The sequence below is a fragment of the Actinoplanes sp. HUAS TT8 genome (assembly GCF_051380535.1).
GTDB lineage: Bacteria > Actinomycetota > Actinomycetes > Mycobacteriales > Micromonosporaceae > Actinoplanes.
Map to the genome: position 1 here is coordinate 8,596,974 of NZ_CP195646.1, position 111,936 is coordinate 8,708,909.

Consider the following 111,936-nt stretch of genomic DNA (forward strand, 5'->3'; position numbering starts at 1 on the left):
CACGCCCGGCGAGCGGACGAGCTGGCTCACCACGACCCGCTCGGTGCCGTTGATGACGAACGTCCCCTTGGGGGTCATCATCGGGAAGTCACCCATGAACACGGTCTGGCTCTTGATCTCGCCAGTGGTGTTGTTGGTGAACTCCGCGGTCACGAACAGCGGGGCACAGTAGGTCAGGTCCTTCTCCTTGCACTCCTCGATCGAGGCCTTGACCTCGTCGAAGCGCGGAGCCGAGAAGGACAGCGACATGGTGCCGGAGAAGTCCTCAATGGGACTGATCTCTTCGAGGATCTCTGCGAGGCCCGAGTGGGCGTGCGGGTCGTCCGTCGTACGCGCCTGCCAAGCCTCGTTGCCGACCAGCCAGTCGAACGAGTCCGTCTGGAGGGCGAGAAGGTTGGGGACCTCTAGCTGCTCGGTGATCCGACCGAAAGAGACCCGGCGGGGTGCGTAAGCGCTCGACGTACGGCTGGTCTTCGCAGGGCGGGAAGCTGCCAAGATGCGTCCTTCCGAGGACCGGTGCTGCTATGCGGCTGAGTTGCTGATGCAACTGGTCTGCGTGCACTCCAAAAGACACCCGTCGAATCCACAGACGTGAATGGAAGGACAGGCGTCAAGATAGAAGGCAGCGCAAACTAGCAGTGTAGCCGCTTGGCTAACCGCTGTCCAGCCCACACCACGAAGTGGCCTGCGGAACGCATCCCCGGCCTCGTTGACCTGCGCAATCGCGATCAACACGGTGGCTCGGGGCCGCTCAAGAAACGCGGCGCATCTTCTTCGGGTGCCGGTCGTGGTTACCCACGGGGCGGCTGTCGCAAGCGCGGAAACTTGCTGCCATCAGCGTGCCTGTCAGGGGACACACAGTCAAGGGCTGTGCCGCGGGTCGGACTCAGCCGCTCGTCCGGCCGGCGCACCAAAGGGACCTTACTGCATGGATGGCGAGCTTTGTGACACTTTGTCACCCGGCCCGCGACCTGCTCGGATACGCGTCGCTGACCAGTATGAACACTGATGAAAACACCGATGGCGGAGATCCGGAGCCGGATCTCCGCCATCGACGGAAAACGCTGAGGAGCGTTAGATCACTTGAGGGTGACCTTGGCGCCCTCGGCCTCGAGCTTGGCCTTGGCCGCCTCGGCCTTGTCCTTGGCAACACCCTCGAGGATCGCCTTCGGGGCGGCCTCAACGGCGTCCTTGGCCTCCTTGAGGCCCAGGCCGGTCAGCTCACGCACGACCTTGATGACCTGGATCTTCTTGCCACCGTCGCCCTCGAGGACAACGTCGAACGAGTCCTGCTCCACGGCAGCCTCGGCGGCCGGCGCGGCACCCGGGGCGGCAGCGGCGACAGCCACGGCAGCCTTGACGTCGAAGACGTCCTCGAAGGTCTTCACGAACTCGGAGAGCTCGATCAGGGTCATTTCCTTGAACGCGTCGAGCAGCTCGTCGGTGCTGAGCTTCGCCATGTCTGGCAACCTTTCCTAGCTTCTGATTAAAACGTTGCTCGGTCCGCGAGGCGCCGTCAGGCGGCCTCGGCGGAACCGTCCTTCTCGCGCTTGTCACGCAGGGCGTCCACCAGGCGAACAGCCTGGGAGAGCGGAGCCTGGAACGTGGCCGCGGCCTTGCTCAGGTTGCCCTTCATGGCGCCGGCCAGCTTGGCCAGCAGCACCTCACGGGACTCGAGGTCGGCAAGCTTGTTGACGTCCTCGGCCGAGATGGCCTTGCCCTCGAAAACGCCGCCCTTGATGACGAGGACGGGGTTGGCCTTGGCGAAAGCGCGAAGCGCCTTGGCCGCGTCAACCACGTCACCCTTCACGAAGGCAAGCGCGGTAGGACCGGTGAACAGCGCCTCGTCGAGGCCCTCGATGCCCGCGTCGCTAGCCGCACGCTTCGCGAGCGTGTTCTTGGCGACGGAGTACTTGGCCTGCTGGCCCAGCGCCCGCCGCAGCTCGGTGAGCTGCTTGACGGTGAGGCCCCGGTATTCGGTCAACACGGTGGCCGCAGAGTCACGGAAGTTGTCCGTCAGCTCGACGACGGCCGTGGCCTTGTCGGCCCGGACCGGCTTGTCCGCCATGTCCCTCCTCTCATCAGTGCTATTGCCACTGGTCGAGAGGGTCCGAAAAAGCAAAACGCCCCGGCGCAGGGCACGGGGCGGACATCCGAACACGCGCGAACGCATGTCGATCAATCACGAACCTGTCCCTGCGCAGGTCGCCCGCTCATGCGGGACCTTCGGCCGCGACATCCGTCATGACGACGGTTGCTGCGGCGACCAGCGGTCTATGGGTGGAACTCCAAGAAAGGAGGTTACGCGGCCCCCCGCCGAAAACCAAATCAAGGACAAGACCCCCTTCGCCGTACGGCGTCAAGCCCGCCCGCCGGCCGGTAAACCGGTGCTCAGGAGCGGGAGCGGCGCAACGCCCCGTAGGCCGTCAGCGCCACCGCCGACCAGGCCAGCGACCAGGCCGTGAGCTCGGCCAGCGTGGTCGCCGACGGGACGGCACCACTGTTGAGCGCGCGAGCCGTGGCCATCACCGGTGGGGCCAGCCACGGGGCGATCGAGGTGGTCAGGCCGAGCACGACCGCCAGGATCGAGCCGGTGACCAGCGTCGCAACACCGGGCAGGATGCGGCGGGTGACGGCCCGGCCGGAGAGCGCGCCCAGCGCCACCGCGGCGATCAGGGACAGCGCGTGGGCCAGGACGCCGAGCAGGACACCGGCGCCGACCGAGGACTCGTCCGTGCCCGCCTCCGGGCCCCGGATCGCGTGGAACAGCCAGGGGACGATCATCGCGGTGGTGCAGACGGCGGCACCGGCCACGACGGCCGCGAGCAGCCCGGCGGTGCCCTCCCGGACCGGGCCGACGGTCAGCCGGGCCAGGCGCCGCTGAACGTCCGGTTCGGTGTCCAGCAGCACCTTGGACAGCCAGGCCAGCACCGGGAAGAGCGCGGCGGCGGAGTAGCCGTAGGCGGTGCCGGCCGGGGACGCTCCCCCGCCGTAGAGAACACCCCGGACGACCAGGACGGCGATCAGCGGGGCCAGGGCACGGCCGCCGCGGAAGAAGCCGGCCAGTCGCATGCGCACCAGGGCGATCATCGGGCCTCCCACTCGGGTTCGGACTTCTCCCGTACGCCCAGGACACGGTGACCCGAGTCGCGGAGCCGGACCACCGTCGCGTCGGCCTCCGCGCGCGACACCACGATCTCGACGACCACCTCGTCGGGGTCGCCCGGGCCGGGCCGGGGTTCCGGAGGCGCGGCCGTCACCTGCACCGTGCCGGCCGAGACCGTCCAGTGAACGGCCCCGGGAAGGCTGGTGATCTCGCCGCGGTGGTCGCTGACCAGGACGATGCCGCCGGCCGTGGTGACCTCGGCGACGATCTGCGGGACCAGTGTCCGGGCCTGGGCGTCGAGGCCCTCCCAGGGCTCGTCGAGGACGAGCAGCCCGGGCGGGACGAGCAGGGCCTGGGCCAGGCCGACCTTCTGGGCGGTGCCCTTGGAGAGCGCGCCGAGCGGGGTCCCGGTGTGCTCGGTCAGCCCGAGCCGCTCGATCCACCGGTCGGCCGCGGCGGGCGGGACGCGGCGCAGGGCGGCCATCCCGTGCAGGTATCCGCGGGCGGTGAACGGCTGGTCGGCCGGGAAACGCTCGGGGACCCAGCCGACGACCGGTGGCCGGTCCCGGACCGTGCCGCCCGTCGGGCGGAGCACCCCGGCCGCCAGCTGCAGCAACGTGGACTTGCCGGCGCCGTTCGGGCCGAGCACGACCACGGTCTGGCCGGGCGACACGCTCACGTGGGCGTTCAGCAGCGCCCAGGGGGCACGACGGGCGTACCGAAAACCGACCCCATCGAAAAGCATGGCCGCAAGGATTCCACGAAAAAGCCCCCGGGGATGTCCCCGGGGGCTTTCATCGTTCGAGCGATCGGCGATCAGGCCTGGGCGTCGCCGCGCAGGTTCTTCACCGCGTTCGGGTCGACCGGCACGCCGGGGCCCGTGGTGGTGCTGAAGGTGACCTTCTTCAGGTACTTGCCCTTCGCGGCGGACGGCTTGGCCCGCAGGACCTCGTCGAGCACCGCGGCGTAGTTGTCCACCAGCTGCTCGGCGGTGAACGACGACTTGCCGATGATCAGGTGCAGGTTCGAGTGCTTGTCCACCCGGAAGGTGATCTTGCCGCCCTTGATCTCGTTGACGGCCTTGGTCACGTCCATGGTGACGGTGCCGGTCTTCGGGTTCGGCATCAGGCCACGGGGGCCGAGGATGCGGGCGATCCGGCCAATCTTGGCCATCTGGTCCGGCGTCGCGATGGCGGCGTCGAACTCCAGCCAGCCACCCTGGATCCGGGCGACGAGCTCGTCCGTGCCGACCTCGTCGGCGCCGGCCGCGACGGCCTCCTCGGCCTTCGCGCCCTGGGCGAAGACGATGACGCGGGCGGTCTTACCGGTGCCGTGCGGCAGGTTGACCGTGCCGCGAACCATCTGGTCCGCCTTGCGCGGGTCCACGCCGAGACGCATCGCGACCTCGACAGTGGCGTCGAACTTCTTGGAGCTGGTCTCCTTGGTGAGGGCGACCGCGTCCTTCGGCTCGTAGAGCTTCTCGGTGTCGATCTTCTCCGCCGCCGCGCGGTAGACCTTGCTGCGCTGTGCCATTACTCATTACTCCTGTGGTTGTTGGCGGGGCCGCGCGATGACGGCCCCTCCCACTGATCTCGCCGGGGATCCGGCGATCAAATCTTGGTGACCTGGTTGAAGTTCAGCTCGACCGGGGTCTCCCGGCCGAAGATCGACACCAGGACCTTCAGCTTCTGCTGGTCGGCGTTGATCTCACTGATCGAGGCCGGCAGCGAGGCGAACGCGCCGTCGGTCACCGTGACCGAGTCGCCGACCTCGAAGTCCAGAACCTTGATCTCGGGCTTCGACTTCTTCTCCTCGGCCTGGACGGCCGGGGCGAGCCACTTCAGCACCTCGTCGAGCGAGAGCGGGGCCGGGCGGTCCACCCGGTCGGTGGCGCCGACGAAGCCGGTCACGCCGGGCGTGTTCCGGACACAGGAGTAGGACTCCGGCGTCAGGTCCATCCGGACCAGGATGTAGCCGGGGAAGACCTTGGCCTGCACCTGGTTGCGCTTGCCGTTCTTGACCTCGACCTCTTCGCGGGTCGGCACCTCGACCTGGAAGATGAAATCCTCCATGTCGAGGCTGGTGATCCGGGTCTCGAGGTTGGTCTTGACCTTGTTCTCGTAGCCGGCGTAGGAGTGCACCACGTACCAGTCGCCGGGCGCGTACCGCAGCTTCTGCCGCAGCTCCTTGACGGGGTCGTAGTCCTCGTCGACCTCGGGCGCCTGGACCGCCACCGGAGTCTCGTCGGTCTCCTCGACCGACTCGTCGGTGACCGGCGACGACTGCTCGTCAGCAAACTGCGCGGTCTCGTCGTCGTACTCAGGCACGCTCGCTCACTTCCAGATCAAGTCACTCGGTTCGGAATCCGACGCGACGGCTCACTTACCGCCGAGCGCGTAGAGGATGCCCTTACCGAATCCGTAGTCCAGCACCGCCACGATCGCCGTCATCACCGTGACGAACGCGATCACGACGCCGGTGTAGGTCAGCAGCTCCTTGCGCGTCGGCCAGATGACCTTGCGGAGCTCGCTGATGACCTCGCGGAAGAACCCGCCGATCCGACCGAAGACTCCGGTGCGCTTGCGCTCCTTCTTCGTCTTCGGGGTGTCGTCGTCCTTCGTGCGCTCGGCGACCGCGGTCCCGCCACCACGGCTTACCGGGGCGTCAGCGGCCTCATCGGCGTCGTCACCGTCGGCGGCGTCGGCGAGCAGCTCGTCGTCGCCCGGGACGTCGTCACCGGGCCGGTCCTTTTCGGCCACTTCGCCCTACTTCCGTCGTCGGTGGTGTTGATTTCCTGTCAGCACTCGACCGGACGCGGACTGTGCAAACCGCGCACCGGGCGGGCACGTCGAGGAGGATTGCGCAGGGGTGACAGGACTTGAACCTGCAGCCTGCGGTTTTGGAGACCGCTGCTCTGCCAATTGAGCTACACCCCTTTGCGGGACCGCATGTCTTTCGACTCACAGTCCCACGGCGCACCAGTGTACGGGTACGCCCGTGGTTATCCCAACCCGGGCCTACCGCTTACCGACAAGCGCCTGTGCCAGAGACAGTACCTTGTCTCCGTTGCATGTGGCAGTCAGGGCGAGACGGGTGTCCCCGTCCGCGGTGACCTCCTTCACCGTGGCCGTGACCACGACCTCCGTACCCTCGTCGGTGTCCGGCACCGGAACCGGGCGGCTGAAGCGCACGGCGAACTCCTTCACCGTGTCACCGGCCCCGGCCCAGGCGGTCACCGCGCGCCCGACCAGGGCCATGGTGAACATGCCGTGGGCGATCACCCCGGGCAGGCCCACACCGGTGGCGGCGCGCTCGCTCCAGTGGATCGGGTTGAAGTCGCCGGAGGCGCCGGCGTAGTGGACCAGGTCGGCCCGGGTGACCCGGAAAGTCTGCGGTTCCATGACGTCACCCATCAGCGCTGCGCCTCCATCGTCGTGCCGGTCATTGCCTCGCGCGTCACGGCCCTCATGACTCCTCGCCGCGCTGAACCAGCTTCGACCACGCGGTGACGATCGGCTCGCCGGCCTCGGTACTCACCTCGGTGCGGATCGTGATGAACCAGTGGCCGCCCCGGGTGGTGATCTCGTCCACCGTGTTCACGCAGACCACCGCGTCACCGGCCACCATCGGGCGGGTGTAGGAGAACTTCTGGTCGCCGTGCACCACGCGGGTGTAGTCCAGCCCGAGGTCGGGGTCGTTGACCACCTGCCGGCTGGCCGCCATCGTGATGGTCACCGGGAAGGTGGGCGGTGCCACCACGTCCGGGTAGCCGAGCGCCCGAGCCGCTTCGAGGTCGTGATATTCCGCTTCGGTCGCGCCGATCGCCCGGGCGAACTCGCGGATCTTCTCCCGGCCGACGAGATACGTGTCGGTGGGCGGCCAGGTACGGCCGGCAAACGTCTGATCCAGGGGCATACCTGACAAACTACAATGCGCCGCCCGGAGTAACTCCGGGCGGCGCATTGTAAAAACTTGGACCTTTGAGGAGCCCAGTGAGGCTACGAGGCTCAGCGGGTCTCGCGGTGCAGGGTGTGCTTCCCGTCGCGGGGGCAGAACTTCTTGAGCTCCACGCGGTCGGGGTCGTTTCGCCGGTTCTTCTTGGTGATGTAGTTCCGGTCCTTGCACTCCGTGCACGCCAGGGTGATCTTCGGACGTACGTCGGTCGCCTTGGCCACGGCGGGGTGCCTTCCTGCTAACGGAAACTAACTGACGACGAACCAGCGTAGACGCTCGGTCGGTCACTCTGCAAAATGAGCCTCGGATTTGAGACCAAACTGAAGAGTAGCGGTGGCCGGACTTGAACCGGCGACACAGCGATTATGAGCCGCTTGCTCTGCCATCTGAGCTACACCGCCGAGCCAGGCTCACGTCCATCGCCGGCTCGGCGGGAACGAACCCGGTAGAGCCCCCTTACGGAATCGAACCGTAGACCTTCTCCTTACCATGGAGACGCTCTGCCGACTGAGCTAAGGGGGCGCTGCTTGCGATCACTCGCTCGCTGCGTGGATAAGACTACACGGCCCTCCAGCAGGGGTGAAATCGGTATCCCCAACAACGCATAACCGCAGGTCAGATGACTGCTCGGAGCCTTCTGACCTCACCGGTCGGGGTGGACTCGGGCTCGGTCTGCGCGCTCAGCCAAGCCTCCAGCCGCTCGAATGGGAGAGGCCGGCTGAACAGATAGCCCTGACCGATCTCGCAGCCCATCTCCTCCAGCAGGTCGAGGGTGAGCTCACTCTCCACACCCTCGGCGACCACCGTGAGACCGAACTCACGAGCCAGACTCACGATCGCCCGGACGATGGCCAGGTCACCGGAGTCGGTCGCCATGCCCTGCACGAAGGTGTCGTCGATCTTCACCTCGTGCACCGGCCACTGCCGCAGGTAGCCGAGCGAGGACGCGCCGGTGCCGAAGTCGTCGACGCTCAGCCGGACCCCGAGATCACGCAGACGGTAGAGGGTGGGCAGGACCCGCTCGATGTCGTTGAGCATCCCCGGCTCGGAGATCTCGAACGTCACCTGACCGGGGTCGACCTGATGCTCCATCAGCAGTTCCTGGACCAGGTCGGGGAAGCGGGAGTCGAGCAGGGTACGGGCGGACAGGTTGACCGCTATCGAGAGCGGGCGGTCCGCGTCGGCCCAGGCGCGGCAGTGCCGCAGGCCGGCCGTGAGCACCACCTCGGTGAGACGGGCCAGCTGGCCGGTGTGCTCGGCCACCGCGACGAAATCCTCCGGGGCGACCTCGCCGTGCGTCGGATGCACCCAGCGGGCCAGGCACTCGACGCCCAGCACGTGCCGGTCGGCCAGGGTCACCTTGGGCTGGAAGTAGACGTCCAGCTGACCGTTGTCGACGGCGCGGCGCAGGTCGGCGGCGATACCCAGCCGACGGACCGCACGCGACTCCAGCGCCGGGTGGAACGGCTGAACGCCGTACGGGAGAGCCTTGGCCGCATTGGCGGCCAGCTCGGCCCTCTGCAGCAAGGTCTCGGGATCGGCGCCGTGATCGGGGTAGACCGAGACACCGACCGCGGTGTCCACGTCCAGGGTGAGCGAGCCGACCGCCATCGGGCCGCGCAGCCGCTCGCGCATCTGGGTGGCCAGGTCGATCGTCGCCTCGATGCCCTCGGTGCGCAGGGTGACCATGAACTCGTCGCCACCGACCCGGCCGACCAGCGCGCCCGACCCGGCGATGCCCCGCAGGCGCTCGGCGACCTCGGCCAGAAGCTTGTCGCCGGCGGCGTGGCCCATCGACTCGTTGACGTTGCGCTGCCCGTCGACGTCGAAGAGCAGAACCGCGACGACCTCGTCCTCGGCGTGCACGGCGACCGCCTCGGCCAGCGCGTCGAGCATCCGGCGGCGGTTCGGCATGGCGGTCAGGCGGTCGTGGTACGCGTCGTACCGCAGTCGGTCGACCAGCCGTGAGTTCTCGACGGCGACCGCGGCGTGGGCGGCGATCGTCTCCAGCACCTTCACGTCGTCGGGACGGAACGTCCGGCCGTCGCCGAGCCGGTTGGCCACCTCCAGCGTGCCGACCACAGCTTGGCCCGATCGCAGCGGGACGACGACCGCGTCCTTGACCTGACCACCGCGGAGCAGGCCACGCAGATGCTCGGTCCCGGGGAACTGCGCGCCCAGCGGGACCGGGATTCGCTCGGTCAGGGCGACGTCCCGCACCGCGGCCGGGATGGGCGACAGATCGAGCAGTCCGGCGTTGTCGACCTGCGCGGTGAGAAGCACCTCGGGATAACGCTCCCGCGGAGCCAGCCAGAGTGTCGCGAACTCCGAGCTCATCAGAGCCCGGACCCGGGCGAGCAGGACGTCGGGCAGTCCGCTGTCGGACGCCTCGTTGCCCACAGCTTGGGTGATCTCGTAGACGTCGGCCAGCGTCTGGTGCTGCCGGAAGAACCCGGCGAACGAGCGCAGCGCGAAGACCAGTGCCACGATCAGGACCGCCATCAGGACCACCGACCAGGCGGCGGCGTCCAGCGCGACCAGGAAGAGCAGGCCGACGGTGACGTTGATGCAGGGCACGACGAAGCTCGACAGAACCGGGCGGATCACCGCTCGGCCGGCCTGGATGCCCTGCACCAGGCTCAGCACGCCGAAGAGGCCGACCAGCTGAGTGAGCAGCATGACCAGGGTGGCCAGGAAGAGCAGCGCCCAGGTCTCCGGGCTGGAGGCGGAGAGCGGCCGGAACGGTTCCAGAACGATCAACGCGGCGCAGGTGCTCGCCGCGCCCCGCGCCAGGTTGTAGAACGTCTTGACCGGGTTGTGCGACCCCCGGAAGAGCATCAATGTGCTGCCGCCGAGAACCGCGAGGATCATCAGCACCGGAGGTAGGTAGAACAGCCCCAGGACGAGAGGGACCTCGTTCAGGGCCAGCGTGAACGAGCTACGCCGGACGACGACGGTGAAGACCGCGAGTATGCCGGCGGAATAGAGCACGAAGACCAGCAGCCCGGCCGGCCAGGCCCGATACCAGTGCGGGTCGGCGAGCCAGAACCCGACGGTACATATGACGGCGAACAACGCCATCGGGGCGGTGATCAGCCAAGACCATTGATCAGAGCGCCCCCGGGGACCCGAAGGCCTGGCCATGAGCGCTCCCTATCAGTCGGTGTCCTGAGCGATCACACACCTATTACGCGAATCAGGACCAGAAGTAGTCGAGGGTCGAATACATCACCGCGGACGTATCGCTCGTCGCCGCATGACCGGCACCGCTCACGAGAACGCCGCCGACCAGCGCGGCAAGCACCAAACCCAAGCTCGCGTAGCGGATCAACTTCCTGGCAGACATCCCTTGCTCCTGTCTCGGAGTACATGTACCGGGGTCCCATGATGGTGCCACACCGGATGTGCGACAGGGAGTGTTCATCGGCGGGTCGTGACGAGGCTCCGGCGAATCCTGGCCGAACGGCTGAGGCGTGGGGGACTGTCCACGCTGAAGGATTGGCGGCTTTATAGGTGATTTAATCGCAGAAGTGAGGCCATTTCGACTTCTACTGTCAAGATTGCTTGACGTCAGGACAGCCTGACGAAAGACTGATTTTCATGGTGACGCCGGACGATCTGGAGCGACAGCATTCGCTGATCACCGCTACGCGGCGTTACGACGATCTCCGCATGCGCGACGCCCTCGCCGCAGTCGACCCGGACGACGACGAAGCCGCCCTCTCCCCCGACGAGTGCCTGGAGATGCTCGCGCTCAGCGAAGTGGTGATCCGCAAGGCCGGATATGGCCGGCAGGCCAAAATCCGATCGGCGCGCGCCGCCGGGGCCTCGTGGACGCAGATCGGGGCCGCGCTCGGCACCAGCAAACAGGCCGCGTGGGAGACCCATCAGCGCTGGCTCGACAGCCAAGGCCCCGACCCCGAGAGCTGAGCGCCGCCTCAGTCGCCGGTGGCGGCCGGACGGTCGGTGGCGCTGTACTGCGACCAGGAACCCGGGTACAACCGGCCCTCGCCCAGGCCCGCGTGCTCCATCGCGATCAGGTTGTGGCAGGCCGTCACCCCGGAACCGCAGTAGGAGATGACGTCGGCGCCCTCGGTCACGCCGACCGCGGCGAAACGCTCACGGAGCTCGGCGACCGGCCGGAAACGACCGTCACCGGCCACGTTCTCCCGGCAGGGCAGGCTGCGGGCGCCCGGGATGTGCCCGGCTCGCGGATCGACCGGCTCGGTGTCGCCGCGGAAGCGGGGTGCCTCACGGGCATCGAGCACGACGTGACCGCCGTCGGCCGTGTCGGCCAGGGTGGCCAGGCGCTCGGCGGGCCACCCGCTCGGGGAGAACACCGCCGGGGGCGGCGGCGTGGAGTCGGAGGTGAGCTCACCGCCGTACGTCAGCAAGCCTCCATCGAGCAAAGCGGCCTCGCGCCCGATCGCCCGCAGCAACCAGATGAGACGAGCGGCGATGACGCCGCCGGCGTCGTCGTAAGCAACGACGGTGCTCGCGTCCCCGATGCCGGCGGCCGACATCCCCGCGGCAAAAACCTCCGGATCGGGCAGCGGATGCCGGCCCTCGGCCGGCGACGCCGGACCGGCCAGCGCGGTGTCCAGGTCGATGAAGACCGCGCCGGGCAGATGACCCTTCTCGTACGCGTCGCGACCCGACCGCCCGTCGAGATACCACCGGACGTCGGCGATGATCACGTCGCCGGTGTGGGCGCGCAGCCAGTCCTGGTCCACCACGGGGTCGATCATCGCGTTGCCTCTCCTACTTCCAGCGGCTCGACAGTCTCGGCACTTTCAGCGGCTCGACAATCCCAGCCGCAGGCCGAATCCGATCAGGACCGCACCGGTGCCGGCATCGACGGTACGCCGCACCACACGACGCGCGAGAAGGCCACGCGCGGCCTGCGCGCCGAAAATGATCAAGGAGAACCAGACCAGCGCCTCAAGGTCGTGCACGAGAGCCAGCAGCAGACCGACACCGAGCGGAGACGAACCGGCCGGAATGAACTGCGGAAGAACCGCCACGTAGAACGCGCCCACCTTCGGATTCAGCAAGTTCGTGAACAAGCCCTTGCCGAACGTGCTCCACCAGGTCGGCGACGGCGGTCCGGTGAGCTCGACCGCATCGGTCTTCTTCTTAAAAGCAGAGACGATCATCCGTACGCCGAGGTAGAGCATGTAGGCGGCACCAGCCACACGCAGCACGGTGTAGGCGGTCGCCGATGCCGTGAGCAGCGCGGAAACACCCACGGCAGCAGCCGCGCCCCAGACCAGGGCACCGGTGTTGACCCCCAGAGCGGTGGCGAAAGCGGGACCACGGCCCATCGTCACCGCGGAACGCAGCACCAGAGCCGTGTCCAAACCGGGAGTGATGGTGAGCAGGCCGCCAAGAATCGCGAAGGACAGAACGGCGTGGGTCAGATCCATACCGCCGTTCCTAGCCGGTCCGCCCGATCCTGACCAGCGTGTTCCTACGCCTTACGGGTCGGGCCTCGGCCGCGCGGGCGGAAACGGACAAGCGCCACACCGACCAGAAGCACCGCGAACACGGCAGCCACCTGCCCGGACACCACGCCGGGCAGGTGCAGGCCACCCACATAGATGAGCAGGGCGAGACCGAAAAGCATGTGGTAATACCCGGCGTCCCGCAACGAACGGAACGACCGGGCAATCATGTCCGGCGCCCGGCCCAGGACCAGCATCCGCATCCCGAAGATAAACAGTGCCAGACCCGCGAGGCCGCCCAGCACCTCGGTACTCATCGCCCCAGTGTGCGACCGGGCCGAACGCCGGTCAGCCCGTTAGCGGTAATTGTTGAACTGCAGCGCGACGCCGAAGTCCTCGGCCTTGAGCAGGGCGATCACGGCCTGCAGGTCGTCCCGCTTCTTGCCGGTGACGCGGAGCGAATCGCCCTGGATCTGCGCCTGGACGCCCTTCGGGCCCTCGTCGCGGATCTTCTTGCTGATCGCCTTCGCCTTGTCGGACTCGATCCCCTCGACCACCTTGAGGTCGATCTTGTAGGTCTTGCCGGACTGCCGGGGCTCCCCCGCGTCCAGCGACTTCAGCGAGATGTTCCGCTTCACCAGCTTCTCCTTGAAGACGTCGAGTGCGGCGACCGCCCGCTCCTCGGTCTCCGACGTGATGGTGAAGGCCTCGCCCGACTTGGCGACCTCGGTGCCCGTGCCCCGGAAGTCGAACCGGGTGCTCAGTTCCTTCTCCGCCTGGTTGAAAGCGTTGTCGACCTCCTGCCGGTCGACCTTGCTGACGATGTCGAACGACGGGTTGGCTGCCATGATCAGACTCCTGCGGCTGGATGCTTGTCGATGTCGCCGTTGGGCCTCGTCCGACCCGCGACATGCCGACCGTACCCGGTTGCGGGCGGGCCCTGCGGTACGGCTATGCTCTTGTTCGCAACCGCGGGAGACTGCGGTTAGTGCCCAGGCGGGTTGCCCGAGCGGCCAATGGGAGCGGACTGTAAATCCGTCGCGAAAGCTACAGAGGTTCGAATCCTCTACCCGCCACAAGCACACAAAAGAAGCCTCTCACCTGCTGAAACAGCAGGGAGGGGCTTCTCTCATTAGTCCCACTGAGTCTCACTCAGGACCGCTTGATCTCACTGGTTGTGTCGCATACGTGTCGGCGTTGGGAGGAGGACCGCCAGGTGGCGTGGGAATGGCTGGGGCCGACCACTACCGCAGTGGTTGGGGTAGCCGGAATCTGCGGCACTGTGACCAGCGCATTATTCGCACGGCGAGCGCAGGTAGAGGTAGCGCGCATGGCATCGGTCACCGCGACGCTTGGGGAGAAGCGCGTCCTCTACGGGAAGTATCTTCGGGCTGTGGAGGACATGATCGATCAGATCACTGCCACCATGGATCTTCATCGCGAGCACCGCCAACTCTCAGCATCCGACGACGGCAACCAGCGCGAAACAGCTTCTCTTAATGACCGATTTGCAGCTAACGCCACCAGCCTGCTGGAGCAGATCGTTACCGCATCAGGCGAGCTGCGTCGGTTGCGTGCTGAGATTTCGGTGTTAGGCGGTCAACAGCTAGGCAACCTCGTCTCGGCCACCAACGTCGCGCTTCTCGAATCCGGTAAGCGTGCGCTGGCGGACGGCGTAGATGACGGCCATTACTTCGATCCGCTCGATGCAGTCGTCGATGCGCTGCACCAGGACGTTGCCCGTCAGCCCTAACCGACTTCACGACAGGGCGGCCTCGATCCTCCTCCGAGCGGCCTCATCCTGGCCGTAGATGCACTTCGCGTACACCCGCATAAGCACGTGCACGCTGTGCCCTGCCCACTCGGCGACCTGGGTAGCCGGGACACCCGCGTTCAGCCAGAGCGATACTGCGGCGTGTCGCAGGTCGTACGGGCGCCGGGCGAGCGGGGACCGGACCTGCGCGGGGGCCAGCGCCGCTTCCCGGGCGTCGCGCCAGGCCTTGCCGTACGAGTTGCTCGGGATGGGCTGCCCGGCCGTCGGGACGTATCGCCCGCCGGGGCCGCGCCGGGTGACGAACAGCCGTCCGTCCGGGGCGGGGGCGTACTCATCGATATGGTGGTCGAGCAGGGCGCAGAGCGCGGGCGCGGCGGGTACTGGCCGGGTTGCGCTCTTGGCGCGGTGCTTCAGACCACGTCGTTCGATCGTGCCGCCCCCATCGCCCCACCCGTTGCCCACGGCGACCGTTGAGCCGGTCAGGTGAAGGATCCCCCAGCCGCCCTTGACCTTGGGGCGCTCGTACTCGTCTTCGCGTAGGTTGAGCACCTCTTCCGGCCGTAGTGCGGCGTAGTACATGCAGCCGAAGAAGGCGACCAGCTCGGGCGTGCGGTCACGGACGGCGGCGAGCAGCGCGCGAGCCTGCGCCGGGTTGACCACCGCCTTGCGGTCGACCTCGTCGTCATGCTTTGGGGCGATCCAGCTCACGAGCGACAGCGGGTGGACCTCCAACAGCCGCAGCTCGACCGCGTACTTCAGCGCCCCGGAGAAGATCGCACCCGGTCGAGCTTCGCCCCTTAATCGAGGCTGCATTCGAGCACACGCACGTGGCGATCGACTTCGCCGGATTCTCGGGCGAGACGCTGCGGGACGCGATCGCCGAGGCGCTCGACATGGTGCGTGCCGGCCGATCCGCACCGGAGACCATCACGGTGCGACTGATGATCTCAGACATGTCAGTACCGATGGCGCTACCGGCACTCGCCGCGACCGGTGCCGACGATCCCGCTGTCCGGAAGCGGGCAGAACGCATCACCCGTCGGGCCGCCGACGGGATCATTGACCAGGTGCATGAACTCGCCGACCTCGGCCTTGTAAAGTCCGCGACCGTGGAGGTGCGAACGCACAGCATCGCGCCGACCTTCAAGCTCTACATGCTCAACGGGCGACAGGCGTTTTTCGGCTTCTACCCGGCGGTCAAGCGCGAGGTGACCATCGGCCGGGAACCGGTCGAGATCTTCGACCTGATGGGCAGGGATGCGACCTTGTTCCACTACACCGTTGACGACGACGAGGCATCGCACGGCACGCAATTCGTGGAGTCTGCGCGCCTGTGGTTCAACTCCGTGTGGGACAGCGTCGCATGCGAGTACCGCGCATGAACGGGCCGACGCTGGCCGACCTGGTCGGCACCGGCCCGTTGCTCTTGGACTTCGACGGGCCGGTGTGCTCGATCTTCGCGGGGTACCCCGCGACGCGCGTCGCCGCCGAGCTGGTCGCGCTGCTCGACGTCGAGGGCATCGCCATGCCGCCGGAGGTGCGAAGCGAGGGCGACCCGCTTGCCGTCCTCCGATGGGTCGGCGAGAGCTGCTCTCATGACCTGACGCTGGCGGTCGAGGACGCCCTATGTGCGGCCGAGCTGCGCGCGGCGGTCGTCGCGGCACCAACGCCATTCGGACGTGAGGTGATCCTCGGCGCGCACGCCCGTGGCGTGCCGGTCGCAGTGGTCAGCAACAACTCGGCGGTGGCGATCGAGGCGTACCTCACGGCCCATGATCTCGCCGCGTACGTCTCGCCGATCATCGGTCGGCCCTACGCCGACCCGGCACGGATGAAGCCAGATCCTGGCACCACCCTGGATGCGGTACGCGCCCTCGCCGCCGCGCCGGAGTCGTGCGTGCTGGTCGGCGACTCGCTCACCGACATCGACGCAGCCCGCGCCGCCGGGGTCGCCGCGATCGGCTACGCCAACAGGGCATGGAAGGTTGACGCCTTCTCGGCGGCCGACATCGTCATCACGTCGATGGGGGACATCGTCGTGGCGCTGTCCCCCGTGTCCCCCGTGTCCCCGAAGGCGGAGTGAGCTGCGGAAGTCTGGGGGACACGAGAATGAGACTGTCCCCCGTGTCCCCCAGTGCCGCGTGCGACGTCAGCCGAACACGCCACTGATCGCCAAGTCGGTTACAGCTTGGACGGCACTGCTAGCAGCCATGGTCAACCCGGCTGCGCCGACCTTCTCGGCAGCGGCACGGAGCTTGCCCGCCTTCTTCACCACCTCGCCGGTGTCTGAGTCGTCATCCTGTACTGCGGTTCGCAGCTCGTCCACCGCGCCGAGGACCTCGGCGCGATGCTCGTCCGGAACTTCGGCTGCAGCTTCTCTAACCTTATCGAGCAGCCGGATCGCGTCCTCAACAGTCAAGCCTTCAGTGGTGGCCTTAGCCTTAGCACCGATGGCGACCGGGCCGTTAGAGGTCCGGATGTTCGTGTTGTAGATGTCGCCCATGTGATGACTCATTGCGGCGTCTACCTGACCCTTCTTAGGAAGCTCAGACAATGGCGTATCTGCAGTCAGGTCCGCAACGACATCCACGAGATTGGTACGAATCTGACCGAGGACGCCCGCGATGACCGAGCCGGTCATCGCGTATGACAAGCTGATGACCTGCTGGAACTCGTCAAGTTGGCGATTCCAGATGGTCAGAGCCATCGCCAGGCCAGGCGAACCGAAAGACAGCCGCTCCTGCTTTGCCAGTTGCTCTAACTCCTCGATTGGCTGCTTGAGCCACATTTCATCGGGAATATACTCCCAGGAATCATGAGGGAGTTGAAGCTTACTAATGATCTGGTTCTTGGAATGGGTATAACCACTGATCGAGTCCATAGAGATCGGCGGGTTAGAAATCCTGCGGTATTCCGGAACTTCGACGTCCTTCCCGTACCCGTTGAGTTCGCTGCGTGCCCACGCTCGCAGCGTGTCAGAGCCGGTCTCCGCACCGAGCAGCAGGCAAACGCGGAGCAATCCGGCGAGCGGCTCTGTCTCATCCAGCAGGCGCTCGCGCAGCGAGCGGAGCAACGTGTCCGTCATGAGAGCCAAGGTTAGGGGTGGGGTACGACATTGAACCGCCTCGGATATCACCGACGTCTACGCAGGCCCGGTAAGTTGACCCCTCCCTGTTTCAGCGCTCGGCCAGCCTTCATGTCAACAGGCCAGCGCGGGAGTCGTTGTCGTATCCGTGTCGGCCCACCATGCGTGGATGCCATATTGCCTGGTGAAGGCTAGATGATCGGCAGACTGTAAATCCGTCGCGAAAGCTACAGAGGTTCGAATCCTCTACCCGCCACAAGCACAGATAACAGCCCCGGTAGCTGCGGAAACGCGCATCGGGGCTGTTCTCGTTGTGGTCTAGGAGTACGGCAAGATCCGGCCGTCTACGACCGTCCACGGGAACATAGCGGGAACCCACTGAGGCAAAGATCCGGCTCTCGGCGCCGGCCTCTATCGAGCTCCCCACGGCGTCCGCCAAGAGCCGCGGCAGCCGACACCGCCGCCGGATCCGCGGAGGGGAACTGCGATGCATCAGCAACGCAAATCCGATCTCATACGGGTGCTCTTCTCCTTGGACGTGGACGAAGACGAGTGGCCGCCGGCGAGTGCAGAGACGATGTGGGCGAAGGTCCTCTCACCCGACCGGGTCGAGATCGACAACGTGCCGTTCTTCGTCCGTGGCCTCTCCTCCGGTGATGAGGTCCGAGTCGTACGTGACGATGACGGCATGCCCGTGGCCACCGACGTGATCGAGTGGGCGGGGTTCGAAGAGGGCTGGTGGGACTACGAGGAAGGCAACGTCAGCGAGAGGTGGCGCTCGGCTGGATAGCTTCTCCGTACTACTCACGCCAGCCTGCCGCTTTCCAGGGACGCCGGGCCGCCTGAGGTGCCGTACCGTGGGCGGAAGCATCTTCTTATGAGCCGCTGCCGGAGGTGACGTCGTCGATGAGCGTGGGAGTGGTTGACCACGTCGGTCCATGGACTGAGGACGAGTATTTTGCGCTCGGCGAGACGACGGACCGGATCGAGCTCATCGATGGGAGCCTGGTGGTGAGCCCCGCGCCGAGCATGAGCCATCAGCGTCTCTCCCGCCGTCTGGCGAACGCGCTGGAGGAAGGCGCCGAGCCGGCCGGGCTCTTCGTCTATGAGGCGATCAACGTCCGATTGCACACCGGCCGCATCGTCATTCCCGACCTGGCTGTCGTTGACCAGGACGAGGAAGCCGTCACGGCAGACGCTTCCCGGGTGCTCCTGATCGGTGAGATCGTTTCGCCGAGCAACGCCGCCATGGACCGCGTGCTCAAGATGCAGCTCTACGCTGCTGCCGGTATCGGGTCGTACCTCCTGGTCGAGCACGAGGCGCCAGACTCGCTGACGCTACGACTCAACCGTCTCGATGGCCAGCACTACGTCGAGGAAACCGTCGTGAAGACCGGCGCAAGCCTGACCTCCGAGTATCCGTTTCGGTTCGAACTCGACACGCGGTCTCTCGTTCGTCGCTGACGGCTCCAGCTGCCGACAGCGCCAGTCATCCCCGCCGGCACCACCTATTCGCGGGTCAGGCTGTCATCGGCGACCGACCTTCTCGGACGCGGAAGTCAGTAGCGGCGCTGCTGGTGGCGGATTACCTGGACTCCGATGGTGACTGCGGCGAGGGCGGCGCCGGGGACGAGCATCCAGGCCGGCCAGGGGTAGACGTAGTAGTTGACCGTTTTGCGGACCAGGGCGTAGACGACCAGGTTGACCGCGGCCAGGGAGGCCCAGATGGTCCACAGGACCAGCATGGCGACCGGGAGGCGGCGGGATTCGCGGCGGGCCTCGGCGGTGCGGCGGGCGTGGATTTCGGCGGCGCTGACGCCGGGGCGGGGGAGGTCCCGGACGATGGTCAGGAGTTCGGCGTAGGTGCGGGCCGCATAGGCGGCGGCGACGCGGTCGTCGTACTCGTGGAGGGAGAGGCGGCCCTCGTCGAGGGCGCCTTTCAGCTGATCGGCGATTTGTTGGCGGTCGGAGTCGGCCGCTCGCAGGGTTTCGATCTGTTCGGAGCGCCGGCCGGGGCCGGTGACCTCTTTCGCCATGGCCGGGCTCCTTCGCATGACGCCGGTTCTCGGCGCCAGGCTATCGAAACTTCGCAACTCAGTGGTGATGGTGTTGATGCACCACGGCGTGGCCCCTCCCCCGGGCGATCATCCAGCGGTTCACCGGGACGGTCAGGACGAAGGCGATGGCCAGCGTGCCGACCAGGCTGGCCCAGAACAGCCGGTCGGCCAGGCCGGCGTTCATGGCGCCGGGGATGAGGACCAGGCCGAGGTTGTCGAACAGCTCCATCGAGGCGATCGAGACGGTGTCGGCGGCCAGGGCGATGCCGACGGCTTGGCGCAGCGGGATCCCGGAGGCGAGGACGGGGCGGATGGTCAGCGCGTAGCCGAAGAGGAAGGCGAGCGCGATGGAGAGGGCGATGTTCGCGGCGTTGTGCCAGCCCAGGGCGGTGCTGATGACCATGCCGAGGACCTCGCCGATGGCGCAGCCGGTGAGGCAGTGCAGCGTGGCCGAGATGGCGGTGCGGGTCAGCGCGTTCATGCTCACAAGATACCCCCAGGGGGTATACAGATCGACGTGGCGCGCGCCACAAAAATCGGCACCACAAAGGAGGGCCGCGCACACCGGCGCGGCCCACGACGTACGGGAAAAGGGTTTTAGGCCTCCGCGGCCCGGCGGTCGGCCCGGGCCATCGAGCCCTCCGGGATCGCCGCCACCGCCGCGGCCAGCAGCAACACGCCGCCGGCGAAGACGAAGGACCAGGGCAGGCCGCCGGGCTGGTCGACGATGACACCGGCCAGCGCGCCGCCCGCGGCACTGCCGGCCACCGAGACGGTGACCATCCAGGTGTACGCCTCGTTCAGCATCGCGGCCGGGGCGAAACGGCCGACCAGACTGTTCTCCACGGTCAGGGCGGGTGCGATAGTGGCGCCACCGAGGACCAGGGCGACGCCCAGGTGCACCGGGCCGGGCATGAGCGCGAGCACCAGGAAGCTGAGCGCGACACCGCCGAGCAGCCAGGCGAACTGGCGGGACAGCGGGATGTCCCAGCGCCGGGTGCCGAACCAGATGCCGCCGATCGCGCTGCCGATGCCCCAGATGCCGAGCAGGACACCGCCCAGGGCGTCGCCGCCGCCGTGCTGCTCGGCGTAGGCGGGCACGATCACGCCGGCCGCGCCGAACGCGGTGCCGAGGGCGCCGACGCAGAACAGCAGCGCAGGGAAGCCGCCCGATCGCAGAGGGCCGAGGCCTCGGGCGGCGTGCTCGGCCGGGTGGTCGCCGCGGTGCCGCATGACCGGCAGGCGGGCGACCACGGCGGTGCCGAACAGGGTCGCGATGGCCGAGCAGGCCAGCGCGGTCGCCGGCTCACCGGTGATCACCAGGAACGCCGCGACAAGCATCGGGCCGAGTACGAAGACCAGCTCGAAGAGGGAGGTCTCGGCGGCCATGGCGGCGCCGCGCAGCGATTGACCGCCGGTGCCGGGGGCGGTCATGTCGTTCCAGGCGCGACGGATCGCGGCGGTCAGCGGAGGGTACGTCGCCCCGGCCGCGGCCGACGCCACGAAGATCCACTCAAGGGCGCCCTCGCCCCCGCGGCTCGCCAGCAGCAGGCCGCCGAGCGCGAGCGGATGCAGGATCGCGGTGGCGAGCAGGATCGGGGCCGGCCCGATCCGGTCGGCCAGGCGTCCCGCGATCGGGCTCAGGGCCGCTCCGGCCAGCGCGTACACCCCACCGGCGAGACCGGCCGCGGCATATCGCCCGGTGGCCTGCTCGACGAGCAGGAGCAGGCCGAGCGGGGTCATCCCGATGCCGAGCCGGGCCAGGATCCCGACGACCAGCAGGATGCGTCCGCCCGGGAGCTGCCACACGCCAAGGTACTGACGCAACGCGGTCACAGGCGGGTCCCCCAGGTTCTTCGGTAACGAGCGTAGGCACTTTCGACCCTAACGCCGCTCCTCAAGGGAGAGCGCCCGCTGTCATGCGGCTCACCATGTGCTTTCGCCCGGCGGGGGCGGGCTGACGCCGTACGGCGAAATCGGTTTGGGGTTGAAAAAAACGGGCGACCTGGCGGTCGCCCGTTTCAAGAGAGAAGGATCAGCGGAGGTACGGCCGTGAGGCGCCACCGGTCAGCGACGCCTGCTCGTGGAGGCGGCGGATCCGCTCGGCCATCGGCGGGTGGGTCGAGAACAGCGCGGCGATGCCCTGGCTGCGGAACGGGTTGGCGATCATGAGGTGGGCCGTGCTGGTGAGCTGCCCCTCGGCCGGCAGCGGGGCCTGCTGCGTGCCGTAGTGGATCTTCTCCAGCGCGCTCGCCAGGGCCAGCGGATCGCCGGTCAGCGTCGCGCCGGACGCGTCGGCCTGGAACTCGCGGTTGCGGCTGATGGCCAGCTGGATCACCGACGCGGCCAGCGGGCCGAGGATCAGCATGAGCAGCAGCGACGCCGGGTTCGGCGAGTCGTCGTCGTCCGAGCCGCCGAACGGCAGGAAGATCGCCAGCTGGGCGAACATCGTGATGATCCCGGCGAGCGCGCCGGCCACGCTGGAGATCAGGATGTCCCGGTTGTAGACGTGCGACAGCTCGTGGCCGATGACGCCGCGCAGCTCACGCGCGTCGAGGATGCGGGTGATGCCGACCGTGACGGCGACCGCCGCGTGCTCCGGGTCACGACCCGTGGCGAACGCGTTCGGCTGCATCGACGGGGAGACGTAGAGCCGTGGCATCGGCTGCCCCGCCTGGTGAGCCAGCTCACGCACGATCTGGTAGAGCGCCGGGAACTCGGCCTCGCTGACCGGCTGGGCGCCCATCGCCCGCAGCGCGATCTTGTCCGAGAAGAAGTAGCTGACCGCGTTGGTGACCAGCGAGAAGATCACCGCGATGACCAGGCCGGTGCTGCCGCCGAGCCAATAGCCCACGGCCAGGATCAGGCCGGTGAGCAGCCCGAGGAGGGCGGCCGTCTTGAGTCCGTTGTGATGGCTGTGCACGTTCGACTCCTTCAGCATGCGGGCTCGTGACCCGCACTCCAGAGAACGCGAGATTGCTGCGCGTTCATCCGGATAGACGCTGTGAGTTCGCTGGGCAACCGACCTAACTTGCACTCGGTGCACGACGCGCTAGGGTCGGGAACATGCGACAACGCAGCCCCGAGACCTGGCGTCTGATCCGGGACTCGGCCGTCGGATTGATGGCCGAGCGGGGATTCGACGCGGTGTCGGTCGAGGACATCGTGGCCGCGGCCGGAATCTCCCGGCGGACCTACTTCAACTATTTCGCCGGCAAGGAGTCCGTGCTGTTCGACCCGGATCCGGAGGATCCACGGCTGTGGGCCGAACTGACCGCCGCGCGGCCGGCCGGCGAACCGCTCTGGACGGCGTTGCACCAGCTGATTCTCGAATACACGACGGCGACCGCGGACCGCATGATTCAGCAACGATTCGTGCTGCGGGCCTCCCCCGAATTGGGAGTCTGCTCGCGTGACGTCTGCGACCGCTTCTGGGACGCGATTCGCGACTGGGCCGCCGGCCGCGATTCCGACCTGCGGCTCGACCTTCTCGTCAACACCGCCCGGGCCGTTCTCAACACGATGCTTCCGCGGTGGGACCCGACCACCGGGATCGCCGGACTGCACCGCCTGATCGATGAGGGATTCACCCTCCTGCAATCTCCGGAATGGACGAGCTCATGACCCGTGTACCGCTTTCCGTGCTGGATCTGGCCACCGTGCGCGAGGGGCACGGCAGCGCCGACGCGCTGCGCGGCACCGTCGAGATCGCCAAGGCTGCCGACGAACTGGGATTCGCCCGGTTCTGGGTGGCCGAGCACCACAACATGCCGGCCGTGGCGTCGACCACCCCGCCGGTGCTGATCGGGGCGGTGGCCGCGCAGACCAGCCGGATCAAGGTCGGGTCGGGCGGCGTGATGCTGCCGAATCACATGCCGTTCGTCGTCGCCGAACAGTTCGCGCTGCTGGAGGCGCTCTACCCGGAACGGATCGACCTGGGGATCGGGCGCGCGCCCGGAACTGATCAGGCCACCGCGGCGGCGTTGCGGGGTGTTTCGCCCTATCTGACCGTGGAACAGTTCCCGGAACATCTGCAGACGGTGCTGGGGCTGCTCGGGGACGACCGGGCGGCCGGGAAAGCGGGGCGGCTGCGGGCGACACCGGCTCCCGAAACGTACCCCGAAGTCTGGATTTTGGGATCCTCGACGTACGGAGCGCAGATCGCGGCCGCCCTGGGCCTGCCCTTCTGCTACGCCTACCACTTCGCGATCGCCTCCGATGTGGACGGCGCGCTGCAGCTGTACCGGTCGGGGTTCCAGCCGTCCGAACGGTTCCCGGAGCCGCACGTGATGGTGAGCGCCTCGGTGATCGCGGCCGACACGACCGAGGAAGCGCAGTTCCTGGCCGGGCCGAGCCGGATCATGGCACTGAGCCTGCGCACCGGCCGGCTCGGGCCGATCATCTCGCCCGAAGCCGCGGCCGAACGCGAACTGTCCGATCTGGATCTGCAGATGCTGGACTCGTTGCCCGGCACGCAGTACGCGGGAACCGCCGACGAGGTGGTCGCCGGGCTAGACGCGCTCATCGAGCGGACCGGCGCGAACGAGCTGATCCTGGCCGGAACCGTCTACGACCCGGCGACCCGGCGGGACAGCCTCGCGCGAATTGCGAAGGCGTGGGGCCTGTAGCCGGTTCTAGGATGACCGAATGGCCTGGGAGATCTCATCCGATGTGGACAGGTTCGCCTCGGTCGCGGGGGACTTTCTGCGATCGTCGCCGGTCCGGCACACCGTTTTCCTCACACTGATCGACAATCTGCGGTCGCGGGGATTACACGCCTACGGGCCGGACAAGCCGTATTTCGGCTGGTGGACAACGCCCGACGGGGACGTGGCGGGAGTGCTTCTGCAAACTCCCCCACACCCCGTGCTGTTCAGCGCAATGCCGCCGGCCGCCATTAGCGAGGCGGCCGAAGCCCTCGCCGACCGGCCCATTTCCGGGGTCAACATGCTCGACACCGACCTCCCGGAATTCGTCGGATCCCGCACAGTCGTGCCCGGAATGCGGACCCGGCTCCACCGCCTCGGCACACTGACCCCGCCCGAACCCGCGCCGTCGGGCCAGGCCCGGCCGGCCGGTGAAGCGGATCGGGACCTCTTGATCGCATGGTTCCGGGACTTCTACGAATTCGTCCACGAAACGCGCCCCGACATCACCGCGGCCGTCGACGACCATCTCGCGCACACCAGAATCACGCTCTGGATCGACGGGAACCGACCGGTCTCGATGGCGGTCCGCTCACAGCCTTCCGCCGGAATGATTCGCATCCTGTACGTGTGGACGCCCCCGGACCTGCGCCGCCGCGGATACGCCGCCGGAGCGACAGCGGCCGCCACCCGGGCCGCACTCGACGACGGCGCGGACGAGGTCGTGCTCTACACCGACCTCGACAATCCGACCAGCAACGCGCTTTACCACCGGCTGGGCTACCGGCCGGTGGAAGATCGAGCGATGGTGACCTTCTCATGATCGGTGTCGCGGAATCGGTCAACGTCGGCTCGTCCGAACCCAGCATGGGCAAAGACGCGCCCACCACCGGAATCATCAAAAAACCGGTGTCGGCGCCGGTCACCGTGCGGGCCCCCGGCCCGAAAACAACCGGCCTGCACAGCGGGGTCGTCGGCGACCACATCGGCGACACCAAACACCACGGCGGCGACGATCAGGCCATTTACGCGTACGGCGTGGAGGACTACTCGTGGTGGGCGGCCACACTCGGCCGCGACCTGCCGCCCGGCCTGTTCGGGGAGAACCTGACCACCTCCGGGCTCGACCTCGTCGGCGGAGTCATCGGCGAACGCTGGGAATTCGACTCCGGCCTGATCCTGCAAGTGACCTTCGGGCGGATCCCGTGCCTGACATTCCAGAACCGGATGGGCGAACCGCGCTGGGTGAAACGCTTCGCCGCCGCCAACCGGTCCGGCGCCTACCTACGAGTGATCACGCCCGGCATGCTGGTCCCCGGCGACCGGATCACCGTCGCCGACCGGCCTGGACACGGGCTGACGCTGGCCGAATCTTACGAGATCTACATGCACGACCGGTCCCGGCTGGCCCGGCTCCTCGAAGCCCCCGAACTGCCGCCCAAGATGCTGGCCGAGGTGGCCCAGCTGCTCGGCTGATCACCGCGGGAGTGGCCTGACTGCTCGGCTGATCACCGTGGTTTGATGGCCCGATGGAGTTCGCGGTGACCGACGTGCCGGACAAGGGCCGATTCGAGGCTCGGGATGAGGCGGGTGCTGTGGCCGGGGTGCTTACGTACCAGGTCACCGGGCCGATCGTGGTTTACACGCACACCGAGGTCGACCCGGCGTTCGAGCGCCAAGGGGTGGGGTCGGCGCTGGCCCGCTTCGCGATGGAGGACGCCAAGGCCAAGTCGCGGACGGTGGTGCCGATGTGCCCGTTCGTGTCGGAGTGGCTCGACAAGCATGCGGAGTACGAAGGGTTGGTCGCCCGCAAAACCCGCCGCGTCAAGTAACCGGGCGCCCGGGCCTCAAGCAAGACCCTTGAGCCTTCGCCTCAGACAGAAGCGGCTGAGTGCCGCCGTGCCGCCGTGCCGAGCAATGGTGAGCCGACAGCGGGCGGGACGCGCGGCCTTTCTCCGGCGCCGGGCCAGTCGTCGGGCCGGCGCCCCCGGGATCGGCACGCCCTCGGGTAATGGTGCCCTCGGGTCAGGGCATTCTCAGGTGGGCGTTCTCGGTCGGGGCGTTCTCAGGTGAGGGCGTTGAAGAGCAACTGCGGGGCGAAGCCGAGGATGACCGCGACGGCGACCGACGCGGCCAGGGTGGCGGCGACCGGGCGGGTGAGTGGCAACCGTGGGTGGCGGGCGGCGTCGAGGAGGATCGGGTCGGCGACGCTGAGGCCGATTCGTGGGGGCAGGGAGTAGAGGGACGCGGCGACGCGGGCGTAGTAGGCCAGGGCGATCACCGCGTTCAGGACGACGACGCCGGCCAGCCAGGACCAGTTGTGCTGGACCAGGGTGTCGACGACCGAGAGTTTGGCGAACAGGCCGGCCAGGCCGGGGGGCAGACCGGCCAGGCCGGCCAGGGCCAGGACCAGGGCCGCGCCCAGCCAGGGGCTGCGGCGGGCGCTGCCTCGGTAGTCGAGCAGGGAGCCGCCGTCGGCGCCGGGTGGGCGTAGGGCGGCGACGACGGTGAAGGCGACGAACTCCAGGACGACGAAGAAGACGGCGTAGGCCAGGGCGGCGGTGACGCCGGGGGCGCCCAGGGCCAGCGCGGCCAGGATGTAGCCCGCCTGGGCGATCGAGGACCAGGCCAGGAGGCGGACCATCCGGGTCTGGCGCAGCGCGACCAGGTTGCCGATGGTCATCGTGAGGACGGCCAGGACGGCCATCACCGCGCGGGCGTCCAGGTGGGCGACGACCGCGGCCAGGGCCAGGACGCCGCCGAGTTTGGAGGCGGTGGACAGGTAGGCCGCGATCGGGATGGGGGCGCCGTCGTAGGTGGCCGGGGCCCAGGTGTGCAGCGGGACGGCGGCGACCTTGAAGGCCAGGCCGATCACCAGCAGGGCGACGCCGACACCGGCCAGCGGGGCGAACGGGCCGGCCGCGGCGTGCAGCTGGGCCAGGTGGATCGCGCCGGTGGCGGCGTAGTTCAGGGCGGCGCCGAGCAGGGTGACGGCCGTGGAGACGACGCTGATCAGGAAGAACGTGAGGGAGGCGGCGGCGCCGGTGTCGGTCGGGCGTTCGTCCGGGGCGAAGCGGCGCAGGCCGACCAGCACGTACAGCGGGAGGGTGAGCGTTTCCAGGCCGACGATCAGGGTGATCAGGTCGCCCGAGTACGCGATCACGACGCCGCCGGTCATCGAGCAGGCCAGCAGGAAGCAGAACTCGCCGGCCGGGGCGATGCCGAGGTTCAGGCTCGGGGTCGAGAGGGCCAGGACTCCGGCGGTCAGGAGGGCGAAGAGTACGGCGGTGACCGCTGCCGGCCAAGTCGGGACCCAGGAGCACGCGCCGGTGGTGCAGAACGTGCCCGCCTCCGGGCCGACGACCAGGGCCAGGACGGCCGTGGCCAGGCTGCCGACGGCGGTGGTGGCGATGGTCGCGACGCGCTTGGCGATGAACAGGTCGGCCAGGAAGGCGAGGATGGCGGTGCCGGCCGCCGCGTACAGCGGGAGCAGCGCGAAGTGGTTGATCGACTGGCTCACGATCGGCCCCCGGTAACAGCGGACCACAGGAACGGTGACCGGGTCACGGGTGGCCTCCCAGCAGGGTGGTCAGCGGCAGGGCGGTCTCGGCCAGGACCAGGGCCGGGATCACGCCGACGGCCAGGGTCAGCAGGATCAGCGGGGTCCAGGCGAACCATTCGACGCCGGCGATCGACGGGCGCAGCGAGTGGACCGTCGGCGTGGTCGGGCCGTGGGTGAGGCGACGCAGCAGCCGCAGGAAATACGCCGCGGTGAGCGCGCCCCCGACGGCGGCCAGGACGGCCAGGGTGAGCCAGAGCGGGCCACCGCGGCGGACGGCCGCGACGACCGCGAACGCCTCGCCCCAGAAGCCGGCCAGGCCGGGCAGGCCCAGCGAGGCGATCGCGGCGAACCCGAACAGGCCGGCCAGCCGGGGCGCGGTCTCGCGCAGGCCGCTGAGCTGGTCGAGCGAACCGGTCCCGGCCCGGTCCTTGATCGTTCCGGCCAGGAAGAACAGCAGGCCGGTGATCAGGCCGTGGGCGACGTTGCCGAGCAGTGCGGCCTGCAGGCCGGTGATCGAGAGGGTCGCGATGCCGAGCAGCACGAACCCCATGTGCCCGACGCTGGAGTAGGCGATGAGCCGTTTCAGCTCGCGCTGGCGCAGGCAGATCAGCGAACCGGCCAGGATCGCGATCACGGCGAGGATGCCGAGGGCCGGGGCGGCCCGTTCCGCGCCGAGCGGGGCGACGCCGACGCCGACCCGGATCAGGCCGTAGGTGCCCATCTTGAGCAGGACGCCGGCCAGGATCACCGAGCCGACGGTCGGCGCCTCGGTGTGCGCGTCCGGCAGCCAGGTGTGCAGCGGCCAGAGCGGCGCCTTCACCGCGAAGGCGACCGCGAGCAGGGCGAACACGACGTACTGGGTGGTCCGGGTCAGGGCCGGGGCGCCGGTCAGCGTGATCAGGTCGCCGGTGCCGGACTTGGTGACGACCAGGACGACGCCGAGCAGCAGCAGGACCGAGCCGAACAGGGTGTAGAGCACGAATTTGCGGGCGGCCGCTCGCCGTTCCGCCCCGCCCCAGCCGGCGATCACCGCGAACATCGGGAGGAGGACGACCTCGAAGAAGACGAAGAACAGGATCAGGTCCAGCGACAGGAAAGTGCCGAGGACGCCGACTTCCAAGATCAAGAGCAAGGCACTGAGCGTACGGCCCGGACCCCCGCCCTTCGGCACCTTGCGAACCGTGTACGCGCAGCACAGCAGCGTGAGCAGACCGGTCAGCACCACGAGCGGATAGGAGATCCCGTCCACCCCGAGGTGGAAGCGCAGGCCGAGCGCGGGGACCCAGGGCAGGTCGAGGTTCACCCACGGTTGCAGGGGCACGGTGGTGCGCGGGCCGCCGTAGGCGAACCAGCCCCGGGTGCGCTCCCCCGCGAAGAACGGGACGATCGAGAGCGCGAACGTGACCGCGGCGAACACGGTGGCGACGATCCGGGCCTGCCGGTCCCGCCGGGCCGGGAGGAGCGCGACCACCACGGCGCCCAGCGCGGGAACGGCCAGCAGGGCCACGAGCAGGACGGATCCGGCGGTCCAGGTGGGGTCGGTCAGATAGTCGCGGTACATCAGGACGCTCCCAACCACGCGACGACGCTCAGGATCAGCGCACCGAACAGGACCAGGACCGCGGCACCGGGCAGGGCGACCCGGTGCGCGTCGGCGAACATCCCGCCCAGGCTCCGGGTCGCTGTGCCGGTGCCCTCGACGGTGGCGTCGACGACGTGCTCGTCGGCCGCGGTGGCCACTCGGGCGAGCGCCTTCACCGGCCGTACGAAAATCAGGCTTTGAAGGTGGTCCAGGTGGAAGCCGGAAGCGAACAGCGGACGGGCGCGGCCCAGCGCGAGGACCGGGTCCACGCCGGGCACCGCCCACCACAGCCACCAGGCTGTCCCGGAGCCGGCCGCGAGCAGCAGCAACGGCAGCAGGAGAGCGACGCCCAGGTGCGGATCCTCCAGCTCCAGCGCGTGGCGGAAGCCGGGGGCAAACGCGGCCAGGCCGAGCAGCGCGGCCGGGATCGTCAGCAGCAGGATCGGCCAGCGCATCGGGCCGGGCGGATCGTGCGGGACGGCGGGCACGTGATAGCGGCCGTCGTCGAAGCCGATCTCCCAGTTCGGCCCGTCCGGACCGTGCTGCCGGGACGGGCCGAAGAACGCCCGGAGCAGCAGGCGTGTCGCATACCAGGCCGTCACGCCGACCGCGAGCAAAGCGGAGATCCAGACCAGCCACGCGGCCCAGACCGGCACCGCCTCGCCGCCGTCGGTCGCGTGGGCGGCCGCGGTCAGCACGTTCTCCTTCGACCAGAAACCGGCCAGCGGCGGCAGGCCGGCCAGCGCGCCGAGACCGACCACGAACGACCAGAACGTGACCGGCATGTGCTCGCGCAAACCGCCCATCCGGGACAGGTAGTTGGTGCCGACCGTGTGGATCACCGCGCCGGCCGCCAGGAACAGCAGCGCCTTGAACGCGGCGTGGGTGAGCAGGTGGAACAGGGCGGCGGCGGGCGAGCCGACGGCCAGCGCGCCGGTCATGTAACCGATCTGGGAGACCGTGGACCAGGCCAGCACGCGCTTCATGTCGTCCTGAGCCGTCGCCGACAGCGCGCCCAGCAGGATCGTGATCGAGGCCATCACGGCGAGCACCGCGAGGGCGGCCGGGGACCGCTGGAAGAGCGGGAACGTGCGGAAGACGACGTAGACGCCGGCCGCGACCATCGTCGCGGCGTGGATCAGCGCGGAGATCGGGGTGGGACCGGCCATCGCGTCCGGCAGCCAGGTGTGCAGCGGGAACTGCGCGCTCTTGCCGGCCACCCCGGCCAGGAGCAGCAGCAACGCGACGGTCAGGGTGCCGTGCGAATAGTCGTGGGCGAGGACGTCACTGATCCGGGACGTGCCGGCGTGAGCGACGAGCAGCGCGATGCCGAGCAGGAAACCGACGTCACCCACCCGGGTGACCAGGAACGCCTTCACCGCGGCGGCCGGGGCCTCGGGCAGCCGGCGGTCGTGGCCGATCAGCAGGTAGGAGCAGGCGCCCATCACCTCCCAGCCGATCAGCAGGCCGATCAGGTCACCGGACGTGACGACCAGGAGCATCGCGCCGGTGAAGAGGCCGACCTGAGCCGCGTACGGCGCGTAGCGCGGATCGTCGTGCAGATACGTCACCGAGTAGACCTGGACGCACAGGGCGACCGCGCAGACGGCGAGCGCGACGTAGAGCGCGGCCGGGCCGGCCGAGAAGCCGAGCGTGATCTCCAGATCGCCCAGGCTCACCCAGTGGGTGCTCGCGGCCAGTGGCTCACCCCGGCTCGTCGTGACCGCGAGCAGCACGATCGCGTCGATCAGGGCGAGCGCGGCGCCGGTGATCCCGAGCGCGGCGGCGGCCCGGCGAGGCCCGTCGTCACCCGGTCGAAGGGCGAGTCCGATCAGACCGAGAATCAGGGGCATGCCCGGGAGCAGGGCTCCGAACACTGCGGCGTTCACCCGTCCACCCGTTCCTCGTCGAGGGAGACCTCGTCGATCGCGACCGCCTTGCGCATCCGGTAGAACTGCAACACGATCGCCAGGCCGACCCCGACCTCGGCCGCGGCCAGCACGATCACGAACAGCGCGAACACACCGCCCGAGCCGGGCTGCGAGCTCGGGGTGGCCCACGCCTCGCCGGGGACGCCCTTGAGCGCCGACCGCAGCGACACGTCGGCGGTGATCAGAATCAGGTTCACCGCGTTGAGCATCAGCTCGACGGCCATCAGGACCAGGATCGCGTTGCGGCGGCGGACGACGCCGTAGACGCCCAGGCCGAACAGGGCGGCGGCGACCACGTACGGAATGGTCACGTGCATCAGGCCGGCACCTCCTCGTCCGCGTCCCTCTCCCCTTCTGTCGCTTCCTCCGGGTCGTCCGGTTGCATCGTCCGGCGGCCGATGTCCGGGCGGGACAGCACGATCGCGCCGACCAGGGCGGAGAGCAGCAGGATGGAGAGCACCTCGAACGGCAGCACCCAGGTCCCGAAGACCTGCCGGCCGACCTGCTCGGCGGTGCCGGGGTCGGGTCGCGGGTACTCGATCCAGCGGAACGCGTCGGCCAGGAGCGCGGCCAGGCCCAGCCCGACACCGCCACCGATCAGGGCAGACGGGCCGATCGGGCGGTCCAGGTCGGTGCTCGGGCCGATCGGGGCGCGGGTCAGCATCACCGCGAACAGCAGCAGCACGACCACCGCGCCGACGTAGACCAGGATCTGCACCCAGGCGACCAGCTCGGCGCCGAGGACCAGGTAGAGGCCGGCGATCGCGCCGAGGCTGATCACCAGGTAGAGGCCGGAACGGACCAGGTGGGTGCTGGTCACGACCAGGGCGCCGGCGCCGACCGCGACAGCGCCGAGGGCGAGCAGGAGGACGTCCGCGATGGTCACTCGGGGGCCTGCTCACGCCGTACCGAAGCAGGTCTTGCGGTTTTTGCGGCAGTTGCCGCACCCGGACCGGCCGCCTTGCGCGCGGCGGTGGCCTCCTCCTTGGAAGGCTCGCCGAGCACGTCGTGGGCCGGGGGCGGCGGAACCGTCCGCATCCACTCGCCGAGGCGATCCTTGTCGTGCAGCAGCGAGAGGACGTCGGTCTCCGCGTACTCGAACTCGGGCGTCCAGTGCAGCGCGTCGAACGGGCACACCTCGATGCAGATCCCGCAGTACATGCACAGGGAGAAGTCGATGTCGAACTTGTCCAGCACGTTGCGCTGGCGGGCCCGCGCGGCGCCCGGGACGACGACCTCCTCCTTGTGCGAGTCGATGTAGATGCACCAGTCCGGGCACTCGCGGGCGCACAGCATGCAGACCGTGCAGTTCTCCTCGAGCAGTGCGATCACGCCGCGGGAACGCGGGGGCAGCTCGGGCTCGACGTCCGGGTATTGCTGGGTGATGGTCTTGCGGGTCATCGTCTTGAGCGTGACGGCAAGGCCATTGATCAAGCCCTTGCCGGGCATGCCGCGCTCGCCGTCATCAGTCACAAGGGCATATCCTGCCCGGTTCGGACGGGTGACGCGACCTCGGACCCACCTGATCTTCCGGTAGTGTTGACGGACGGGAGAGCGAGCCCGCTGTGGAGGCCCGAATGTTCGCCCACATGAACGACGCGCCAACAGACGGTTGGACTGTTGATGACCTCGACGCGCTTCCCGAAGACGGCGCCCGACGGGAGCTGATCGATGGAATTCTTCATGTGACGCCTTCCCCGGCACCGACCCACCAGGTTCTCGCCGCCCGGCTTCTGGTGGCCCTGGAAGAAACCTGCCCGGAACATCTGCACGTCAGCCAGGCCAACGACGTCGTCCTCTCCATGCAACGACTCTTCACCCCGGACGTCCTCGTCACCACGGACGAGGCGGCCGCACGGGACCGAAGATTCATCGCAAAAGAGGTCGTGCTCGCCGTAGAGATCGTGTCGCCCGGCTCGCAGAGCATGGACCGAGTGATGAAACCCGCTCTCTACGCGAAGGCGGGAATCCCGTTCTACTGGCTGATCGAACGGAGCGGCGGCCTCGTGGTGCACGCCTTCCGGTTGGCCGACGGCGACGACGTCTACCAGCCCGTCGGGGTCTTCACCGAGACGATCAAGCTCGACCAGCCATGGGGAATCGAGATTCCGGTCGCCCGCCTGCGACCGCGCCACCTCTGATCAGAGCAGGGACTTCACCGCGACGGTGAGCACCAACTGGGCCAGGGACACCGGGACCAGGATCAGCCAGCAGAGACGTTGGAGCTGGTCCTCGCGCAGGCGCGGGTACGTGACCCGGAACCAGATGATCACGAAGGACAGCGCGAAGATCTTCAGCAGCGTCCACAGCCAGCCCAGGTGATCGGCGTCCGGGCCGTGCCAGCCGCCCAGGAACAGCACCGTGGTCAGGCCGGCGATGACGATGATCCCGACGTACTCGGCCAGCAGGAAGAACGCGAACCGCAGGCCGGTGTACTCGGTCATGTAGCCGAAGACGAGCTCCGAGTCGGCGATCGGCATGTCGAACGGCGGGCGGCGGATCTCGGCCAGGCCGGCGATGAAGAAGACCAGACCGGCCGGGGCCTGCCAGATCAGCCACCACGGTTTCCAGGCCTCGACGATGCCGGGCAGGCTGAGCGTGCCCGCCGCCATGGCGACGCTGGCCGCGGCCAGGACCAGCGGAAGCTCGTAACCCAGCAGCTGGGCGGCGCCGCGCAGGCCGCCGAGCAGGCTGTACTTGTTGGCCGAGGCCCAGGCCGACATCAGCACCGCGACCACGCCGAAGCCGAGGATCGCCAGGACCAGGAACAGGCCGATGTCGAGGCGCTGGGCGACCAGGCCGTTCGGGCCCAGCGGGATCGTCAGGATGACGATCAGGTACGGGAACAGGGCGACGATCGGGGCCAGCCGGAACACGGTGCGATCCGAGCCGTCCGGATGAACATCTTCCTTCTGTACGAACTTGATCCCGTCAGCCACCAGCTGCGCCCAGCCGTGGAAGGCGCCGGCGTACATCGGCCCGACCCGCCCCTGCATGTGGGCCATCACCTTGTGCTCGGCCTGCCCGACGAGCAGCGGCAGCACGAGGAACGCGACCATCACGGCGACGACCCGGATGAGAAGGTCCAGCCAGAGCGGCATTACTCGGCCTCCCCCTCAGCCCGCGGCTTCTCCGCTTTCTCCGAAACTTCCCGATTTGGTACGGCCGGTGCCTCGCGCGACGGGCGCGCCGGTCGAGCCGCGCGCGCCGGGGTCTCCGGAGGCGGGATCTTGCCCTTCATCGGGCCCCACTCGTTCGGATCCGGAACGCCGGGCGGCCGCATCGGGGCCCGTTTGGCCGGGCCGCCGTGTTCCGACTCCCCCGGCTCCTTCGCGCCCGGCCACGGCTTGGCCACCCGCGCGGCCAGCACGAACTCCTTGCGCAGCGGATGACCCTCGAACTCCGGCGGCAGCAGCAGCGGACGCAGGTCGGGATGGCGGGCGAAGACGATGCCGAACATCTCGAACGTCTCCCGCTCGTGCCAGTCCGCACCCGGATAGAGATCCACCAGGGACTCCACTTCGGCGTCGGCGCGCGGCACCCGGGTGCGCAACAGCACCCCGTGCCGGCGGCGCGTCGACCAGAGGTGGGCGACCACGTCGAACCCCTCCTCGAGCTCGTCCACGGCGGACAGCCAGTCGAAGAAGTCGCAGCCCAGCGCACCCGGGTCACGGGCGATGCCGGCCGCGTGCCACCAGCGGGCGACCGGGACGTCGACCACCGCGCGGGCATGGCCGGGACCGCCACCGGACACGCCGGCGGTGACCTCACCCAGGGCGGGATCGTCCGTGGCCATCAGGTGGACCAGTCGCTCTCCGACCTCTTCCGGCGTCATGCCGTCATCCTATGGGCCAGGATCGGACTGCAACCGCCCGCCGGGCACGGGCGTGTAGTCGCCGTGACAGCCCTGACCGAGCACCGATCGGAGACGTCGAGCGCCGTGCAGCACGACCCGCCGACGTTCGACGAGGTCTATGCCGCGCACTTCGCGGACCTGACCGTGCAGCTCTACGCGTACTTCGGCGACCGGCAGGAAGCGCAGGACGTCGTACAGGAAGCGTTCTGCCGGGCCCTGGCCCGATGGCGAAAAGTTTCCCGGTACGACGATCCGGTCGCCTGGATCCGCCGCGTCGCCTGGAACCTCGCCGTCAGCCGCTGGCGGCGGGCCCGGACCGCGCTCGGATTCCTGCGGCGGCAGCCGGCGGTGGAACTGCACGCCGACGGGCCCGGGCCGGACCGGGTGGCGCTGATCGCGGCGCTGGCCGAACTGCCCGACAACCATCGGCGGGCCCTGGTCCTGCACTACCTGGCCGACATGCCGGTGGCCGAGGTGGCCCACCGCGAAGGCGTGGCCGAGGGAACCGTGAAGTCGTGGCTGCACCGCGGCCGGGTCGCGATGGCGGCCCGCCTCAACCTGACCGAGAGCGCCGGAGGGCAGCCATGACCGACCAGTTCGAGCAGCTCTTCGCCGACCTGCGCGCCGACACGATCCCCCGGATCCTGCCGCCCGGCTCGGAAGCGGCCCGCGGCACGGTCCGGCGCCGACGGACACGCCGGACCGCGATGACCGGCGTGGGCCTGGTCGCGGTCGTCGCCGCGGGGGCAGCCCTGGCGCTCCCGTCGCCGCCACAGCAGGCGGACCCCGCGTCCGGGCAACTCTCCCAGGAGACCTTGGACGATTTCGCCGGTCGGGCCGCGAGGCAGCTCGGATCGTACGACGGCACCGTCACCGCTTTCGCCGGTCAGGTCCTCACCACGAAACGCGTGCCCGGCGACTACGAGGTCGCCCTGGTCTGCGCAGGCGTCGCGGGCATGGTCAACCTGACGGTCGCCGGCATCGACCAGCCCGTGTCGTGCGGGACGCAGCTGACCACCATCCACGTCCCGGTGACCGTCACCGAGTCGAACCCCGAGGTCACCATCGACGTGGCCCCGGACGCGGTGGCCGCCGGCCGGTACGGACTGGCCTTCTCGGTGCGGATGACCGACGGCGCCAAGGGAGACCTGACCGGCGACGCACAGGAGGCGGTCGGAACGAGCAACGACAACGGCGGCGGCGCCGCGTTCCTGGACGGCGTCATCGGCATCCAGGACGACTCGGTCGGGGCCGGGCGGTACACCCTTGCGCTGGCCTGCGCCGGCGCCGGATCGGTCACCGTCAAGGTCGGCAACCAGAAGATGCACGAGGACGGGAGCGAGCCGATCAAGACCTACCAGCGCGACTGCGACGGCACGGCCGCCGAATTCGACATCACCCTGCCGCCGGGCACGACGGGCGCAACCATCGACGCACTGCCCTCGGGCGACGCCGAGAACCAGGCGGCGGTGGCCTACCGGTGGGAGCCTCGCTGACCCGCCCCTAAAGACCGGGGATGCGGCCGTTGCGGAACACGTCGACGAAGTCCTGGTGGTCCTCGCGGGCCTGGTCACCGTACTTGTGCGCGAAGTCGACCAGATGCCGTACGAAACCCGCCTCGTCCTTGTCGACGACCGCGACGATCGCCTCCTCGGTCGAGAAGTCGACCAGATCGTGGCTCGACTCGTCGTCGGCCACCGAATGCATCCGGGCCACCGAACGCCCCAGGTCGGCGATGACCCCGGAGAGCTCGTCGGGCTCGTTGACATCCGACCAGTCCAGGTCGGACGCGTACGGCGACACCTCGGCGACCAGCTGCCCGACCCCGCCCAGCTCGGTGAAGCCCAGCCACGGGTCGGCGTGCGCCTGCAGCGCCCGCTGCGACTCCGCGGTGCGATGGCCCTGATGCTCGAAGTACGCCCGGACCCGCTCGTCGTCGATCCAGCGCGCGACGGCCGGCACCTGAGCCTGCTTCATGTAGATGATCACGTCGTTCTCGAGCGCCTCGGTGTGACCCTCCAGCAGCAGGTTGTAGGAGGGCAGCCCGGCCGAGCCGATCCCCACGCCCTTGCGCAGCTTGATGTCCTTGATCGTGGTCGAGATCGGCCGCCCGGCCTCCGGCAGCGTGCTCAGATACCGCTCGAACGCGGCCGTGACCCGCGCCGCCGTGTCCTCGTCGACGTCGTAGACCCCGTCCCCCAGCGAGAACCGGCGCTCGTAGTCGTCGACCGTGGTCTGCCCGTTCAACAGATCCACCCGCGTGTTCAGCCGCGCCTCCTGCAACACCCGGCGCAGCACACCGTCCGCGTTCTCCAACGTGATCGAACCGATCGCGTCGTCCCCGCCGGCCGCGATCGCCCGCAACTCGGTCAGATACGACCCGGCGAACGTCGTGACCAGCGCGGTGATGCTCTCGTCGGACAGGGCCTTGGAGTAACCGATCAGCGCGACGCTCGCCGAGAACCGCTTCAGATCCCAAGAGAAGGGCCCGACGTACGCCTCATCGAAGTCATTGACGTTGAAAACCAGCCGCCCCGACGAATTCATGTAGGTGCCGAAGTTCTCGGCATGCAGATCGCCGTGAATCCAGACCCGGCTCGTCCGCTCGTCCAGATAACTGTCGTCACGGTAGTCACCGGCCTGGTCGGCGTAGAACAGCGAGGCGCTGCCCCGATAGAACGCGAACGGCGACGCCGCCATCTTCCGGAACTTACGACGGAACGCGGCCGGGTCGATCGCCATCAGCTCCCCGAACTCCCGGGCAAGCACATCGACGATGAAGTCGGCACGAGACGCTTGGCTCATGCCGATCACGCTAGACCGGCCGGGCCACCACGGGAGCCGTAAGCGCGGCAGCATCCTTGGCCAGGGGATCCGGGCGGGAGACGCCGCCGGGGCCGGACTGCTCGGCGGCGATCTTCTCCTGGAGGCGGAGGATGCCGTGGAGCAGGGCCTCCGGGCGGGGCGGGCAACCCGGGACGTAGACGTCGACCGGGATGATCTGGTCGACGCCCTTGGTGACCGAGTACGAATCCCAGTACGGCCCGCCGCAGTTGGAGCAGGAACCGAACGAGATCACATACTTGGGCTCGGGCATCTGGTCGTAAAGACGCTTGATGGCGGGCGCCATCTTGTCGGTGACCGTGCCCGAGACGACCATCAGGTCGGCCTGGCGGGGACCGTGCGCGAACGGGATCACGCCCAGACGCATGAAGTCGTGGCGGCTCATGCTCGACGCGATGAACTCGATCGCGCAGCAGGCGAGACCGAAGTTGAACACCCACAGGGAGTAGCGGCGTCCCCAGTTCAGCACGAACCGGATGGGTTCACCGAGCACTCCAGGTAGGGCCACCCGGTCAACCTACTGCATTCGCATAGGGCTTGGTCAGGGTCATCGGACGGCGCGCCACCTCCAGCACGTTCTCAGGAAAACGGGGGCCTTCCTTGTAAAACCGAGCACGGGTGCGCCCCACCGGCTCAAGCAAACCGGCGGTAGCAAGGTCGCGGAGATCTCGCTGAGCCTGCTGGAGGGTCAACCCCTCGGCTTGCTCATATCGATTACGACGGACCCTCCCGACCACCGCGACGTCGTGGAGTGCCGAGATTACTCGCTCGTCGAAGCCCGCCGGGCCGACAAACGCGTCGAGCAGATCCCACACGGCAGCCGTCCGGTTCACCCGGCCCTGCACGCTTTGCACTTGCTGGTGATATGCAGTGAGGTTGAATCGAATCCAGCTGGAAACGTCCTGGTCGGGAAGATACGTGGACCCGCGTCGCTCGAGTTCCTCGTAGTACTTCCAGGTGTTACCGGATCGGCCAAGCCAGGCCTCGATCGATGAGAACTCCGGGGCAAGCACCCCTTCCCGCGCGATCAGCAACGTCTGCAGCGACCGTGACATCCGACCGTTGCCGTCAGCCCAAGGATGAATGGACACCAGATTGAGGTGTGCCATGGCCGCACGAACCAGTGGATGAGTTTCGTCCTCGGCGTTCAGCCAGGCCACCAACTCATCCATCAGACCGGGAAGGTCAGCCGCGGCTGGCGCCGTATATGCGGCGATGCTCGGGTCACCCGCGGCGGTTACATACACAGGACCACCACGCCACTGCCCGGCGGGCTTGCGTGGAGTGTCGCGATGTCCCTGCAACATCCAGTGCAGCGCGTTCAGCAGGCCCTTGCTGTAAGAGAAGTCAGCCACGTCGTGCAGTCTCTGCACATAGGTCATCATGCGCTGATATGCGAGGGTTTCCTCACGGTCCTCGTCAGAGACGTCGACGTCCCGCTCGCCATCCATAAGGTCCTGGGCGTCCACGGTCGAGACGCGGAATCCTTCGATGGAGTTCGACGCCGCCACGGCGTCAGCCGTCAGGTATTTGCGCAGGCCGGATGTCCATCTGGCCGGCCTGTCCAGGATTTGATGCCGGAGCTTCTGGCGCATTTCTTCGATGCCGGCCAGCACCGCCCGATCGGCATCGGCCAGCGAGGGAGTCGGAAACAGCATCCTCTAACGATATCGCAAAGTTGACGTAATCATTGCGTCATTGCGATGGGTGTTGGAGGAGGCTGAGGAAGCCGGTCAGCAGGGCTTCGCGCAGGGCGGGCGGGGCGACATTGAGCAGGCTGTTGACCTCGGCCATCCGGCTGAAGTCGCCGCCGCCCAGGCCCAGGCCCTCGGCCAGGCCGGCGATGAACTCCGGGGTGATCATGTCCGGGGTCAGCGGGGGCAGTTCGGGGATCTCGACCGGGCCGCGGGCGCGGGCGGCCGCGACGGCGGCGGCCAAGTCCGCGGCGAAGGCGTCGGCGGTGGGGCGGACCGACGCGGTCACCGTGAGGTGGATCGTGGGTGGAAGGTCGCGGTACGCCATCTGAGGCTGGGTGTGCCAGCCGCGCGCGGCGAGTTCGTCGGCCAGGACGAACAGGTCGACGCCGTCCGAGGCGAGGCACACGACGCCGGTCTCGGGTGGGGCGTACAGGCGGACCCCGTCGACCGAGGTGACCGCCGAGCTGAGGATCTGCACCGCTTCGCGGGTCGCCGTGGCCAGGCTCAGGTAGCCGGTGTCGCCGATGGAGCGCATGGTGGCCAGGGCGGCGGCGATCGGGCCGCCGGAGCGGGTGGACGAGATGACCGGGTTGATCATCGTGTAGCCGGGCCAGTCGGCGTAGGCGAAGTACTGCGGGCGGCGCAGTTCCTCGGTGCGGTGCAGCAGGATCGAGACGCCCTTGGGCGTGTACGCGTACTTGTGCAGGTCGACCGAGATGCTGGTGACCCCGGGCACGGACAGGTCGAACGGCGGCAGGTCGGCGCCGAGTCGTCGCAGGTAGGGCAGGATCCAGCCGCCGAAGCAGGCGTCGACGTGGAAGCGGACGCCGCGTTCGAGGGCCAGGGCGCCGATGGCCGGGATCGGGTCGACGACGCCGTGCGCGTAGGAGGGTGCCGAGGCGGCGACGAGCACGGTCTGCGGGCCGATGGCCGCGGCCATCGCCGCCGGGTCGGCCCGAAGATCTTTCACGGGTACGACGTCGAGCCCGACCCGCAGGTAGTGGGCCGCCTTGGCGAACGCGGCGTGCGCGGTCGACGGCACGACCAGGCGCGGGTCGGTGAGGTCGGGGTGCGCGTCCCGCGCGGCTTTCACGGCCAGGATCAGCGATTCGGTGCCGCCGCTGGTGACGCTGCCGACCGTGGCCGGGTCCCCGCCGAGCAGCCGGGCGGCGGCGCCGACGAGCGCGTTCTCCATCGCCAGCAGGGACGGGAAGGCGGTCGGGTCGAGGCCGTTGACCGAGGCCGAGACCGCGTACGCCTGCCGGGCCAGTTCGTCCAGGCCGTCCACGGCCGGGTCGTACACGTACGCGAAGAGTCGCCCGCCGTGTGTGGGCAGGTCGGCTTCCCGGAGCGCCCGCAGTTCGGCCAGGATCTGGTCGCCGGGTACGGGCTTCTCCGGCAGCGCATCGATCATGACTCGGACGCTAGCGGCTCGCCCTCGGCCTTGAGAAGGGCGACTTCCCGGTAACCACGAAGGAGGAGTACACCCGCTGCGACCAGGAGGGCCGGCAGGACCGTGAAGCCCAGGAGCACGCCGAGCCGGGCCGTCGAGTCCTGCGTCGCCGCCTCCCCGCTGGCCGAGGAGACGTACCCGAAGATCTGCAGCATGAGGGCGTAGATGCCGGGGCCGAGGGCCAGCCCGAGGGTTTCCCCGGCGGTCCACAGGCCGGTGAAGACGCCGGCCTGGCGGCGGCCGGTGCGCGCGGTGTCGTAGGCGATGCAGTCCGGCAGCATGGCCATCGCGAAGACCTGCTGGCCGGCGTAGCCGACGCCGATCACGGCGACGACCAGGTAGACCACGACCGGGGGCAGGGCCGGGGCGGCCAGCAGGACGAGCGCGCCGCCGGCGAACAGCAGCGAGCCGGCGATCAGCGAGCGCGGTTTGCCGTACCGCTTGCCGAATCGGGTCCAGAGCGGCATGACCAGCAGCGCCGGGCCGACGAAGGCGGCGAACAGGAACGTGCCGCCGGCCTTCTGGTGGATCACGTGGTCGGCGAAGTACTGGACGCCGGCCAGCATGGTGCCGATTCCGGCCGCCTGCACGATCCAGCAGAGCAGCAGGGCCCGGAACGGGGCGTTGGCCGAGGCGACGCGCAGCTGGGCGGAGAGGCTGGGCTCGGCTTCGGACGCTGTGCGGGACGTGGCTTTCCTCGTACCCGCAAATGTGGCAAGCGTGCCCACAGCGATGAGTGAGCCGACGAACAAGCCGGACCACCGATGGCCGGCGCGCCCGCCGCCGGCGGCGTCGACGATCAGCGGCGCGATGGCGCCGGAGACCAGGATGGCCAGGGCCAGGACGGCGACGCGCCAGGTCATCAGGCGGGTCCGCTCGGCGTAGCCGTCGGTCAGTTCGGCCGGCATCGCGACGTAGGGGACCTGGAAGAACGCGTACGCGGTGGCGGCGGCCAGGAAGGCAGCGGCCACCCAGGCGGCCGAGGCGCCTTCGCCCCGGAGCGGCGCCGCGAAGATGGCCGCGAACAGCACGGCCAGCAGCAGGCCGGCGACCAGCAGGAACGGGCGCCGGGAGCCGCGTCGGTCCGAGATCCGACCGGCCAGCGGGTTGACCAGCACGTCCCACGCCTTCGGCAGCAGCACGAGCAGGCCCGACACGCCCGCGGCAACACCCAGCGTGTCCGTCAGATAGGGCAGAAGCAGCAAACCGGGCACGGTCCCGAAAGCCCCGGTGACCAGGGATCCGAGGGCATAACCAGCCAAAACCCCCCGGGGCAGAACACTCGGCCGGGTTACCACGGGAGAGGGACCGATGGGCGTCATCGACGCGCATCGTAACCAAGATCGGGTGTTGCCGCCTACGCTCGCTCGCATGGGAAGCGTTGCGGCCGGCGTCGCCGCGAGCCATCCGGCGACCACCCGCACGGGAGTGCGGATTCTCGAGGCGGGCGGAAGCGCCGCCGACGCGGCGGTCGCCGCGGTCCTGGCCTGCTGTGTCGCCGAGACGATCTACACCGGGCTGGGTGGCGGCGGGTTCGCCACCTACTTCGACGCGCGCAGCGGCGAGGTCACCTGCCTGGACTTCTTCGTGGCGGTGCCGGGGCTGGACGGCGATCGGAAGCCGGAGCCGATGGTCGCGGTGGACGTGTTCTTCGGCGGGCTGCCACAGATCTATTCGATCGGCGGGGCCAGCGTCGCCGTGCCCGGTGTTCCGGCCGGTCTCGGTGAGGTGCACAAACGCTGGGGCCGGTTGCCCTGGGCCGAGGTGGTTGCCCCGGCCGCGGGCCTGGCCCGGACCGGCGTGCTGCTGCCGGCCGCGCACGCGAGCACACTGAAGTCGTGCGCGCCGGCGCTGGCCTACGGCGACGGCGCCGCCTCCTATCAGCCTCAGGGCCGGCTGCTGGAGAGCGACGAGTTGCTGTTCCACCAGGGCCTGGCCAGTGCGATGGACGCGCTGGCGGTCGACGGGCCGGACGTGTTCTACACCGGCGAGCACGCGGATCTGATGGTCTCCACGGTCCGGGCGGCCGGTGGCACGATCGGCCCGGCCGACCTGGCGCAGTACCGGGTGGCCGAGGTTCCGGTCGATCACGCCGAGCTGGCCGGTCACCGGGTCTGCGCCCGGCACGACCTGAACCGGACCGTGGACACCATCGCCGCGCTGCCGGCCGACCTGTCCCGGCCCGGCCGGGCGGTCGGGGTGGCCACCGCGCTGCGCAATCTCGGGGCGCAGCGGCTGGGCGACACCACGAACGTGTCGGTGGTCGACGCCGAGGGCAACGCCTGCGTGATCACGACGACGCTCGGGCTGGGTGCCGGGGTGTGGCTGCCCGGGCTCGGCATCAACCTGAACTCCATGCTCGGCGAGGGTGAACTGCTCACCGAGGAGCTGGTGCCGGGGCGGCGGATGTCGTCCTACATGTGCCCGCTCGTGGTGATCGGGCCGGACGGGTCGCTCACCGTGGCGGCCGGGTCGGCGGGGGCCTCGCGGATCCGTACCGCCCTGGTCGACACCCTGCTCGGGGTGCTGGTGGACGAGTTGGACGTGACCGAGGCGATCGCCCGGCCGCGCTTCCACGCCGTGGAGGACACCATCCACGCCGAGAACGGGTGCCCGCCCGAGGAGTTGGCGGCGCTGCGGGCGGCGGGCTGGCAGATCGTCGAGTGGCCGGACCTCAACCATTACTTCGGCGGGGTGACCGCGGTCGGACAGGCCGGTGCCGCCGGGGATCCCCGGCGGGGCGGCGTCGGACTGCTGCTGTAGTCACATGCGGCGGGCGGCCGTGGCCTCGGCCGCTTCCGCGGTCTCCCGCAGCGCCACGTCCAGGTCGGTCGCGGTCAGGCCGAAGGTGCGCTCGGTGCGGGTGCTGTCCATCACGAACGGCGCGTAGAACTGGTAGTCCATCTCGGCCAGCTCACGGGCGATCGGGACGACCAGGCCGGCCGTGCGCATCACGAACCGCGGCAGGCTGTGCACCTTGACCTGCGGGACACCGGCGGCGGCGCAATACCGCGCGGCCAGCTCGCGCATGCTGACGGCCGGGCCGGAGGGGACGTGCCAGGCCTGGCCGTGCGCCCGCTCGTCGCGGGCCAGCGTGACCAGCGTCCGGGCCATGTCGCCGGTGTAGGTGAAGGTGTGGGGCGCGTCCACGTCGCCCGGCGCCCAGGCCGCGCGACCGGAATTGATCGCCGGCAGCAGCACCGCGGAGATCGTGCTGACCGCGCCCGCCCCGACGTAGTCGGACGCCCGCGCCTCGACCGTGCGCAGACCGCTGGCCAGCGCGTCCTCCCACATCTTGATGCGGATCCGGCCCTTGCGACCGGTGGCCGCGAGCGGGGTGTCCTCGGTCATCCGGCCGTCGGGCCGCGGACCGTAGCCGTACAGGTTCCCGGTGATCGCGTAGACCGCGCCGGCCGCCTTGGCCGCGGTGATCATCGCGTTGTTCATCGGGAACCACTTGTCGGCCCACTCCGTGTACTTCGGGTTCGCACAGTTGTAGAGCACCTCGGCGCCCCGCGTCAGCTCGGTCAGGCGAGCGGCGTCGGAGGCGTCCGCGGCGGCCCGCTCGATCAGCGGATGCTCGGGGCCGCTGCCGCTGCGCGTGACGATCCGGACCTGCTCGCCCTGCTCGGCGAGGACGCGGGCGACGGTGGAACCGATCGGGCCGGAACCGACGATGACGTGCATGATGTTCTCCTTTGCGAGCAGTGCTCTCTGTTGAGGACAACTGTTCCACACGTTCCGCGGACATGCAAGAGCAGTGCTCTCGTTGTGGCACACTTGCCCTCATGAACGCCGCCAACCTGCGCGCCCGTGTCCGGGCCGAGATGACCGAAGAGATCAAGCAGGTGGCCCGGCGCCATCTGGCCACCGACGGGGCCAACCTCTCGTTACGGGCGGTCGCCCGCGACCTGGGCATGGCCTCGTCAGCCGTCTACCGCTACTTCGCCAGCCGCGACGACCTGCTCACGGCCCTGATCATCGACGCCTACGACGCGGTCGGCGAGTCGGCCGAGCAGGCCGCCGCCGCCCACGACGAGCCGGCCGAGCGCTGGGTCGCCATCGGGCACGCGGTCCGCGACTGGGCGCTGGCCAACCCGCATCAGTGGGCGCTGATCTACGGCAGCCCGGTGCCCGGCTACCAGGCCCCTCAGGACACCATCGTGCCCGCCACCAGGGTGATCTTCGCGCTGGCCGGGACGATCCAGATGGCCCTGGCCGGCGGTCGCATCACCACCGTGCCGCCGCAGCCCGAGGGCCGCTTCGGCGAGGAACTGGCCGTGGTCGGCACCCACTTCGGGACCGGCGTGCCGGCCTACCTGGTCGGCGCCGGAATGACCGGATTCATCAACCTCTGCGGCGCGGTCAGCGCGGAACTCTTCGGCCAGCTGAACAACTCGGTCGACGAGGATCGCCGCGGCTTCTTCGAGTGGCAGATGCGCGCGACCGCGGCCTTCGCCGGCCTGAGCTAAAAGATCAAATTCTTCATTGCCTCGGTCCGCCGTGGTCCAGACCGTCGCTCCCGCGGGGACCCTTCCGGTCCGAGCAGGGCGCTGGCGCGCCCAGAACGCTCAGCCCGAAAGGGCGACGTGGTCGGGTGGGCACGGTCAAACCGCCAAACCCCGTGGACAGGTTTCGGAGCTTATTCCTCCGCAGGTGGTTGCGCTCAGAGCAACAAACCCACCCACGCCGCACCCGCCCGCCCACGTCCCGCACCGTGCCCCCACGCGAGGCCGTCACCACCCAGGCCCCAGCCGCGCTCCCGCCCGTCGGCTGGTGCTCACGGCTGTATCCGACCCCTCGAAACAACCCTGAGCACCAGCTGAGCCCGGGACCCGCGCCGCGAGCCGGGCCGGCGCGAAGCTCGCGGCACCGGAGGGGTGGGTCAGGGGCGCCGGGCGTGCAGGACGTGGCCGCCGGCGGTGTCGGCGGGGACGTCCGGGCGGTTGAAGAAGCGCGCGGCCAGGCCGGACGGGCCCAGGTCCTCGATGTCGGCGAAGCCGTGCCGGCCGAGCAGCTCGGCGATCTCCTCCGGCTCGAAGAACGTGAGCCAGGGCTCGCCGATCTTGGCGACCCGGGCCGCGCGGGCCTCCAGGGCGGCCCGGCGCTCGGCCGGCATGCGTTCCGGCGACTGCGCGTAGTCGAAGACCACCTCGTTGCCGGAGCGGGCCGCGACCGCGGTCAGGGTCTGCTCGAACGCCTCGGTGGTCAGGTAGGGCACGACGCCCATCCACAGGAAGAACGCCGGTTCGTCCAGGTCGAGGCTCTCGGCGAGACTCGACCGCTCGAAGTCCACCCCGACATGTCGCACGCTGTCGGGAATGGCGATGCCGGCCGTGGCCAGCCGCTCCCGCTTCCACGCCTGAGTGTCCGGGTGATCGATCTCGATCACCTTCAGCCCCGGAAAAGGATTCCGGTACGCGAACGTGTCCAGCCCGGCCCCGAGCACCACGGCCGTCCGCACGCCACGCTCCACGGCCGCGGCCAGATGATCCTCGGCGAACCGGTGCCGGGCGGCGATGAACAGCCGCATCCCGCGCCGGGGCGCGTCGCCGAGCAACTCCTCAGGCTCGTGACCGAGGATCCGCAGCGCCAGCGGGTCGGTGAAGATCGAGCCGTGCTCCAGCACCTGGTGGGCGGCACGGTACCGCGCCGCCGCGTACGCGGTCTTACTCGCCTGTCCGGTCTGCATCAGGGCTCCACCCGGCCTTGTCGATCACTACGCGGTCGCCGCGCAACGGTACGCCTTCGGCGAGCAGTCGCGCCCGCGCTTCACGCTCGTGCCCGGGCGGCATCCGTCCGGTGCTGTTCACCACCCGGTGCCACGGGACCGCCCCGCCGTGCCGGGACATGATGCCCCCGATCTGGCGGGGCGAGTTGCGGCCGGAGCGCTCGGCCAGCGCGTCGGCGATCGCGCCGTACGACATCACCCGCCCCTCCGGGATCCGCTCGACCAGTTCGAGGACCGCTTCGACGTACTCCTCCGGTGTCATCACCGGCCACGATATGGGATCGGCGGCGGCTGTCCACCGGGCGGCCGAGCAGAATGGGCCGAGTGCGGGAAGTGGTTACCGGTGCGCGCCGGATCGTGGTCAAGGTGGGCTCGTCCTCACTGACCACGGCGGCGGGCGGCATCGACGAGCAGCGTCTGGACACTCTGGTCGACGCCCTGGGCGGGCTGACCGGCGAGGGTCGTGAGGTGGTTCTGGTCTCCAGCGGCGCGATCGCCGCCGGGCTGGCCCCGCTGCACCTGCCGCGCCGACCGCGTGACCTGGCCACCCAGCAGGCTGCCGCCGCGGTCGGCCAGGGCCTGCTGATCGGGCGGTACGCGGCCGGTTTCGCCCGGCACGGCCGGACCGTCGCCCAGGTGCTGCTGACCGTCGACGACGTGACCCGGCGGGCGCACTACCGGAACGCGTACCGGACGCTGCGGAAACTGCTCGATCTGGGCGCGCTGCCGATCGTGAACGAGAACGACACGGTGGCCACCGAGGAGATCCGATTCGGGGACAACGACCGGCTGGCCGCCCTGGTCGCCGCGCTGGTCGACGCCGATCTGCTGGTGCTGCTCTCCGATGTGGACGCGCTCTACACCGGCAGCCCGTCCGACCCGGCGTCCCGGCGTATCCCGCTGGTCCGCGACGACAGCGACCTGGACGGGATCGCCATCGGCTCGCCGGGCAAGTCCGGGGTCGGCACCGGCGGCATGGTGACCAAGGTCGAGGCGGCCCGGATCGCCACCGGCTTCGGCATCCCGGTCGTGCTCACGGCCGCCCCGCTGGCCGGGAAGGTGCTGGCCGGCGACGAGGTGGGCACGCTCTTCGAGGCGGCCGCGACCCGCCCTGCGGCCCGGCTGTTCTGGCTGGCCCACGCCACCGCGCCGCGCGGCCGCCTGCACCTGGACGCGGGCGCGGTCGCCGCGGTGGTGGCCCGGCGCAAGTCGCTGCTGCCGGCCGGGATCACGGCGGTGGACGGTTCGTTCGCCGCGGGCGACCCGGTCGACCTGGTCGACGCCGGTTCCGGCACTCCGGTGGCGCGCGGGCTGGTCAACTACGACGCGGTGGAGCTGCCGGCGCTGCTCGGCCGGTCCACACCGGAGTTGGCGGCGGCACTCGGGCCGGGCTATGAACGAGAGGTCGTCCACCGCGACGACCTGGTTCTCCTCTGACGACGTACATCCAAGAAGGGTTTGTCATGAGCGTGCTGGAGCAGGCCGCGGCCGCGCGGATCGCCGCCATCGATCTGGCCGGGGCGACCCGCGCCGAGAAGGATGCGGCGCTGCTGCTGATGGCGGACCGACTGGTCGAGCGCACCGACGACATCGTCGCCGCCAACGCCGTCGACATCGCCAACGCGCGGCAGAACGGGATCTCCGAGGCGATGATCGACCGGCTCGCGCTGAGCCCGGAGCGGGTCGTCGCGATGGCCGACGGGCTGCGCCAGCTGGCGGCGCTGCCCGACCCGATCGGTGACGTGGTGCGCGGTTCGACGCTGGCCAACGGGCTGGAGTTGCGGCAGGTCCGGGTGCCGTTCGGGGTCGTCGGCATGATCTACGAGGGCCGGCCCAACGTGACCGCCGACGCCGCCGGCATCTGCCTGAAGTCGGGCAACGCGGCGCTGCTGCGCGGCTCCGGTTCGGCCTTCTCGTCGAACGCGGCGATCGTCTCGGTGCTGCGCAAGGCGGTGGCCGACGCGGGTCTGCCGGCCAACACGATCCAGCTGCTGGACGCCACCACCCGTGACTCGGTGAAGGAGCTGATGCGCGCCCGCGGCCTGGTCGACGTGCTGATCCCGCGCGGCGGCGCTGATCTGATCCGGACAGTGGTCGAGCAGTCCACGGTCCCGGTGATCGAGACCGGTGTCGGCAACTGTCACGTGTATGTGGACGCTGCCGCCGACCTGGAGAAGGCCCTGGCCATCACGATCAACTCGAAGACCCATCGGAACTCGGTCTGCAACGCGGCCGAGTCGCTGCTGGTGCACGCCGAGATCGCCGACTCGTTCCTGCCGCTCGTGCTGGCCGAACTCGCCGACCGGGGCGTCACGGTCCACGGCGACTCCCGGGTGGCCGGCTTCAGTGACGCCGTCGTCCCGGCCACCGACGAGGACTGGGGTAAGGAGTACCTCTCGGCCGACATCGCGGTCGCGGTCGTCGACTCGCTGGAGGATGCGCTCGACCACATCCGGCAGTTCGGCACCGGTCACACCGAGGCGATCGTCAGCGAGTCGGTCGGCGCGACCCGGCGTTTCACGGCCGGGGTCGACGCGGCCGCGGTGATGGTGAACGCGTCGACCCGGTTCACCGACGGCGGCGAGTTCGGCTTCGGCGCGGAGATCGGCATCAGCACGCAGAAACTGCACGCCCGCGGCCCGATGGGTCTGCCCGAGCTGACCTCGACCAAGTACATCGTGACCGGGAACGGTCACACCCGCTGATCAGTTGGTGATCTCGATGTCGTCCACGTAACCGCGGAAGTCGCCGGTGGCGGCCGGCTGGTCGTACGCGATCCAGATGCGATCGATCGTCCGGCCGTTCGCCCACCGTCCGATGTCGCTCTGGATCTGCGTCCAGCTGCTCAGCGCGATGGCGCCGCCGTGCGCGGCCTTCGGGTGCATCGAGAATCCGCGCTGGTCCACGGCGCCGCTGTCGCGCAGCGTCGATCCGTCGGTGAAGTGCAGGTCGACGCCGACGAACCGCCCGTTGGCCTGGCCGGGCCAGAGCCAGTAGCTGAGCTTGGTCCCGGCGCTGACCGGGATCGTCACGTTGAACGACTTGAAGTAGGCGAACGAGCCGCCCGCGCTGGTGTCCTTACCGGAGTACATCAGTGCCTGGATCCCGCTGTGCGCCTTCTCCACCCGGACCGAGCACTCGGGCGTGATGCCGGTGTACATGCCGGTCACGCTCGACGACCAGTCGATCGTGTCCGACCAGGTCGGCTGGGTATCGGTGGATTCGAAGCCGGTCCGGAACAGTGTCCCCGGGGGTGTCGAGGCGGTCCGGGGCGCGTTGGCCCGCACGGTCGCCCAGGTCAGCGGGGTGCCCGGGTTGACGTCGTGCGACACCGCGGTGACCTCGGGCCCGAAGTTCCAGAATCCGATGCCGGCCAGTCCGTAGCGGTACCAGTCCCGGTACCGGTCCTGGAAGAGCGCCGCCCGCGTCGCGTCGCCCGCGCTCTGCTTCTCGCCGAACTCCTCCAGGATCAGGGGCTTGTCGTGCTGCGCGGTCCACTTCGCGACCGTGGCCAGCAGCGGCAGGTCCTCGTCGTGGTAGATGTGGACCGCGGGCAGGATGTTCGGCAGTGCGAAGATCGACTGCCATTCGATCCCGGAGTCCCAGTAGAGCTGCATCAGCCCGCCCGAGGAGATCAGCAGGTCGGGCGCCACGCGGTGCAGCTCAGCGCTCGCCGCCTGGTAGAAAGCGGTCAACTCGGCGGGTGAGGCCGGCCGGCCGGACACCTCGCTCTTCGGCCCCTCCGGCTCCCCGGCCAGCGCGACGTAGGCGATCGCCGTCTCGTCCCGGTACCGGTTGCCGACGAAGTCCAGGAAGGTCGTCCAGTACTCGACGAGGTACGGCGAGGCGGTCGGCGCTTTCCGGAGGAGATCGTTCCGGAAGGTCGACAGGTCCAGGATCACGGCCAGGCCGTTCGCCGCCGCCCGCTGGATCGCGTAGTCGACGTTGCCCCACATGACCGGGTCGTACGGGTCGGTGGTCACGTCCTTGATGAAGTCGGTCAGCCGCAGCGTGTTGAGCCCGGCGCCGGCCTCGTCGGCCACCACGCCGTCGAAGTAGCTCCGGAAGCCGGCGTCCTTCCAGCCGGACCCGCTGGGGTAGACCGACGCCGCGTAGAGCGGGAAGTAACCCCCGTCACGGACGAGATGGGTCCCGGACGCCGTGACCCGGCCGGCTCCGGCCGCCTGCGCGGGCACCGCCCCGGCCATCCCGGCCACCACCATCGCGACCAGCCCGGTAACCCATCGACGCCGATTCATTCGTCCATGATCACATGACCGGCCGCCCGGCCGCCGCCCCGCTCGCCGTTCGGGCGACCCTCGGCGCCGAACGGCCGGGAACGCTCAAGTGCCGCTCACCGCCGCCGACTTGGGCCATCGACCCCTCACAAGCACACATCCCCCAGCGAAGAGGTCATCAGTGCGCCTCCCCCGAAGCGCGGCGGCTGTCGTAGCAGCAGCCGTGCTATGCGGCAGCCTCAGCGGCTGCGACAGCCTCCAAGATCTGACCAGTAGCAGCAAACCGTTGACCGGTGCCAAGACGACGAGCAGTCCGACCGCCACGGCAACGCCCGCGGCGACCACGACGGCCAAGGCGGTCGCGACCGCGACGAAGTCGTCCCGGGCCAGCGGACCGCTGGACACCGGCACGGTCACCCATCGGCTCAAACAGGGCAGCTTCACGGTCCAGCTGACGTACTGGACCTCCGACAACGCGAAGCTCTACACCGCGAGCTCGGTCAAGACCATCAACGTGTCGGCGCACATCGAGGACACCGACAGCACCCATCGGGTCACCGTCAGCACGTTCCAGGTGGTCCAGGACGACGGCACGAACCGGGCCACGGTCACGACCGACAACGGGAAGTTCGACGTCACCCCGCCGTACCCCTACAACACCGTGGTGACCCTGCCGGCGGCGACGGCGGGAGCAGCGGCGCTCACGCTCACCATCCGGCTGGACCTGCTGGTGGAGACCGCCCCCAAGGCGAACACGTACTACCGCTCCACCGCGCTGGACACCCTGACCCTGCCTCTGCTCACGAATGGCGCCACCTGATGACCGAGACCAGTCCCGGCCTTCGCCGAGCCACCGACCGCCGCATCCTCGTGGCCCGTAGTACCAAGGCGGGACCGCTCGCGCTGCCGCCCGCCGTCCCGCAGCTGGCCCTGCTGGAGACCGCCGAGGCGGTGTCCGACCAGGTCGCGGCGGCCAAGCCCCGGCACGCCACGATCAGCTGCATCATCCCCTGCTACAACGAGCAGGAGACGATCAGCGACGTCCTCAAGAGCCTGCTCGCCCAGACCCGGTTGCCGGACGTCATCCACGTCATCATCAACAACACCGACGACGACACCCCGGAGATCGCCCGCACGTTCGAGGGCCGGCACACCCGGTCGATCAAGGGCGAGGAGTTCGTCACCACCGTCCACGTCCACGACATGGGCGTGAACCCCGACAAGAAGGTCGGCGCCCTCAACTACGGCTACTTCCTGTCCCGCGGCTGCGACTACATCCTCGGTGTCGACGGCGACACCACGCTGGCCCGCGACACCGTGGAACGGCTCGAACTGGAGATGACCGACGACCCGCGCATCGGCGGGCTGAGCGCCATCTACACGATCGACAAGAGCCGGTACCGCGGTCTGATGGCCCGATTCCTGGTGGCCGGCCAGCGGGCCCAGTTCGGCGCGTTCAACATGGACAACCTGCTGCGCGGCCGCAACATGGCCGTGCTCGGCGGCCAGTGCAGCCTGTTCAGCGTCCGGGCGCTGGAGATGGTGATGGTCCGTCACCACCAGCAGGCGCCGTGGGTCCGCGACAGTGAGGTCGAGGACAGCAAGCTGTCCCTCCAGATCAAGGACGCCGGCTTCAGTACGAAGATCAGCGCGACCGCCCGTGCCTTCGTCGGCCCGATGACGAACCTGCGCGCCCTGCACGGTCAGCAGGTCAAGTGGAACTTCGGCGCGATCGACCTGTTCTGGCCGGGCCAGCGCGGCGACAACAAGGGTCAGCCGCTGCACCCCAACCTGCGGCTGCGCTGGTACGAGAACATCTCGATGCTGTTCAACATCGGGTCGCGCATCGGCTTCCTGCTGCTGCTGATGGCCGCGCTGTCGATCCACGCGTTCGTGTTCAACCCGATCTGGCTCATCCCGCCGGTCATCGCCATGCTCCTGAACCTGCGCCTGGCGCTGGCCATGAAGGACAAGAGCGCCTCCGACCTGCTCTACGCGGCGCTGATCGTCCCGGCCGAGTTCTACATGTGGATCCGGATGGGCCACTTCGTGTCGGCCTGGACGCAGTTCCTCGCGCAGACCGACAAGGACAACTGGGCCGCGCAGGCCAACGCCGAGAAGGGCAAGGGATCGGCGTACGTCATGCCGCTGATCGTTCTCCTGGCCATCCTCGGTGGCGGCATCTACGCCTGGAGCCAGCAGAGTGTCGGCGTCCAGTCGGCGATCCTGTCGCTCGGCTGGCCGATCCTCTACCTGGCGACCATCGCGCAGACCGTCTTCATGCTGCGCAAGCTGGTCCGGCGGCACCGCGGCTTCGCCGTCTGACCCACGCAGTGGCCCGGCCGATCAAAGGGTGATCGGCCGGGCCGCCGAGTATCAGCGGCAGGCCCGCAGCGCGGTCAGCGTGATGTTGACGTCGAAGACCGGGCCCTCGTTGCTGTCCCAGCCCCCGTCCTGACGCTGGGTCTCGGCCAGCCTCTTCCGGGCGTTCCGCAACAGCCAGTCGTCGCCCAGGTTGACGCGGCGCAGCGCGGCCGCCATCTGCGCGACGTCGGCCGGCGCCATCTCGTGCAACCGCTCGCCGAGGACCAGCTGCACCCGGGACGACTCGTAGAAATACTGCTGCTGGTGAAGAAGCCCGGCGGCGTGCCAGCCGACGGCCAGGAAGGACGGCCACGTCCCGTCCGGTCGGATCTGGGCGGCGACGAACGCGGCGGCCGAGCCGAGCACGTTCTCATACCGCCCGCGGGTCTGATACGGGTCGATCTCGACGGCGGCCGCGGTCAGCCAGAAGCCGGCCGCCGACGTCAGGTAGAGCGTGGCCTCCGGATCGCCGGGCATCGCCCAGGCCGGGGCCTCCCCGGCCAGGGACTCGTGCTCCTGCCAGGTGCCGTCGGGCCGCTGGGCGGTGGCCAGCCAGTGCAGGGCGCGCTCGGCCACCGGGCCGGCCTGCAGGCCGCCGAGATCGTCGAGCTCGCCGAGCCGGAAGCAGGTGGCATCGACCGAGGGCACCTGCCCGTCGGCCGAGGCGGGCCAGCCGCCCGCCGTCATCTGGCCGCCCGCGATCCGGTCGATGATCTCCGGAGAGGCTGGCTGGCCGGTCCGCAGATACGACAAACGGGCGCGTTCGACCGGGTCACCATGGGCCACGACGTATCCGATCGCGGCATCGATATCGACCACGATAGAGACGCTACCCGTCATTTCTGTGATTCGCCGACGTGATCCGGACAGCGGGTGTCACACCGTTGGGTGTTTACGAGCCGGTGTTTCCGCTGCGGAAACACCGGCTCGTAGACCTGCATCAGTACGACGGCTGAGACGGGTCGACCGTGCTGACCCAGGAGACGATGCCGCCCTGGACGTGCACCGCGTCCTTGAAACCGGCCGCCTTCAGCGCGGCCAGCGCCTCGGCCGAACGGACACCGGACTTGCAGTGCAGCACGATCTGCCGGTCCTGCGGGAACTTGGCCAGCGCCTCGCCGGACAGGATCTCGCCCTTGGGGATCAGCGTGGCGCCGGGGATCCGGTTGATCTCCCACTCGGCCGGCTCACGGACGTCGACCAGGAAGATGTCCTTGCCGCTGTCCTGCCAGTCCTTGAGCTCGCGGGCGGTGATCGTCGAACCGGTGATCGCCTCCTGCGCCTCCTCGGAGACCGCGCCGCAGAAGTCCTCGTAGTCCTCCAGCAGGTCGGTGACGGTCGGGTTGTCCCCGCAGAGCGCGCAGTTCGGGTCCTTACGGACCTTGATCTTGCGATACTCCATCTCCAGGGCGTCGTAGACCATCAGACGCCCGACCAGCGGCTCACCGATACCGGTGATCAGCTTGATCGCCTCGTTGACCTGGATCGAGCCGATCGACGCGCAGAGCACGCCGAGGACGCCGCCCTCGGCGCAGCTCGGCACCATGCCGGGCGGCGGCGGCTCCGGGTAGAGGCAGCGGTAGCAGGGACCGTGCTCCTCCCAGAAGACCGAGGCCTGGCCGTCGAAGCGGTAGATCGAACCCCAGACATACGGCTTGCCGAGCAGCACGGCCGCGTCGTTCACCATGTAGCGCGTGGCGAAGTTGTCGGTGCCGTCGACGATCAGGTCGTACTGACTGAAGATCTCTTTGACGTTGTCACGGTCCAGCGCGGTGTTGTGGATGACCACATTCACCAGCGGGTTGATCTCCGCGATGCTGCGAGCAGCGGACTCCGCCTTCGGCGTGCCGATGTCGGAGACGCCGTGGATGATCTGACGCTGCAGGTTCGACTCGTCGACCGTGTCGAAGTCGATGATGCCGAGCGTGCCCACGCCGGCCGCGGCGAGGTACATCAGCGTCGGCGAGCCGAGGCCGCCCGCGCCCACGGCGAGGACCTTGGCGTTCTTCAGCCGCTTCTGCCCGTCCATCCCGACGTCGGGGATGATCAGGTGTCGCGAATAGCGGCGGATCTCGTCGACGCTCAGCTCGGCGGCCGGCTCGACGAGCGGGGGCAGAGCCACAGTTCACTCCCCGGGTTCGGTGGTAAGGATCGCCGCCCATTGTCGCTCGTTCGGCGCGCGAATGCCCATGACGTCGGACACGGGCCCGACATGCGGGATTGCGGAATATTCATGGACGGGGGTCGCCCTCGTACCGCTCGCCGTCCAGGAACGGCCAGGCGTTGCGGGTGCAGCCGTCCAGACCGTACGTCTGCTGAAGCATCACCGGAGCCGGTTTGCCCTTGCCCGGGCAGGCCTCGTGACCGTGCCCGAGCTCATGACCGACCTCGTGGTTCAGCGCGTACTGGCGGTACTCCCACAGCTCACCCTCGTAATCCGGGGTCGCGTCGGCCCAGCGGTCGGCGTTGATGATCACCTGACCGGGCACCCGGCACGAGGTGAAACCCTCGGTGTGCAGGCCACCCGCGGCGCACATCCGCTCCGACGTCGCCGCCGAGGCGAGATAGATCGTGAAATCCGTCTCGGCCGACTTCGGCACCCGCCGCAGACGCACCTTGCCACTGGCGATCCAACTCCGCTTGTCGCTCAGGGTGCTGTCGATCGCCCGGGCGAACACCTTCGGCTCGACACCGGACACGGTCTCCTCGACAGCCACCCGGAATCGGTGCAACTGACCGGACTTCCCGAGGACCGGGCCGCGCGAATTGACGTACCGGAAATCGCCGGCCTGGCCCGACACCTGGCCGGCGGCGGTCGGCTCAGCCTGCACCGAGCCGACCTGGTCCTGATTCTCCTGATCCGGGCTCGCCGACCGATCGACCGGCGGCGCGACCGCCCCGATCGGCTCGGCCGCCCGATCGGCCACCGGCCGCTGCCGATCCCGCAGCTCATGACCGACGATCAAAACCAGGGAAACCGCCATCAGGTACGCCATGAAAGTCACCCGGCGACGCCGGCGCAGCAGCTTGCGACCGGCCGGGCTCATCTTCGCGCGGATGTCGGCGTGACCGTCCGGATCGGGCGGCGGACCGGTCCGGTCGATCTCCACCAGCGGGGTGTCGCCGGCGGTCGGAAGCGGCTGATGCGGGACCAGGCTCGCCCGGGTCTCCTCCGGCTCGGGCTCCGGCTCCTCGACCTCGGTAACGGCCGGCTCGCTGTAGACCACCTGCTCGCGGGTCGGCCGGTCGTCGGGCGGCGGCTCGTGCTCGGCCGGATGCCAGAGCCCCTCGGGAATGCCCACCGGCAGGCGGAGACTCTCCGGGAGGCCGGGCGCCGGATGATCCGTGGTCGACCAGAACCAGGTCTCGTCCTCGGTCTCCGGCTCGGCGACCTCGGTCACGGGCATTTCGATCAAACCCGTTTGCGCGTACGGCGTGGGAGCGCTCACCTCCGGCCCGGCGGCCGTCATCGGATAGGCCACCTCGTCCGGCGTCGCGTAGGCGGACGGCGTCGTTCGCGTCGGCACGGCGTCGTCGGCCTGGCCCGCGTCCGGGACCCGGTAGAAGTCCGGGCGGGTCGAGGCGGCCTGGTCCGGCGTCACGTCGGCCGCGGCGGTGCGGACGATCGGGCGGCGACGGGCGGAACGGTCGGGCTGGCCGGTGATCGCGGCCGGATCCGGCTCGTCGTCGGGCTGGTACTCGATCGGCTCGACCGGTTCGATCGGCTCGGCCGCGACCGGGCGACCGGCGCGGATGGGCCGGACCAGCGGCGGGTTCTCCGCATCGTCCTCAGGCTCGGCAACCACCGCCGGCCGGGAACCACGGGGGCGGCGCGTGCTCGTCGGCCAGGCGCTCTGCAGGGCCTGACCCAGGTCGGAACCCTCGGCCGGGGCGGGCGGGACCGGCGGCGGAGGGTCCTGGGGCGGGTCCAGCTGGGTGGTCGGGGGGCGCATCGCCTCGGGCGGGCCCGCCGGAGGGCGGGACGCCAGGGGCGGCCGGGAGCCTGTTCCGGGACGGGTACCGGCCGCGGGTGTGCCCGCGCCGCGCAACCCCGGACCGCCCGCCGAACGACCCGGCCGTCGACCGGTCGGGCGTGGCGTCTCGTCGGCCGGTTCCGGCTCCTCGGCCTCGGGCTCGTCGCCGTCGTCGGCCGGCTGGGCCGAACGCGACGCCGCGAGACGTTCCGCCGCCAGCTCCAGGATTCCGCGGGTCATGCCCGGGGGCAGACCGGTCTCCGGGTCCACCGGCGGGCGGGCCGGCTGCGGCTGGGCGTGGCGGGCCGCCGAATGCCGGGTGGGAGCGTCGCCGGGCGGCAACGGCCGTTCCGGACCGCTGGGCTTCGGGATCCCGCTCTCCTGGCTGTTCAGGTCGTGGGCCGTCGGCTGTTGATCGGCGCGGTGCTTGGCGGCCGGGTTCTCGACCGGATTCTCGGGCGACATCCGGTGCCGCCCGGTGGAGACGTCCAGCCGTTCGGCGCCGCGGCGGTGCCGTCCACCGGAGTCCTCGCGGTCCTCGGCAGCGTGCATCGCGGGCCGGACACCCCGGCTGATCGTCTTCCGCGGAGCCTGCGTGTCGGTGGACACCGTCTGGCGCGGCCGGGCCGCCGTGCTGGTCTCGGCCGCCACGGTCCGGCTGCGCGGCGGCGCACTCTCTCCGGCCGCGATCGTCTTCCGGACGCGCGTGCCCGTTCCGGACTCGGCCGCTACCGTCCGGCCGGCGGTTTCCCCGGCGCGCAGACTCTTCCGGGCCCGTGGCCCCGCGTCCGCCGTGATCTCACCCCCGCGCAAACTCTTCCGGGCCCGTGGGCCGGCATCGGCCGTGACCTCACCTGCCCGCAGGCTCTTGCGAGCGCGCGCCGTCGTGGTCTTGTCGCCCGCCGCGCGGGTTCCGGCCGGCGTGGCCTTGCTCTCGCCGCGTGCGCCGGCCGCCTTGGCCGTCGGGGACTTCCCCGCGCTCGCCGAGTCCTTGACCGGAGCAGCCTTCCCGGACACGCTCGCCGCCCTGGTCCCGGTCGTTGCCGCGGTGGTGACGGTCGTTTTCCGCGCATTTGTCGCGGTCGGCGCGGCGGCAGCGGCCGTTTTGCGCGCCGAGCCCACCGACCCGGCTGTAGCCGATCTGGCCGCCGCACGGGAAGCCGGTTGAGCAGCGCTCGACCGGGAAGCCGCGCGGGAGGCCGGCTCAGCGGTGCTCGACCGGGAAGCCGCGCGGGAGGCCGGCTCAGCGGCGCTCGGCCGGGAAGCCGTGCGGGAGGCCGGCTCGGCCGGGCGGGATGTCGCGGCCGGCTCGGCGCTCTTCGCCCGGGTGGGCTTCTTGGCAGTGCCGGCCTGCGCCGTGACGACGCCTTTGGCCGGGGTCGCCTTCGCTCGGGCCGGCTCGGTGCGGGCCCGCCGGGCGGCCGCGGACGGGCTCGCGCCGGAGGCCGGATCAGGGGAGGCATTTGTCGCGTTTGCCATAACAAAGGCCAGCCTGCCACGACTCTCCGTCCGTCACAGGAGAATCGGATTCCCCACCGGAAGAACCGTGCACCATCTCAGCGCGACAAAGCCGGTCCGGTCAGGGGCTTTCCGTCCAGGCGAGGCCACGCGTACGGCACGCACCCGCGTGTCGTCAACGTCTGCTGCACCATCACCGGCGCCGGCCCGCCCGGCTTCGGGCAGCCCTCGTGGTGATGGCCGAGTTCGTGACCGACCTCGTGGTTGATCACGTAGTTCCGGTACACGGCCAGGGGGATCTTGGCGGTCAGGTACGGCTTGGACGACTGCCGATACCGGTCCAGGTTGATGACCGCCCCGCCGGGAACCCGGCACGACGTGTACGGCACCCCGCCGATCCGGATGTTCGTCCCGCCCGCCTGGCATTTCGCCCCGGCCGTGTCCCGGGTCGCCAGGTAGACCGTGAAGTCGGCCCGCTCGTCCCCGTTGACCATGAGCAGCCGCAGGTTCCCGTTGCCGATCCAGCTGCGCGCATCGCCGAGGGTGCTCACCACCTGGGCGGCGAACGCGTCCGGGTCCTCCCCGCTGCCCTTCTCCACGGCCACCCGGAAGCGCTTCAACTGGCCTTTGCTCCCGAGGATCGAGCCGCGCTTGATCGCGTACGCGAAATCGCCTGAACCGTGAGTCGGGACCGGCCCGGCGATCTGCAGGAGCTCGGGGTCGACAAGCGTCGTCGGCGCCGATGGCGAAGCCGAGGCGGGTGGGGCCGACGTCGGCGTGCCCTCCAGGATCGGCGCCGCGGCCGACGGCGAGGCGGCGGTGGCCGACGGCGCGGCTGAGGTGACGGACGGCGCGGGCGACGGAGTGGGGGCGGAACTGGACACCGGCGCCGCCGCCGGGATCGGCGGAGTGGATTTGCGCGAGGCCACCGTAATCACGGTGAGCAGGACCAAGGTGACCGAGAAGAGGGCCAGCCACCACTGGCGCCACCGGTCACCCGCGGGTGGCTGAGCTTCCGGTTCGAGGACGGAAGTGACAGGAGCGATCATCTTGCGCCTCAGCCTCGCACATGAACGTGATTCGCACCCGCCCGAGTCGATCTTGTGAGACGTAGACCGCCGAGAAGGTCAGCGCACGTCCTGAAGCATCCCGACGATGGCTCGCGCGACCAGCCGGGGCACCTCCATCTGGGCGACGTGCCCGATCCCGGGCAGGATCAGCAGCCGCCCGTCCGGGATCGCCCGGGCCACCTGCGCCGGCACCCGCGGGTCGACCAGCTTGTCGTTGAGGCCGCCGATCACCAGCGTCGGCGCCTGCACCCGGGCCGCCAGCCGCCACTGCGAGTTGACCCCGGGCAGGTAGGCGCGCAGGAAGCTGCCGACCAGCCCGCGCAGCGTGCCCAGGTAGGCCCGCGGATAGTGGGCGACCGTGTAGCGCAGCTGGATCTCCTCCATCGCCTCGACCCGGCGCTGCGGATGAACCTTGCTGGTGTCCCCGAAACAGGCCGCGAGGACCTGCTCGGCCATCTCCTCGGCGGTGATCCGGGTCAGGCCCCAGGCCATCAGGCGTTCCGCGCCGGGCATGGCCAGCAGCGGCAGCATCGGCCCCTGCGCGGTGCGGCGCGGGTCGAGGAACGGCATCGCCGGCGACACCAGCGTGAGTGTGCGCACCAGGTCGGGGCGCAGCGCGGCGACCCGCACCGAGATCGACCCGCCGAGCGAGTTGCCGACCAGGTGGACCGGGCCGCGGCCGGACGCGTCGAGATAGTCGATCAGGGTGGCCGCGAACGCCGGGATCGAGTAGCGCGGGCTGGGGTCGCTGTAGCCGAACCCGGGCAGGTCGACCGCCTGCCCGTCGAACCGATCGGCCAGCAGGCCGGCCAGGTCGGTGAAGTTCTGCGAGGAGCCGCCGAGGCCGTGCACGTAGACCGCGGGCTCGGCGCCCGGCCGGGTGGCCGGAGTGTCCCGGACGTGCAGCATCGCGCCACCCACCGTGACCCGTCGCGCGGGCCAGGGTGGCGGCACCTCACCGTCCGGCAACAGCTCGCTGTCGCCGGCCAACACCGCGCCCTTCACTAGGCCAACAGTGCCTCGACGCGGCGGTTAACGGCAGCCAATGTGGCGCGCACCATGGCATGCCGGTCGTCGCCGGTGACCACGGCCGAACCGGAGAGCTGCTCGACCCAGCCACCCGCGCAGGAGAGCAGCAGCACCACGACGGCGACCTGGGTGGAGCCGAACGAGACGGCGGCCGCGTGCTCGACGAAGCAGCGGGCCGGCCCGTCGGCGTGCGTCGAGGCCGACAGCAACTCGTCGACCGCGCCGGCGGTGGCCGTGGCACACAGGCGCAGCAGGTAACCGTCGACCGCCGGGCCGGTGGCGACCCCGGACGCGGTCCGGTCGCCGGCGCGCAGCCGCACCTCGACCGTGGCGTCCGCCCCGAACGTGTTGACGTGCACGTTCTCGATCAGGACACGCGGGCCGGGACGGTTGCCCGGGTCGAGCGGGCGGGGCTTGTTCAGGTCGCGCGGGGCCAGGGCGACCGGCGCGGATTCGGTCCTCGGGCTGGGCAGCGGCGGCGGGGGCGCCATCAGCGGGGTCGGCGTGACCGGGGCGATCGGGGGCGCCGTGACCGGGGCCGCCGAGACCGGGGCGGCGGAGACCGGCACGGCCGAGATCGGGGCCGGCGCCGGGGGCGCGGACGCCGCGGCGGCCGGCAGCGGGGCCGGGGAGACCGGGCGGACCGTGGCGCGGCCGGGCCGGGTGGCCTGGGCCGGAGGGGTCTGCGGGGGCACCGACCCGACGCCGCCGAACGCGCCCGGCATGGCCGCGTCCAGACCCATCCGCTCCTGCAGCAGGCGGGCCACGTGACGGCTCACCTCGGCCGCGTCGGCGCCGTCGGCCAGGTCCAGGCGAAGGCTGTGGGCGCCGGTCGGGGTAGCCCGCAGCGACGCGTCCCGCACGCCGGCCACCTCGCGCACGGCGGCCAGGATGGCCTGCACGTCGAAGCCCTCCTGGCGCTCCTGCGCGGGCACGACGTCACCGCGGCGCAGGTGCGTCGCGATGCGTGCCAGTGCGGGGGCCTCGGCCGATGGTTCCACGGCGGGCGGCTCCGGGACTCGGGGCACGTCCGGCTGGGCCGGCACGCGCTGGGGCAGCGCTCCGCTCGGCTCGTCCAGGGCGGAACTCGGGCTCTCCGGCGGGTAGGGAGCGGCCGGCTCGTATCCCCGGCGCGCGAAACTGGAGGCATCGTACGTCGGCAGGCCCATCGGGGGCTCGTTGTCCACCGATCGCTGGTCCCCCACCTGAGCGGCGGGTTCCACCCGGGGCAGGCCCTGCGCCAACGTGTCGTTGACCAGCGCGTGCCGGGAACGGATCGGTTCGGACAGTGCGTCGGTACGGCTCAGTGGATCTCCCTGGGTCGGGCCCGGCTCGCCGGGCGTCCAATCGGTGCGCGCCGGTGAGGTCGGGCGGGCCATCGGCACGCCGGCGCGCTGGATCGGGGCCGGCGGGCCGCCACGGTACGAGTCGTCGAGGTCACCCTCGTACGGAAAAGGGGGCGCGCTGGACGGAGCGGGCGATGCCGGATCGACCGGACGCGGCCGGTGACCGAGAATGTCAGCCAGACGGCTGCGATCGCCCGACCACGGTGACGTCTCGTTGTGCCCGGAAGGGGGAATCTCGGTGGTCTGCGGTGGGTCCACGAACCCGGGCGGCGGTGGCACCTGGGCCGGCACGGCCGAGCTCGGAGCCGGCCCGAACGGGCGCTCCGGGAACGGCTGGCGGCTCACGTTGCCACGCCTCCACGGAGGCACGTCGGCCTCCTGTTCCAGCGCGGCTCCCGTGTTCGACCACGGGTTTTCGCCATTCGCCCAGCCATTCATCCGATTGTGGTCACGCGCGTCGGCACCGTTGCCGCCACTCGCGGCTCCGGTGTCTCCGGAATGCCCAGTTTCATCCACCGCGTGCTCCTCGCTCGCCCCCGCTGAGGCTACCGTGTGGTTGCAGTGGCGATAAGTTGCAGCGTCGCGACAATTGCCCGCACGACCGCGACAAGCGCCGATCCGGGCAATCCGCGTCGACAAACCGCGGGGACCGACCCCCTGGAGGTTCACCAGATATGACCGCCGCGTCCGGCGGGGCTCAGACCACTCGCCCCACCCGGCTGCCTCGATCGGCACGCCGTAAGCAACTGCTGGCCGCCGCCCAGCAGATCTTCGTCGCGCACGGCTACCACGCCGCCGCGATGGATGACATCGCGGAACGCGCGGGCGTCTCCAAGCCCGTGCTCTATCAGCACTTCCCCGGCAAGCTGGAGTTGTACCTGGCGCTGCTGGACACGCACTGCGACGCGATAATCGCCAAGGTTCGCGGCGCGCTGCTGGCCACGCCGGACAACAAGGAGCGGGTGAAGGGCGCCGTCCGGGCCTACTTCGACTTCATGGACCACGAGAGCGAGGCGTTCCGCCTGGTCTTCGAGTCCGACCTGCGCAACGACCCGCAGGTGCGCCAGCGGGTCGAGCGGGTCGAGCAGGGCTGCATCGAGGCGCTGACCGAGACCATCATCTCGGACACCGGCCTGCGGCCGGATCAGGCCCAACTGCTCGCGTCCGGGCTCGCCGGGGCCTCCGGAGCGGCCGCTCAGTACTGGCTGGCGAACGGTCGTCGTACGCCTAAAGCTGAAGCCGAGAGCCTCGTCGCCGCTCTGATCTGGCGCGGGATCGCCAGCTTCCCCCTGCAGGGCGGTTCAACAGGCGGAACGGCACCGGAAATCGGATAGCCTTTCGAGGCGGTACACGTGTTGACAGAGGAGGACTCCGTGGAGGTCAAGATCGGCGTGCAGCAGTCGCCGCGAGAGCTTGTGCTGGAAAGCGCACAGTCTCCGGCGGAGGTCGAGCAGGCCGTGTCCGAGGCTCTGGCCAAGGACGGCGTCCTTTCGCTCACGGATGAGAAGGGCCGCAAGGTGATCATTCCGGTCGCCAAGCTGGCTTATGTGGAGATCGCCGAGGCCTCGCACCGGCCGTTCGGTTTCACCACCCGCTGATGCGGTAACGGGAGGGAACAGGGTTCCCTCCCGTAACTGCTCTCGCGTGCGTCTGCTATTGGGTCGGGTAGAGTGGCTGGTGTCGCCGTCGATCTGTCGATTGACGGCCCCGCGTGTGGCCCGCTTTCGAGCGTGCGGCCCGCGCCAAACCAGACCGCGCCCCAGACATTCAACGGGCGCACCACGAGAGGGCACCCGTAAAACTTCATGACCGACAATGAGCAAGCTCTCATCCCCGTGACAAACCGGGCTCCGGTCCGCACGGACAGCCCCACCTTCGCTGACTTGGGCGTTCGTCCCGAGACCGTGGATGCGCTGGCCGCGGCCGGCATCACGCACGCGTTCGCGATCCAGGAGTACGCACTGCCGATCGCCATGCGCGGCGGCGACCTGATCGGCCAGGCCCCGACCGGCACCGGCAAGACCCTCGGCTTCGGCCTGCCGCTGCTGGAGCGGGTTCTGGCCCCGTCCGAGGGCGCCGACGGCCGTCCCCAGGCCCTGATCGTCGTCCCCACCCGTGAGCTGGGCCTGCAGGTGGCCCGCGACCTGGCCGCGGCCGGCAGCACGCGCGGCGTCCGGGTCCTGCCGATCTACGGCGGCGTGGCCTACGAGCCGCAGGTCGACACCCTGAAGAAGGGCGTCGAGATCCTCGTCGGCACCCCCGGCCGCCTGCTCGACCTGGCCAAGCAGAAGCACCTGAAGCTGAACGCGGTCCGCGCGCTGGTGCTCGACGAGGCCGACCGGATGCTCGACCTGGGCTTCCTCGACGACGTCGAGAAGATCCTGGCCATGCTCCCCGACCAGCGGCAGACGATGCTGTTCTCGGCCACCATGCCGGATCCGATCGTGGCGCTGTCCCGCCGGTTCCTGCACAACCCGATGACCATTCACGCCGGTCACACCACCGACAGCGGGCCCAACCCGCTGACCAAGCAGGTGGTGTACCGGACGCACCCGCTCAACAAGATCGAGATGGTGTCCCGCATCCTGCAGGCCAAGGAGCGCAGCCTCACGATGATCTTCACGCGGACCAAGCGGGCCGCCGACAAGGTCGCCGAGGAGCTGGACTTCCGCGGTTTCGCGGTCGCCGCCGTCCACGGCGACCTGGGCCAGGGCGCACGCGAGCGGGCCCTGCGGGCGTTCCGCAGCGGCAAGATCGACGTGCTCGTCGCCACTGACGTCGCGGCCCGCGGCCTGGACGTCTCCGGCGTCACCCACGTGATCAACTACGACTGCCCGGAAGACCCGGAGACCTACACGCACCGCATCGGCCGGACCGGTCGCGCGGGCGCCACGGGCGTCGCCGTGACGTTCGTGGACTGGGAGGACATGCCGCGCTGGGTGCTCATCGACAAGTCGCTGGCGCTGCACATGCCCGACCCGCCGGAGACGTACCACACCAGCCCGGCCCTCTACGCCGACCTGGACATCCCGACCGACATCTCGGGCACCCTGCCGACCGCCGAGCGGAACCGCGCCGGACTGTCCGCCGAGATCGAGGAAGACCTCGGCGGCGGTGGCCGGGGTCGCCGCTCGCGCAGCGGCGGCAGCAGCTTCGGCAGCAGCCGCGGCGGGCGCTCACGCGGCGCCTCGGCCCCGAGCTCGGCCTCGCCTGACGGCTCGCCCTCGACCCCTTCCGAGGAAGGGGTCGACCGGCCCAAGAGGCAGCGACGTCGGCGCAAGGTCGTCGAGGGTCCGGCTTCCTCCGACCTTTCCCGTACGGACGGAGCAACCGAACCGTCCACCGACACCCCCGTGGTGACGGTCCCGGCGGCAACCGCGGATGGCCAACCGCGCGGTGCGGCGGATGCGTCGGCCGTGGCCACCGAGGAGGCGCCCCGCGCCCGGACCCGTCGTCGTCGCGCTCCCGCGACGTCACTGGTCTTCTCGGAGTCCGCTCCCGGCGAGGCCGGACCCGTCGCCGAGGTCGCCGCGGTGGCCTCCGACGCGCCCGCACCCGTCTCGGACGCGCCCGCCTCCACGCCCACCGCGTCCTCCGCGTCCCCGGCCTCCGCCGAGGCGCCCGCCGACTCCGCTTCCGAGGAGTCGCGGCCGCGTCGTCGCCGGCGTCGCAGCACCCGGGCCGGCGGCTCGGACGAGTCCGTCGACAGCATGAGCGGCGGCTCCGAGGCCGGCGTGGGGACTGCCGAGGCCTGAGCGGTCACGTAAGCACGAAGCCTGGGATCGTCTCCACGATCCCAGGCGCTTTCCTTTTCCGGGGCCGCGCACGCGCCGCCCCTCGCACCACCGCCGCGCACGCACCACCGACCTCGCGCAGGCCACTCGCGCCACCGATCTCGCGCAAACTCAGCCGCGGCTTCCCGCGGCGTCGGGCTGCGCTCTCCCGCCGCCGCGCGGGACCGGGCGGCTTCCGGCCGGGCGCGGGCCGCGGTCTCCTTCTCGCGGCGGGCGGGGCTATCGCCGTACGCGCGAATTGGGGTTGATCTTCAGAGCCAGCGAATCTCCAGCTCCTTCAGCATGTCGAGGTTGAGGCGGATGGCGGTGGTGACCTCGGTGAGGAACGCGTTTTGTTCCGCCGGGGTCCACGGCATCGTGTCGAGCAGTTGGTGATAGCGGGCCTGGAACAGCTCCGGATTGACGCCCTCGAAGACGAAGAATCGGTAGCCCTGGCGGCGGAAGTTGTACATTTCCCAGACCGCCGCGCCCAGCCACTGGCCGTCGTCGAGATCGCGCAGATAACGCGTGCAGTGATGCGCCACATAGCCGCTGGCCTGGCCGAACGCGGCCGACCGAATGCGCGTGCAATATGTCGTGGTGGACGGCAACGCGGCGATCCGGCTCTGCCAGCGCGGGCCGTGCAGAAAGCGCAGATCGTCCTCGAGTGACGGGATCCGCAGCAGCTCGGGGAAGCAGAAACGCGCGGCCACCGGATCGTCGGCCATCGCGGTGGTGGCCAGCTCCAGCGACTCGTAGACGAACCAGTGCTGCGCGACCAATTCCGCATAGGCCCCGATCGGGACCTGCCCGTTGGCCAGACTCTGGATGAATCGGCCGCGCCGGGCCTGAGCGAATCCTTCCGCGAGAATTTTCCGCAGCGAGGTGGAGAGCGCGCCCGTCACGGGCGTGTCCGTCAGATGCCACATAGGACTTCTCCCTCCGCCTCGGACCAACTTAGTGCCGCGGAGCCACCGTCAATAGACCCTGTGGACGCGTTGTCCACAGGCTCGGCGGGCGATCTCGCGGGCCGGGCAGAATGGGTGCATGCCACAACCGCTTGATCAAGCGCTCGCCGAGGTGCGCGAACTCCTTCTCGCCCCGGGGCTGACCCGTGCCGTCGCGGCCGGTCGGCGCCGCGGGCATGTGCCCTCGGTCACACGCGCCCAGGTTCGCCCGGTCACCCTGAAAAGCGGTCCGCGGCTGCAGATCGTCACCGACGACGGCGCCCGCCCCTTCACGCGCAACGTCGCGCCCGGCGAGGAGGCCGCCGCCGCGGTCGACGAGCTGCTGGCCGAGCCGTTCGGCAACTGGCACGTGGAGACCGATTCGGCCACCGTCCAGGTGCGGATCACCAAGAAGGGCGACGCCCAGGTGCACCGGGCCGCCTCTCAGAACGCCGCACCGCAGGACCACGACCGGGCCAAGCAGTGGCTTCTCGATCCGGGCGACCCTCTCTTCGAGGTGATCGGGGGCAACGCGGCCAAGCGGCGGCAGATCGACGCGTTCCTGCGCGCGCTGGCCGCGACGCTGCCCGACGAGCTTCCGCCGACGCTGCGCGTCGTCGATCTGGGCTGCGGAAACGCTTATCTGACGTTCGCCGCCTACCGCTATCTGGCCGGCCGGGGCGTTTCGGTCCAGGTCGCCGGGGTCGATGTCCGAGAGGATCAGCGCGTACGGAACGGTGAGGTCGCCGCCCAGCTCGGCTGTTCCGCCGAGGTGACCTTCGTGGCCGGCACCATCGAGGCGGCCGAGCTGCCGTTCACCCCGGATCTCGTGCTCGCCCTGCACGCCTGCGACACCGCCACCGACCAGGCACTGGCCCGCGCCGTCCGGTGGGACGCGCGCTGGGTCCTGGCCGCCCCATGCTGCCACCACGACATCGCCGCCCAGCTCAAGAGCCAGTCCTCCCCGTCGCCGTATGGGGAGTTCACCCGCCACGCGATCCTCCGGGAACGCTTCGCGGACGTGCTCACCGACTCGCTGCGCGCCGGTCTGCTGCGGCTGAACGGGTACAAGGTCGACGTGGTCGAGTTCATCGACTCCGCGCACACGCCGCGCAACCTGATGCTGCGGGCCCGGCGCACCGGCGCGGCGCCCACCGGTGAGCAGCGCGCGGAGTATGAATCGCTGATCGGCCAGTGGGCGGTCAAGCCGGCGCTGGCCACGCTCCTGGCCGACGGCTAGCCGGGCGGCCGGGCCGGCGCCGGCCCGCTACCGGCTGACGGCCAGCTGGGGTGGCCGGGCCGGCGGCGGCATGCTGCCGGCTGACGGCCAGTTGGAGTAGCCGGGCCGGCGGCGGCATGCTGCTAGGCGACGGTCAGGGTCCACTCGGCGGTGTGCACCTGGCCGGCGACCTGGAAGTCGAAGAACATCCGGTAGGTGCCACTGCTGGGCGCGGTCACCCAGAACTTGACCTTGCCGTCGACCAGCTGCTGCTCCGGGTGGACGTGCAGGTAGGCGACGTCGCCCTCGCGCAGGACGACCAGGTGGCCGTACGCCCCGAGGTAGGGCTCGACAGCGCCGCCGGTGACGGTCATCAGCAGCGGCTGGACGGCCTTGGTGTCCGGCTTGCCCTCGTAGGTGACGGTCAGGCCGGCCACGGTCGCACTGGTGGCCGGGGCGGGCAGCGCCAGCGGCGCGTAGTCACCGGCAACCGTCAGGTCGGTGCCCAGCGTCGTGGCGATCTGCTGGCCACCGACCAGGGCGGTGAAGTCGGCGATCATGCGGTAGATGCCGGGCCGGGCCAGGGTCAGATCGATGCTCCACGTGCCGTCACCGGCCATCTCCGGGTGCAGGTGCTGGAAGCCGGTGAGGTCACGGCGGGCCACGATCAGATGCAGGGGCTTGTCGTGCACGATCGCGTACGAGGTGACCGGGACGCCGCCGGTCGCGTCGATCGTGAAGCTGAGCCGCTGCGGCTTCCCGGCCTGGAACGTGGTGCCGGCCGGGTGCAGGGTGAGTCCGTCGGAGCTGAGCGAAAGACCGCCGATGACCGCGCCGGTCGCGGCGACGCCGGTGCCGGTCGCGCCGTGGGTGTGCGGCATGTTCTCGTTGATCACCGTGGTGCCGGTGCTGGTGGCGGCGGCCGGGGCGGTGGCCGTCGTCGCGGTTGTGCCGTTGTTGAGGCGGCCCAGGCCGTAGCCGGCGAAGAGGACGACGACCAGCAGGGCGCCGAAGGCGGCGAAGCGGAAGGTCGAGCCTTTCTCGGGCTGCACGTCCACCGGGGTGCCGTCATCAGAATTGTCAGCGCCAAGGGTGTCGTCGTCGGTCAGGTCCAGGGACCACTTCGACCTCCGGCGGGGCGGGTCGTCGACGTCCTTCCCCTTTCGGCGGGGCGGGTCGTCGACGTCCTTCGCCGGCACCGGCTTCGCCTCCGGATCGTCGGGGCGGTCAGGCATCCGCGAGCTCGTAGCCGGCCTCGTCGACCGCCGCCCGCACCGCATCGTCGCCGAGCGCCGCCTCGCTGGTCACGGTCACCGCGCCGGAACCCAGGTCGATCTGCACGCCGGAGACGCCGGGAAGCGCCGAGATCTCCTCGGTCACCGCGTTGACGCAGTGCGAGCAGGTCATGCCTTTGACGGCGTAGGTGCTGGTCACAGCCATGACAATCGCCTTTCGGGGGTTTCTGGTGGTTTCCACCGGTTTCGTGATTCTAGAGCCCGCGACCTCAGGACTTGATCAACCGAGCGATCGCGTTGGACGCCTCTTTGACCTTCTCCGACGGGTCACCGGCCCGGGCCGCGTCGACCACGCAGTGCGCCAGGTGATCCTCGAGCAGGCCGACCGCGACCGCCTGCAGCGCACTTTTCGCCGCGGAGATCTGGGTCAAAACATCGATACAGTACGTATCCTCGTCGACCATCCGCTGCAACCCACGGATCTGGCCTTCGATCCGGCGCAGGCGGCTGAGCAGGGCCGCCTTGTCACCGGAGTAGCCGTGCGGTCCGTGCTGCGCGCTCGCCTCCTCAGACATGCGTCCCAGCATACCCCCCTCCGGTATCGGAGTTCTGTCGTACCCGGGCGCTAGCGTGTGCCGTCGTGGAGATGGATCCGTGGGACGCGGCGCATCGTTCCGCACTCGATCATGTCCTGGGGCTGATCGCCGAGTCGTCCTGGGCCGAGATGCTGATGCTGCGGGGCAGCGCGCTGATGCCGGCGTGGGTCGGCGCCGACGCCCGGTTGCCGGCCGATCTGGACTGGATCGTGCTCTCCTCCGGCCTGTCCCGGCCCGACGATCTGGCGCCGTGGCCGTTCGTCGACAGCATCGAGCCGGCCCAGCACTGGCCGGAGGCGGTGCACGGCGGCGCGCGGTATGAGATGTGGGGGTTCGAGGAGTTCGAGACCGGTGGGCAGCGTCCCCGGCTGCCACCCGAGGGTCTGCACTGGATGACCTCGGAAGATCTCGCCGAGACCGGCTACCCGGTCGACTTCGTGCGAGACCTGATCAAGGGCAGTCCGCGTACGCCGGAAGGGGTGGAATTCGATCTGGAGGCCATCAGCCAGTTCGCGTCCGCCGAATACTCGGACGACTACGACGATCTCGACGGCAGCTGCGGCCTCCGAACCAGGGTTTTGCTCCCATGGATGACACCCGACGGTGAGGGCGGGAAGATCGGCATCGACTTCGCGTTCGACGAGCCGGTCCCGGAGCCGCCGGTGCTGACCGCCGTGCCCCGGGCGGCCGGGCGCGCGCCGGTCGGCCTGTTCACCGCCACCCGCGAGTTGTCCCTGGCCTGGAAGCTGCACTGGCTGGCCGCCGACCAGTCCGTGCAGCGGGAATCGGCCGCCAAGGATCTTTACGACGCCGTCCTGCTCGCGGAACTCCCCGGCATGCGACTCTCGCCCCGCCTCCACCAGCTCGCGATGACCGGCGGGCCGGTCCCGCTCTCCCGGGCCGATGTCCGCCCCTGGACCATCGAGGGCGCGCTGCCCGGCGGCCCGGCTCTCTGGCTCACGCGCCTGGCCGCCATCCTTCCGAAGCTCGCCCCCACCCCGTGAGAAAGCGTTCGCCGACCGGCCCACGGCTCATGGCAGGATGCGGCAGAGTTCGGAAACGCAGTTCGGAAACGCAGTTCGGAAACGCTGAAGGAGCACCTGTGGGGGACCGCGAACGCGACGGCTACGTCCTGACCGACGACGCGAGCCGGGTCGACATCGATCGTGTGCACCGCTGGCTGTCCGAGGAGTCCTACTGGGCCACCGGCCGCTCGCACGATCTGGTCAACCGCTCGATCGAGGGCTCCCTGCCCTACTCGATCCGGCACGGCGACGAGCAGGTCGGCTTCGCCCGCGTGGTCACCGACGGCGCCACCTTCGCCTGGATCTGCGACGTCTTCGTCGACAAGGAGCACCGCGGGCACGGCCTGGGCGTCTGGCTGGTCGACAGCATCGTCGAGGACATGACCGCCCGCGGCATCCTCCGCCTGCTGCTGGCCACCCGCGACGCCCACGAGGTCTACCGCCGTTCCGGCTTCACCCCGCTGGCCGGCCCGGGTCGCTTCATGGAGATCGACAACCGCCCCACCCGAAACGCCATCCTCGGCCTCGCCTGACCCCGCCCGCCGACAAGGCTGTGGCGAAGCGGAGGGCAGACGCACCCCCCCCCGCCAGCCAAACCAGCAGGTCAGCCGGCCACCGCGAGGGCCAACGGCAGCACGGAATCGGCCCCGGCCCGGCGAAGTGCCCGGCCCGCCAACGCCATCGTCCACCCGGAATCCACCAGGTCATCGACGAGGAGCAGCGGGCCGGGCCCCGCCTTGATCCCGTCAACCACCTCGGGCGGGACGACAAACGCGTCATGCAGCGCCCGAACCCGCTGCGCACTGTTCCCCCGGAAACTCTCCGCCCCCGCCGACCGCAACCCTCCGAACAGCGGCAACCGCCCCACCTCGGCAATGTGCTCGGCCAGGCTGTGGACAAGCTGTGGATGACGGCGTGACCCGACCGCCACCACCCCGACCGGCCGCCGCGCCCACGCGTCTTCGCCCCGGGCCCACGCCTTGAGCACTTCGACGACCGCCGCGGCCAGCTCGGCCGGGATCGGCGCGTCGGGCGAGTCGGGCCCCACCAGGCCGCGTAGCCGTGAACCCCACCCCAGGTCGGACAGCCGCCCGACGGCCCGCCCGGGTTCGAGCTGCTCCCCCGGCCCGATCTTGCCTTTCAGCGAGATGCCGATCGCGGACAGCCCGGTGGGCCACATCTTCTTCGGCGCGATCTCCACTCCGGGCCGCCCGAGGAACGCCTCGGCCGCCGCGAGTGAACCGGCCGACACGTCGGCGTCGAAGAGCGGGCCGGCGCAGTTGTCGCACCGCCCGCACGGTGTCGCGTCGGGATCGTCCAGGCATCGCCGCAGATATTCCATCCGGCAGACGGCCGTCTCCGCGTACTCGATCATGGTTTTTTGTTCGGTCTCGCGGGCCTCGGCGACCCGCCGCAATCGCGCGTGGTCGTAGTCCCACTGCTCGCCGGTGGCGAGCCAGCCGCCGCGGGTGCGCCGGACCGCGCCGTCCACGTCGAGGACCTTGAGCATCAGTTCCAGGCGGGTGCGCCGCATGTCGACGAGCGGTTCGAGGGCCTGCGTGGACATCGGGCGGTCGGCCGAGAGCTGCGCCAGCACCGCCCGCACCTGATCCTCCGGCGGGAAGGCCAGCGAGGCGAAATACCGCCAGATGGCCGCGTCTTCCGGGCCCGGGAGCAGCATCACCTCGGCATGCTCGACGGCCCGGCCGGCCCGGCCGACCTGCTGGTAATAGGCGATCGGCGAATTCGGCGCGCCCAGGTGCACGACGAACCCGAGGTCGGGCTTGTCGTAACCCATCCCGAGCGCCGACGTCGCCACCAGCGCCTTGATCTTGTTGTCCAGCAGGTCCTGCTCGGCCGCGCGGCGCTCGGCGTCGTCGAGCTGCCCGGTGTAGGAGGCCACGGCGAAGCCACGCGACCGCAGGAAGTCGGCGGTCTCGGTCGCCCCGGCGACGGTGAGCGTGTAGACGATGCCCGAGCCCGGGAGCTGTTCCAGATGCTCGGCCAGCCAGGCCAGCCGGTGCGCCGGATCGGGCAGGCGCAGCACGGCGAGGCGCAGCGAGTCACGGCCGAGCGGGCCGCGCAGCACCAGCGCGTCGCCGAGCTGGTCGGCGACGTCGGCGGTGACCCGGGCATTGGCCGTCGCCGTGGTGGCGAGCACCGGGGTGCGCCCCGGAAGGCCGGCCAGGAAGGTCCGCAGCCGCCGATAGTCCGGCCGGAAGTCGTGGCCCCAGTCGGAGACGCAGTGCGCCTCGTCGACCACGAGCAGGCCGGTGCTGTGGGCCAGGCCGGGCAGCACGTTGTCGCGGAAGTCCGGATTGTTCAGCCGCTCGGGGCTGATCAGCAGCACGTCGACGGCACCGGAGCGGATCTCCCGCTCGACCTCGGACCACTCCTCGAGATTGGCCGAGTTGATGGTGCGGGCGCGGATGCCGGCCCGGGCCGCCGCGTCGACCTGATTGCGCATCAGGGCGAGCAGCGGGGACACGATCACCGTCGGCCCGGTCGTGCCGCCCGCTCGGAGCAGAGCGGTGGCCACGAAGTAGACCGCCGACTTGCCCCAGCCGGTGCGCTGCACGCAGAGCACCCGCCGGCGGTCGACGGTGAGCGCCTCGATGGCGCGCCACTGATCCTCACGCAGTCTCGCGTGCTCCCCGGCGAGCCGGCGCAGCACCTCCTCGGCACGCTCCCGCACACTCGCCCGCTCAGCCGCATCGGCTGTCATCCGCGTCGTCTCGGTCACCCGGCATGTCTATCAGCCCCCACCGACAGAACCGGAGTTATCCACAGCCCGCGGTTGTCCACAGCCCGAACAAAAATTCGGGCGGCGGCCGTCGCGGCGGGCCAAGCTCGTGGGCATCCGAATTCCCGCGGCGGGAGGCCGAGCCATGCGGAGAGCGAAACCCGACCCGGACCGACTCCTGAATGGAAGTCTCAGGTCATGAGCAAAACGATCGCCGAGAAGCTGTTGATCAAGCCGAACTCCACCCTCTGGCTCAACCAGCCGGCCCGTCTGCCGCTGCTCACCCCGATGCCGGAGGGCGTGCGCGAGACCGGGACGCTGGCCACCGCCGGCACCGCCGTGCTCTTCGCCGAGGACGCCGCCGGCGTGCGCGAGCAGCTCACCGAGCACCGGGCCGACCTGGACAAGCCGAGCGCGTTCTGGATCGCCTATCCGAAGGGCAATCAGGCGGACATCAACCGCGATTCGCTCTGGCCCATCGTGGCCGATTTCGACATGCGTCCGTGCGGCCAGGTGGCGATCGACGACCGCTGGTCCGGGCTGCGGTTCCGGCCCAACCGGGCGGACGAGGGCCGCTTCACCGGAGGCAGTCAATGACGTGCGCATCCGGTCTTCGGCGGCCGGTCCGGTCGGCCGCCGAAGAATCAAATTCCCCCCGCGGGCGTACGCCGGAGCCGGCGCGACCCACCGTGATCGCGCGACGTCCGGTCCCGGTCGTGCCGGGGCCGGACCGGCCGCGTTCGATCACGCCGTCAGCGGCCCAGGACGGTGCCCCCGTTGACGTTGATGATCTGCCCGGTCACGAAGCCACCGCCCGGCCCGACCAGCCACCGCACCGCCTCGGCGATCTCCTGTGGCTCCCCGGCCCGGTTGACCAGCGACGAGGCGACCCGTTTGGCGTGCCCCTCGGGCGTCATCCGGCCGTCGAAGAACTCGCTGTCGGTGATGTATCCGGGCGAGATCACGTTGGCCGTGATCCCCTCCGCGCCGAGATTCGTGGCGAGGTCCAGGGCATAGCCGTGGAGCGCGGATTTCGCCGCCGAGTAGGGGCCTCCGCCACCGCGCTGTGCCGCGATCGAGCTGGTCAGGATGATCTTCCCGCCGGGCCGGCGCAGGCTCGGCAGCAGTGCGGTGGTCATCAGCACCGCGGTGAGCACGTTGGAGTCGAGGTTGGCCCGCCAGCGCGCGGCCACGCCCTCAAGGGTGCTCTCGTCCCCGGCGAGGTAGGCGCCGGCGTTGTTGACCAGCACGTCCAACGCCCGCCCGGCCACCGCCTCGACGACCGTGCGCACCTGCGCCGGGTCGGAGACGTCGGCGGTCACGGCGGACGCCTGCGGGCCGATCCACTTCACCGCGTCGGTCAGCACCTCGGGCCGGCGCCCCACGATGATCACGTCGAAGCCTTCGCCCCCGAGCATGCCGGCGGTCGCCCGGCCGATTCCGGTGCCACCGCCGGTGACCACAGCCAGTCTTGTCATGTCGTCGACCCTATCCAGACAGCTCGGGCGGAAACCTCAGAGCGCGAGCGAGAATCCGCTGCCGCGCTTGGCCGGCGCGGCCGGCGTCCGGGCGGCCGGCGGCGTCGTGGCCCGTTTGCGCGCGGTGCCGCCCGGGCGCGTCGGCTGGCGCTTGCGTTTGCGGATCGTCTCCTCCGGCCGGTCCTTGGCCGAGGCGGCGCTCACCGAGTCGTCCTCGACCGGGGTGGACTCGCTGACGCTGCCCATCACCTCGGCCCGGCACGGGTGCCCGTTCATGGCGAAGGAGAGCGGCAGCGGGTTCCGGTCGCGATAACCGCCGCGCAGCGTGACGGTCCGGGACCGGCCCTGGCCGTGCACCGTGATGTGCTGCCCGCGCTGGGCCACCGACTTGGGCGGCCCGGCCAGCCGTTGCGTGCCGGGGAACGAGAAGTCGACCCGCCAGTCCCCCGGCCCACCCGACGTGATCACCGTCATCCGCGCTTCGAAGGAGCCGCCCGTGTCCCGCTGTACCTGGTAGCTGACCGAGCAGCGGATCCGCCGCACCACGGCCCCGTCCGGGGCGGGACCGGCGGCGGAGGCGCTCGACTGGTCGGCCTCGGCCGGCACGCGCCGGGTCGACCAGCTCAGCGCGCTGCCGGCCAGCAGCACCACGGTGGCCAGCGCGGCGACGATCGACAGGCGGTTCCGGGCCGGGCGGGTGCGGTGCAGGCGGGCCCCGGTGAACAGGCCACCACCCAGCGGGCGCACCCCGCCCATCCGCAGCGCGGCGCCGAGCCGCAGGGCCGCGCGCAGGCGCAGCTTGCGAACCCGGGCCCACGGCGAGCCGCTCAACCAGCCGGGTGGGCGCAGCCAGGCCGTCCGGCGCTCCGGGTCGTCGGGCGAGACGGGAGCGGGAGCCACACCGCGGGCGGCGGCGAACGACGGCCGCTCCCCCGGGCGCAGCGGCGGGATGATCGGGCGCACCCCGACGGTGGCGGCCAGGGCGCGGGCCAGCTCGGCCGAGAGCGGCCGGGCGGTGGGATCCTTGGCCAGGCAGCGCAGGCACAGCTCGGCCACCCCGGACGGCATCCCGGGCAGTTCCGGGACGGGGTCGGGGTCGGCGTAAAGGTGGGCCCGCAACGCCTCCGTGGTGCTCTGGGCCGGCCACGGCATCCGGCCGGTGAGCGCGCGGTAGAGGAGCAGCCCGAGGGCGTAGACGTCGGTCGCCGGCGAGACCGGGGCACCGCCGAGGCGTTCCGGGGCGAGGTAGGCGGGCGTGCCGAGCAGGCTGCCGTCCGGGCCGGCGTCGCGCTGGCCGATCACCGCCGAGATGCCGAAGTCCACCACCTTCGCGCCGGAGCCGGTGAGCATCACGTTGGCCGGGGTCACGTCGCGGTGCACGACACCCCGGGCGTGCGCGGTGGCCAGCGCGGACGCGACCTCGGCGCCGACCATCACGGCCTCGCGCCAGTCCAGCGAGCCCTGCCGGCCGATCCGCGCGCCGACCGACTCGCCGTCGTTCAGTTCCATGACCACGTAGGGAACGGTCAGGTGCTCCGAGAGCAGCGCTTCGCCGAAGTCGTACACACCGGTGATGTGCGGGTGGCAGAGGCGGGCCGCGGCCAGCGCTTCCTGACGCAGGCGATCCCGGAACACGCGGTCCGTGGCCAGTTGCGGGGCGAGCACCTTGACCGCGACCTCGCGGCCCAGGGTCTCGTCGTAACCGCGCCAGACCACCGACATGCCGCCGGTGCCGAGCTTCTCCAGGAGGCGGTATCGCCCGGCGAGGCGAAGCGATCCCTCTTGACCGTTTCGCTCCGTACGCCCCATGCGCCGATTCTCGCCCGAGCGGCTCATCCTCCGGAGCCGCACACCGAAACCCGCCCGGATTCGCCGGGCCGGGAGACCGCGGAAGCCGGATCTCAGCCGGGAAGGAGCTGGTCGACCGGGGCGTAGTCGTCGGTCAGGACCCGGGCGCCGCCCACGTAGCCGGCCAGCTCGGCACCGGACAGGAGCTTGACCGGCTCCTTCACCCGGGCCAGGCGCGCGCCCAGAGCAGTCAGGGGCAACGGACCGCGGGAGGCGACGATCACGAAGTTGGAACCGATCTCACCGGCCAGGGCGTCCGCGGGCGCGATCAGGGCCACGTTCGGGAAGGCGGCCTCGACCGTGGCCAGCTCGGCGCGGATGAGGCGGTCCGGCGGGTAGTCGATCACGTTCTGGGCGTAGACACCGTCGGCCCGCAGGGTCCGGGAGATGTCCGCGGCCATCTCCCGGGTGGCCAGGTGCCAGGGCACGACCTGGTGGCCGAAGGCGTCACCGACCACCAGGTCGTACCCGGCGGACGGCTGCTGGGCCACGCCGACCCGGGCGTCGCCGATCCGGACCCGCAGGTCGGGGCCGGTGACCAGGCCGAGTTCGCGCTGGTCGAGCTTGACCAGGTCGCCGTCGAGTTCGAGCACGACCTGGTCGCTGCCGGGGCGGGTGGCGCGGAGGTAGGTGGGGACGGTGAACCCGCCGCCACCGATGTGCAGGGCGTCGATCGGGGCGCCGGTGGGACGGAGGACGTCGGCGACCGCGGCGATCCACTGGATGTAGGCGAATTCGAGATGAAGGGGGTCGTCGAGATCGACGTACGAGTGCGGGGCCGAGTTGAGCATCAGCGTGCGCCCGCCCGGATTGTCCGGGTCGGTGACCACCCGGGCGCAGTGGTAGGCCGTCTCCACGTCGCAGGGAGTCGGCGAGACCGCGCCCAGCCCGGCCCCGACCAGCCCGATCGTGGCCAGCACGGACCGGAAGCGGGGTGGTCCGGGCAGGTCCGGATGGTTCTCGTCGCGTCGCAGCCACCAGCCGAGCACCAGGCCGCCCAGCGCCAGCAGCCCGGCCAGGCTCAGGATGATCGCGCTGCTCGGCATCGCGGCGACGAAGACGAAGCCGGTGCCGAGGGTCGCCGTGATCGCACCCAGGGTGCCGATGCTGGACAGCCGGCCGACCACCGTTCCGGCCTCACGCAGACTGCTGAGCTGCAGTTTCACGACCATCGGGGGGATCGCGGCGAGGACGAAGGCGGGGAGGAAGACGGCCAGGGCGGCGAGCAGGAGCACGGCCGGGGCGGCGCCGCCGCGGAGTAGTTCGCCGCCCCAGCGGACCAGCGGGAGGGTTACGGCGGTGCCGATGGCGCCGAAGATCAGGGCGGGGGCGAGCAGCATGCGCGGGTCGTACTGGTCGGCGAGCCGGCCGCCGAGCCACGCGCCGTACGCGATGGCGGCCAGCGAGATGCCGATCACCGAGCTGCTGACCTGCAGGGTGACACCCACGTAGGGGCCGACCAGGCGCAGGGCGACGATCTCCAGGACCAGGACGGCGCCGCTCGAACCGAAGGCCAGGGCGCTGGCCAGGGCCGTGGGCAGGGCGCGGGGCGGCGCGGTCTCCATCGCCGGGATGCTATCCGTCCCGGGCCATTTCCGCCCCGAACGCCACACCCGGCCCGATGGAGACCACGAACCCCACACCCGCCCCGACGGAGACCACGAACCCCACACCCGCTCCGACGGAGACCACGAACCCCACACCCGGACCGGCGGATACGGCGAACGCCCGCCCCCGAAAACCGGGACGGGCGTCATGAGCCGTCAAAAACGGTCAGAGCATCGAGAGGTGCACGTGGTTGGTGTGAACCACCGAGGGCCCACCGCTCGCGCTGTACGCCCGCCACCCGGTACTGGGCATCCAGATCTGCCGATACCAGATCACATACATCACCCCGAGCTTGTCCGCGTTCTTCACGAAGTACGCGGCCAGCCGATCCCCGTAGGCCTTGTCGCTCCCGGTCGCCGCCGCGTCCTTGAAGGTTGTCGCGTTGGCCGAGAAGTCGCAGGCCCGCCCCTTCGGGTGTTCCCCGGACGACCGCTGGCTCCAGCACACCGTGTAGTGCGTGAACCCGTCCGACCGGGCCTGCTGGTACGCGTGCAGCATCCGCGGCGTGATGCACCCGGTCGATGTCGGGTCGTCGACGGTGCACGACTCTTTCGGCCACGACCCGTCCGAGTTGCGGGGGGCGGGGTCGGCGGCCGGCGAGTCGGCGTCGATGAAGCCGCCGGCCGATCCGCCGCCCACTTCGGCGAGCGCGGTCTCGGCCTGCTTCTTCTTGCCTTCCATGACTTTGAGCTGCCGCTGCTGTTCGAGGATCTCGGCGTTCAGCGCGGTCTGCGCCTTTTTGGTGGTCTCGATGTCGTCCTTGTAGGACGCGAGTGTGCTGCCGTCCACCTGCGCGAGCATGTCGAGCCCTTGGACGCGTTCGACGAAACTGTCCGGGTCGTTGCTGTTGAGCAGCAGCATCACCGTGCTGACCCGGCCCATCTGGTAGGACCGGTTGGCCACCGCGGCGACGCGTTTGGTGAGTTTGCCGGCCCGTTCCTGCGCCGATTTCATCGTCGCGTTCAGTTGGCCCTGCCGCTTCTTGGAGGCGGCCAGTTTCGTCTTCGCCTGGTCGTATCCCTTGGCGGCGGCCTCGAGGTTGGCCCGTAGTTTCTTGGTGCCGCCTTCCGGGTCGGCGGCCCAGGCCGCGGTGCCACCGGTCACGGCCAGCACGGCCGTGACCACGGCCGCCATGCAAGCGATCAGCACGGTGCGGGATCCAAGCGCCGCCACGGAAACCTCCAAGTCATGAGCGCCCGGTACTTTACCGCGCCGGACCTGGAGAGAGGGAGATCGATCAGGTGGCCGAATATCCGCCGTCGACGAAGAGTGTCTGACCGGTCACCGCTTGACTCGCGCCACTCGCCAGGAAAACGGCACATCCGGCGAAATCCGTGGGCAGACCGTTGCGTCCGATCATCGACCGGGCGGCGTGCGCGGACACTTTCGAGGGATCGGCGAAGACCGCTTCGGTCAGTGGCGTGTGCACGACGCCGGGCGCGATCGCGTTGACGCAGACCCCGTGCCGGGACCACGCCTCGGCCTGCGATCGGGTGAGTCCGACCAGTCCGGCCTTGGCCGCGCCGTAGGCACCGCTGTTGCCGTACGCGCGAAATGCCTGTTGGGAGACGAGATTGATGATCCGGCCCCAGCCGCGCTCGGCCATCACCGGACCGAACGCCTGCCCGAGCAGGAACGGTGCGGTCAGGTTGGCCGCCACGGTCAGATCCCAGACGTCCTCGGTGAGCTCGCCCAGCGGCGGGCGCAGATTCACGCCGGCCGAGTTGACCAGGACGTCGGGAACGCCGTACGTCGAAATGATCTTTTTAATCGTGGCCCGGACCGCCTCGCGATCGGCGAGATCGGCGGAGATCGCGTCGCCTTCGGCGCCGAGTTTTTCCAGCTCGGCGACGACCTCGGCCATCGGGTCGGGCCGCCGGGCGACGAGGATCACGCGGGCGCCGGACCGGCCCAGGGCCAGGGCGATCTCGCGGCCGATCCCGGAGCTGCCGCCGGTCACCACCGCGGTCCGCCCGCTCAACCCGAAGAGCTCATCGAGGTACGAGGTCACCCCTGCACGGTAGATCGCCGAGCGACCGCGCCGGATCCCACTGTGAGATCCGCCACGGCGTACCGAAATCAGTCCTCGACGACCGGTGGGCCGTCGAGAAAAAGGGTGGTCTGCACGGTTTGCCAGATCTCCTCGTTGGCCGCGGCGAGCAGCCCGCGGCGATGGTTGACCGGCCGATATTCCCGGCCGTCGAGGTGCCGGGCGACGCCGCCGGACTCGCGGACGATCAGGGTGCCGGGCACGTGGTCCCACGGCAGGATCCGCCAGAACATCGCGAACTGCTGCACGTCGGTGACGATGGCCGGGTACTCGTAACCGGCGCAGTGCCGCCCGGTGGTGCGGCTGCCGAGGGCGTCGCCGTGGCGATCGACCTGCTCAAGCACGAAATCGGGCAGGTATTTCCGGGCGATCACGCCGTGCAGATCGGCCGCGGCCGGCGCGTCGGCGCGGGTCTTGAGCCGCACCCCGTCGCGGAACGCCCCGCTGCCGCGCTCGGCCACGGTGAGCTGGTCGGCGACCACGTCGAGGATCCAGCCGGCGGCGGTCTCACCGTCCTTGACCAGGGCGACCATCACGCAGAAGGGTGTCTTGCCGGCGGCGAAGTTGTTGGTGCCGTCGACCGGGTCGACGATCCACACCGCGCCGCCCGCGCCGATCCGGTCCCGGACCGTCGGATCGGCCGCGACAGCCTCCTCGCCGACGACCACGGAACCGGGCAGCAGCGCGGTCAAACCGCTGGTCAGCGCGCGCTCGGACTCCTGGTCGGCGATGGTCACCAGGTCGCCGGGCGACTTCTGGTGCACCTCGTCGGCGCTCAGTTTCCGGAAACGGGGCAGCACGACGGTCTGCGCGACCTCACGGATGAGATCGGAAACTTGATCAAGCACGCGGTGGCAACTTCACGACGCTGACGAAGAACTCGTCGATCTGCCGGATCACGGCGATGAACCGCTCGAAGTCGACCGGCTTGGTCACGTACGCGTTCGCGTGCAGCTGGTAGCTGCGCAGGATGTCCTCGTCGGCCGAGGACGTGGTGAGCACGACGACCGGGATCCGCCCCAGCTCGTCGTCCTTCTTGATCTCGGCCAGGACCTCACGGCCGTCCCGCCGCGGCAGGTTCAGATCAAGAAGGATCAGATCCGGACGTACGGCATTGGCGTACTGCCCCTCGCGTCGCAGGTAGGCCAGCGCCTCGGCGCCGTCCGACACCACGTTCAGCGTGTTGCGGACCTTGTGCTCCTCGAACGCCTCCTGCGTCATGAGCACGTCACCCGGATCGTCCTCGACCAGAAGGACTTCGATCGGCGTGCCGCTCTCCCGCTCAATGCTCATGCGCCCACCATCTCTCGGCTCTCCGCCTCTTCGTCCGGCTCGTCGGCGCCGATCGGCGCGGGGAGCGTGAACCAGATCGACGCACCTACCTCGACACCGACGTCCAGCCAGATTCGTCCGCCATGGTATTCGACGATCTTCTTGACGATCGCCAGTCCGATGCCGGTCCCCTCGTACGCGTCACGCGCGTGCAACCGCTGGAAGATCACGAAGACCTTGTCGGCGAACTCGGCCTCGATCCCGATGCCGTTGTCCCGCACGTTGAACTTCCACTCCCGGCCGTCCCGCTCGGCGGTGATCCGCACCTCGGGCGGCACGTCGGGCCGGCGGAACTTGAGCGCGTTGCCGACCAGGTTCACGAAGAGCGTGGTGAGCAACGGCTCCTCGCCCTCCACTGTGGGCAGCGGCGGCCAGCTGATCTCGGCGTCCTCGCCCGCTCGCGGTTCGAGCTGGGATTTCACCTCGCCCAGCACCTTGTTCAGGTCGACGTCGGTGAAGCCGTTGGTGAGCCGCCCGATCCGGGAGAACGCCAGCAGGTCGTTGATCAGGCGCTGCATGCGCTGCGCGCCGTCCACCGCGAAGCCGATGTACTGGTCGGCGCGCTCGTCCATCTTGCCCGCGTACCGCCGCTGCAGCAGCTGGCAGAAGCTGGCCACCTTGCGCAGCGGTTCCTGCAGGTCGTGCGAGGCGACGTAGGCGAACTGCTCCAGGTCCCTGTTGCTCCGGGTGAGCTCCTCGGCCTGGCTCTGCAGCTGCTGGTTGACCCATTCGACCTGCTGGCGCGCGTCCCGCACCTCGGAGAGCTCGGAGGCGATCTGCTGGCGCATCTGATCGACGTCGGAGGCCAGGCCGACCAGCTCGGGCGAACCGAACCGGCTCTCGATGTGCCGCTCGTAGTCGCCGCCGGCCACCCGGCGCACCTGGTCGGCCAGGTCCAGGATGGGCCGGCTGACCAGGCGGTCGAGCAGGAGCATCAGGAAGATCCCGGCCAGCACGACGATCCCCGCGGCGGCGATCTCGATGGCCACCATGGTCTGGCTGGAGTCCTTGGCCGCGGTCGCGCTCTTGCCCCGCAGCACCTGGATGTCGGTCTGCATCCGGTTGATCGAGGCCCGTAGGTCGTCGAACTGCCGGGTGCTGCCGGCCTCGATCTGGGCCTGGGCGGCCTGCAGGCCGTCGGACTTGACGGTCGCGAGGACCGGCTCGGAGACCTCGCGGTGCCAGGTGTCGATCCGGGCCTTGACGTCGTCCAGGTCGGCCCGGATGGTCCGGTCCTCGGGGTGCAGGTAACCCTCGATGCGGGAGACCTGGGTCGCCTGGTCGGCGAGCCCCTGACGGTACGGGTCGAGGTTGGTGTCCTTGCCGGTGATCGCGTAACCGCGGATGCCGGTCTCCTGATCGACCATCGCGGTGTTCAGCGTCTCGCCGGCCGCACGCATCGGGCTCGCCCGGTTCAGCACGTCGTCCAGCTGGTTGTTGTGCGCGGCCGCGGTGAACGCCGCGAACACCCCCAGGCCGGTCAGGATCAGGCCGAGGGTGGCGCAGAGCGCGGCGATCCGGGCCCGCAGCGACCACGTCTGCACGCGGAGGTTGATCACCGCCCACCTCCCCGGGAGATCAGCAGCATCGCCACGTCGTCGGTGAGCGGGCCGCCGTTGTCCCGGTCGGCCCGATCGACCAGCCACGCCGGCAGCCCGGCCACCGGGAGCGCCCGCGCGGCCGGCTCGTCCAGCAGTTTGCAGAGCCCGTCGACGTCCAGGCGTTCGTTCCCCGGGCCGGTATGACCCTCGATCAGCCCGTCGGTGTACATCAGCAGTGACCAGTCATCGCCGGCGAACTCCAGCTCGGTAGAGGGCGTAGGAGTGGGACGTACCCCGAGCACGATCCCGGTACGCGCCTGCACCGGCGTGGCCCGGCCCTCACTGAGCACGACGGGCGGCGGGTGGCCGGCCAGGCGTACCGTCGCGCGGTTCTTGACCAGGTCGATCGTGGCCGAGGCGACGGTGGCGAAGACCTCCCGGGCCCGGCGCTCGGTCATCAGCACCTGCTCCAGCGAGGCCAGCACGTGCTCCTCGGGCACCCCGGCCAGGACCAGCGCCCGCCAGGCGACCCGGAGCTCGACGCCGAGCGCCGCCTCGTCCACGCCGTGGCCGCAGACGTCGCCGACGATCACGTGCAGCTTGTCCTCGCCGATCTGCACCACGTCGAAGAAGTCGCCGCCGAGCAGCCCGGCCGCGCGACCGGACCGGTAGAACGTCTCGACCTGCACCTCGGTGGTCTGCATGAGCGGCTTGGGCAGCAGGCCGCGCTCCAGGCGGGCCGACTCCTCCTGGCGCAGCTCCACCTCGCGCAGCCGGCGGGAGGCGTCCTGGGACCGTTTCCGCTCGACCGCGTAGCGCAGCGCGCGGACCAGCCAGACCCCGTCGACCTGGCCCTTGACCAGGTAGTCCTGCGCGCCCTCGGCGACCGCCTGGACACCCAGGTGCTCGTCCGAGCGGCCGGTGAGCACGCAGACCGCGGCGCCACCGGCGACGGCCAGCAGCTTGCGCAGGCCGTCGATGCCCTCGGCGTCCGGCAGCCCCAGGTCGAGCAGCACGCACTCGGCCCCGGCGACCAGCTCACGAGCCTCCCGCAGGCTGCTCGCGACGGTCAGCTCGAACGGCGCCTCGGCCTCGCTGAGCAGCTCGCGGACCAGGAAGGCGTCACCCTCGTCATCCTCGACCAGCAGGATGCGCAACCGCTCCAGATGCTGCTGATGGAGCGCATAGGTGCTGGAGGCGAGCGAACGATCCGACATCGGAGAATCCTCACTCAGCGCAGAGGTGACCCGGAAATCGTGTACCACCGGACCCGGTGACACAACATCGGTCACCACCTCGTGACCTGGCCTCACGCCGGCTCACTGGGAGCGCTGCCATCGCCGGAGGCGGCGACGCGGCGGGCATGATCAGCGATCACCTGGCCGAGGATGCCGTGCAGCCGCCCGCAGTCCTGGCAGTGAAGGTTCTCGTCGAGGTGGCGACCGCCACAGTCGACGCACCGCCCGCGGTCCTCCGGGTCCCGATAGGACTCCAGGGCCCGGCACATGGCCCGGATCACATGATCGCTCAGAGTGAACGTCTCGTCACCCAGTGCCGTACGGATCCCGAGGAGTGCGACCGGTGGAGCGTCCGGCTGCGGGTTGTAGGGCGCCACCGCGTCGATGAATTCCGCGATGACGGCAGCCGGGTCGAACGAGGCAGTCACCCCGACAACGCTATCGCCCGCGCCAATCGATCTACCGGGTACCCGGATGTCGTACCTCCACGATTAGATGTCACCCATGCGTGACGCCGCTCTCGTCCGGCCGGCTCGGCGCGGCTTCGCCGCCCTGGCCGTCCTCGCCGTGCTCGCCCTGGCCGGCTTCGCCTCGGTCCGGTCCATCCTGCCGCCCGCGGCCGCGCCCGTCTCGGCACCGGCCTCCGAGTTCAGTGCCGAGCGGGCCTTCCAGACCGTGCAGGCGATCGCCACGACACCGCATCCGGCCGGCAGCGCGGCCAACGACCGCGTCCGGGACTACCTGGTGCAGACCCTGACCGGCCTGGGCCTGAGCCCGCAGGTGCAGGACACCGTGTCGGTGCAGGGCGGCGAGCTGTCGGCCAGCGCCGGCGGCACCGGCCTGGCCCGCGTCCGCAACGTGGTCACGGTGATCCCGGGGAAGGCCTCCACCGAGCGGATCTTCCTGGTCGCGCACTATGACTCGGCCCAGACCGGCCCGGGCGGCAACGACGACGCGGCCGGCGTCGCCACGATCCTGGAGACCGCTCGCGCGCTGACCAAGAGCGACCAGCTGGTCAACGACGTGGTGCTGGTGCTCACCGACGCCGAGGAGGCCTGCCTGTGCGGCGCCGAGGCGTTCGTCAAGCAGAACGATCTGGCCCGCGACGGCGGCATCGCGATCAACCTGGAGGCGCGCGGCAGCTCCGGTCCGGCGATCATGTTCGAGACCTCGGAGAAGAACGCGCGGCTGGTGGAGGCGTATTCGCATGCGCCGTACCCGGTCGGCACCTCGTTCGCCGTCGAGATCTACCGCCTGCTGCCGAACGACACCGACTTCACCGCGTTCCGCGAGGCCGGTTTCGCCGGGCTGAACTCGGCGTACATCGACGGCGCGGCGGTGTATCACGCGCCCACCGACCTGCCCTCGGCGATGGATCGGGACAGCCTGCAGCACCACGGCGCCAACGCGCTCGCGCTCACCCGGACGCTGGGCAACACGGCGAACATCGGCCAGGCCACGGCCGGTGGCGACGCGACCTACTTCCCCGCCTTCGGTCAGCTCGTGCGCTATCCGGGCGCGCTCATCTGGGTCCTGGCCGGGCTGGCCCTGCTCGCCGTCGCGGCGTTGGCCTGGCTGGCCCGGCGCACCGGCCGGCTGACCGGCAAGCGGCTGGCCCTGGCCGGTCTGCTCACGCTCGCCCCGATCGTGGTCGCGCCGGTGCTGGCCCAGGTCTTCTGGACGGTGCTGACGCTGATCCGCCCGGAGTACGGTGCGCTCCCCATCGATCCGTACCGTCCCGGTCTCTACCGCATCGCGGTGATCGCGATCGCCGCCGCCGTGGTGCTCTGCTGGTTCGCCCTGCTGCGCCGCAAGCTCGGCGCCGCCGCGCTGGCCGTCGCCGGTCTGGCCTGGCTCGCCGGGCTCGGCCTGGTCCTGGCCGCGGTCACTCCCGGTGGGGCTTATCTGGCCACGCTGCCGGCTCTGGCCGGCGCCATCACAGGCTTAATTGCTTTGCGCGTACGGGCGTGGCTCGGCACCGCCGTGATCACCCTCGGCGGTCTCGTAGCCACCGCGATCCTGCTGCCCACCGTCGTCATGCTGTTCCCGGCGCTGGGCATGGGGATGGCCGGTGCCGGCGCGTTCCTGACCGTGCTGCTCCTGCTGGCCCTGCTCCCCGTGATCGACCTGGTCCACCCGTCGGCCGAGCCGGTTCAGGGCCTGCCCGCGCTGCGCGCCCGCCGTCAGGGCACGCTCGCCACCCTGGTCGCCTCGCTCACCGCGGTCGTCTGCACAGCGGCCGGCCTGGCCGTCGACCGGTTCGACACCACCCATCCGGCGCTCACCCAGTTGATGTACGCGCTGGACGCCGACACCGGCCAGGCCGAGTGGCTCAGCACCGAGGCGAGCACCCAGAAGTGGACCTCGCAGTACGTCGCCGGCGACCCCAAGCCGGTGGCCACGACCCTGCCCGCGTTCGGCGCCGAGGAGCTGCGCGTCGGCCCGGCCCAGGCCGCCACGCTCCCGGCACCACTGGTCACGAAGGAGTCGGAGACCACCGCGGCGAACGGCGACCGGGTCCTCACCCTGCGGCTGAAGCCGCAGCGCACGGTCCGTTTCACCACCCTGCACGTGGCCGCGGCGACCCAGGTCACCACCCTGACGGTCGCGGGCGTCCAGATCCCGGCCGACAAGTCGGCCGGGGGCGGCTGGGGCACCGGTTTCATCTTCCACGCGCCGCCCGCCGAGGGCGTTCAGGTCGTGGTCACGATCCACGGCGCCGGCCCGGTGAAGGTGCGGGCCATGGACGCCGGCGACAACCTCACCGAGATGCCCGGCTTCCACGCCCGCCCGGCCGGCGTCGGCATCCTGGGTTCACACAGCAGCGAGATGGTCGCGGTAGCCAAGACGTACGAGCTCTGAGGTTTTATCGTCCCCGGCCGCGACGCCCGGCCGGGGCTTCGTGGCGGAAGTGGACGAAGAGGCGGCCCCAGTTGTCGCCGTCCTTCTCGATCCGGTGATAGAGCTGCTTGACGTCCTTCTGCTCGAGGAAGCGGATCACCTTCTTCTTCAGGGCGCCGCTGCCCTTCCCGGGGATGATCTCGACGAGGGCGGCCTTCTTCTGGATCGCCTCGTCGATGATCCCCCGCAGGGCGCGGTCGATCTCCTGACCCTTGTTGAAGATGTCGTGCAGGTCGAGCTTCAGCTTCATGACCAAGACCCTATTCCGCGGCGTTCTTGCCGAGCCAGGTCTCGACCCGGCGCACCGCGTCCTGATAATCCGGCTGCTGCTTCATCGCGGCGGCCAGCCGCAGGTGCGGCAGCGCCTCGCGGAAACGCCCGGCCCGCTCCAGGGTCCGGCCGAGCACATGATGCGCGTAATGATCCGACGGATCATGGTCGATCAGGGCCCGGAGCTGCGTTTCCGCCCCGTTCAGCTGGGCCGAGTTGAAGTAGGCCCGAGCCAGCAGCTGACGGACCGCGGTGTTGTGCGGCTCCGCCTCGACGATCGGTTCGAGAAGCCGGGACGCGCCGAGCGGGTCGCCGGACTCGAAGAAGAAATTGGCCCTGCGGTACTCCTCGAGAAGATCCACGTGCAGCTCCCCACGCTCGCGCCCGCCGACATGCCAACGCTTGCACAACATCGTGACGACAGCGAGTGTTCCGCGCTCCCAAGCTTCCCGACAAAAACCATCAAAACCCCCGATTATGTACGGAGAAATGCCACTAACGCTTGAGGTGGAAGCGGCCCGTGCCGAAAACCAAGACGACACGGCATCTCCTATGGGCCAATTGCACAGCTGCTACACAGGAAACGGAAAGCCGACGCCGAGCGTCGCCGACCACAGTTGGGGACATGACGATGGCGAACGCAGACTCCAGCACCGAACTTCGGCGGCCCGACGGCACCCCGGTTCGCGTACTCGTGGTGGACGACGAGCCGACGCTGGCCGAGCTGCTCTCCATGGCGCTGCGCTATGAGGGCTGGGAGGTCAAGAGCGCCGGCGACGGACTCAGCGCGGTGCGCACCGCGCGCGACTTCCGCCCGGACGCCGTCATCCTCGACATGATGCTGCCCGACATCGACGGGCTGGAAGTTCTGCGCCGGCTGCGCGGCGAGGCACCCGAGGTCCCGGTGCTGTTCCTGACGGCCAAGGACTCGGTCGAGGACCGGATCACCGGCCTCACCGCCGGCGGCGACGACTACGTCACCAAGCCGTTCAGCCTGGAAGAGGTCGTGGCCCGGCTGCGCGGGCTGATGCGCCGGATGGGCCACGCCCCGATGCGCACCGAGTCGCAGCTCGTCGTCGGCGACCTCACCCTGGACGAGGACTCGCACGAGGTCCGTCGCGGCGGTGACCTGATCACCCTGACCGCGACCGAGTTCGAGCTGCTGCGCTACCTCATGCGCAACCCCCGCCGGGTGCTGAGCAAGCCGCAGATCCTGGACCGGGTCTGGAACTACGACTTCGGCGGGCAGGCCAACGTCGTCGAGCTCTACATCTCCTACCTGCGCAAGAAGATCGACGCCGGCCGCGCCCCGATGATCCACACCATGCGCGGCGCCGGCTACGTCCTCAAGCCGGCCGACTGATCATGGCTGCTGCCGACACGGCCCGCCCCCGCCCCGCCCGCTGGCGCAGCCCGGCGGGCTGGCCGCTGCGTACCCGGCTGGTCGCCACCATGATCGCCCTGCTGGCGGTCCTGGGCCTGGTCGTCGGCGGCACTGCCGAGCTCTACCTGCGCAACTCGCTCTATCAGCAGTTCGACGAGAAGCTCGGCGACGCCCGGAAGTTCGTCATCCACTCGGACCGGAATCAAGGCAGCCCCGGCGGCCCCAGCTTTCCGGGCGCTTTCAGGTCCGACGAGGCCCTGGCCCTCGACAAGCCCCCGCCGAACATTCCGATCGGGTCGATCCTGCTCTACCTCGATTCCTCCGGCGCGTTCCTCGGCGGTGGCCAGGTCGCTCTTCCGGATTCGTCGGCCACGACGTCGGAATCGGCCACGAACAATCGCTTCAACGACAACAAGTACAACCTGCTCAACGATGACCAGCGCAAGGAGATCGCGGCCGCGGTCCAGGCCGGCAGCGGCAAGAAAGTCAACGTCGACCTCGGGGATCTGGGCGAGTTCCGGGCCATGGCCTGGAGCACCGAGACCTCCGACTACGGCGTGGTCACCGCCATCACGGCTCTCCCCCTGACGGACACGAACCAGACCCTGGTCGCGGTCGCGGCGTTCACCGGGTGCGTGATCCTCGGGTCGCTGCTGATCGCCGGGTGGGGTGGGGCGCTGATCGTCCGCCGTACGCTCAAGCCTCTTGATCGTGTCGCAGCGACCGCGAGTCGCGTAGCTGAGCTCCGCCTGGATCGTGGCGAGGTCGAACTCGCCCAGCGGGTCCCGGAGCAGGACACCGACCCGCGGACCGAGGTCGGGCAGGTCGGTTCGGCCCTGAACCGGATGCTCGACCACATCGGCAGCGCCCTGGAGGCCCGGCACGCCAGCGAGATGCAGGTCCGCCAGTTCGTCGCCGACGCGAGTCACGAGCTGCGCACGCCGCTGGCCGCCATCCGTGGTTACGCCGAGCTGAGCCGCCGCAGCCGCCAGCCGATCCCGGACGAGATCGCCCACGTCCTGGGCCGGGTCGAGTCCGAGGCGAAGCGGATGACCGCCCTGGTCGAGGACCTTTTGCTGCTCGCCCGTCTGGACGCCGGCCGCCCGCTGGCGCAGGATCCGGTCGACCTGACCATGCTGGCCGTGGACGCGACGAGTGACGCGCACGCCGCCGGCCCCGGGCACTACTGGCAGCTGGACCTGCCGGAGGAGCCGGTCACCGTGGTCGGCGACGGCGCCCGCCTGCATCAGGTGGTGGCGAACCTGCTGGCCAACGCCCGCACGCACACCCCGGAGGGTTCGACCGTCACGGTCAAGGTCGGCACGGTGCCGAACGCGGCGGTGCTCCAGGTGATCGACAACGGTCAGGGCATTCAGGCGGATCTGGTCCCGCACATCTTCGAGCGTTTCGCCCGCGGTGACAGCTCGCGGTCGAGGGCGGCCGGCAGCACCGGTCTGGGCCTGTCGATCGTGCACGCGGTGGTCACCTCGCACCGGGGCAAGGTCGGTGTGCAGAGCCGCCCGGGGCAGACGATCTTCACGGTGATGCTGCCGCTGGCCCCGCAGATGGTCGTCCCATCAGCTGAACATCACACGCCATATCTGCCACGGGTCGGCTGATCCGGCTATGCTGGCGGGCGTGACTCGGACGTGGTCGTTTTATTGGTTTACGAGGCCGGCTCAAGCCGGTGCCTCGGCCATGACCCCATGACCTGAGACACCCCGCCAGAGCCGGCTGAGGCAGCGACATCGTCGCTGCCTTTTTGTTTGCCCAAAGCAAACCGGCTCACGTTGCGGGCCGGTCGAAGGAGAAGAGATCACCATGACCGCCCCCGAGGTGCAGCGCGTCCGCGACCAGCGCATCGAGAAAATCGTTCCGCTGATGAGCCCGGCCCTGCTGCACCACGAGCTGCCCCTGACGTCGGAGTTGCACGACACCGTGCTGGCCGGCCGCAAGCAGGTCGAGGATGTGTTGAACGGCCGAGATCAGCGCCTGCTGGTCGTCGTCGGGCCGTGTTCGGTGCACGACCCGGTCGCCGCCGGCGAGTACGCGGAGCGTCTGAAGACCGAGGCCGAGCGGCTCAGCGAGGACCTGCTGATCGTGATGCGGGTGTACTTCGAGAAGCCGCGTTCCACGGTCGGCTGGAAGGGTCTGATCATGGACCCGGCCCTGGACGGTTCCGGTGATGTCGGCGCCGGCCTGCGGATCGCCCGCAAGCTGCTGCTGGAGGTGGTCAGCCGGGGTCTGCCGGTGGCCGTCGAGTTCCTCGACCCGATCACCCCGCAGTACATCGCCGACACCGTGGCCTGGGGTGCGATCGGCGCCCGGACGGTCGAGTCGCAGGTGCACCGCCAGCTCTCGTCCGGCCTGTCGATGCCGATCGGCATGAAGAACCGCCCGGACGGCAGCGTCTCGACCGCGGTCGACGCGATTCACGCCGCCGCGGCCCAGCACGTCTTCCCGGGGATCGACTACTCGGGTACACCGGCGATCCTGCACACGACCGGCAACCCGGACTGTCACCTGGTGCTGCGTGGTGGCGGCGGCAAGCCGAACTACAGCGCCGAGGACGTCGAGGCGTCACTGGCACTGCTGCGCAAGGCCGGTCTGCCCGAGCGTCTGGTGATCGACTGCTCGCACGGCAACAGCAACAAGGACCACAACCGGCAGCCGCTGGTCGCCGAGGACATCGCCGGTCAGATGGAGGCCGGCAACCGCGCGATCAGTGGCGTGATGCTGGAGAGTTTCCTGGTGCCCGGTCGCCAGGAGCTGGGCTCGGACATGACGTACGGCCAGTCGGTCACCGACGCGTGCATGGGCTGGGACGGCACGGTCACCGTGCTGGAGCGTCTCGCGGCGGCCTCGGCCAAACGACGTACCCTCTGATCTGCTCTTGATTTGTCAGGCCCTGTCTTGGGTCCCGCCGGCACTCGGCGGGACTCACAGGGAGCGCACAGTCGCGCCACAAGGACGCGACAGCGCCGGTGGAAATAGTTCATCGAGTACGAATCCGCCAGCTCTGGGAGTACTCCGATGACCTTAGAAGCGCCGGTCACCGACATAGCCGAACCACCGCCACCGGTCATTGACAGCGAGAGCCCCCACCGCACCGGCGCCGCCCGCTGGCTCCTCGGCCGCACCGACGCCGCGTGGATCCGGCCGAGCCTGTTCGCGCTGCTCGTCGGCACCGCGGTCCTCTACATCTGGGGTCTCGGCGCGTCCGGCTGGGCCAACGCGTTCTACTCGGCCGCGGTCCAGGCCGGCTCGGCGAGCTGGAAGGCGTTCTTCTACGGCTCGTCCGACGCGGCCAACTCGATCACCGTCGACAAGACCCCGGCCTCGCTGTGGATCATGGCGATTTCGGTACGGATGTTCGGCCTCAGCTCGTGGAGCATCCTCGTCCCGCAGGCCCTGCTCGGCGTGGCCAGCACCGGCCTGCTCTACGCCACCGTGCGTCGCGGCTTCGGCCCGGCCGCCGGCCTGATCGCCGGCCTGGTGTCGGCGCTGACCCCGGTCGCCGTGCTGATGTTCCGCTTCAACAACCCGGACGCGTTGCTGGTGCTGCTCATGGTCGCCGGGGCGTATGCGACGCTGCGCGCCGTCGAGACCGGCTCGACCAAGTGGATCGTGCTGGCCGGGGTGTTCGTCGGCTTCGGCTTCCTCACTAAGATGTTGCAGGCGCTGCTGGTCGTCCCCGCGTACGGTCTGGCCTACCTGATCGCCGGCCCGCCCAAGATCCTCAAGCGGATCGGGCAGTTGCTGCTCTCCCTGGGCGCCCTGGTCGTCTCGGCCGGCTGGTACATCGCGATCGTCGAGCTGGTGCCCGCGTCGGCCCGGCCGTACATCGGCGGCTCGCAGAACAACAGCCTGCTCGAACTCGCCCTGGGCTACAACGGCCTGGGCCGGCTCAACGGTGAGGAGACCGGCAGCGTCGGTGGCGGCGGGGGCGGCGGCACCGGGATGTGGGGCGAGACCGGCTGGTCACGGCTCTTCGACAGTTCGCAGGGCGGTCAGATCTCCTGGCTGCTTCCGGCCGCGCTGATCGTGCTGGCCGCCGGGCTGGTCATCACCGCCCGCCGCACCCGCACCGACCTGCAGCGCGCCGGTCTCGTCGTGTGGGGCTCGTGGCTGCTGATCACCGGGCTGATCTTCAGCTTCATGCAGGGCATCTTCCACGCGTACTACACGGTGGCGCTCGCCCCGGCGGTCGGCGCGGTCGTCGGCATGGGCGTGAGCCTGCTCTGGAAGCACCGGGCCAACATCTTCGCGGCGCTGACCCTGGGCGCGACGATCGCGGTCACGGCCTGGTGGTCGTGGACGCTGCTGGGCCGCAGTTCGGACTTCCTGCCCTGGCTGCGCACCCCGGTCCTGATCGCCGGGATCGTGGCGGCGGTCGCGGTGGTCGTCTCGTTCCGCCTGGGGCGTCGGATCGCTCTCGTGGGTGGGGCGATCGCGCTGGTCACGGCGTTGGCCGGGCCGGCCGCGTACGCGGTGCAGACGGCCTCCGAGCCGCACACCGGGTCGATCCCGTCGGCCGGTCCGTCGAGTCAGGGTGGCGGCTTCGGCGGCGGCCCGGGTGGCGGGCGCGGCGGTAATCGTGGCGGCGGCAACTTCGGCGGCGGCGGCCGGAACGGTGGCGGCGGGTTCCCGGGTGGCGGCTTCCCCGGTGGCAACCAAGGCACGACCGGACAGGGGACGACTGCGCAGGGCAATGCTCCGGGCGGAAACGGGCCGGGCACCGGCGCTCAGGGCGACGGCGGCGGATTCGGCGGCCGGGGCATGGGCGGCGGCGGCGCGGGCGGCCTGCTCAACGCCGTCTCGGTCAGCGACGAGATGAAGACCCTGCTCGAACAGGACTCCGACAAGTACACCTGGGTCGCCGCGGCCGTCGGGTCGCAGGCCGCCTCCGGTTACCAGCTGGCCACCGAGAAACCGGTGATGGCGGTCGGCGGCTTCAACGGCACCGACCCGTCTCCCACGCTGGCCCAGTTCAAGGCGTACGTGGCCGCCGGGAAGATCCACTACTTCATCGGCGGCAGTGGCGGCGGCTTCGGCGGCGGCAACAGCTCGGGCAGCAGCGACAGCAGCCAGATCACGTCCTGGGTGACGTCGAACTTCACCGCCAAGACGGTCGGGAGCACCACCGTCTACGACCTGACGACGGGCGCGTCCGGCACCACGAACTGACCACTCTCCACAACCGACCCACGCGGGCGGCTCCCGGACCGGGGGCCGCCCGCTTCCGTCGTACCAAATGGTCGGAAACATCCGTGACACAAAGCGGACAGAAACCCCATCAACTCACAGTGGGGCCACAGCCTTCTTATACAGAGCGCAAAGACGCGGGACGGAAATTGTTCCCATGAGCCTTTCGACGCTGCCTTCGCAGGACGCCGGTTCGGCCCGCGTCACCGCACCGGTCCTCGACGTCGTCGTGCCGGTCTACAACGAGGAGACCGATCTCGAACCGTGCATCCGGCGGTTGCACGGATACCTCGCGGCCTACTTCCCGTACCGGTTCCGGATCACCATCGCCGACAACGCCAGCATCGACGGCACGGCGGCCGTGGCTCAGCGCCTGAAGGCCGAGTTTCCCGAGGTCGAGGCCGTGCACCTGGCCCAGAAAGGCCGCGGGCGCGCGCTCAACCACGTCTGGACGCAATCCGACGCGGCCGTGCTCGCCTACATGGACGTCGATCTCTCGACCGACCTCGGCGCGCTGCTCCCCCTGGTCGCGCCGCTCATCTCGGGCCACTCCGACCTCGCGATCGGCTCCCGCCTGGCCCGCGGATCACGAGTCGTCCGAGGGGCCAAGCGCGAATTCATCTCCCGCAGTTACAACCTCATTTTGCGTACGACCATGGCGGCCCGTTTCTCCGACGCGCAATGCGGGTTCAAGGCGATCCGGTCCGATGTGGCCCGCCGGCTCCTGCCGATGGTGGAGGACACCGGCTGGTTCTTCGACACCGAGATGCTGGTCCTGGCCGAGCGGGCCGGCCTGCGCATCCACGAGGTACCGGTCGACTGGGTCGACGACCCGGACAGCCGCGTCGACATCGTCTCCACCGCGATGGAGGACCTGAAGGGCATCGTCCGGATCACCCGCGCGCTGAGCAGCGGAAAGCTCCCGATCGGGACGCTCCGGGAACAGCTCGGGCGCAACCCGCTGCCGGTCGACGGGGTGCCGACCGGCCTCACCGGTCAGCTGATCCGGTTCGCCGGCGTCGGGGTGGCCAGCACGCTCGCCTACCTGGTGCTCTACGCGCTGCTGCGGGTCGGGGTCGGCCCGCAGGCCGCGAACCTGATCGCGCTCCTGGCCACGGCGGTCGCCAACACCGCCGCGAACCGGCGCCTGACCTTCGGGGTGAGCGGCAAGGACGGCGCTCTCCGTCACCAGATGCAGGGCCTCGTGGTGTTCGGAATCGGTCTCGGCCTGACCAGCGGTTCGCTCGCGCTGCTGGGCGCGGCTTCCACCGAGCCGTCCCGTTTCGTCGAGTTGACCGTCCTGGTCCTGGCCAACCTGATCGCCACGGCGGTCCGGTTCCTGATGATGCGCGTCTGGGTCTTCCGTGGCTCCCGGGACCGCGCCTGATCCTCCACACCCCTGCGATCCGCCGCGGACCACAGTGCCGCGACCGACAAACTTCGATCTCTGAGCACCGACGAACGCGGCGCCCGCCACCCCGGGGCGCCGCGTTTTCGCAGCCCACAAGCGAGTCGTTTCTATCGCCATCTGACCGCGGGGCCCGAAATGCGAGACAGGTTTCGAACGATCCGCACCGTCATCGAAACCTGGCAAAGCCGTTGTACCGGTTACTGAACACCTTTCCGGTCATCTCACCCATTGGGCGCCCCGACCGGGTCCACGGGTAGTTCGGCCGAAAAATTCGGCACACGCAGACGTATCACGGAAGCAACTCAGAGGTAACAATGGGCTTTGATCGGGATAGCCGACTCTCGATCCTTGCTTCACCGGCGCGGCGACCGGAAGGTAGCAAAACATGCTCAGCAAAGAGGACAGCCGACGGCTGGCACAGTTGGAGCGTCAGCTCCGGCGCGACGACCCCGACTTCTGCGCCCGGATGGGTGGCGGCAACTTCAGCGTCCCGACCCCCAGGCCCCCGTTAGCCCTCTTCTTCGTCGCCGCCGCGATAGCCGTCGCCGCGATCCTCCTCGCCGCGACCGGCTGGTGGATCGCCGCCGTGGTCGTCGCCGTCTGGGGCGTCGTCACCGCGATCGCCGCCGGCTACCGCCTCCGCAAGTTCCGCGCCCGCTAAAGGCGTTCCCCGATCGAGCCCGCGCCCGGCACGGCGCGGGCTCGCTCACATCCCCCACCCCCGGGGGCTGGCACTCACGGTCGAAACCCGCCCCAAAACCAGCCCTCAGCACCAGCCGAGCCCGCACACCCACCCCAGCCCCAGCTGGCGCTCACGGTCCAAAACCCGTCCAAAACCCGCCACCAGCCCCAGCCGACGGCGCCGCCCAGCCCGCAGGCCCCGGCCAAGGTCCCAGCTGGCGCTCACGGCTGCAAAACAGCCCAAAAACAGCCGTCAGCACCAGCCAAGCCCGCAACCAGACCGCCCAGCCCGCTGGCCCGCCGCGGCGGGGCGCAGCGCGGCGGGGCGCAGCCCGGCGCAGCGCAGCCCGGCGCAGCGCAGCCCGGCGCGGCGCAGCCCGGCGCGGCGCAGCCCGGCGCGGCGCAGCCCGGCGCGGCGCAGCCCGGCGCGGCGGGGCGGGGCGGGGCGCGGCGCGGGGACTGGCTGGTGCTCACGGCTGCAAAACAGCCCAAAAACAGCCGTCAGCACCAGCCGGGCCCGCAACCAGACCGCCCAGCTCGCTGGCCCGGCACGGCCCGGCGTCGCGCGGCGCGGCGCGGGGTCCGGCTGGTGCTCACGGCTGCAAAACAGCCCAAAAACAGCCGTCAGCACCAGCCGGGCCCGCGCCCGACCCGCCAGCCTGGTGGGCCGCCAGGCCGCCAGGCCGCCAAGCCGCCAAGCCGCCAAGCCGCCAAGCCGGTGGGCGGGTGGGGCGGTGGGCAGGATTGGGGATTGGCTGGTGCTGGCGGCTGGAAAACGGTGTGGGCTAAACCGTCAGTGCCGGCTGGGGTTGGGTGGGTGGTGGGGTTTTAGGGGGTGGTGGCGGCGAGGACGGCGGCGCGCGGGCTGGACAACACCAGGCGGCCGGGCAGCAGGTCGGCGGCCGGGGCCATGCTCGGCTGGGCCAGAACGATCACGTCGGCCGCCACGTCCCGCAGCTGCTCGGCTATCACCGCGTGATAACTCGCCAGCTCCCCGGCCTCGAAGAACGCCCAGGCGTCCAGGCAGGGCACCGGCACCAGATCGGCCGAAGGGTCCTCATCCAGCAACAATCCGGTCGTCGGTTCCAGCGTGGACTCCACCGCGTAGGCCACCGCGATCCGCCCGCCGGCCGCGACCGCTGCTCGCGCCATCGGTCGGTCCGCGCGTAGCACCCCGGCCCGTTCGGCTTCCGGACCGATCGTCGAGCAGGTGCAGACGATCACGTCCGCCCCGCCGAGTTCCGCCAGCCGCGCCCGCACCCGTTCCTCGACCGGAATCCCGGCCCGGGCATCGGCCAGCAGGCTGGGGTCGACCACGTGCTCGTCCCGCCATCCCGGCGCCAGCGAGGCGACCAGCCCGCGGAACGTCGCCACATGAACCTCGGCGGTGTGCAGGAACCCGATCGTGCTCACTCGAACACCGTAGTGGCCTCGGGAACCCCACGAGCCCGCGCCACCGTCACCGCCTCTCCCTCGACCCGCTCCCGTCGGGCGGCTGTGAGCGGCCCGAACGTGGTCACGGTCAGATCCACTCGTTTCTTCCCGGCCATCCGTGGCCGCCACACCCCGGCGATCTCCCCGTCGAGCAGCACCACGCCGGGGTTGCCGAGGACCCGCCAGACCTCTTTGTGTCGCTCCTGGTCAGGCACCAGCAGATCCCGATCGCGGCCTTGGAGCAGCGGATCCATCGCCGGGAGCAGCCGCGCCTCCTTCGGCGTGGCGGCCGACTCCAGCGCGGTCACGCTCGCCGCCGGCAGCCACGCCTTGCGCCCGTCGATGCGCACCTCGGCCAGCTCGGCCGGCCACACCGCGCGGATCTCCGCGGTCGTGCTCTGCAGGTATTTCGCCACCTCGGCGGGGCCGGCCGGCCCGAGAAACCGCAGGTACGTCGTGATCAGCTCGCCGATGCCGTGGTTGGCCTCGGGAATCGGGCCGGTCGCCAGCGGCCCCAGCATCGCGTCGCGCCCGCGGGACAGCACCTGGACGCCCCCGGCCAGCCCGGCCTGCTGCCACACGTTCCCGGAGACGTGCCGGGCCCGGCAGGTCTTGCACTCGAACGTCAGCTCGCGCGGCACCCGCGCGCTCACCCCGGTGCTCGCCTCACCGCGGGGCATCGGCTCCCGCACCACTTCGCGGAACGCCTCGGCCGTGGCGCGCAGGGCCGCGACCCCGAGGCGCCCGCCGTCGGGGATTGCCCCGCTCTTGATCCGCGCGCTCGCGTCGGCGTCGCCGACCGGCCAGAGTCGCGCTGTCAGCGCGGCGACGTCGTCCCGCCGGTGCAGGTGTGGCGCCCCGCGGGCCGCCCAGACGGTGACCAGCCGATCGTCCTCCAGGTCGGCGGCGGTGCGGGCGGCGAGGGCGACGTGGGTCGAGCCCGGTGTGTATTCCTGCACGCCCAGGTCCAGCACCGGCAGGTCGGCGGGTCGCGCGTCGCCCCGGTCGGTGAGCCCCAGCGCGGCCAGTCGATAGGCCATCACCTGCGCACGATCCACGGTGATCACTCGCCCCACCCCCGGTTGCTCAAATGCGACGACCGTACCGCCGGGATGCGACATTTCTCAGGCGTTCCCGTCGTGCGCCGGGCAGCCCCTCCACGTACTCCCAGGTGTCCAGGCTCGTGGGGCCGTAAGGCCCCTCCTGCGGGATCGGTGGCTCGCCGGTCAATCGGTACCCGCACCGGCGCGCCACCGCGGTGCTGGCCGTGTTGCCCGGGTCGATCCGCAGCAGCAGCCGGTTCAGTCGCAGCGTGCCGCACGCATATTCGGTGAGCAGCGACAACGCGGCCGCCGCGAGCCCGCGACGCCGATAGGCGGCTCCGACCAGGTAGCCCAGCTCGGCCTCGCGCAGCCCCTCCTCGACGCCGAAGAGCAGCACCTCGCCCAGCGGCGCCCGCCCGTCGGTGGTGATCGCGAGCTGGATCCGCCGCCCGGTCAGCCGCCCCTGCCGGGCCCGTTTCAGGTAGGCCAGCCCGGCCTCGACGTCGAACGGCGACGGCATCGGCGTCCACCGGGCGATGTCTGGTTCGTCGAGGATCGCGACGAGATCTTCCAAATCGTCGGGCATCCATTCCCGCAGCACGACGCCATTGCCCGCCAACGTCAGCGGGTGCGGCAGCGGGCTGGCGGTCACTCTTCGCATCCTGCCCGGAAAGACCCGTATGCGGCTAGTGGCGATCCACAGACGACCGCTGTTGATTCCTGACCGTCCAACCGTCGGATTACCGATCGCGCCCGGCGGCGGCTTCGGCCCACCCGGTCAGAGCTTGCGCGCGCTGATCTCCAGCCCGGCGGCCTGGAGGCGGGTGACCAGCGCGTCCCCGATCCCGGTGGCCGGCGTCAGCACCCCGCCCTCGGACGGCGGCAGCGACTCCCGGTCCAGCGCCAGTGCGAGCGCCGCTTCTCCGAGCATCACCGAGGTCGCCGCATAACCGGGGTCGCCCTTGGCCCGCACCCGCGCCGTGTACCGCGCGCCGGTCGACGTCGTCGTGAAGATGTCCATGGTGAAGTGGCCGGCCTGCCGTTCCCGTTCGCTCGGCCCGGTGCCCGGCTTGGGCAGGAGACGGTCGAGCACGAACCGGGCCGGCGGCACCGCGAGCCCCGCGAAGAGGGCGCCCAGTCCCAGCTTGGTGCCGTACGCGATGACCGGCGACAGCGGGGACGCGCCGACGCTCATCGCCTCGCGGTACCGGAAGTTCCGCCCGTAGGCCCAGGATCGCAACGCGTTGCTGCGCCGCACCACCCGCGTGTTGTAGGACGCCATCACGAACGGCGCGAGTCGCCCGCGCAGCCGCGGGTCCACTTCGGAGGCCGGGAACGTGTCCAGGTCGCTCTGCCGGGGCAGTTTCGGTTCGGCCTTGCGGTCGGGGCTCAGCGAGTACGGACTTCCGGCCACCCGCCGCAGCGCCGGGTCCTTCTTCATGTCGTCGACCTGGTTGCGCATCGAGTCGATGGTGCCGCCGCTGGCCCCGCCGCGCATGCTCGTCACCACGAGCGTGGTGTCGGTCAACTCGCCCGCGCCGTCCGATTCGACCAGCTTGTGGAGGACGTGGACGCCGATGTCGGACGGGATGGAGTCGAAGCCGCAGGAGTGGACGATCCGCGCACCGGTGCTGCGAGCGAGTTCGTGGTTCGCGTCGATGCTGTCCCGGGCGAACAGCACTTCACCGGTCAGATCAACGTAGTCGGTGCCGGTCGTCGCGCAGGCGTGCGCAAGGGCGTGGCCGTATTTCGCGTACGGCCCGACCGTGGTGACCACCACCCGGGTGCGTCCGGCCAGCGTGGTCAGCGCCTCGGTGTCGGCCGCGTCGGCGACCAGAACCGGCCAGTCGACGCCGAGCCGGTCCCGAACCGCCGCCAGTTTCTCCGCCGAGCGGCCGGCCAGCGCGATTCGGGTGCCGGCCGGTGCGTGTCCGGCGAGATATTCCGCCACCAGTACGCCGACGAAGCCGGTCGCACCGTAGACGATCACCTCGAAGTCGCGTGAACGATCACTCATGGTCGGAGATTGTGCACCCCGGACCGCGTCCAGGGGAACTGGCCGGTAACAACCGCGCGGAAACCCTTGTACAGGACCGGAGTCGCATGAGCACGCAGCCGGGATCCGAACGAGCGCGGCATTTTTACCCAGTCGTGCGAGCGCTAAGCCTATGGAGAGCGGCTTTCCCCCGTATGCGCGACCACGTGGGTGGCAAGTCGCGCCACGATTGAAGAACTCAGGGAGTTATTCACACAAAGGAAGATCAAAGCGGCTAATTTGTGAGAACAAAGTCACCGGCCCCGCTTCCGGACGTAGTCAGTCCAGTGAGGTGGTGGCTACCGTCGGCAGTCCGCAATCGCGGACACCGTGGCCGGAACGCCGAGTCCTGCCTGCTGGTCACGGTCAACAACACACAGGCATGGAGCGGGGGACCCACAAGTTCCTCGGCGCGCTCGAACCGGAGCGCGCCTCGGGGTGAAGCCGCTCACGCGGCCGGGCTCCTCGGCCCGAACCCGACAGCTCACCTCGTAGGCGTGGAGGGAAAACTTCATGCTTCACCTGAACAAGCGGGTTCGTCGTGTCCTCTCCCGGCGAGCCCAGTCCCCGCGCGCCCTTTTACGGCCGATGCCGGCCGAGCGCGCTCCATCAGGGCCCCAGCACCGCGCGGTCTCCAAGCGGACCCGGGTCCGGCGTGCTCTCGGCATCACGATCGCCGGGCTGGCCGGCGCCGTGGGCCTGCTGGCCGTCGAGTCCGCACCGGCCAGCGCTGCCCCGAACGTGAACTGGGACGCCGTGGCCCGATGCGAATCCGGCGGCAACTGGCGGATCAACACCGGCAACGGCTATTACGGCGGCCTGCAGTTCAGTCGTTCGACGTGGCGTGCTCACGGCGGCGGCAAATACGGCTCCACGGCCAATCTCGCCTCCAAGAACGAGCAGATCACGGTCGCCGAACGGGTGCTGCGCAGCCAGGGGATCCACGCCTGGCCCACGTGCGGCCGCCGGGGCCTGACCAGCGCCCGGACCACCACGAAGGTGAGCCCTTACCGCCTGGCCTCCTACAACACCGCGTTGAAGACCACCGGCACCTACGTCGTGCGGCGTGGTGACACGTTGTCCGGCATCGCCGCGCGCCACCACGTCCGCGGCGGCTGGCGGGCCCTTTACCGCGCCAACGCGACCCGTCTGAGCAACCCGAACCACCTCAGGGTCGGTCAGCGCCTGGCGCTCTGACGAATTCCGGCTGGTCGAGCACCCGCAGCCACGTTCCGTCGGGCTGCCGGCGGACCACCTGCGCCCTCGCCCCGGCCCCGTCTTTCGGCGGTGTCGAGGTGAGGGCCAGGTCGCCGCTGATCAGGGTCGGCAGCGGGGGCTCGGGCTCGAACCGGGGCATCCTGGGCAGCAGCTCGGCCCAGAGCTTCTGGATCGCGGCGCGGCCGACCGTCTGGCTGCCCGGCGGGAAGGCCATCACGGCCTCCTCCTCATACAGCAGCGCGAGGCCTTCGGCGTCCTTCGCGTTGGCGCGCTCGACGAACAGGCGCGTCAGGTCTTCGGGTCGGTGGGCCTTCTCGCGTTCGGTCATGACTCCACCCTCCTCCGGCCCGATCCACAAGTCCAACAGATAGTTCTTCTAGCTACTACAATTCCTACTCATGGATTTGCGGCAGCTGGAGTACTTCGTCGCGGTCGCCGAGACCGGCAGTTTCACCCGCGCCGCCGAACGGGTGCACATCACCCAGTCCGGGGTGAGTGCCCAGGTCAAAGCGTTGGAGCACGAGCTCGGGGCCGAGCTTTTCGTCCGCAGCGGGCGGACCGCCCGGCTCACCGACGCCGGTTCCGTCGCGCTGCGCCACGCCCGGGCCGCGCTCGACTCGACGCTTGACCTGCGCGACGCCATCGACGACGTGAAAGGCCTGGTCCGGGGGCGGCTGACGATCGGGATGGTGATCGGCTGCGAGGTCGCGCCGCTCTTCGACGCGCTCGCCGCCTTCCACGACGATCATCCGGGCATCGAGGTCGAGCTGACCGAGGCGAATTCGGATCAGCTCGTCGCCGGTGTCCGGGCCGGCGCGATCGACGTCGCTCTGGCCGGGCTGGCCGGCGAGCCGCCGGAACATCTCGCGTCGCACGTCATCGTCAGCGAGCCGCTCGTCGCGCTCACCTCCCCCGGCAGTGAGCTGGCGCGACGCGGCCGCCTGGCGATCACCGGGCTCACCTCGTACCCAATAATCTGTCTTCCGCAAGGCACCGGCATCCGTGACGTGCTCGACCGGGCCGGGATGGCCGGGCTCGGGCTGCGACCGCAGGTCGCACTCGTCGCGACGTCGCCGGAAACCGTCGCCGGCCTGGCCCGCCGGGGTCTCGGGGTGGCCATCCTGAGCGAGTCGATGGCCGCCGCCCACCCGGATCTGATCGCCGTCCCGATCGACGGCATCGAGATCCCGGCCCTGCTGGCCCTGGTCTGGGTCGAGCGCACGAGTCCGGCGCTCGCCGCCTTCCTCAAGCACTGCCGAGCCGCCTTCGGCTGACCCTCAAAAAACCATCAAAATCCGCTTACGGTACGGCCATAGCACCGCCCTGACATGCGGAAAGGCCCCCGCCGCGCTGATCGCGACGAGGGCCTCCCGGCCTGTCAGGTGTTACCGCGTGATCGTCCGGAAGTAGACCTTGGCGGCCGAGGTGTTACCGGCCTTGTCCACCCCCCAGTACGAGATCCGCAGGATGCCCGTCTTCACGCCGGTGACCCGGACGCTCCACGTGCTCCCGCTGAACGACGCGTTCACCACCTCAGCCTTGGCCAGGGCGGACGTCCGCGAGGACGCCTTGACCCACTTGCCGTGGCTGTAGTAGTACCAGTGGCTGCCCCGCTGCTCGGTCAGCTTGACCCGGACCGAGCGGACACCGAGACCGGTGTCGCTGACCGAGCCGGTGACCTTGGCCCACGAGGTCGCGCGGTTGGGGCCGCTCGGCACCTTCAGGGTGACCTTGGGCGCCCAGACGTCCTTGACGACCTTGACCGAACCGGCGGTCACGGTGGTGCCGGCGCCGACGCCGTTCACCGGGGTGACCTTGATGGTGTAGGTGCCGGCCTTGGTGTAGGTGTGCGCCACCGGCGTGTTGGCCGACGCGCTGCCGACGTAGCCGTCGCCCCAGCTGATCTTCACCGAGGTGCCGTTCACGCCGCTGACCCGCAGCGTGATCGACTGGGTGGCGTAGATCGAACCCCGGTCGACGCTGTACTTGCCGGTCTGGACGGCCGCCGTGACGGTACCGGCGGCGATCGGCGCGGACGCGTTGCCGGCCTTGTCGGTGATCGTCACCGTGACCGCGAACGTGCCGGCCTTGGCGTACTTGTGGGTGGCGGTCTTCGCGCCGGCCGCCAGCGTCTCCGCCGCGCTGCCGTCGCCCCAGTTGACCACCTGCGTGATCCCGGCGACGTCACTGTCGTCGGAGAGCGTCTTCTGGGTCAGGGTGACCGTCTGACCGGTCCAGATGCTCGCCGCGTTCACCGAGTAGGAGCCGGTCGGCGCGGTGGTGTCGGTCGGGGCCGGCACGTACACCTTGCTGCGGGGCGCGGTGACCGCGGTGATCGGCGTGTACTTGGCGAAGAAGTTGACCAGCATGGTCAGGTCGTTGTCGCCGGTGGTGGTCGCGCTCGGCTTGTTCAGGCCCAGGGAGGTGAAGTTGTCGCCACCCGCGGCGAGGAACGAGTTCATCGACACCCGGTACGAGCCGGCCGGGTCGAGGGTGACCCCGTTCAGCTTCAGCGTCGACGCGATGATGTGCGAGCCACGGGCCGCGGCCGGGTCGTACTCGTAGGTCAGGCCCTTCGACACACCCAGGTGCAGGATCGGCCGGGACGCGCCGTCCGGCTGCCACTGCTCCTCCAGCGCGCTCTTGATCTGCGCACCGGTCAGGGTCTTGGTGACCATGTCGTTGGCGAACGGCTGAACCGCGTACGCCTCCGAGTAGGTGATCACCCCGTCGTCACCGACCAGCAGGTCGTTACGCAGGCCACCCGGGTTCATGACGGCGATCTGCGCCCCACCCCGGCCGGCGTCGCTGGTCTGGTCGAGCTGCACGTCGGCGATGAAGTTGCCCATCACCGACTCCGAGCCACGGTCCTCGGTACCGGTCGCCGAGTAGGCCCGCTTGATGTCGGTCGTGATGTTGCCCAGGACCTTCTTGCCGAGTTCGGCCGAGTTGGTCTTGGCGGCGGCCACGATCCCGGCCACGGTCGGGTCCTCGGCGTAGCCCTTGACGTCGATCAGCTCGGCGGTCGAGCTGGTCACCGACTTGGTCACCGGGTCGTACGTGAGGTTCGCCCGGCCCAGACGCAGACCGTAGTCCTCGGCCTGCAGCACCGGACGGGTCTTGTCCGTTCCGGGGATCGGGATCTCGAACGCGTACGGCTGGTGCGTGTGGCCGCTGAAGATCGCGTCCACGTTCGCGTCGAGCCGCGTGAACGCGCCGAACACCTTGTCGCTCTGCAGCGCCTCGGCGGAGTTGATGTTCTCGGTGGCGGCGCCCTCGTGAGCGAGCACCACGACCACGTCCGCCTCGCCGTTCGACTCGTCGCCGTCGGACAGCTCGTCGGCCACCTTGTTCGCCTCGGCCACCGGGTCACGGAAGTCCAGACCCTTGACGCCGTCCGGGCTGACCATGTTCGGGGTCTCCAGCGTGACCACGCCGATGTAACCGACGCGCACGCCGCCCACGGTCTGCACCGAGTAGCCGGGCAGGATCCGCTTGTCGTCCTTGTAGACGTTCGCGGCCAGGTACGGGAAGTTGGCCTTCTGGTCCAGGTGGTTCAGCAGGTCGTCGGCGCCCTTGTCGAACTCGTGGTTGCCGACCGAGGAGACGCTCAGGCCACCGGCGTTCAGGGCGTCGAGCGTCGGGTCGTCGTTCGCGATCGACGAGACGAAGGTGGACGCGCCGACGAGGTCACCGGACGCGCTCCACAGCGTGTTCGGGTTCTCCCCGCGCAGCTTGTTGACCAGCCCGACGAGCTGCGCGGCGCCACCGTTACCGGCGGTCGGCTGCTCGATCCGGCCGTGGAAGTCGTTGATGCTCAGCAGCTGCAGGTCGATCGGCTTCGGCGCGCTGGTGTCCAGGCCGATCACGACCGGGTCGTGGTCGCTGGCCCGGTACGGGTCGGCGTTGTAGAACGGCGCGTAACCGTCGTACTCGAAGGCGTACGACTCGACCGAGTTGATGTTCCAGATGTCGACGCCGGTGACCCGGGAGGTCAGCGCCGGCGTGGTCAGCGCGTGGTCCAGCGAACCGGACTCGCCACCGAAGACGTACGAGTTCTTGCCCGGCGCCTTGGTGGTGTGCACGTCGGTGTAGCCCGCGCCGTAGAGGACCTGCATCGGGTCCTCCTGGGTGTAGGAGTTGAAGTCACCCAGCAGGATCACCTTGTCGGTGCCGCTGTCCTTCTCCACACCGTTGACGAACGACACCAGCGACGCGGCCTGACGCTTGCGGTCACCGTTGTACGGGCCCTGCCCGTCCCCACTGTCCACATTGTCGCCGGTCGGGGCGACCGAGGCGCTCTTCGACTTCAGGTGGTTGGCCACCACGGTGAAGTCGATGCTGCCGGAGGTGAAGGTCTGCGCGATCGGCTCACGCGCGTTCGACCACACGGTCTCGTCGTTGATCGACCGGGACGCGCCCTTGGGCGTGACCTTGGCCGGCTTGAAGATGATCGCCGTGGTGATGAAGTCCTGCTGGTCCGCGCCGGGCAGCTCGGCCGGCGTGCGGACGTAGTCCCACGTGCCCGCGCCGTCCTTCTCGTTCAGCGCGCCGACCAGCGTCTTCAGCGCCAGCTGGGGGTCGTTCGCCTCGAAGCGGACCGAGTTCTCGATCTCCATCAGCGCGACGACGTCGGCGTCCAGCGAGGAGATCGCCGTGACGATCTTCGTCTGCTGCTTGACCAGCGCGGCCGCGTCCTTGGCGCCACGGGCGTTGGCGTTCTGCGACGGGAAGTGCACGAAGTAGTTCAAGACGTTGAAGCTGGCCACCTTGATGTCGCCACCGACGGCCGCCGGCGCGGTGGTCCGCGGGTTGGCCGAGGTGAAGGTGGTCCGGTTCGCGGCCGGGGTCTCGGCGGTCACCACGGTGGTCGGCTCGAGCAGCCAGTCACCGTAGGAGTAGTCGAGCACGACCGGCCCGAACGAGGCGACCTTGTCGCCGGCCCGGATCGGCGCGTCCTTGCTGATGTACGGCGGCGCGATGCCGGCCGTGGACAGCGTGGTGGTCCGGCCGTCGTCGAGCAGGATGCGGCTCGCGCGGTTGGCCGCCTTGAGCGCGACCGCCTCGGCGCTGCCGGCCTTGGCCACGTCGGTCGGAACCTTGGCGACCTTGTCACCCGCGGTGAGGACGGCCTCGCCGTAGGAGGTCAGGTAGTACGGGTCCGAGACGGTGTAGTCACCGGCCGGGGAGACCAGCATGCCCTCGACCGACTCGCGGACCGCGTCGCTCGCCGGCAGGGCCAGCGGGGAGGCGGTCGGCACGGTCACGTCGTGCGCGCAGACCTGGGCGTCGGTCTTGGCCGCCAGGGTCAGCTCGGTCAGCGTGTTGAACTCGGTGACCGTGCCGGTCACCCGGACCTGGTCGCCGATCGCGATGTCGGGCAGGCTGGATCCGAAGACGAAGATCGCGTCGGACGCGACACCCTCGGCGGCGGTGTGGCTCGTGCCCGCGGTCTGGATGTAGAAGCCGCTGAAGCCGCCGGTGCGGTGGTCGGCGGTGACGACGCCCTCGACGGTGACCTTCGAGCCGGCCAGCGGGGAAGCCGCGCCGGTGCCCTGCACCTCGGCGATGGTGTTGGTCACCGCGGTGTCACACCCGACCGGGGTGCCCGGGTCGGTGGTGGCAGCCTTGTTCACACTGCCGAACGAGTTCTGCGCCGCGGCCAGCCAGGTGCCGTCGATCTTCTGCAGCGAGTAGCCGACCGGAGTGCTGTTCGACTCCGAGACGCCGATGTCGGTGCTGGTCAGACCCGCGGCCGGGGTGCCGGTGGCGCCGGTCATGGTGCCCTCGTAGCTGAGGAACTCGGCGACCGTGCCGTCCGGCTTCACCAGGGCCAGGCCGTCCGGGGCGCCGTTCTGGACGCCGTCCTTGCCCCAGGTCTGCACGTACACGCCGTTGGTGGCGACCATGCCGCTCAGAGGCTTGGTGTCGTAGACGCCGTTGCCGCTGCCGTTGTAGAGGGCGAGCGTCCAGCCGGTCGGGTCGAAATCGGCCGGAGCCTGGATCTCGACGGCCTCACCGGTGTCGTCGCCGACGTTGTCGTAGTGGATCTCGGAGATGAAGGGGATCTGGGCCTCGGCCGCGAACGCCGGCACGGAGAAGCCCAATCCCAGCGCGGTCGCGAGTGCCGCCGCGCCCAGGGCTCGGAGAGCCTGAGGGCTCGCAGCGGCGCTCACGCTGCGTAGATATGGACGCATGGAAACAGGTCCCCCTAGGGAAGTGAGTGCGCCGGAGCGTAGGTAGGTTCGGTGACGTTCTCTTCTCGCCCAGGTAACAGAAAGGGGTGCGGCCCACAAAGGACGGGGTTGAATCCACCTTTATCGACCCTTCGATGTGATCACAGTTGAGCATCGGACTCTCCACTACGGATTGTTACCTGTTGGCTGTCTATACAACGCGTAACGAAACGTCTGCGTCGCGACGGGACGCATACGGCCCGGCGCGGGTGTTTTGTGCCGGTTCTCAGGCCACCGAAAAGTAGGCCGATTACGTGGGTCGACCCCGCCTCACCGTGCAAGGAGCAACCGTGGCGACCCTGCTGTACCGGCTCGGCCGGCTGTCCTATCGGCGACGCCGTCTGACCCTGGCCGTCTGGGCACTGGTCCTCGCGCTCATCGGGATCGGCGCGGCCACCCTCTCCGGGCCGACCACCGGCGCGTTCTCCATCCCGGGAACCGAGTCGCAGCGCGCCATGGAGCTGCTGGCCGAGAAGTTCGGCGGCGGCTCGGACAACGCCAGTGCCAAGGTCGTCTTCACCGCTCCGGCCGGTTCGACGCTCACCGCCGACCAGCAGAAGTCCGCGGTCGAGGCCGTCGTCGCCGCGCTCGCCGGGGTACCGCAGGTGTCCGCGGTCGCCGACCCGTACGAGGCGAAGACGGTCTCGGAGGACGCGCGGACCGCGTACGCGACGGTCACCTACTCGGTGCCGGCCACCGCGGTCACCGACGCGGGCCGCGACGCGCTCTTCGCCGCCGGGGACACCGCGAAGTCGGCCGGGCTCGGCGTCGAGTACTCCGGCGAGTCCACCCAGTCGGCCGAGGGCGGGCACTCCAGCGAGGCGATCGGCATCGTGATCGCCGCGATGGTCCTGGTCGTCACGTTCGGCTCGCTCGTCGCGGCCGGCCTGCCGCTGCTCACCGCCATGATCGGGGTCGGTCTCGGGATGGGCGGCATCCAGATCGCCACCGGATTCTTCGACCTGTCGTCGTCCACATCGGCGCTGGCCACCATGCTCGGCCTGGCCGTCGGCATCGACTACGCGCTCTTCCTGGTCTCCCGCTTCCGGCACGAACTGGCCAACGGCCACGACGGCGAGGAGGCGGCCGGTCGCGCCACCGGGACCGCCGGTTCGGCCGTGGTCTTCGCCGGCCTGACCGTGGTGATCGCCCTGGCCGCGCTCAGCGTCACCGGCATCCCGTTCCTGACCGCGATGGGCCTGGCCGCCGCCGGAACCGTGGCCGGGGCCGTGGTCATCACGCTGACGCTGGTCCCCGCGGTCATCGGCTTCGCCGGCCGCCGGATCATGCCGAAGAAGGCGCCGGTCCGGGACCGGGTCTCGTTCGGCGAGCGCTGGGCCCGCAACGTGCTCCGATACCGCTGGGCCGCGCTCGTCGTCGCGCTCGCGCTGATCGTCACCGCCGCCGTCCCGGTCTTCCACCTGCGCCTGTCGCTGCCCGACGACAGCACCGCGTCGGTCACGTCGACTCAGCGCAAGGCCTACGACCAGCTCGCCGCCGGCTTCGGTGCGGGCTTCAACGGGCCACTGATCGTGGTCGCGACCGGCTCGTTCGACGAGGCACGTCAGGCCATCGCCAAGCTGACCGACGTCGTCCTGGTCACCGAGCCCGTCCTCGACCGGGCCGGGGACGTGGCGATGCTCACCGTCATCCCGAAGAGCGCGCCGACCAGCGAGGCGACCAAGGGCCTGGTGAAATCGATCCGCGATCTGCCCCTTCCGGTGCAGGTCACCGGGACGACCGCGGTCAACATCGACGTCTCCGACAAGCTGACCGCGGCGCTGATCCCGTACCTCGCAATTGTTGTGGGTCTTGCCTTTGTGCTGCTCATGCTGGTCTTCCGCAGTCTGCTGGTGCCGCTCAAGGCGACGGTCGGCTTCCTGCTCAGCGTCGTCGCCGCGTTCGGCGCGCTGACCTGGGTCTTCCAGGAGGGCCACCTGGCCGGCTGGTTCGGCGTCGAATCGACCGGGCCGCTGGTCAGCATCATGCCGATCTTCCTCATCGGCATCCTGTTCGGACTGGCCATGGACTACGAGGTCTTCCTGGTCACCCGCACCCGCGAGGAGTACGTGCACGGTGCCGCCCCGAACGAAGCGGTCATCGCCGGCATGAAACACGGCGCCCGCGTCGTCACGGCCGCCGCGCTCATCATGATCAGCGTGTTCGCCGGCTTCATCCTGGCCGACGACACGATCATCAAGTCCCTCGGTTTCGCCCTGTCCTTCGGCGTCGCGGTCGACGCCTTCCTGGTCCGGATGACCATCGTCCCGGCAGTGTTGTCGCTGCTCGGACGCTCGGCGTGGTGGCTGCCGGCCTGGCTCGACCGCCTGCTGCCCAACGTCGACGTGGAGGGCGAGGGCCTCACCCGGCAGCTCGCCGAAACCCCCCGGGGCGAGGATCGCGAATTGCTCCCGGCCGCCTGATTAATTTTCCCGTACGGCCGGAGCCGCCGCGCCAGGCGCATTCGCGCAGCTCACCAGCGGCGGCTCCGGCCCGGCGCCGATGATCATCGGTTCGGCTCCGCAGGTGAACCTAAAAGTATGAGATCAGGTGCTAGGTAGGTTTAGTCCGTTCTGTCACGGTAAGGAGGGTTTTGGGGAAGAAGTAAACGAAGGGACATCGCAATGCAGAAGACCATGCGCCTCGTGGCGCTGGCCGGCTTCGGCATGCTGGCCGGGATGACGGCGGCCGCCGCCCCCGCCCAGGCCACGCCCGCCAACAGCAACACCACAGCCCAGCAGAACCCGTGGAACGACGACGAAGTCGTCGGCTACTACCGCGACTTCTGGTCCTGCCAGCGCGCCGGCCTCGTCGGCGAACGCTTCCGCGCCTGGGGCGACCACGACTGCGAAAAAGTCCGCTGGGGCTTCCGCCGCGGCGCCTGGGCCCTCATCGTCGACCAGAACGACTGGGACAGCCGCTGGGACAACCGCTGGCGGCCGGGCTCCTGGCCGGCCGGCTGGCCGAACCGGCCGCAATGGCCCGGACAGGGGCGGCCGGACCGCCCGGGGCCGCACGGTCCCGGCGGCAACGGCCCGCACGGCCCGGGCGGGAATGGCCCGGGTGGGAACGGACCTCACGGGCCCGGCGGCAACGGACCCGGCGGGAACGGCCCCCACGGACCCGGCGGCAGCGGACCCGGCGGCAACGGGCCTGGCGGTAACGGCCCCAGTGGTCCCGGTGGCAACGGCCCTCACGGTCCTGGGGGCAATGGGCCCAGCGGTCCCGGCGGTAACGGGCCCAACGGCCCTGGAGGCAACGGCCCTAGCGGCCCCAATGGCCCG

At 69.9% G+C, this 111,936-nt stretch carries 106 protein-coding genes, 4 tRNA genes, 2 pseudogenes and 1 riboswitch (2 of these 113 running past the window's edge); of the genes and pseudogenes, 40 read left to right on the forward strand and 72 right to left on the reverse strand.

What is annotated here, in order from left to right:
• From rpoB to ACSHV8_RS38195, 16 genes are all read right to left on the reverse strand, one after another.
• Window positions 1–495, reverse strand: the beginning of a protein-coding gene (gene rpoB, locus ACSHV8_RS38120; protein WP_436524029.1) for a DNA-directed RNA polymerase subunit beta. 2,946 nt of this gene lie to the left of the window's left edge; 495 of the gene's 3,441 nt are visible here — the first part of the coding sequence; its start codon is at window positions 493–495; its stop codon lies beyond the left edge, outside the window.
• 584 nt (window positions 496–1,079) lie between these two features.
• Window positions 1,080–1,460, reverse strand: a complete 381-nt coding sequence (gene rplL / locus ACSHV8_RS38125; protein ID WP_436524031.1) for a 50S ribosomal protein L7/L12 — start codon at window positions 1,458–1,460, stop codon at window positions 1,080–1,082.
• A 56-nt stretch (window positions 1,461–1,516) separates the two neighbouring features.
• On the reverse strand, window positions 1,517–2,068 hold the full coding sequence (rplJ, locus tag ACSHV8_RS38130) for a 50S ribosomal protein L10 (RefSeq protein WP_436524033.1): 552 nt from the start codon (window positions 2,066–2,068) through the stop codon (window positions 1,517–1,519).
• Window positions 2,069–2,391: 323 nt separating this feature from the next.
• A complete protein-coding gene (locus tag ACSHV8_RS38135) occupies window positions 2,392–3,090 on the reverse strand; it encodes a hypothetical protein (RefSeq protein ID WP_436524035.1) in 699 nt (232 codons plus the stop codon).
• Entirely contained in the window at window positions 3,087–3,851 is a 765-nt protein-coding gene (locus ACSHV8_RS38140; protein WP_436524037.1) for an ATP-binding cassette domain-containing protein, read from the reverse strand. The genes ACSHV8_RS38135 and ACSHV8_RS38140 overlap by 4 nt, the downstream gene beginning before the upstream one ends.
• A 71-nt stretch (window positions 3,852–3,922) precedes the next feature.
• A complete protein-coding gene (gene rplA / locus ACSHV8_RS38145) occupies window positions 3,923–4,639 on the reverse strand; it encodes a 50S ribosomal protein L1 (RefSeq protein WP_436524039.1) in 717 nt (238 codons plus the stop codon).
• A 77-nt stretch (window positions 4,640–4,716) separates the two neighbouring features.
• Window positions 4,717–5,433 carry a transcription termination/antitermination protein NusG gene (gene nusG, locus ACSHV8_RS38150; protein ID WP_436524041.1) on the reverse strand — a complete coding sequence of 239 codons (717 nt, stop codon included), beginning with the start codon at window positions 5,431–5,433 and terminating at the stop codon, window positions 4,717–4,719.
• Between the two features lie 51 nt (window positions 5,434–5,484).
• On the reverse strand, window positions 5,485–5,865 hold the full coding sequence (gene secE / locus ACSHV8_RS38155; RefSeq protein ID WP_436524042.1) for a preprotein translocase subunit SecE: 381 nt from the start codon (window positions 5,863–5,865) through the stop codon (window positions 5,485–5,487).
• A 104-nt stretch (window positions 5,866–5,969) separates the two neighbouring features.
• Window positions 5,970–6,042, reverse strand: a tRNA-Trp gene (locus ACSHV8_RS38160).
• An 81-nt stretch (window positions 6,043–6,123) separates the two neighbouring features.
• The gene (locus ACSHV8_RS38165; protein WP_436524043.1) at window positions 6,124–6,519 is read right to left on the reverse strand and encodes a MaoC/PaaZ C-terminal domain-containing protein; all 396 of its coding nucleotides are present in this window, start codon (window positions 6,517–6,519) and stop codon (window positions 6,124–6,126) included.
• 52 nt (window positions 6,520–6,571) lie between these two features.
• Window positions 6,572–7,021, reverse strand: coding sequence for an FAS1-like dehydratase domain-containing protein (locus tag ACSHV8_RS38170; RefSeq protein WP_436524044.1), 450 nt, complete (start codon window positions 7,019–7,021; stop codon window positions 6,572–6,574).
• A gap of 92 nt (window positions 7,022–7,113) precedes the next feature.
• Entirely contained in the window at window positions 7,114–7,281 is a 168-nt protein-coding gene (gene rpmG, locus ACSHV8_RS38175; protein ID WP_014687739.1) for a 50S ribosomal protein L33, read from the reverse strand.
• A 107-nt stretch (window positions 7,282–7,388) separates the two neighbouring features.
• Window positions 7,389–7,461 (reverse strand) — tRNA-Met (locus tag ACSHV8_RS38180).
• 48 nt (window positions 7,462–7,509) lie between these two features.
• Window positions 7,510–7,582 (reverse strand) — tRNA-Thr (locus ACSHV8_RS38185).
• A gap of 93 nt (window positions 7,583–7,675) precedes the next feature.
• On the reverse strand, window positions 7,676–10,204 hold the full coding sequence (locus ACSHV8_RS38190) for a putative bifunctional diguanylate cyclase/phosphodiesterase (RefSeq protein ID WP_436524045.1): 2,529 nt from the start codon (window positions 10,202–10,204) through the stop codon (window positions 7,676–7,678).
• Window positions 10,205–10,256: 52 nt separating this feature from the next.
• Entirely contained in the window at window positions 10,257–10,406 is a 150-nt protein-coding gene (locus tag ACSHV8_RS38195) for a hypothetical protein (RefSeq protein WP_436524047.1), read from the reverse strand.
• Window positions 10,407–10,660: 254 nt separating this feature from the next.
• On the opposite strand from ACSHV8_RS38195, the gene ACSHV8_RS38200 reads away from it, so the two are divergent.
• On the forward strand, window positions 10,661–10,990 hold the full coding sequence (locus ACSHV8_RS38200; protein WP_436524049.1) for a hypothetical protein: 330 nt from the start codon (window positions 10,661–10,663) through the stop codon (window positions 10,988–10,990).
• Window positions 10,991–10,998: 8 nt separating this feature from the next.
• Here ACSHV8_RS38200 and ACSHV8_RS38205 read toward each other — a convergent pair whose 3' ends face one another.
• From ACSHV8_RS38205 to ACSHV8_RS38220, 4 genes are read right to left on the reverse strand one after another with little or no spacing between them, the layout of a single operon-like run.
• Window positions 10,999–11,808, reverse strand: a complete 810-nt coding sequence (locus tag ACSHV8_RS38205; RefSeq protein ID WP_436524051.1) for a sulfurtransferase — start codon at window positions 11,806–11,808, stop codon at window positions 10,999–11,001.
• Between the two features lie 45 nt (window positions 11,809–11,853).
• Complete coding sequence (locus ACSHV8_RS38210) at window positions 11,854–12,486, reverse strand: LysE family translocator (RefSeq protein WP_436524053.1); 633 nt, start codon at window positions 12,484–12,486, stop codon at window positions 11,854–11,856.
• A 44-nt stretch (window positions 12,487–12,530) separates the two neighbouring features.
• A complete protein-coding gene (locus tag ACSHV8_RS38215; protein WP_436524055.1) occupies window positions 12,531–12,821 on the reverse strand; it encodes a hypothetical protein in 291 nt (96 codons plus the stop codon).
• Window positions 12,822–12,860: 39 nt separating this feature from the next.
• Window positions 12,861–13,352 (reverse strand): YajQ family cyclic di-GMP-binding protein, encoded by a 492-nt coding sequence (locus ACSHV8_RS38220; RefSeq protein WP_436524057.1) that lies wholly within the window; start codon window positions 13,350–13,352, stop codon window positions 12,861–12,863.
• A 147-nt stretch (window positions 13,353–13,499) separates the two neighbouring features.
• Between ACSHV8_RS38220 and ACSHV8_RS38225 the strand changes: the two genes are divergently transcribed.
• A tRNA-Tyr gene (locus ACSHV8_RS38225) sits at window positions 13,500–13,580 on the forward strand.
• A 254-nt stretch (window positions 13,581–13,834) separates the two neighbouring features.
• On the forward strand, window positions 13,835–14,257 hold the full coding sequence (locus tag ACSHV8_RS38230) for a hypothetical protein (RefSeq protein ID WP_436524059.1): 423 nt from the start codon (window positions 13,835–13,837) through the stop codon (window positions 14,255–14,257).
• A gap of 6 nt (window positions 14,258–14,263) precedes the next feature.
• On the opposite strand, the pseudogene ACSHV8_RS38235 reads toward ACSHV8_RS38230, so the two are convergent.
• Window positions 14,264–15,067: pseudogene (locus tag ACSHV8_RS38235) on the reverse strand (tyrosine-type recombinase/integrase); the annotation flags it as partial.
• Here ACSHV8_RS38235 and ACSHV8_RS38240 point away from each other — a divergent pair.
• Both ACSHV8_RS38240 and ACSHV8_RS38245 read left to right on the forward strand, forming a co-directional pair.
• Window positions 15,058–15,660, forward strand: a pseudogene (locus ACSHV8_RS38240) (GntR family transcriptional regulator); the annotation flags it as partial. The pseudogenes ACSHV8_RS38235 and ACSHV8_RS38240 sit on opposite strands and share 10 nt — an antisense overlap.
• On the forward strand, window positions 15,642–16,361 hold the full coding sequence (locus tag ACSHV8_RS38245; RefSeq protein WP_436524061.1) for an HAD family hydrolase: 720 nt from the start codon (window positions 15,642–15,644) through the stop codon (window positions 16,359–16,361). The pseudogene ACSHV8_RS38240 and the gene ACSHV8_RS38245, both read left to right, overlap by 19 nt.
• A gap of 66 nt (window positions 16,362–16,427) precedes the next feature.
• Here the strand turns inward: ACSHV8_RS38245 and ACSHV8_RS38250 are convergent, their stop codons facing one another.
• Window positions 16,428–17,363 carry a hypothetical protein gene (locus ACSHV8_RS38250; protein ID WP_436524063.1) on the reverse strand — a complete coding sequence of 312 codons (936 nt, stop codon included), beginning with the start codon at window positions 17,361–17,363 and terminating at the stop codon, window positions 16,428–16,430.
• A gap of 487 nt (window positions 17,364–17,850) precedes the next feature.
• Here ACSHV8_RS38250 and ACSHV8_RS38255 point away from each other — a divergent pair, with 487 nt between their 5' ends.
• Complete coding sequence (locus tag ACSHV8_RS38255) at window positions 17,851–18,153, forward strand: DUF4265 domain-containing protein (RefSeq protein WP_436524065.1); 303 nt, start codon at window positions 17,851–17,853, stop codon at window positions 18,151–18,153.
• A gap of 116 nt (window positions 18,154–18,269) precedes the next feature.
• Complete coding sequence (locus ACSHV8_RS38260) at window positions 18,270–18,827, forward strand: Uma2 family endonuclease (RefSeq protein ID WP_436524067.1); 558 nt, start codon at window positions 18,270–18,272, stop codon at window positions 18,825–18,827.
• A 95-nt stretch (window positions 18,828–18,922) separates the two neighbouring features.
• Here the strand turns inward: ACSHV8_RS38260 and ACSHV8_RS38265 are convergent, their stop codons facing one another.
• The 4 genes from ACSHV8_RS38265 to htpX form a co-directional block, all read right to left on the reverse strand.
• A complete protein-coding gene (locus ACSHV8_RS38265) occupies window positions 18,923–19,399 on the reverse strand; it encodes a DUF1707 SHOCT-like domain-containing protein (RefSeq protein WP_436524069.1) in 477 nt (158 codons plus the stop codon).
• A gap of 58 nt (window positions 19,400–19,457) precedes the next feature.
• Window positions 19,458–19,901, reverse strand: coding sequence for a DUF4396 domain-containing protein (locus ACSHV8_RS38270; protein ID WP_436524071.1), 444 nt, complete (start codon window positions 19,899–19,901; stop codon window positions 19,458–19,460).
• 116 nt (window positions 19,902–20,017) lie between these two features.
• A complete protein-coding gene (locus ACSHV8_RS38275) occupies window positions 20,018–21,256 on the reverse strand; it encodes an MFS transporter (protein ID WP_436524073.1) in 1,239 nt (412 codons plus the stop codon).
• Between the two features lie 199 nt (window positions 21,257–21,455).
• Complete coding sequence (htpX, locus tag ACSHV8_RS38280) at window positions 21,456–22,361, reverse strand: zinc metalloprotease HtpX (RefSeq protein WP_436524075.1); 906 nt, start codon at window positions 22,359–22,361, stop codon at window positions 21,456–21,458.
• 125 nt (window positions 22,362–22,486) lie between these two features.
• On the opposite strand from htpX, the gene ACSHV8_RS38285 reads away from it, so the two are divergent.
• Genes ACSHV8_RS38285 through ACSHV8_RS38305 form a run of 5 tightly spaced genes read left to right on the forward strand, consistent with a single transcriptional unit; the run spans window position 22,487 to window position 25,898 of the window.
• Complete coding sequence (locus ACSHV8_RS38285; protein WP_436524077.1) at window positions 22,487–23,044, forward strand: TetR family transcriptional regulator; 558 nt, start codon at window positions 22,487–22,489, stop codon at window positions 23,042–23,044.
• On the forward strand, window positions 23,041–24,048 hold the full coding sequence (locus tag ACSHV8_RS38290; protein ID WP_436524079.1) for an LLM class flavin-dependent oxidoreductase: 1,008 nt from the start codon (window positions 23,041–23,043) through the stop codon (window positions 24,046–24,048). Before ACSHV8_RS38285 ends, ACSHV8_RS38290 begins: the two co-directional genes overlap by 4 nt.
• Before the next feature lie 19 nt (window positions 24,049–24,067).
• The gene (locus ACSHV8_RS38295) at window positions 24,068–24,889 is read left to right on the forward strand and encodes a GNAT family N-acetyltransferase (protein ID WP_436524081.1); all 822 of its coding nucleotides are present in this window, start codon (window positions 24,068–24,070) and stop codon (window positions 24,887–24,889) included.
• Window positions 24,889–25,542, forward strand: a complete 654-nt coding sequence (locus tag ACSHV8_RS38300; protein ID WP_436537090.1) for an MOSC domain-containing protein — start codon at window positions 24,889–24,891, stop codon at window positions 25,540–25,542. The genes ACSHV8_RS38295 and ACSHV8_RS38300 overlap by 1 nt, the downstream gene beginning before the upstream one ends.
• A gap of 53 nt (window positions 25,543–25,595) precedes the next feature.
• On the forward strand, window positions 25,596–25,898 hold the full coding sequence (locus ACSHV8_RS38305; protein ID WP_436524083.1) for a GNAT family N-acetyltransferase: 303 nt from the start codon (window positions 25,596–25,598) through the stop codon (window positions 25,896–25,898).
• Between the two features lie 233 nt (window positions 25,899–26,131).
• Here ACSHV8_RS38305 and ACSHV8_RS38310 read toward each other — a convergent pair whose 3' ends face one another.
• The 6 genes from ACSHV8_RS38310 to ACSHV8_RS38335 are packed head-to-tail and all read right to left on the reverse strand — an operon-like array spanning window position 26,132 to window position 32,590.
• Window positions 26,132–27,586: an NADH-quinone oxidoreductase subunit N gene (locus ACSHV8_RS38310; RefSeq protein ID WP_436524085.1), complete on the reverse strand. Its 1,455-nt coding sequence runs from the start codon at window positions 27,584–27,586 to the stop codon at window positions 26,132–26,134.
• 43 nt (window positions 27,587–27,629) lie between these two features.
• Complete coding sequence (locus ACSHV8_RS38315) at window positions 27,630–29,189, reverse strand: complex I subunit 4 family protein (protein WP_436537092.1); 1,560 nt, start codon at window positions 29,187–29,189, stop codon at window positions 27,630–27,632.
• Window positions 29,189–31,063, reverse strand: a complete 1,875-nt coding sequence (locus ACSHV8_RS38320) for an NADH-quinone oxidoreductase subunit 5 family protein (RefSeq protein WP_436537094.1) — start codon at window positions 31,061–31,063, stop codon at window positions 29,189–29,191. Before ACSHV8_RS38320 ends, ACSHV8_RS38315 begins: the two co-directional genes overlap by 1 nt.
• Window positions 31,064–31,095: 32 nt before the next feature.
• Window positions 31,096–31,458: an NADH-quinone oxidoreductase subunit NuoK gene (nuoK, locus tag ACSHV8_RS38325; protein WP_436524087.1), complete on the reverse strand. Its 363-nt coding sequence runs from the start codon at window positions 31,456–31,458 to the stop codon at window positions 31,096–31,098.
• Window positions 31,458–32,027 (reverse strand): NADH-quinone oxidoreductase subunit J family protein, encoded by a 570-nt coding sequence (locus ACSHV8_RS38330; RefSeq protein WP_436524089.1) that lies wholly within the window; start codon window positions 32,025–32,027, stop codon window positions 31,458–31,460. Before ACSHV8_RS38330 ends, nuoK begins: the two co-directional genes overlap by 1 nt.
• Entirely contained in the window at window positions 32,024–32,590 is a 567-nt protein-coding gene (locus ACSHV8_RS38335) for a NuoI/complex I 23 kDa subunit family protein (protein ID WP_370644519.1), read from the reverse strand. Before ACSHV8_RS38335 ends, ACSHV8_RS38330 begins: the two co-directional genes overlap by 4 nt.
• Before the next feature lie 128 nt (window positions 32,591–32,718).
• Here ACSHV8_RS38335 and ACSHV8_RS38340 point away from each other — a divergent pair, with 128 nt between their 5' ends.
• Window positions 32,719–33,282, forward strand: a complete 564-nt coding sequence (locus ACSHV8_RS38340) for a Uma2 family endonuclease (RefSeq protein WP_436524091.1) — start codon at window positions 32,719–32,721, stop codon at window positions 33,280–33,282.
• On the opposite strand, the gene ACSHV8_RS38345 is transcribed toward ACSHV8_RS38340, so the two are convergent.
• Both ACSHV8_RS38345 and ACSHV8_RS38350 read right to left on the reverse strand, forming a co-directional pair.
• A complete protein-coding gene (locus ACSHV8_RS38345; RefSeq protein ID WP_436524093.1) occupies window positions 33,283–34,242 on the reverse strand; it encodes a complex I subunit 1/NuoH family protein in 960 nt (319 codons plus the stop codon). It lies immediately after the preceding gene.
• Window positions 34,242–34,976 (reverse strand): NADH-quinone oxidoreductase subunit C, encoded by a 735-nt coding sequence (locus ACSHV8_RS38350; RefSeq protein WP_436524095.1) that lies wholly within the window; start codon window positions 34,974–34,976, stop codon window positions 34,242–34,244. Before ACSHV8_RS38350 ends, ACSHV8_RS38345 begins: the two co-directional genes overlap by 1 nt.
• A 72-nt stretch (window positions 34,977–35,048) precedes the next feature.
• Here ACSHV8_RS38350 and ACSHV8_RS38355 point away from each other — a divergent pair, with 72 nt between their 5' ends.
• Together ACSHV8_RS38355 and ACSHV8_RS38360 are read left to right on the forward strand one after the other, a co-directional pair.
• Window positions 35,049–35,585, forward strand: coding sequence for an RNA polymerase sigma factor (locus ACSHV8_RS38355; protein ID WP_436537096.1), 537 nt, complete (start codon window positions 35,049–35,051; stop codon window positions 35,583–35,585).
• Window positions 35,582–36,493, forward strand: coding sequence for a hypothetical protein (locus tag ACSHV8_RS38360; RefSeq protein ID WP_436524097.1), 912 nt, complete (start codon window positions 35,582–35,584; stop codon window positions 36,491–36,493). The genes ACSHV8_RS38355 and ACSHV8_RS38360 overlap by 4 nt, the downstream gene beginning before the upstream one ends.
• A 7-nt stretch (window positions 36,494–36,500) precedes the next feature.
• On the opposite strand, the gene ACSHV8_RS38365 is transcribed toward ACSHV8_RS38360, so the two are convergent.
• Genes ACSHV8_RS38365 through ACSHV8_RS38385 form a run of 5 tightly spaced genes read right to left on the reverse strand, consistent with a single transcriptional unit; the run spans window position 36,501 to window position 42,364 of the window.
• Window positions 36,501–37,802, reverse strand: a complete 1,302-nt coding sequence (locus ACSHV8_RS38365) for a DUF2252 domain-containing protein (protein WP_436524099.1) — start codon at window positions 37,800–37,802, stop codon at window positions 36,501–36,503.
• Between the two features lie 10 nt (window positions 37,803–37,812).
• A complete protein-coding gene (locus ACSHV8_RS38370) occupies window positions 37,813–38,349 on the reverse strand; it encodes an NADH-quinone oxidoreductase subunit B (RefSeq protein WP_436524101.1) in 537 nt (178 codons plus the stop codon).
• Between the two features lie 4 nt (window positions 38,350–38,353).
• Window positions 38,354–39,499: a Fic family protein gene (locus ACSHV8_RS38375; RefSeq protein WP_436524103.1), complete on the reverse strand. Its 1,146-nt coding sequence runs from the start codon at window positions 39,497–39,499 to the stop codon at window positions 38,354–38,356.
• 37 nt (window positions 39,500–39,536) lie between these two features.
• Complete coding sequence (locus ACSHV8_RS38380) at window positions 39,537–40,952, reverse strand: pyridoxal phosphate-dependent decarboxylase family protein (protein ID WP_436524105.1); 1,416 nt, start codon at window positions 40,950–40,952, stop codon at window positions 39,537–39,539.
• A complete protein-coding gene (locus tag ACSHV8_RS38385; protein WP_436524107.1) occupies window positions 40,949–42,364 on the reverse strand; it encodes an MFS transporter in 1,416 nt (471 codons plus the stop codon). The genes ACSHV8_RS38380 and ACSHV8_RS38385 overlap by 4 nt, the downstream gene beginning before the upstream one ends.
• Here ACSHV8_RS38385 and ACSHV8_RS38390 point away from each other — a divergent pair.
• Window positions 42,363–43,754, forward strand: coding sequence for a gamma-glutamyltransferase (locus tag ACSHV8_RS38390; RefSeq protein ID WP_436524109.1), 1,392 nt, complete (start codon window positions 42,363–42,365; stop codon window positions 43,752–43,754). The genes ACSHV8_RS38385 and ACSHV8_RS38390 overlap by 2 nt on opposite strands.
• Here the strand turns inward: ACSHV8_RS38390 and ACSHV8_RS38395 are convergent, their stop codons facing one another.
• Window positions 43,755–44,678, reverse strand: a complete 924-nt coding sequence (locus tag ACSHV8_RS38395; RefSeq protein WP_436524111.1) for an NAD-dependent epimerase/dehydratase family protein — start codon at window positions 44,676–44,678, stop codon at window positions 43,755–43,757.
• 101 nt (window positions 44,679–44,779) lie between these two features.
• Between ACSHV8_RS38395 and ACSHV8_RS38400 the strand changes: the two genes are divergently transcribed.
• Window positions 44,780–45,463, forward strand: coding sequence for a TetR/AcrR family transcriptional regulator (locus ACSHV8_RS38400; protein ID WP_436524113.1), 684 nt, complete (start codon window positions 44,780–44,782; stop codon window positions 45,461–45,463).
• A 413-nt stretch (window positions 45,464–45,876) separates the two neighbouring features.
• Here ACSHV8_RS38400 and ACSHV8_RS38405 read toward each other — a convergent pair whose 3' ends face one another.
• Both ACSHV8_RS38405 and ACSHV8_RS38410 read right to left on the reverse strand, forming a co-directional pair.
• Window positions 45,877–46,683 (reverse strand): class I SAM-dependent methyltransferase, encoded by an 807-nt coding sequence (locus ACSHV8_RS38405; RefSeq protein WP_436524115.1) that lies wholly within the window; start codon window positions 46,681–46,683, stop codon window positions 45,877–45,879.
• Complete coding sequence (locus tag ACSHV8_RS38410) at window positions 46,661–46,984, reverse strand: MGMT family protein (RefSeq protein ID WP_436524117.1); 324 nt, start codon at window positions 46,982–46,984, stop codon at window positions 46,661–46,663. The genes ACSHV8_RS38405 and ACSHV8_RS38410 overlap by 23 nt, the downstream gene beginning before the upstream one ends.
• 62 nt (window positions 46,985–47,046) lie before the next feature.
• On the opposite strand from ACSHV8_RS38410, the gene proB reads away from it, so the two are divergent.
• Window positions 47,047–48,159 (forward strand): glutamate 5-kinase, encoded by a 1,113-nt coding sequence (gene proB, locus ACSHV8_RS38415; RefSeq protein WP_436524119.1) that lies wholly within the window; start codon window positions 47,047–47,049, stop codon window positions 48,157–48,159.
• A 26-nt stretch (window positions 48,160–48,185) separates the two neighbouring features.
• Window positions 48,186–49,427, forward strand: a complete 1,242-nt coding sequence (locus ACSHV8_RS38420) for a glutamate-5-semialdehyde dehydrogenase (protein ID WP_436524121.1) — start codon at window positions 48,186–48,188, stop codon at window positions 49,425–49,427.
• Here the strand turns inward: ACSHV8_RS38420 and ACSHV8_RS38425 are convergent, their stop codons facing one another.
• Window positions 49,428–50,981 carry a cellulase family glycosylhydrolase gene (locus ACSHV8_RS38425; protein WP_436524123.1) on the reverse strand — a complete coding sequence of 518 codons (1,554 nt, stop codon included), beginning with the start codon at window positions 50,979–50,981 and terminating at the stop codon, window positions 49,428–49,430.
• A gap of 265 nt (window positions 50,982–51,246) precedes the next feature.
• Between ACSHV8_RS38425 and ACSHV8_RS38430 the strand changes: the two genes are divergently transcribed.
• Both ACSHV8_RS38430 and ACSHV8_RS38435 read left to right on the forward strand, forming a co-directional pair.
• Window positions 51,247–51,780: a hypothetical protein gene (locus ACSHV8_RS38430; RefSeq protein WP_436524125.1), complete on the forward strand. Its 534-nt coding sequence runs from the start codon at window positions 51,247–51,249 to the stop codon at window positions 51,778–51,780.
• The gene (locus tag ACSHV8_RS38435) at window positions 51,780–53,285 is read left to right on the forward strand and encodes a glycosyltransferase family 2 protein (protein WP_436524127.1); all 1,506 of its coding nucleotides are present in this window, start codon (window positions 51,780–51,782) and stop codon (window positions 53,283–53,285) included. Before ACSHV8_RS38430 ends, ACSHV8_RS38435 begins: the two co-directional genes overlap by 1 nt.
• 51 nt (window positions 53,286–53,336) lie before the next feature.
• Here the strand turns inward: ACSHV8_RS38435 and ACSHV8_RS38440 are convergent, their stop codons facing one another.
• The 3 genes from ACSHV8_RS38440 to ACSHV8_RS38450 form a co-directional block, all read right to left on the reverse strand.
• Window positions 53,337–54,143, reverse strand: coding sequence for a prenyltransferase/squalene oxidase repeat-containing protein (locus ACSHV8_RS38440; protein ID WP_436524129.1), 807 nt, complete (start codon window positions 54,141–54,143; stop codon window positions 53,337–53,339).
• Between the two features lie 121 nt (window positions 54,144–54,264).
• Window positions 54,265–55,446, reverse strand: a complete 1,182-nt coding sequence (gene moeZ / locus ACSHV8_RS38445) for an adenylyltransferase/sulfurtransferase MoeZ (RefSeq protein ID WP_436524131.1) — start codon at window positions 55,444–55,446, stop codon at window positions 54,265–54,267.
• A gap of 109 nt (window positions 55,447–55,555) precedes the next feature.
• Window positions 55,556–57,850, reverse strand: a complete 2,295-nt coding sequence (locus tag ACSHV8_RS38450; RefSeq protein ID WP_436524133.1) for a DUF3152 domain-containing protein — start codon at window positions 57,848–57,850, stop codon at window positions 55,556–55,558.
• A 43-nt stretch (window positions 57,851–57,893) separates the two neighbouring features.
• On the opposite strand from ACSHV8_RS38450, the gene ACSHV8_RS38455 reads away from it, so the two are divergent.
• Window positions 57,894–58,466: a hypothetical protein gene (locus ACSHV8_RS38455; protein WP_436524135.1), complete on the forward strand. Its 573-nt coding sequence runs from the start codon at window positions 57,894–57,896 to the stop codon at window positions 58,464–58,466.
• 388 nt (window positions 58,467–58,854) lie between these two features.
• Here the strand turns inward: ACSHV8_RS38455 and ACSHV8_RS38460 are convergent, their stop codons facing one another.
• The 3 genes from ACSHV8_RS38460 to ACSHV8_RS38470 form a co-directional block, all read right to left on the reverse strand.
• The gene (locus ACSHV8_RS38460; protein ID WP_436524137.1) at window positions 58,855–59,805 is read right to left on the reverse strand and encodes a DUF3152 domain-containing protein; all 951 of its coding nucleotides are present in this window, start codon (window positions 59,803–59,805) and stop codon (window positions 58,855–58,857) included.
• 78 nt (window positions 59,806–59,883) lie between these two features.
• On the reverse strand, window positions 59,884–60,831 hold the full coding sequence (locus tag ACSHV8_RS38465; protein WP_436524139.1) for an alpha/beta fold hydrolase: 948 nt from the start codon (window positions 60,829–60,831) through the stop codon (window positions 59,884–59,886).
• Entirely contained in the window at window positions 60,831–62,570 is a 1,740-nt protein-coding gene (locus ACSHV8_RS38470) for a Daple (RefSeq protein WP_436524141.1), read from the reverse strand. The genes ACSHV8_RS38465 and ACSHV8_RS38470 overlap by 1 nt, the downstream gene beginning before the upstream one ends.
• A 305-nt stretch (window positions 62,571–62,875) precedes the next feature.
• Between ACSHV8_RS38470 and ACSHV8_RS38475 the strand changes: the two genes are divergently transcribed.
• The 3 genes from ACSHV8_RS38475 (at window position 62,876) to ACSHV8_RS38485 (ending at window position 65,956) form a co-directional block, all read left to right on the forward strand.
• Complete coding sequence (locus ACSHV8_RS38475) at window positions 62,876–63,535, forward strand: TetR/AcrR family transcriptional regulator (RefSeq protein ID WP_436524143.1); 660 nt, start codon at window positions 62,876–62,878, stop codon at window positions 63,533–63,535.
• Window positions 63,536–63,574: 39 nt separating this feature from the next.
• A complete protein-coding gene (locus tag ACSHV8_RS38480) occupies window positions 63,575–63,799 on the forward strand; it encodes a DUF3107 domain-containing protein (RefSeq protein ID WP_189329129.1) in 225 nt (74 codons plus the stop codon).
• 207 nt (window positions 63,800–64,006) lie between these two features.
• Window positions 64,007–65,956 carry a DEAD/DEAH box helicase gene (locus tag ACSHV8_RS38485; RefSeq protein ID WP_436524145.1) on the forward strand — a complete coding sequence of 650 codons (1,950 nt, stop codon included), beginning with the start codon at window positions 64,007–64,009 and terminating at the stop codon, window positions 65,954–65,956.
• Window positions 65,957–66,246: 290 nt separating this feature from the next.
• Here the strand turns inward: ACSHV8_RS38485 and ACSHV8_RS38490 are convergent, their stop codons facing one another.
• The gene (locus ACSHV8_RS38490; protein WP_436524147.1) at window positions 66,247–66,903 is read right to left on the reverse strand and encodes a heme oxygenase (biliverdin-producing); all 657 of its coding nucleotides are present in this window, start codon (window positions 66,901–66,903) and stop codon (window positions 66,247–66,249) included.
• A gap of 118 nt (window positions 66,904–67,021) precedes the next feature.
• Here ACSHV8_RS38490 and ACSHV8_RS38495 point away from each other — a divergent pair, with 118 nt between their 5' ends.
• Entirely contained in the window at window positions 67,022–68,161 is a 1,140-nt protein-coding gene (locus ACSHV8_RS38495) for a class I SAM-dependent methyltransferase (RefSeq protein ID WP_436524149.1), read from the forward strand.
• 122 nt (window positions 68,162–68,283) lie between these two features.
• Here ACSHV8_RS38495 and ACSHV8_RS38500 read toward each other — a convergent pair whose 3' ends face one another.
• From ACSHV8_RS38500 to ACSHV8_RS38510, 3 genes are all read right to left on the reverse strand, one after another.
• Window positions 68,284–69,375 carry a hypothetical protein gene (locus ACSHV8_RS38500; RefSeq protein ID WP_436524151.1) on the reverse strand — a complete coding sequence of 364 codons (1,092 nt, stop codon included), beginning with the start codon at window positions 69,373–69,375 and terminating at the stop codon, window positions 68,284–68,286.
• Complete coding sequence (locus ACSHV8_RS38505) at window positions 69,368–69,580, reverse strand: heavy-metal-associated domain-containing protein (RefSeq protein ID WP_436524153.1); 213 nt, start codon at window positions 69,578–69,580, stop codon at window positions 69,368–69,370. The genes ACSHV8_RS38500 and ACSHV8_RS38505 overlap by 8 nt, the downstream gene beginning before the upstream one ends.
• A 64-nt stretch (window positions 69,581–69,644) precedes the next feature.
• On the reverse strand, window positions 69,645–69,950 hold the full coding sequence (locus tag ACSHV8_RS38510; RefSeq protein ID WP_436524154.1) for a metal-sensitive transcriptional regulator: 306 nt from the start codon (window positions 69,948–69,950) through the stop codon (window positions 69,645–69,647).
• A 71-nt stretch (window positions 69,951–70,021) separates the two neighbouring features.
• On the opposite strand from ACSHV8_RS38510, the gene ACSHV8_RS38515 reads away from it, so the two are divergent.
• Both ACSHV8_RS38515 and ACSHV8_RS38520 read left to right on the forward strand, forming a co-directional pair.
• Window positions 70,022–70,975 carry a nucleotidyl transferase AbiEii/AbiGii toxin family protein gene (locus tag ACSHV8_RS38515; protein WP_436537098.1) on the forward strand — a complete coding sequence of 318 codons (954 nt, stop codon included), beginning with the start codon at window positions 70,022–70,024 and terminating at the stop codon, window positions 70,973–70,975.
• A gap of 98 nt (window positions 70,976–71,073) precedes the next feature.
• Window positions 71,074–71,529, forward strand: a complete 456-nt coding sequence (locus tag ACSHV8_RS38520; protein WP_436524156.1) for a GNAT family N-acetyltransferase — start codon at window positions 71,074–71,076, stop codon at window positions 71,527–71,529.
• Between the two features lie 71 nt (window positions 71,530–71,600).
• Here the strand turns inward: ACSHV8_RS38520 and ACSHV8_RS38525 are convergent, their stop codons facing one another.
• Entirely contained in the window at window positions 71,601–73,721 is a 2,121-nt protein-coding gene (locus tag ACSHV8_RS38525) for a RecQ family ATP-dependent DNA helicase (RefSeq protein WP_436537100.1), read from the reverse strand.
• A 216-nt stretch (window positions 73,722–73,937) separates the two neighbouring features.
• On the opposite strand from ACSHV8_RS38525, the gene ACSHV8_RS38530 reads away from it, so the two are divergent.
• Window positions 73,938–74,336 (forward strand): hypothetical protein, encoded by a 399-nt coding sequence (locus ACSHV8_RS38530; RefSeq protein WP_436524158.1) that lies wholly within the window; start codon window positions 73,938–73,940, stop codon window positions 74,334–74,336.
• A gap of 155 nt (window positions 74,337–74,491) precedes the next feature.
• Here the strand turns inward: ACSHV8_RS38530 and ACSHV8_RS38535 are convergent, their stop codons facing one another.
• The 10 genes from ACSHV8_RS38535 to ACSHV8_RS38580 form a co-directional block, all read right to left on the reverse strand.
• Window positions 74,492–75,217 (reverse strand): SDR family NAD(P)-dependent oxidoreductase, encoded by a 726-nt coding sequence (locus tag ACSHV8_RS38535; RefSeq protein WP_436524160.1) that lies wholly within the window; start codon window positions 75,215–75,217, stop codon window positions 74,492–74,494.
• Between the two features lie 36 nt (window positions 75,218–75,253).
• The gene (locus ACSHV8_RS38540; RefSeq protein ID WP_436524162.1) at window positions 75,254–77,026 is read right to left on the reverse strand and encodes a protein kinase domain-containing protein; all 1,773 of its coding nucleotides are present in this window, start codon (window positions 77,024–77,026) and stop codon (window positions 75,254–75,256) included.
• 92 nt (window positions 77,027–77,118) lie between these two features.
• Window positions 77,119–78,630, reverse strand: a complete 1,512-nt coding sequence (locus ACSHV8_RS38545; RefSeq protein WP_436524164.1) for a fused MFS/spermidine synthase — start codon at window positions 78,628–78,630, stop codon at window positions 77,119–77,121.
• 208 nt (window positions 78,631–78,838) lie between these two features.
• Window positions 78,839–79,807: a coiled-coil domain-containing protein gene (locus ACSHV8_RS38550; RefSeq protein WP_436537102.1), complete on the reverse strand. Its 969-nt coding sequence runs from the start codon at window positions 79,805–79,807 to the stop codon at window positions 78,839–78,841.
• Between the two features lie 103 nt (window positions 79,808–79,910).
• Window positions 79,911–80,684, reverse strand: coding sequence for an SDR family NAD(P)-dependent oxidoreductase (locus ACSHV8_RS38555; protein ID WP_436524166.1), 774 nt, complete (start codon window positions 80,682–80,684; stop codon window positions 79,911–79,913).
• 68 nt (window positions 80,685–80,752) lie between these two features.
• Complete coding sequence (locus ACSHV8_RS38560; protein ID WP_436524168.1) at window positions 80,753–81,571, reverse strand: inositol monophosphatase family protein; 819 nt, start codon at window positions 81,569–81,571, stop codon at window positions 80,753–80,755.
• Window positions 81,564–82,016, reverse strand: a complete 453-nt coding sequence (locus ACSHV8_RS38565; RefSeq protein WP_436524170.1) for a response regulator — start codon at window positions 82,014–82,016, stop codon at window positions 81,564–81,566. Before ACSHV8_RS38565 ends, ACSHV8_RS38560 begins: the two co-directional genes overlap by 8 nt.
• Window positions 82,013–83,614, reverse strand: a complete 1,602-nt coding sequence (locus ACSHV8_RS38570) for a sensor histidine kinase (RefSeq protein ID WP_436524172.1) — start codon at window positions 83,612–83,614, stop codon at window positions 82,013–82,015. Before ACSHV8_RS38570 ends, ACSHV8_RS38565 begins: the two co-directional genes overlap by 4 nt.
• Window positions 83,611–84,813 (reverse strand): PP2C family protein-serine/threonine phosphatase, encoded by a 1,203-nt coding sequence (locus ACSHV8_RS38575; protein ID WP_436524173.1) that lies wholly within the window; start codon window positions 84,811–84,813, stop codon window positions 83,611–83,613. The genes ACSHV8_RS38570 and ACSHV8_RS38575 overlap by 4 nt, the downstream gene beginning before the upstream one ends.
• Window positions 84,814–84,905: 92 nt before the next feature.
• A complete protein-coding gene (locus ACSHV8_RS38580) occupies window positions 84,906–85,262 on the reverse strand; it encodes a hypothetical protein (RefSeq protein ID WP_436524175.1) in 357 nt (118 codons plus the stop codon).
• Between the two features lie 76 nt (window positions 85,263–85,338).
• Here ACSHV8_RS38580 and ACSHV8_RS38585 point away from each other — a divergent pair, with 76 nt between their 5' ends.
• The gene (locus ACSHV8_RS38585) at window positions 85,339–87,696 is read left to right on the forward strand and encodes a M28 family peptidase (protein ID WP_436524177.1); all 2,358 of its coding nucleotides are present in this window, start codon (window positions 85,339–85,341) and stop codon (window positions 87,694–87,696) included.
• Between the two features lie 4 nt (window positions 87,697–87,700).
• Here the strand turns inward: ACSHV8_RS38585 and ACSHV8_RS38590 are convergent, their stop codons facing one another.
• On the reverse strand, window positions 87,701–87,985 hold the full coding sequence (locus ACSHV8_RS38590; protein WP_436524179.1) for a Smr/MutS family protein: 285 nt from the start codon (window positions 87,983–87,985) through the stop codon (window positions 87,701–87,703).
• Window positions 87,986–87,995: 10 nt separating this feature from the next.
• Window positions 87,996–88,367, reverse strand: coding sequence for a tetratricopeptide repeat protein (locus tag ACSHV8_RS38595; RefSeq protein WP_436524181.1), 372 nt, complete (start codon window positions 88,365–88,367; stop codon window positions 87,996–87,998).
• 263 nt (window positions 88,368–88,630) lie between these two features.
• On the opposite strand from ACSHV8_RS38595, the gene ACSHV8_RS38600 reads away from it, so the two are divergent.
• From ACSHV8_RS38600 to ACSHV8_RS38625, 6 genes are all read left to right on the forward strand, one after another.
• Window positions 88,631–89,368, forward strand: coding sequence for a response regulator transcription factor (locus ACSHV8_RS38600; RefSeq protein ID WP_436524183.1), 738 nt, complete (start codon window positions 88,631–88,633; stop codon window positions 89,366–89,368).
• A 2-nt stretch (window positions 89,369–89,370) separates the two neighbouring features.
• Entirely contained in the window at window positions 89,371–91,008 is a 1,638-nt protein-coding gene (locus ACSHV8_RS38605) for a HAMP domain-containing sensor histidine kinase (RefSeq protein WP_436524185.1), read from the forward strand.
• Window positions 91,009–91,210: 202 nt separating this feature from the next.
• Window positions 91,211–92,275 carry a 3-deoxy-7-phosphoheptulonate synthase gene (locus ACSHV8_RS38610; RefSeq protein WP_436524187.1) on the forward strand — a complete coding sequence of 355 codons (1,065 nt, stop codon included), beginning with the start codon at window positions 91,211–91,213 and terminating at the stop codon, window positions 92,273–92,275.
• Window positions 92,276–92,422: 147 nt separating this feature from the next.
• Entirely contained in the window at window positions 92,423–94,576 is a 2,154-nt protein-coding gene (locus tag ACSHV8_RS38615; RefSeq protein ID WP_436524189.1) for an ArnT family glycosyltransferase, read from the forward strand.
• A gap of 175 nt (window positions 94,577–94,751) precedes the next feature.
• The gene (locus ACSHV8_RS38620) at window positions 94,752–95,981 is read left to right on the forward strand and encodes a glycosyltransferase (RefSeq protein ID WP_436524191.1); all 1,230 of its coding nucleotides are present in this window, start codon (window positions 94,752–94,754) and stop codon (window positions 95,979–95,981) included.
• A gap of 409 nt (window positions 95,982–96,390) precedes the next feature.
• Window positions 96,391–96,666, forward strand: a complete 276-nt coding sequence (locus ACSHV8_RS38625) for a DUF3040 domain-containing protein (protein WP_436524193.1) — start codon at window positions 96,391–96,393, stop codon at window positions 96,664–96,666.
• Between the two features lie 848 nt (window positions 96,667–97,514).
• Here ACSHV8_RS38625 and ACSHV8_RS38630 read toward each other — a convergent pair.
• The 4 genes from ACSHV8_RS38630 to ACSHV8_RS38645 form a co-directional block, all read right to left on the reverse strand.
• The gene (locus ACSHV8_RS38630) at window positions 97,515–98,099 is read right to left on the reverse strand and encodes a hypothetical protein (protein WP_436524195.1); all 585 of its coding nucleotides are present in this window, start codon (window positions 98,097–98,099) and stop codon (window positions 97,515–97,517) included.
• The gene (locus ACSHV8_RS38635; protein WP_436524197.1) at window positions 98,096–99,187 is read right to left on the reverse strand and encodes a winged helix DNA-binding domain-containing protein; all 1,092 of its coding nucleotides are present in this window, start codon (window positions 99,185–99,187) and stop codon (window positions 98,096–98,098) included. The genes ACSHV8_RS38630 and ACSHV8_RS38635 overlap by 4 nt, the downstream gene beginning before the upstream one ends.
• A gap of 19 nt (window positions 99,188–99,206) precedes the next feature.
• Window positions 99,207–99,815 carry a GNAT family N-acetyltransferase gene (locus ACSHV8_RS38640; RefSeq protein ID WP_436524199.1) on the reverse strand — a complete coding sequence of 203 codons (609 nt, stop codon included), beginning with the start codon at window positions 99,813–99,815 and terminating at the stop codon, window positions 99,207–99,209.
• A gap of 126 nt (window positions 99,816–99,941) precedes the next feature.
• Window positions 99,942–101,180 carry a saccharopine dehydrogenase family protein gene (locus ACSHV8_RS38645; protein WP_436524201.1) on the reverse strand — a complete coding sequence of 413 codons (1,239 nt, stop codon included), beginning with the start codon at window positions 101,178–101,180 and terminating at the stop codon, window positions 99,942–99,944.
• A 349-nt stretch (window positions 101,181–101,529) separates the two neighbouring features.
• Window positions 101,530–101,710: riboswitch (cyclic di-AMP (ydaO/yuaA leader) on the forward strand.
• Between the two features lies 1 nt (window position 101,711).
• Between ACSHV8_RS38645 and ACSHV8_RS38650 the strand changes: the two genes are divergently transcribed.
• Window positions 101,712–102,395, forward strand: coding sequence for a transglycosylase family protein (locus ACSHV8_RS38650; RefSeq protein ID WP_436524203.1), 684 nt, complete (start codon window positions 101,712–101,714; stop codon window positions 102,393–102,395).
• Here the strand turns inward: ACSHV8_RS38650 and ACSHV8_RS38655 are convergent.
• Window positions 102,367–102,744, reverse strand: a complete 378-nt coding sequence (locus tag ACSHV8_RS38655) for a YybH family protein (protein ID WP_436524205.1) — start codon at window positions 102,742–102,744, stop codon at window positions 102,367–102,369. The two genes, ACSHV8_RS38650 and ACSHV8_RS38655, sit on opposite strands and share 29 nt — an antisense overlap.
• Before the next feature lie 70 nt (window positions 102,745–102,814).
• On the opposite strand from ACSHV8_RS38655, the gene ACSHV8_RS38660 reads away from it, so the two are divergent.
• Window positions 102,815–103,690 carry a LysR family transcriptional regulator gene (locus ACSHV8_RS38660; RefSeq protein ID WP_436524207.1) on the forward strand — a complete coding sequence of 292 codons (876 nt, stop codon included), beginning with the start codon at window positions 102,815–102,817 and terminating at the stop codon, window positions 103,688–103,690.
• 111 nt (window positions 103,691–103,801) lie between these two features.
• Here ACSHV8_RS38660 and ACSHV8_RS38665 read toward each other — a convergent pair whose 3' ends face one another.
• Window positions 103,802–108,592, reverse strand: coding sequence for an ExeM/NucH family extracellular endonuclease (locus ACSHV8_RS38665; RefSeq protein WP_436524209.1), 4,791 nt, complete (start codon window positions 108,590–108,592; stop codon window positions 103,802–103,804).
• Window positions 108,593–108,942: 350 nt separating this feature from the next.
• On the opposite strand from ACSHV8_RS38665, the gene ACSHV8_RS38670 reads away from it, so the two are divergent.
• Together ACSHV8_RS38670 and ACSHV8_RS38675 are read left to right on the forward strand one after the other, a co-directional pair.
• Window positions 108,943–111,075, forward strand: a complete 2,133-nt coding sequence (locus ACSHV8_RS38670; protein WP_436524211.1) for an MMPL family transporter — start codon at window positions 108,943–108,945, stop codon at window positions 111,073–111,075.
• A gap of 201 nt (window positions 111,076–111,276) precedes the next feature.
• Window positions 111,277–111,936: the 5' portion of a hypothetical protein gene (locus tag ACSHV8_RS38675; protein WP_436524213.1), read on the forward strand. Its footprint extends 342 nt past the window's final position; only the first 660 of its 1,002 coding nucleotides appear in the window; the start codon lies at window positions 111,277–111,279; its stop codon lies beyond the right edge, outside the window.

Coding starts and splice junctions, on each gene's coding strand:
- ACSHV8_RS38615 (WP_436524189.1), top strand. CDS start 92,423: ATGACCTTAGAAGCGCCGGTCACCGACATAGCCGAACCACCGCCACCG.
- ACSHV8_RS38290 (WP_436524079.1), top strand. CDS start 23,041: ATGACCCGTGTACCGCTTTCCGTGCTGGATCTGGCCACCGTGCGCGAG.
- ACSHV8_RS38305 (WP_436524083.1), top strand. CDS start 25,596: ATGGAGTTCGCGGTGACCGACGTGCCGGACAAGGGCCGATTCGAGGCT.
- htpX (WP_436524075.1), bottom strand. CDS start 22,361: ATGCTGAAGGAGTCGAACGTGCACAGCCATCACAACGGACTCAAGACG.
- ACSHV8_RS38350 (WP_436524095.1), bottom strand. CDS start 34,976: ATGACGCCGGAAGAGGTCGGAGAGCGACTGGTCCACCTGATGGCCACG.
- ACSHV8_RS38545 (WP_436524164.1), bottom strand. CDS start 78,630: ATGGAGACCGCGCCGCCCCGCGCCCTGCCCACGGCCCTGGCCAGCGCC.
- ACSHV8_RS38390 (WP_436524109.1), top strand. CDS start 42,363: ATGGGAAGCGTTGCGGCCGGCGTCGCCGCGAGCCATCCGGCGACCACC.
- ACSHV8_RS38270 (WP_436524071.1), bottom strand. CDS start 19,901: ATGAACGCGCTGACCCGCACCGCCATCTCGGCCACGCTGCACTGCCTC.
- ACSHV8_RS38420 (WP_436524121.1), top strand. CDS start 48,186: ATGAGCGTGCTGGAGCAGGCCGCGGCCGCGCGGATCGCCGCCATCGAT.
- ACSHV8_RS38530 (WP_436524158.1), top strand. CDS start 73,938: ATGAGCAAAACGATCGCCGAGAAGCTGTTGATCAAGCCGAACTCCACC.
- ACSHV8_RS38515 (WP_436537098.1), top strand. CDS start 70,022: ATGGATCCGTGGGACGCGGCGCATCGTTCCGCACTCGATCATGTCCTG.
- ACSHV8_RS38170 (WP_436524044.1), bottom strand. CDS start 7,021: ATGCCCCTGGATCAGACGTTTGCCGGCCGTACCTGGCCGCCCACCGAC.
- ACSHV8_RS38505 (WP_436524153.1), bottom strand. CDS start 69,580: ATGGCTGTGACCAGCACCTACGCCGTCAAAGGCATGACCTGCTCGCAC.
- ACSHV8_RS38245 (WP_436524061.1), top strand. CDS start 15,642: ATGCGAGTACCGCGCATGAACGGGCCGACGCTGGCCGACCTGGTCGGC.
- ACSHV8_RS38385 (WP_436524107.1), bottom strand. CDS start 42,364: ATGCGAGCGAGCGTAGGCGGCAACACCCGATCTTGGTTACGATGCGCG.
- ACSHV8_RS38135 (WP_436524035.1), bottom strand. CDS start 3,090: ATGATCGCCCTGGTGCGCATGCGACTGGCCGGCTTCTTCCGCGGCGGC.
- ACSHV8_RS38260 (WP_436524067.1), top strand. CDS start 18,270: ATGAGCGTGGGAGTGGTTGACCACGTCGGTCCATGGACTGAGGACGAG.
- ACSHV8_RS38400 (WP_436524113.1), top strand. CDS start 44,780: ATGAACGCCGCCAACCTGCGCGCCCGTGTCCGGGCCGAGATGACCGAA.
- ACSHV8_RS38535 (WP_436524160.1), bottom strand. CDS start 75,217: ATGACAAGACTGGCTGTGGTCACCGGCGGTGGCACCGGAATCGGCCGG.
- ACSHV8_RS38340 (WP_436524091.1), top strand. CDS start 32,719: ATGTTCGCCCACATGAACGACGCGCCAACAGACGGTTGGACTGTTGAT.
- ACSHV8_RS38395 (WP_436524111.1), bottom strand. CDS start 44,678: ATGCACGTCATCGTCGGTTCCGGCCCGATCGGTTCCACCGTCGCCCGC.
- ACSHV8_RS38485 (WP_436524145.1), top strand. CDS start 64,007: ATGACCGACAATGAGCAAGCTCTCATCCCCGTGACAAACCGGGCTCCG.
- ACSHV8_RS38620 (WP_436524191.1), top strand. CDS start 94,752: ATGAGCCTTTCGACGCTGCCTTCGCAGGACGCCGGTTCGGCCCGCGTC.
- ACSHV8_RS38335 (WP_370644519.1), bottom strand. CDS start 32,590: ATGCCCGGCAAGGGCTTGATCAATGGCCTTGCCGTCACGCTCAAGACG.
- ACSHV8_RS38165 (WP_436524043.1), bottom strand. CDS start 6,519: ATGGGTGACGTCATGGAACCGCAGACTTTCCGGGTCACCCGGGCCGAC.
- ACSHV8_RS38655 (WP_436524205.1), bottom strand. CDS start 102,744: ATGACCGAACGCGAGAAGGCCCACCGACCCGAAGACCTGACGCGCCTG.
- ACSHV8_RS38410 (WP_436524117.1), bottom strand. CDS start 46,984: ATGACACCGGAGGAGTACGTCGAAGCGGTCCTCGAACTGGTCGAGCGG.
- ACSHV8_RS38190 (WP_436524045.1), bottom strand. CDS start 10,204: ATGGCCAGGCCTTCGGGTCCCCGGGGGCGCTCTGATCAATGGTCTTGG.
- ACSHV8_RS38265 (WP_436524069.1), bottom strand. CDS start 19,399: ATGGCGAAAGAGGTCACCGGCCCCGGCCGGCGCTCCGAACAGATCGAA.
- ACSHV8_RS38345 (WP_436524093.1), bottom strand. CDS start 34,242: ATGCCGCTCTGGCTGGACCTTCTCATCCGGGTCGTCGCCGTGATGGTC.
- ACSHV8_RS38590 (WP_436524179.1), bottom strand. CDS start 87,985: ATGAAGCTGAAGCTCGACCTGCACGACATCTTCAACAAGGGTCAGGAG.
- ACSHV8_RS38575 (WP_436524173.1), bottom strand. CDS start 84,813: ATGTCGGATCGTTCGCTCGCCTCCAGCACCTATGCGCTCCATCAGCAG.
- ACSHV8_RS38140 (WP_436524037.1), bottom strand. CDS start 3,851: ATGCTTTTCGATGGGGTCGGTTTTCGGTACGCCCGTCGTGCCCCCTGG.
- ACSHV8_RS38285 (WP_436524077.1), top strand. CDS start 22,487: ATGCGACAACGCAGCCCCGAGACCTGGCGTCTGATCCGGGACTCGGCC.
- ACSHV8_RS38525 (WP_436537100.1), bottom strand. CDS start 73,721: ATGACAGCCGATGCGGCTGAGCGGGCGAGTGTGCGGGAGCGTGCCGAG.
- ACSHV8_RS38450 (WP_436524133.1), bottom strand. CDS start 57,850: ATGCACGCTGCCGAGGACCGCGAGGACTCCGGTGGACGGCACCGCCGC.
- ACSHV8_RS38565 (WP_436524170.1), bottom strand. CDS start 82,016: ATGAGCATTGAGCGGGAGAGCGGCACGCCGATCGAAGTCCTTCTGGTC.
- ACSHV8_RS38495 (WP_436524149.1), top strand. CDS start 67,022: ATGCCACAACCGCTTGATCAAGCGCTCGCCGAGGTGCGCGAACTCCTT.
- ACSHV8_RS38540 (WP_436524162.1), bottom strand. CDS start 77,026: ATGGGGCGTACGGAGCGAAACGGTCAAGAGGGATCGCTTCGCCTCGCC.
- ACSHV8_RS38195 (WP_436524047.1), bottom strand. CDS start 10,406: ATGTCTGCCAGGAAGTTGATCCGCTACGCGAGCTTGGGTTTGGTGCTT.
- ACSHV8_RS38405 (WP_436524115.1), bottom strand. CDS start 46,683: ATGCAGACCGGACAGGCGAGTAAGACCGCGTACGCGGCGGCGCGGTAC.
- ACSHV8_RS38500 (WP_436524151.1), bottom strand. CDS start 69,375: ATGCCTGACCGCCCCGACGATCCGGAGGCGAAGCCGGTGCCGGCGAAG.
- ACSHV8_RS38205 (WP_436524051.1), bottom strand. CDS start 11,808: ATGATCGACCCCGTGGTGGACCAGGACTGGCTGCGCGCCCACACCGGC.
- ACSHV8_RS38490 (WP_436524147.1), bottom strand. CDS start 66,903: ATGTGGCATCTGACGGACACGCCCGTGACGGGCGCGCTCTCCACCTCG.
- ACSHV8_RS38460 (WP_436524137.1), bottom strand. CDS start 59,805: ATGATCGCTCCTGTCACTTCCGTCCTCGAACCGGAAGCTCAGCCACCC.
- ACSHV8_RS38475 (WP_436524143.1), top strand. CDS start 62,876: ATGACCGCCGCGTCCGGCGGGGCTCAGACCACTCGCCCCACCCGGCTG.
- ACSHV8_RS38650 (WP_436524203.1), top strand. CDS start 101,712: ATGCTTCACCTGAACAAGCGGGTTCGTCGTGTCCTCTCCCGGCGAGCC.
- ACSHV8_RS38605 (WP_436524185.1), top strand. CDS start 89,371: ATGGCTGCTGCCGACACGGCCCGCCCCCGCCCCGCCCGCTGGCGCAGC.
- ACSHV8_RS38250 (WP_436524063.1), bottom strand. CDS start 17,363: ATGACGGACACGTTGCTCCGCTCGCTGCGCGAGCGCCTGCTGGATGAG.
- ACSHV8_RS38215 (WP_436524055.1), bottom strand. CDS start 12,821: ATGAGTACCGAGGTGCTGGGCGGCCTCGCGGGTCTGGCACTGTTTATC.
- ACSHV8_RS38230 (WP_436524059.1), top strand. CDS start 13,835: ATGGCATCGGTCACCGCGACGCTTGGGGAGAAGCGCGTCCTCTACGGG.
- ACSHV8_RS38255 (WP_436524065.1), top strand. CDS start 17,851: ATGCATCAGCAACGCAAATCCGATCTCATACGGGTGCTCTTCTCCTTG.
- ACSHV8_RS38360 (WP_436524097.1), top strand. CDS start 35,582: ATGACCGACCAGTTCGAGCAGCTCTTCGCCGACCTGCGCGCCGACACG.
- ACSHV8_RS38510 (WP_436524154.1), bottom strand. CDS start 69,950: ATGTCTGAGGAGGCGAGCGCGCAGCACGGACCGCACGGCTACTCCGGT.
- rplL (WP_436524031.1), bottom strand. CDS start 1,460: ATGGCGAAGCTCAGCACCGACGAGCTGCTCGACGCGTTCAAGGAAATG.
- rplJ (WP_436524033.1), bottom strand. CDS start 2,068: ATGGCGGACAAGCCGGTCCGGGCCGACAAGGCCACGGCCGTCGTCGAG.
- rplA (WP_436524039.1), bottom strand. CDS start 4,639: ATGGCACAGCGCAGCAAGGTCTACCGCGCGGCGGCGGAGAAGATCGAC.
- ACSHV8_RS38380 (WP_436524105.1), bottom strand. CDS start 40,952: ATGATCGATGCGCTGCCGGAGAAGCCCGTACCCGGCGACCAGATCCTG.
- ACSHV8_RS38375 (WP_436524103.1), bottom strand. CDS start 39,499: ATGCTGTTTCCGACTCCCTCGCTGGCCGATGCCGATCGGGCGGTGCTG.
- ACSHV8_RS38220 (WP_436524057.1), bottom strand. CDS start 13,352: ATGGCAGCCAACCCGTCGTTCGACATCGTCAGCAAGGTCGACCGGCAG.
- ACSHV8_RS38315 (WP_436537092.1), bottom strand. CDS start 29,189: ATGTACCGCGACTATCTGACCGACCCCACCTGGACCGCCGGATCCGTC.
- ACSHV8_RS38585 (WP_436524177.1), top strand. CDS start 85,339: ATGCGTGACGCCGCTCTCGTCCGGCCGGCTCGGCGCGGCTTCGCCGCC.
- ACSHV8_RS38365 (WP_436524099.1), bottom strand. CDS start 37,802: ATGAGCCAAGCGTCTCGTGCCGACTTCATCGTCGATGTGCTTGCCCGG.
- ACSHV8_RS38600 (WP_436524183.1), top strand. CDS start 88,631: ATGACGATGGCGAACGCAGACTCCAGCACCGAACTTCGGCGGCCCGAC.
- ACSHV8_RS38200 (WP_436524049.1), top strand. CDS start 10,661: ATGGTGACGCCGGACGATCTGGAGCGACAGCATTCGCTGATCACCGCT.
- ACSHV8_RS38610 (WP_436524187.1), top strand. CDS start 91,211: ATGACCGCCCCCGAGGTGCAGCGCGTCCGCGACCAGCGCATCGAGAAA.
- ACSHV8_RS38210 (WP_436524053.1), bottom strand. CDS start 12,486: ATGGATCTGACCCACGCCGTTCTGTCCTTCGCGATTCTTGGCGGCCTG.
- ACSHV8_RS38320 (WP_436537094.1), bottom strand. CDS start 31,063: ATGCCCCTGATTCTCGGTCTGATCGGACTCGCCCTTCGACCGGGTGAC.
- ACSHV8_RS38645 (WP_436524201.1), bottom strand. CDS start 101,180: ATGAGTGATCGTTCACGCGACTTCGAGGTGATCGTCTACGGTGCGACC.
- ACSHV8_RS38435 (WP_436524127.1), top strand. CDS start 51,780: ATGACCGAGACCAGTCCCGGCCTTCGCCGAGCCACCGACCGCCGCATC.
- ACSHV8_RS38625 (WP_436524193.1), top strand. CDS start 96,391: ATGCTCAGCAAAGAGGACAGCCGACGGCTGGCACAGTTGGAGCGTCAG.
- ACSHV8_RS38550 (WP_436537102.1), bottom strand. CDS start 79,807: ATGGCGGCCGTGGTCACGGCCGTGCTGGCCGTGACCGGTGGCACCGCG.
- nuoK (WP_436524087.1), bottom strand. CDS start 31,458: ATGCACGTGACCATTCCGTACGTGGTCGCCGCCGCCCTGTTCGGCCTG.
- ACSHV8_RS38295 (WP_436524081.1), top strand. CDS start 24,068: ATGGCCTGGGAGATCTCATCCGATGTGGACAGGTTCGCCTCGGTCGCG.
- ACSHV8_RS38660 (WP_436524207.1), top strand. CDS start 102,815: ATGGATTTGCGGCAGCTGGAGTACTTCGTCGCGGTCGCCGAGACCGGC.
- ACSHV8_RS38425 (WP_436524123.1), bottom strand. CDS start 50,981: ATGAATCGGCGTCGATGGGTTACCGGGCTGGTCGCGATGGTGGTGGCC.